Below are 82,427 nucleotides of genomic sequence, written 5' to 3' on the forward strand. Positions count from 1 at the left end.
CCGGCATGGAAGCGGCTCTTCGTGCGCTCGGCGTATTCACTCACGCGGCCGTAGAGGTGGTTCTTCACCTCCATCAGCTCGGCCAGCTTGGCCGGCGTGAAGCCGTCCTCGTCGACCACGGTGCCGCTGGAGTCCGAGACCGTCACGACCTTGGCGCCCAGGGCCATGGCTTTTTCCACCGCGTACTGCGCGACATTGCCGGAACCGGAGACGCTCACGCGCAGCCCCTCGAAGCCGCGGCCGGCGCGCTGCAGCATCTCGCGGGCGAAGTACACCGTGCCGTAGCCGGTGGCCTCGGGCCGGATCAGCGAACCGCCGAAGGACAAGCCCTTGCCGGTGAACACGCAGTCGGCCCGGTTGGTCAGCTTCTTCATCATGCCGGCCATGTAGCCGACCTCGCGGCCGCCCACGCCGATGTCACCGGCCGGCACGTCGGTGTCGGCGCCGACGTGGCGGAAAAGCTCGGTGACGAAGGCCTGGCAGAAGCGCATCACCTCGTGCGGACTGCGGCCCTTGGGATCGAAGTCGCTGCCGCCCTTGCCGCCGCCCATGGGCAGGGTGGTCAGCGCGTTCTTCAGGGTCTGCTCGAAGGCCAGGAACTTCAGGATGGACGCGTTCACCGACGGGTGGAAGCGCAGGCCGCCCTTGTACGGGCCGATCGCGGAGCTGTGCTGGATGCGAAAGCCCCGGTTCACGTGCACGTTGCACTTGTCGTCGACCCAGCTCACGCGGAACTGGATCAGGCGCTCCGGCTCCACCAGCCGGTCCAGCAGGCCGTGCTCGGCGTAGCGCGGGTGGCGGTCGATGAAGGGCCACAGGCTCTCCATCACCTCACCCACGGCTTGCAGGTACTCGGGCTGGCCGGGGTTGCGGGCGGCCACTTGGGCCAGGAAATCGTGGGCGCTCTGGTACTTCACTTGGGGACAACCGTGCTGGGGAAAAGAGGAGCCGCATTCTGCCCGCGCGCACGCGCCCGGCCCGCTACGGGATCGGCAGCCGGGTGGAGTTCTTGACCTCCTCCATCACCGCATACGTCCGCGTTTCGCGCACGCCCGGCAGCTGCCACAGCACCGTGCCGGCGAACGAGCGGTAGGCCTCCATGTCGGCCACGCGTGTCTTGATCAGGTAGTCGAAGCCGCCGGCCACCATGTGGCACTCCAGGATTTCCGGATGCACCTGCACCGCCGCCCGGAACTGGTCGAAGACGTTGGGCGTCGTGCGGTCCAGCAGGACCTCCACGAACACCAGCATGCCGGCGCCCAGCAGCTTGGGGTTGAGCCGGGCCTCGTAGCCCTGGATGTAGCCGTCCCGCGTGAGGCGCTGCACCCGGGCGAGCACCGCCGTTGGCGACAGCGACACCGCCTCCGCGAGCTTCAGGTTGGAGATGCGGCCGTCCTCCTGCAGCTGCTGCAGGATGCGCCGGTCGGTGCGATCGAGGTCTTCCAAGGTGGGCATGGCCTGCGCTAGCGATTCATTCGTGGAACATCAGCAACAACAAAACAATATCCTAGTCCATCCCGATAACACTGACGATGTCACATCAGGACAGTGCTCTTCCATGGACCCGACCTTCCCGCGCCCCCCGTCCGCCTTCCAGGCCTTCATAGCCCCCACCGCAGGCGACACCCCCGCGCTGCGCAAAGCCATCACCGCCGCCACCCGCAGGCCCGAACCGGAAGCGGTCGCCCGCGTGCTCGAAGGCGCGCGACTGCCGAGACCCATCGCCGACCGCACCCAGGCCCTGGCCCTGCGGCTGGCCCGGGGGCTGCGCGAGCGCAAGTCCGCCACCGGGCGGGCCGGCCTGGTGCAGGGCCTGCTGCAGGAGTACGCGCTCTCCTCGCAGGAGGGCATCGCGCTCATGTGCCTGGCCGAGGCGCTGCTGCGCATCCCCGACGCGCCCACGCGCGACGCGCTGATCCGCGACAAGATCGCGCAGGGCCGGTGGCACTCGCACCTGGGCAAGAGCCCGTCCCTGTTCGTCAATGCCGCCACCTGGGGGCTGCTGATCACCGGCAAGCTGGTGTCCACCCACAGCGAGTCCGGCCTGTCCGCGGCCATCGGCCGGCTGGTCAGCGTCGGCGGCGAGTCGCTGATCCGCAAGGGCGTGGACATGGCCATGCGCATGATGGGCGAGCAGTTCGTCACCGGCGAGGACATCGACGAGGCGCTGCGCAACGCCCGCGAGCGCGAGCATCAGGGCTTCCGCCATTCCTTCGACATGCTGGGCGAGGCCGCGCTCACCGCCCACGATGCGCAGCGCTACCTGCGCGACTACGAGACGGCGATCCACGCGATCGGCCGCGCCTGCGCCGGGCGCGGCATCTACGAGGGCCCGGGCATCTCCATCAAGCTGTCGGCGCTTCACCCGCGCTACAGCCGCGCGCAGCACGACCGCGTGATGGGCGAGCTCTACCCGGTGCTGGTGGGCCTGTGCGCGCTGGCCCGCGACTACGACATCGGCCTGAACATCGACGCGGAGGAATCGGACCGGCTGGAGATCTCGCTCGACCTGCTCGAGAAGCTCTGCTTCGAGCCGCAGCTTCAAGGCTGGGCGGGCCTGGGCTTCGTGATCCAGGCCTACCAGAAGCGCTGCCCCTTCGTGATCGACCACCTGGTCGACCTGGCAAGCCGCAGCCGGCGGCGGCTGATGGTGCGGCTGGTCAAGGGCGCCTACTGGGACTCGGAGATCAAGCGCGCGCAGCTCGATGGCCAGGACGGCTATCCCGTCTACACGCGCAAGCCCCACACCGATGCCGCCTACATCGCGTGCGCGCGCAAGCTCCTGGCCGCACCCGCCGAGGTCTATCCGCAGTTCGCGACGCACAACGCCCACACGCTGGCGGCCATCCACGAGCTGGCCGATCCGGCGCGCTACACGCCGCGGCAGTACGAGTTCCAGTGCCTGCACGGCATGGGCGAGCCGCTGTACGAGCAGGTCGTCGGCGATCCGGCGCAGGGCGGCCTGGGCCGGCCCTGCCGCATCTACGCGCCGGTGGGCACGCACGAGACCCTGCTGGCCTACCTGGTGCGCCGCCTGCTGGAGAACGGGGCCAACACCTCTTTCGTCAACCGCATCGCGGACCTTTCGCTGCCGCTGGAAGACCTGGTGCGCGACCCGGTGGAAGTGATCGAGGCGTCTGCGCGCGAAGAAGGCGCGATCGGCCTGCCCCACCCCGCCATCCCCCTGCCCCGCCACCTGTACGGCGAGGCCCGGTCGAACTCGCGCGGCCTGGACCTGGCCGACGAGTCGGTGCTGCGCGGCCTCGCGCAGTCGCTGCGCGACAGCGCGCAGTGGCCGTGGCAGGCCGGGCCCCTGCTCGCGCAGGATGTCCCCGCGGGCGCCACGACGCCGGTGCGCAATCCCGCGCAGCAGGACGACACCGTGGGCAGCGTCCGCGAAACGACCGCCGCCGAACTCACGCTCGCCCTGGAGAGCGCGGCCGCCGGCGCGGCGCAGTGGGCCGCCATCGCGCCCGCTTCGCGCGCCGCGATGCTCGAAGACGCGGCGCAGCGGCTGGAAGCCGACATGCCGCGCCTGATCGGCCTGCTGGTGCGCGAAGCCGGCAAGACCGCGTCCAACGCGGTGGCGGAGGTGCGCGAGGCGGTCGACTTCCTGCGCTACTACGCGCGCCAGGTCCGCGACCAGTTCGACAACGCCACGCACCGCCCGCTCGGGCCCGTGGCCTGCATCAGCCCCTGGAACTTCCCGCTGGCGATCTTCATGGGCCAGGTCTCGGCCGCGCTCGCGGCCGGCAACGTGGTGCTGGCCAAACCGGCGGAGCAGACCCCGCTGGTCGCGGCCGAAGGCGTGCGCGCCCTGTGGGCGGCGGGCGTGCCGCGCTCCGCCGTGCAGCTGCTGCCCGGCCGCGGGTCCGTGGTGGGGGCGGCCCTGGTCGCGGACCCGCGCGTGAAGGGCGTGCTGTTCACCGGCTCGACGGAGGTGGCGCGGCTGCTGCAGCGCGCCGTCGCCGGCCGGGTCGACGGCAACGGGAGGGCGATCCCTCTCGTCGCCGAGACCGGCGGGCAGAACGCGATGATCGTGGACTCCTCCGCGCTGCCGGAGCAGGTGGTGGCCGACGTGCTGGTCTCCGCCTTCGACAGTGCGGGGCAGCGCTGCTCGGCCCTGCGCGTGCTGTGCGTGCAGGAGGACGCCGCCGACCGCGTGCTGGAGATGCTGCTGGGCGCGATGGCGCAGCTGCGGGTGGGCCCGCCCGACCGGCTGGCGACCGACGTGGGCCCCGTCATCGACGAGGAGGCCCAGGCCAACGTCCAGCGCCACATCGAGGCCATGCGCGCCAAGGGCCGCCGGGTGCACCAGGCCGCCGGCCACGGCGCGGTGCCGCTGGACGCCGGCACCTTCGTGCTGCCCACGCTGATCGAGATCGACAGCGTCTGCGAGCTGCAGCGCGAGGTGTTCGGCCCCGTGCTGCACTTCGTGCGCTACCCGCGCGACGAACTCGACGGCCTGCTCGGCCAGATCAACGGCACCGGCTACGGGCTCACGATGGGCCTGCACACGCGCATCGACGAAACCATCGCGCGGGTCGTGGACAACGCGCATGCGGGCAACGTCTACGTGAACCGCAACATGGTGGGCGCCGTGGTGGGCGTGCAGCCCTTCGGCGGCGAAGGCCTGTCCGGCACGGGCCCGAAAGCAGGCGGCCCGCTCTACGTGTACCGCCTGCTGTCCAGCCGTCCGGACGACGTGCTCGGGCGCGCCGCACGCATCGGCGAGCCCACCGTGCTGCCCGGCCCCACGGGCGAGCGCAACGTCTACAGCATCGCGCCGCGCTCGGCCGTGCTGTGCCTGGCCCGCGACGACGCGGACCGGCAGGTCCAGCTGTCGGCCGTGCTGGCCGTGGGCAGCCGCGCGATCTGGCCGCTCGAGGCGCAGGGCTCGTGGGAGCGCCTGCCCGCGCAAACGAGCGCCCAGGTCGCCCTGGCCTCGGACTGGACCGCCCGGGGCGTGGCGTTCGATGCCGTGCTGCTGCATGGGTCCGTGGACGAACTGGCGAGCGTGCAGGAGACGCTGTCGCGGCGCGAGGGGCCGGTCGTCAGCGTGGAGCGGCTCGCGCCGGGTGAGACCTCGGTGCCGCTGGAGCGGCTGGTGGTCGAGCGTGCGCTCAGCATCAACACGGCGGCCGCGGGCGGGAATGCGTCGCTGATGACGATCGGGTGACCCGTCATTCCCGCAAAGGCGGGAATCCAGGGCTTCCGCCTTCACGCCCGATCACCGTCGGCGCGCTGCGCTGGATTCCCGCCTTCGCGGGAATGACGATGCACGCAGCAGTCGGCATGGCCCTCAGGCCTCCGGCTCCGCCATCGCGAGCCAGCGCTCCCCACCCAACCACTTACGCAAAGCCGTCGCCCCGCGCGGCGTCAGCGTGAGTGCCCGCGACTTCGGCTGCCGCAGCAGCCAGCCCTGCTGCAGGCAGTGCGCACACAGCATCGCGCCCAGGCGCCCCGCCAGGTGCATGCGCCGCTCGCCCCAGTCGAGGCAGGGGCGGCAGGAGGGACGCCGACCCGACTCCTCCTGGAGCGACGCGAGGTCCGCCAGGCCCAGCCCCGCCAGCACGCCGGCCGCGCGATCCGTCACGACCGCCGTCTCGCCTTCCAGCAGCACGGCGCGCTCTTCCACCAGGCGATCCGCGATGGCCACCGCGACGCGCCCGGCCAAGTGGTCGTAGCAGGTGCGCGCGAACCGCAGCGCGTCGTCGCGCGGTCCCACCACCGGCCTCGCGCCCGCCTGCTGCGCGACCGAAAGCTGCATCAGCCCTTCGAGCACCCGCGCCACCTCGGCCGAAGCCAGCTGGTGGTAGCGGTGGCGGCCCTGCCGGTTCACGCGCAGCAGGCCGCCTTCCACCATCAGCGCCAGGTGCCGGCTGGCGGTGGCGGGTGCGATGCGGGCCACGGTCGCCAGCTCATGGGCGGTGAGCGATCGGCCGTCCATCAGCGCCAGCAGCATGCCCGCGCGGGCCGGTTCGCCCACCAGGCCGGCGACGCGGGCGAACTGGTTGGTGTTCATGCGGCCAGTGTGCCGCAGGGGCCGCGCCCGACGCTTCGCTCCGCGACGAAGCATCGCGGCGCCGGCGGCCGGCACGATGGCACTCCGTCACGCCACCGGAGACCGACGTGCAGATCACCTGCTTCATCCGCTACCAGATCGATCCCTTCCAGCGCGAAGCCTTCCGCGCCTACGCGCAGGCCTGGGCCACCGTCATCCCGCGCTGCGGGGGCCACCTGCTGGGCTACTTCCTGCCGCACGAAGGCAGCAACGACATCGCGTGGGGGCTCATAGGCTTCGACAGCCTGGCCGCCTACGAGGCCTACCGCGCCCGGCTTCGCGTGGATCCCGAAGGCCGCGACAACTTCGCGCGGGCGCAGGCGCAGCGCTTCATCCTGCGCGAGGAACGCACCTTCTGCGAAGCCGTGCCGCAGACCCTGGACCGGCCGCCCGCCTGAGCCCGCGGCGACTGAGGGAAGGCCCCTGTTGGTGAACCGGCAGGCTCGTGTCAAATCCTCACCTCATCCCCTGCGGAGGTGCCGTGATGAGGATCAAGACGATCGCCCTGGGCCTGCTGGCCACCGCCGCGGTGGGCGCGGCCGCCGGTTGGTTCAGCCTCGACAAGGAGACGCGCGGCCTGCTGGCCACCGTGCCGACCAACCGCGACCTGCTGTTCTGGAGCCAGCCGCAGCGCGACGCGGCCTTCCGCGCGCTGGACCGCCTGCCCGTGCTGGCCAAGTGGCGGGTGGTGCCCGCCTCCGCCACGCCACGGCCGCTGCCACCGGGGCCGCCCCTGAAGCTGCCGATGGACGTCGACGCCTACATGGCCGGCCAGCGCAGCGCCGCGCTGCTGATCGTGCACGACGGCAAGCTGCGCCTGGAGCGCTACGGCCTGGGCTTCGACGGCGACGGTCGCTGGACCAGCTTCTCGGTGGCCAAGTCCATCACTTCCACGCTGGTGGGCGCGGCGCTGCGGGACGGCCACCTGCGCAGCATGGACGACAAGGTGAGCGACTACCTCCCGGAGATGAACGGCTCGGCGTACGACGACGTCAGCATCCGCCAGCTGCTCACGATGACCTCGGGCGTTCGCTGGAACGAGGACTACGCCGATCCGAACTCGGACGTCGCGCGCTTCAACAAGCACCAGCCCGAACCGGGCGCCGATGCGCTCGTGAGCTACCTGCGCCGCCTGCCGCGCGAGGCGCCTCCCGGCACGCGCTGGAACTACAGCACCGGCGAGACCAACCTGGTCGGCGTGCTCGTCAGCCGGGCGACCGGGCGGCCGCTGTCGGACTACCTCGCCGAAAAGATCTGGAAGCCCGCCGGCATGGAGCAGCAGGCCACCTGGATCCTCAACCGCAGCGGCCAGGAGATCAGCGGCTGCTGCCTGCAGGCCGCCGCGCGGGACTTCGCCCGCTTCGGGCTGTTCGCGCTCGACGGCGCGCGGGTCGAAGGCAAGAGCATCGTCCCCGACGGCTGGCTCGCCGAAGCCACCAGCACGCGCACCGGCATCGGCCAGGCCGGGCGCGGCTACGGCTACCAGTGGTGGACCTATGACGACGGCAGCTACGCCGCGCGCGGCATCTTCGGCCAGGGCCTCTTCCTGGACCCCAGGCGCAGGCTGCTGATCGTGTCCAACGCCAACTGGGCCGGCGGGGCGCGCGACCGCGCAGCCACCCAGGCGCGGGAGGACTTCTATCGGCAGGTGCAGAAGGCCATCGACAGCGAAGCCGCGGCCACGACCGCGAGCCGGCCGCCAGGAGGGTGATGCGTTCGGCGCCCGCCACGCAGGCGGCGCCGCCGGATCAGGTCACGTAGTCGCCGGTCGCCTCGGGCTGGAACAGCACGGCGCGGATGGTCGCGCCCTTGGTCCCGGAAGGCGTGTCCCAGCGCACCACGTCCCCGGCGCGCAGCCCGATGAGGCTGCCGCCCAGCGGGGACAGCACCGAGATGAAACCGGACGAAGGCTCCGAGTCCTCGGGGTAGCAGATGGCCAGCGTCCGGACTTCGCGCGTGTCCACGTCCTCCAGCTCGAACTGGGAGTACATGGTGACCACGTCGGGACCGATCTGCGGGCCGGGAAGGACGTCCGCGTTCGAGAGCAAGGCGGCCAGGCCGGGGTTCGGCTGGGCAGCGTTCAGCTTGCGCAGGCGGGCGAAGTCGAGTTCGGTGAGTAGCCGCTCGACGGAATCGGAAACAGGTTGCATGGATGCGCTCCTTTTCGATGCGCCGAGGCCAGGGCCCGGCGGAGAGGGTGGCGCGTCAATGAAGAGCAGGAGGCCGCCGGGCCAGTCGGAGCGGGGCAGCAAGCCACCACCCCCGCGCTTGCGGAGGGACGATGGCGGGACAGGTGCTGCGGCACGGCATGGGCATCAGTATGCCCCCGCACGCCACGCACATGCTTTCGCAATCCGGCAAGGGCAGCAGGGCCTTTGTCGTGCTGCACGGTATCCTGCGCGCGATCCACCATCCCATGAAGATCTTCGACGCCACCGCGACCGCCGCCGCCCTGCCCTTCGACCGCCTGGTGCCCGCGCTGCAGGCCCTGTTCGCGCAAGGTTGCGAGGTGCCGCCGCGGCACGTGCACGAAGTGCCGGTGCCCGGTGGCGCGGCCTTCACCTCGCTGATCATGCCGGCCTGGGTGCCGGGCCGGTACTACGGCATCAAGACCATCAACATCGCGCCCGGCAACGCCGCCCGCGGCCTGCCCGGCCTGCACGCCATCTACGTTCTGTACGACGGCAGCACCGGCGTGCCGCTGGCGCTGATGGATGGCGACGCGATCACGCACCGCCGCACGGCCGCCGCATCCGCGCTGGCGGCCCGCTGGCTCGCGAGGACGGACGCGCGCCGCCTGCTCGTGGTGGGCGCCGGCCAGGTCGCGCGATTGCTGCCGGCCGCCTACCGGGCCGTGCGCGACATCGACGACGTGGGCATCTGGGCGCGCGATGCGGCCAAGGCCCGGGCGCTGGCCACGCGGCTGCAACAGGACGGCCTGCCCGCGCGCGCCGTCACCGACCTGCCGGCGGCCTGCCGCGCGGCCGACATCGTCAGCTGCGCGACGCTGGCCACCGAGCCGGTGGTGCACGGCGAATGGCTGGCGCCCGGCTCGCACCTGGACCTGATCGGCAGCTTCACGCCCGCCATGCGCGAGGCCGACGACGCCTGCTTCGCGGACGCGGCCCTCCACGTCGACACCGAGGAGGCGCTCAAGAAGAGCGGCGAGCTGCTCGGCCCGATGTCGCGCGGCGTCTTCGGGCCGCAGGACGTGCGCGGCACGCTCGCGGCGCTCAGCCGCGGGCAGGCGAGCGGCCGCCGCGACGCCGATGAGCGCACCGTGTTCAAGTCGGTGGGCACCGCGCTGGAAGACCTGGCCGCCGCCATCCTGGTCCACGAGGGCGCGTGAGCCGCGCCCGGCCGCCCGAAGCGGCTCGCACCGCAGTGCGCAGCACGCAGGTTCCAATGAGCGTTCAGGCGGGCAGCTCGAACACGTCCGCCTTGAGGCTGCTGGCGCCGACCTGCCGCCGCGGCGCCGGGCTGTCGTAGACCACCAGCAGCGAAGGATCGCCTTCCCCATCGGGACGGAACAGCGCCAGGCCCTCGGCGTGGTCGCAGCCGCGGCCGAACGGGATGTCCAGCACGTGCTCCAGTGCCTCGGCCTCCAGCACGCAGGAGTCTTCGCAGCGGGCCGCGCCGCGCCACCGCAGGACGCGCACCGGCCCGTCCAGGCCCATGGTGGGGCCGGCCAGGAGCAGCAGGTCCTCGCCCTGCAGGCACAGGTCGCGCACGCCCAGTCCCTGCAGCTGCAGGAAGTGCTTGCGCACGCGCGGCCCCTTGCGGCCGTCGACCGGATCGAGCTTCAGCCAGCGGCCGTCGTCCACCGGCCGCAGCTCCAGCACCATCGCCCAGCCGCGCAGCACGGGCCCCCGCAGGCCGAGGAAGAGGCGTTCGCCCACCACGGCCAGGCCTTCCACGTCGAAGCCGTTCTCCTTGCCGGGCAGGCCGATGAAGGGCGCCAGGTGCTTGTCCTTGCGCAGCAGCCGGGTGAGGTCGTTGCCTTGCGCATCGCCGCGCAGCCGCTGCGCGCGCCGCGGCTTGTCCTTGCGCACCAGGACCGGCAGGCCGTCACGCTCCTGCATCGGGATGCGCGCCAGCAGGAAGCGGTTGGCCTGCGCCTCCAGCCGGCCCAGGCGCTTGACCGACCGGGCGACGGGGTCTCCAGCGTGGACCTTGCAGCGCTTGAGGCTGTGCGAGCCCACGACCCAGAGGTAGCCGTCGGCCCGGTCCATGCCTTCGATGTCGATCTCCGGCGTGTCGTCCTTGCGGCCTTCGGTGGGCAGGTCCAGCACCTCGCGCAACGGGAACTGCACGTGCTCCGCGGCGCGGCCCTCGGCCACCGTCAGTCTTTCCACGCTGGCCGATTCGTCGTTGGCCACCCAGAGCGTGCGGCCGATCTGCAGCACGGTCGACAGGCCGTCGCGCAGTTCCTTGCGGCCCTTGGCGTCGTCCAGCGCGGGCTGGAATTCCAGTTTGAAGGTGCGGGGCGCGGGCATGAGCGAGGGTAGCGTGCCCGGGCCGGTCGCGGCGCGGGCGGAGGCTCTTCCGTTCACCGCAGCCGGATGCGCTGCGGATGAGCGCCGATCGCAGCGTGATGGCCGCCGATTAGGGGAACTCCCTCGTGGCAGCGCCGAATTCGATGCTGCGTAATGCGGACTCCCATACCAACGAAGAAGGGTCACGTATGCGCAACGCTTTCACTCTGGCCACGGTCGGCAGCCTCGTGCTGCTGGCGGCCTGCTCCACTCCCTCGGCTTCGGGCCCGGCGGCCTCGGGCGGCGCCTCCACGGGTCCGATGAGTTTCTTCATCACCAGCGTCGGCAGCGGCAAGGGCGGCGACCTCGGTGGCCTCGCCGGGGCGGATGCGCATTGCCAGAAGCTGGCCGCCGCGGCGGGTGCCGGCAGCCGCGCCTGGCGCGCCTACCTGAGCACGCCGCCCACCCTGGCGGCCGGCTCGACGCCGGCCGTGGCGGCCGTGCATGCGCGCGACCGCATCGGCAAGGGCCCCTGGCACAACGCCAAGGGCGCGCTGATCGCCCGCGACGTGAACCACCTCCACAGCGGCAACACCATCACCAAGGAAACGGCGCTCGACGAGCGTGGCGGCGCCGTGCGGGCGCGAGGGGAAACGCCGAACGAGCACGACATCCTGACCGGCTCGCGCGACGACGGCACCGCCTTCGCGCCGCAGACCGACACCACCTGCAAGGCCTGGACCAGCAGCACGGAAGGGTCGGCCATCGTGGGCCACCATGACCGCGCCGGCCCGACGCAGGACGCCTGGTCGAAGTCGTGGAACTTCTCGCACCAATCGGCGGGATGCAGCCAGGAGGCGCTGGTGCGCACCGGGGGATCGGGCCGCTTCTACTGCTTCGCGGCGAACTGAAGTCGCGCGCGCCGGGCGGCCTTGCGGCCCGGCGCTTCGTTCTAGCTGGGGCGGACCGGGAGGTCCGCCTCCTCGGTCGGTCCGAAGATCGACCAGGGCTCGCAGGTTTCCGGATGGCCCGCCAGGATGCGGGACTCCTCGTCGGCCCGCATGTACGGGATGACGCTTGCCGCGCCCTGCCCGCCATGCGGCCTGGCGGGCTTGGGTTCCAGCTTGGTCTTGAATACCGCGTAGGTCCTGAAGCGGGTCAACATGGTCACCCTCCAGCACTTGGCTCGGCAGTTCAATATAAACAGCCGCGCTACAAATACAAGCAAGTTGACCTAGGCAAGTCCCTAAGTCAGGCCCGCCATCCGTGCGGGGGCGCACGGAACCTGCCGCGGCGCGGCCGAAAACGCACCAGGATTGGTCACGGTCTCGTGGGAATGCATGGCGCGCAAGCGCAACCGGAGCGTCACGCGCCCTGGCGGATGAGGAACAGCATGACGGTGGAACCGTCGGTCGCGTTCAGGTGGTTGCCGATGTGAAGGCGGCTGGCGCCGCGCGCGAACCGCAGGGTGCGCGGCTGGCCCTGGTCGTCGGGCAGGATCAGCGCCAGCCCACCGGTGGCGCTGTTCAACGTCCAGGAGGCCTCGATGGTCTCGTTCACGTCGACGAACCGGCGGCTCGCCATCTCGCCGCCCACGTGCAGTTCGTTCTTGGCCTCGCGCAGCGTGAGCGTGGCCGGACCGCCGCCGGGCGTCGCGCCGGCGTGCAGCGTGACGCTGCCGGTGTAGACGATGCCTTCGATCACCGCCTGCTGCCCCGCCGGGATCAGGCCGGTCTGGAACCCCATGAGGAAGTAGTTGCCGGGCACCGGCAGGCTGGCGCCTTCGAGCGCGCCGACGCGCGCTTCGAGCGCGGTGATCGCATCGGCCAGGGCCTTGAAGTTCTCGTTGACCTCGACCGACCGGGCGGGAAAGCCCGGCGAAAAGATGTGCGCAACTTGCATGGTGGCTCCTCAGTTCCAGGTCATGTTGTCCCAGCCGGCGCCGGCGTCCCACACCGCCGTCCCGCTGGCCTCGCCGCCCCCACCGCAGGCCGCGACGAGCGCGGACACGCAAAAGCTCAACCAGTGGCGGCGACGCCAGGCGGTTCGTTCGACGTTGTGCATGCGGGCCTCGTGCGGGTGGTGGAAACGGACCTGTTTGTCGGGCATGGGGGCGCGCGCGTCCATCGCCGGTGAGGTTGATTGACACAGTGGGAAGGGGTATGGCAGAGCTTGTGGCCGGCATCCACCCGATGCCGTCATCCACCCGATGCCGTCATCCCCGCGAAGGCGGGGATCCAGGCGCGCGCGAAGCGCGCTGATTCAAGGCGCAAGCGCTGGATTCCCGCCTTCGCGGGAATGACGGGGGAAGAAAGACCGGGGCTGCGGCCGGCGGGAGCCGCGGGTAGGCGGAGCTTGCGGTGCTCGGGTCCGCGCGCTCAGTGCGGCGAAGCGGCACGCGGCCAGTGGTGGCGCCGAAGCAGCTTCACGACCCTGGCGACGATCTCGGAGGTCGGCGCCGCCTGCCGGGCCGGACACCGGCGTCCTTGCTCGCAGTTCTGGTTGCAGGGATTGCATGCAGGCTTGGCGTTCGGCATGTCTCTCTCCGGTGGAATACAGGCCCATGCTGCGACCTGGCGCAAGGCTGAGCTGTAGGACTCTGGCTCAACCTGGAACCCGCACCTGCCGCGTCAGCGAACGTCGAGCTGGAGCAGAGGGTTTTCGCTGTAGCTCTGTCGAGCCATGGGCAATGGAAGAGCCTCCCGCGGCTTCCACAATCGATGCTCCAAGGAGGTGCGCATGAACCATGACCGTCCCCCGCTGCACGTCGTCGCCTTCTACTGCTGCGTGCTGCTGGTGGAGGTCACGTCGATGCGCACGGGCCGACTGCTGGAGAGGATCTGCGTGCGGTACGACGCAACCATCGCTTCACTGAGGCGGCGCACGTTCTCGCGACGGGCAACGCGTTCCCGCCCGACGGCACCCGGTGCAAGCACATCGCTGTCGGCTTTCAGGCGGCCTTGAGGGCCGCCCTTCTAGGAGAAACGAAATGGAAGCAGGTCTGATGTTGCGCACCGCGGTGATCGTGCTGGCGCTGACGGGCGCCGGCGGCGTCCTCATGGCCATCATGAGGTTCTCGGGACGGCCGCAACCGCCGGCCTGGCTGGCGATGCTGCACGGCCTGCTGGCCGGCGCCGGCCTGACGCTGGTGCTGTACGCCGCATTCACCGCTGGCCTGCCGGGCAGCGCCTGGCTCGGCCTCCTGCTGATGGCCGGCGCGGCGCTCGGCGGCATCGTGCTGAACCTGGGCTACCACGTGAAGGGCATCGAACTGCCGGCCTGGCTGGTGCTGACCCACGGCGCCATCGCCGCGGCCGGCCTGGTCATCTTCGCGATCGCGGCCTGGCGCTGAGCCGGCGCCGGAGTGGACCTACGCGAGCGACTCGCGCAGGTCCTCGTCGCGGGCGATGCCCTCGCCGATGACGTCCGCGACCGCCTTGAGCACGTCCACGTGGCGGGCGCCCAGCCCCTGCCGCGTCTGGTGGCTGAAGCAGCACAGCGTGCCGAACACGCCGCCGCCTTTCATGATGATGGGCACGCTCAGGTAGGACTTGATGTCCAGCCGCGACGTCACCGGAAGATCGGCGGCCAGCGGGATCGCCGACACGTCCGGGATGGCCGCGGGCAGGTCGCCGTCCACCACCAGCTTGCAGTAGGTGTCCACCAGCGGGTCGGAGCCATTGACGACCAGGCCCTCGGGATGCTCGGCGTCTGCGCTGATCGCCTTGAAGACGCGGCGCCCTTCGGTGAAGCGGGCGACGAAGGCGACGTCCATGTCGAACGCCTGGCGCACCTCGGCCAGCAGCCCGACCAGCTCGCGGAAGCTCCTGCCCTGCATCGCCACCAGCGTGGCGGCCTCGAACCGGTGGATGGCGGACGCCAGGCGCTCCACCAGGGTTTCGGCATGGTCAGGAGAAGGCATGGGATCCTTCCGCGCGCGGTTCGCGCAGGCGGCGCCGGGGCGCCCGGATTCGCCTGCGATAGCCCCCATTCTGGGCCGTCGGCGCGCGCTGGGGACACTAAATTCTCGGCGCCACCGCCGCGCAGCGGGCACCGTCGCTCAGGACTTGCCGGCCTCCCAGAGCACCTGCCACTCCGATGCCTCGATCAGCTCGCGCTCGGCCTTCTCCAGCACCATCTGCAGCGCCGACTCCTGCGTCGGGCAGGGACCCGCCGCGACCTTCCAGACGACGGGCGTGCCGTCCCACGGCGACTCGGGCTTGCCCGCGCAGACCTTGGCGTAGGCGTAGTGCCCGTCGTGGCTCTCGACCGTGTACACGGCAAGGTAGTGGCCCCGTAGAGGGCCGGCGATGCGCTCCATGCAAGGAGGCTAGGCCCATGACCTGTCTGGAGTCATCCCCCATTCGGGTGAAAGGCCGCCTCCTGGCTGTAGTGCGCCAGCTCAGCCGGCGACGTAGGGCGTCTCGGGCACCGGCATGTGGAAGCTGGCGTTGAGCATGTTCCACGAACGGATGGCGCCGACCGCGAAAGTCAGCTCGGCGATCTGGGCGTCGGTGAAGTGGCTGCGGATGGCTTCGAAGTCCGCTTCGCTGGGCACGCGGTGCGGGACGGCGTTGACCGCTTCCGCCCAGTTCAGGGCCGCGCGCTCGGCTTCGCCGAAGAAGCGCTGCGCCTCGCGCCAGCCGGCCACGGCGTTGATGTGGCGCGCCTCCATGCCCTGCTGGAGCAGGTCGGCCCAGTGCATGTCGATGCAGAACGCGCAGCCGTTGATCTGGCTGATGCGCAGGTTCACCAGTTCCCTCAGGCGCTTGTCCAGGGTGCCGCCGGCGGCGAACGAGAGCTGGGCCAGCGCCTTGGCGGCCTTGGGCGCGAGCGCGTGGTAATTCAGGCGGGGGGCGGACATCGAAGGCTCCTTGTCGTGGGTGGGTTGAAGGGGGATCACCCTTCCAAGACGCGGCGCCGCGGCCGCCTGTGACAGCCCGCCGCCTATCGGCCGATGTTCACCAGCTTGTCCGGGTTGCGCACCACGAAGATGGACATGATGCGGGCGCCGTCCGTCACCACGGCCTGGGCCGATTCGAGCTGGCCGTCCACGTAGCGAAGCAGGCCCGGCTCGCCATTGATGGTGGCGATGCGGTAGTCCATGCGCGGCCCGTACTTGATCGAATGGGCCCAGTACAGGTTGGTGACGCGATCGGCGCCCTGCAGGCCGCGCGGCACCGAGGGCACCTTGCCCCCGCCGTCGCCGATGGCCTGGGCGTTCTCGTCCAGCAGCGCCCGGATCGCGGAGCGCTCCCCGGTGCGCGCGGCGAGCACGAACTTCTCCAGCAGGCGCAGGTGGGTCCCGGCGGGCACCTGGAACCGCGGCCGCCCGGCCTTCACGCGCTCGGCCGCGCGGTGCACCGACTGCCGCACCGCGGCCTCGCTCTTGTCGAGGATGCCGGCGATCTCGGGGTAGTCGTAGTCGAACACCTGCCGCAGCAGGAACGCGGCGCGCTCCTCCGGCGCCAGGCGCTCCAGCAGGTGCAGGAACGCCACCGACAGGTCGCCGGCCAGTTCGGCCGCGGCCTCGGGCGTGCGCTCGTCCACCTCCACCAGCGGCTCGGGCAGCCACCAGCCCACGTAGGCTTCGCGCTCGACCTTGGCGGCGCGCAGCCGGTCGATGGCCAGGCGCGTGGTGACGGTCACCAGCCACGCCTGCGCCGACTGCAGGCTGGCCGTGTCGGCGGCCTGCCAGCGCAGCCAGGCCTCCTGCACCACGTCCTCGGCGTCCGCGCGCACGCCGAGCATCCGGTAGGCGATCCCGAACAGCCGGGGACGCAGGGGCTCGAAGGTCGTGTCGGTGGCGGTGGCGGACATGCGGGACTCCTGGTCGTTCCCCTTCCAGACGGCCGGAGGCGGCGGTCTGTGACAGGCCAGGGAAATATTCTGCGCGTCCCGCGCGGACGCGTTCGGCCGGACTAGGCGGCAGGCGCGACCGTCGCGCCGCTGATGCCGTGACGCGCCAGCGCGTCGGCGACGAAACCGCTGCGCTTCATGTCCTCGACATACGCACGCAGTTCGGTGGCCGCCGCCTCGCCACGGCTGCGCGGGCAGCCCATCGCCTGCTGGATCACCATGAAGCGGCCGGGCAGAAGCCGCAGGCCGCCCCGCCGGGCCGCGTCGGCCTCCAGCTGCTGCTTGACCCCGGCGGCGACGTCGGCTTTCTCCTGCAGGAAGTGCTCGACCACCGCCGGCGAGCTGGGCGCGCGCACGATCCCGGCGGCCTTCAGCTCGCGCGTGAGGAAGAGGTCGTAGGCGCTGCCCTGGCCGACGACCACGCGCAGGCCGGCGCGGTCCACTTCCTCGTTCGACCGCAGGGGCGAGTCGTCGCGGACCGCGTAGCAGCCTTCGATGAGGACGTAGGGCGCCGTGAAGTGGATGCCCTCGCCGCGCTTGGGATCGATCGCGAAGAAGCCGATGTCGGCCGCCTCGCTGGTGACCGCGTCGACCGACTTGCCCGCCGTGTCGAAGACCACGAGTTCGAGATCCACGCCCAGTCGCTGCGCGAAGCCTCGCGCCAGGTCCACCGAGACGCCGCGCGCGCCGTGGTCCGGGTCGGCCGCCGCGAGGATCGGGTTGCCGGTGTTGATCGATGCGCGAAGGCGCCCGGTGGGCGTGAACGCCCGGACGGTGTCGGCTGCGGGGGTCAAGCGGGGACTCCTTTTTCTTGCTTCAGGATCTCGGAGATGCGCGCGAGGTTGCGCAGGGTGCTGCCCAGGTGCTCTCGCATGGCCTGCGCCGCATCCTCGTTGCGTTCGCGCTCCAGCAGGTCCAGCAGCTGCAGGTGCTGGCGGCAGTGCTCCTGGTAGCGCGAGCGGTCCTGCATGGACCGGTACGACAGCAGCCGCCGCACGCCGTTGACGCGCCGCATGGTGTCGATGAAGAAGGGGTTGCCCGAGCCTTCCACCAGCGATTCGTGGAAGCGCACGCCGCGCTCGTGCAGCTGGTCGGCGGAGTCGGTCTCGATGCCGCCGGCCAGGAGGTGCAGCTCGGCCGCGCGGCAGCGCTCGAGCACCGCGCGCTCCAGCCGGTAGCCGGGTTCCAGCAGCGCCGCCGGCTCGATGGCCAGCCGCAGGCGGTAGGACTGCAGCAGGCTCTCGGGCGTGGTGAGCATGGGCGAGAACTCCCAGCCGTAGCCCGGTTTCTTGCGCCCCCAGCCCTCGTGCGCGATGCGCGTGAGCACGGCCTGCAGCTGGGCGGGCGCGAGGCCGTAGCGGCGCCGCAGCATCGCCTCGGTGAAGGTGTCGGGCAGCTCGCCGCGCAGGCGGTCGTCGGCCAGGCGGAAGTAGGTGCGCGTCACCAGGTTGTCCTGCGAACCGTCGGTTGCCGCGCCGGGCGCGACGTCGGCCTGCGCCGGGTCGGTGGCCAGGAAGTAGCCGCGGTTCGGCTCGCGCCGCACCATGCCGCGCCCGTGCAGTTGCTCCAGCGCCTGGTTGACCGGCGAGCGCGAGACGCGCAGCCGGTCGGCCAGCCATTGCGCGGGCAGGTGCGCGCCGACCTCCAGGCCCTCCGTGCGAAGCAGCTGGAGGATCTGCGAAGGCAGGGCGGGCGCCAGGCTCATGCGGGCTGGGCCTCCAGGGTCCGGTGCAGGATGGCGGGCAGCACGCCGCCCTCGCGCAGCAGCGAAGCCTCCAGCTGCGTCTCGACGGCCGCGCGCGCCAGCAGCTCCAGCTTCTGCCCGGAGGAACGCACGACCGTCACCTTCACCGGCGCGCGCGGCGCGATGTCCTGCGGCAGCGCCTGCACCTCGATGCGGTCGCCCGGCTGCACGTCCAGCGATTGCGGCGTCACGCCGGCCGGCAGCAGCAGCGGCAGGATGCCCATGCCGATCAGGTTGGAGCGGTGGATGCGCTCGAAGCTCACCGCCACCACGGCCCGGATGCCCAGCAGCCGCTGGCCCTTGGCCGCCCAGTCGCGCGAGGAGCCCATGCCGTAGCGCTCGCCCGCGAGCACGACCACGGCGTCGCCCGCATCCTGGTAGCGCTGCGCCGCCTGCCACACGGGCAGGACCTCGCCCGAGGGCACGTGCAGCGTGTGCCCCACCGGCGCTTGCGGCGCGAGCAGGTTGCGCATCGACTTGTTGAAGAAGGCGGCGCGCACCATCACCTCCCAGTTGCCGCGCCGGGACGCGAACACGTTCAGGTCCTCGCGCCGCTCGCCGCGCTCGACCAGGAAGTCGGCGACGAAGCTGTCGGGCGGGATGGCGCTGGCCGGCGAGATGTGGTCGGTGGTGATGTCGTCGCCCAGCACCAGCAGCGGATGCGCCGTGTAGCGGCCCAGCAGGCTGCCGGCCTTGCGCGAGGCGAAGGGCGGCCGGCGCAGCGCGGTCGATTTCGGGTCCCAGGGGAAGCGCGGGCCTTCGGGCGCCTTCAGGCCCAGCCACAGGGGGTTGCCGGCGGCGCGCGCGAACTCGCGCTGGTAGTCCGCGGGGTCCTGCGAGCGCTCCAGGTGCCCGCGCACTTCCTCGCGCGTGGGCCAGAGCTCGCGCAGGAACACCGGCGTGCCGTCGGCCGCGTGCTGGACCGGCTCGGTCTCCAGGTTGCGCCTGGCGTCGCCCGCCAGGCCCAGGGCCACCGCCAGCGGCGGCGACATGATGAAGCTCAGGTCGATGTCCGGGTGAACGCGCCCGGGGAAGTTGCGGTTGCCCGAGAGGATGGCGACCGCGCGGCTCGAGCCGCCGTCCTGGGCCTGTCGCACCGGCCCGGTCAGCGGCCCCGGATTGCCGATGCAGGTCGTGCAGCCGTAGCCGACGATGCCGAAGCCCATCGCCTCCAGGTCCGGGAGCAGGCCCGAGCGCTCCAGGTAGGCCAGTGCCGCCGGCGATCCCGGGGCCAGCGAGGTCTTGACCCAGTGCGGCGGCGTCAGCCCGCGCGCCCGCGCCTTGCGGGCCACCAGGCCGGCCGCGATGAGCAGCCCTGGATCGGACGTGTTGGTGCAGCTCGTGATGGCCGCGATCGCCACCGGGAAATCGGGCAACCCGCCCGTGCCCGGCTGCGGCGGGAGCGCCTCGCGCCCGAGCAACTCGCGCAGCTCGCTGTAGCGCTGCAGGTCCTGCGGCCGGCGCGGGCCGGCCACGTGCATGTCCACGGTGGCCAGGTCGATCTCGATCGAACGCGTGTAGCGCGGATCCGCGTCGGGATCGAACCAGATGCCCACGCGCCGCGCGTAGGCCTCGACGCGCTCGACCGCTTCTTCCTTCCGACCGGTCTCGCGCAGGTAGCGCAGCGTCTGTCCGTCGACCGGGAAGTAGCCGGTCGTCGCACCGTACTCGGGCGCCATGTTGGCGATCACGGACCGCTCCCCCGCCGCCAGCGTGCCCACGCCGGGGCCGAAGAACTCGACGAAGTCGCCCGTCACGTCCAGCTGGCGCAGGCGCTGCGTGACCACCAGGGCCAGGTCGGTCGCGAGCACGCCGGGGCGCAGCGCGCCGACCAGCCGCACGCCCACCACGTCGGGGATCTTGAGCATGGTCGGCAGCCCGAACATCACGGTCTGCGCTTCGAGACCGCCGACGCCCCAGCCCAGCACGCCGATGCCGTTGACCATGGGCGTGTGGCTGTCGGTGCCGATCATGGTGTCGGGCACCAGCCAGGCCCGGCCTTCGCGCTCCTCGGTCGTGACCACGGTGGCCAGCTGCTCCAGGTTCATGGTGTGCATGATCCCGGTGCCCGGCGCGTGGACGTGCACGCCCGGCAGCGCGCGCGAGGCCCAGCGCAGGAAGCGGTAGCGCTCGGCATTGCGGCGGATCTCGTGCTGCATGTTCGCGGCGATGGCGCCCGGCTGCCCGAACACCTCGACGGCCAGCGAGTGGTCCACCGAGACGTCCACCGGCAGCTGCGGCCGAAGCACGGTGGGATCGACCCCCGCCTCGGCGAGCTCGTCGCGCATGGCGGCGATGTCCACCAGCGCCGGGGTGCTGGTGGTGTCGTGCATCAGCACGCGCGAGGGCTGGAACGGGATCTCCACCTCGCTGCTGCCGGTCTCCAGCCATTCCAGCAGCGCGGCGGCCCCGGCCTGCCCCTCCGGACCGGGCGCGCAGCGCAGCACGTTCTCCAGCAGCAGGCGCATCACCCAGGGCAGCCGAGCCAGCTTTTCCCCGCAGTGCGCGGGCAGGTCGATTACCGTAAAGTTCTCGGCTCCGACGGGCAACGTGCCCAAGGAAGGGGCGTTGGTGTTAACCATGATCGGATTTTGCACATTGTTCGTGCAAAATGCAATTTGCGTTGACCAAGCCCCGGTCAGCGGTGCGCTTATTCCTGAAAGGACCCGAACATGCACACGAACCTTCTCACCCGCCGCGGCGCCGTTGCCGCTGCAGCCCTTCTTGCCGCGGCCTTCGCGCTGCCCGTGTCGGCCCAGGCGCCGATGGAGCTGAAGGTGATCGCACCGGCGGGCCCGGGCGGCGGCTGGGATGGCGCGGCGCGTTCGCTGCAGCAGGTGATGACGGCCACGGGCTCGGCCAAGAGCGTGCAGGTGGTCAACGTGCCCGGCGCCGGCGGCACCGTGGGCCTGGCGCAGTTCGTCAACCAGGCCAAGGGCGACGGCAACCAGATGATGGTGATGGGCATCACCATGGTGGGCGCGGTGCTCACCAACAAGTCGCCCGTCACGCTCGAGCAGGTCACGCCGATCGCACGCCTGACGGCCGACCAGCTGGTGGTGGTGGTGCCGGCGAACTCGCCGCACAAGACCATGAAGGACCTGGCCGCCGCCGTGAAGGCCGACACCTCCAAGGTGGTCTGGGCGGGCGGCTCGGCCGGCGGCGCCGACCACATCCTCGCGGGCCTGGTCTCCAAGGCCGCGGGCGGCGACGCCACCAAGCTGAACTACGTGCCCTTCTCCGGCGGCGGCGAAGCGCTGGCCGAGATGCTGGGCGGCCGCGTGACGGCGGGCATCTCCGGCTACAACGAGTTCGAAAGCCAGATCAAGGCCGGCAAGCTGCGCGCCCTGGGCATGTCGGGCGGCAAGCGCATGCAGGGCGTCGACGTGCCCACCATCAAGGAGCAGGGCCTGGACGTCGAGCTGCTCAACTGGCGCGGCATCGTGGCCGGCCCCGGCATCTCGGCCGCGCAGAAGACCGCGCTGTCGGGCGCGGTGACCAAGGCGCTCAAGTCGGACGAGTGGAACAAGGTGCTCAAGGCCCGCGGCTGGGATGACGCCTACCTGGACGCCGACGCCTTCGCCGCCTTCCTCAAGCAGGACCAGGCGCGCGTCAAGGAAGTGCTGACCTCCGTCGGCCTGGTCAAGTGAGCGAAGCCGGCACCACGGCCGGCCCGCGCTGGCAGACGCAGTGCGGCATCGGCGTCGCGCTGCTGCTGGTGGCCGTGGCCCTGTGGTTCGACGCGGGGCGGCTGCCGCCCCCGCCGGCCACGGGCGTGGGGCCGTCCGCCGCCCTGCGCCTGGTGGGCGTGATCATCGGCGTCCTGGGCCTGGCGCACCTGGTCTCGGCCTGGCGTGCCCGCGCGGCCGGGCTGGTGAGCGCCACCGACGTCGGCAACCACCGCTCGCTGGGCATCGTGATGGCAGCGCTGGTCGGCCAGATCGTGCTGCTGGAGCTGGGCGCCGGGTTCGTCCTGAGCTCGCTCTGGCTGTTCGTGCTGACGGCGCGCGGCTTCGGCGAGCGCATCGGGGTCAAGCCCGTGGCCATCGGCCTGGTGCTCTCGCTGGCCGTCTACTTCTTCTTCACCAAGGCCTTGTCGCTGGCGCTGCCCATGGGGCCGTTCGAGCGCCTGCTGGGATGAGTCGCTGACAACAAGAACAAGAAGGCCGCTCCATGGAAACCCTCCAATCCCTGCTGCACGGCATCGGCGTCGCCCTCCAGCCGGGCAACCTGCTCTTCGCCGGCATCGGCGTGCTGCTCGGCACGCTGGTCGGCATCCTGCCGGGCATCAGCCCGTCGCTGACGGTGGCGCTGCTGCTGCCGGTCACGTTCAAGCTGGACCCGACCGGCTCCATCATCATGTTCGCCGGCATCTACTTCGGCGGCATGTACGGCAGTTCCACCACCGCCATCCTGCTGAACACGCCGGGTGAAGCCGCCTCCATCGCCACCGCGATCGAGGGCCACAAGATGGCCCGCGCCGGCCGCGGCGGCCCGGCGCTGGCCACCGCCGCCATCGGCTCCTTCGTGGCCGGCACGCTGGCCACCATCGGCCTGGCGCTGCTCGCGCCGTGGATCGTCGAACTCGCCGTCGGCTTCGGCCCCTGGGACTACTTCGGCCTGATGGTGCTGGCCTTCGTCACGGTGTCGGCCACCTTCGGCACCTCGGTGCTGCGCGGCGTCACCAGCCTGGCGCTCGGCCTGGTGCTCGGCCTGGTGGGCATCGACAAGCTCACCGGCCAGGCGCGGCTGGCGTACGGCAACCCGGCGCTGCTGGACGGCATCTCGGTCACCACGCTGGCGGTCGGCCTGTTCGCGATGGGCGAGGCGCTGTACGTCGCCTCGCGCTTCCACGGCACGTCCGAGACGGTCGAGGCCGTGCGCGGATCGCTCTGGATGACGATGGACGACTGGCGCCGCAGCTGGAAGCCGTGGCTGCGCGGCGTCGGGCTGGGCTTCCCGATCGGCGCCCTGCCGGCCGGCGGCGCGGAAGTGCCGACGCTGCTGTCCTACACCATCGAGCGCAAGCTGGCGCGCGAGCCCAACCAGTTCGGCCAGGGCGCGATCGAAGGCGTCGCGGGCCCCGAGGCGGCCAACAACGCGGCCGCCACCGGCACGCTGGTGCCGCTGCTCGCGCTGGGCCTGCCCACGTCCGCCACCGCGGCCATGCTGCTGGCCGGCTTCCAGCAGTACGGGCTGGTGCCCGGACCGCTGCTGTTCGTCACCAACACCGACCTGGTGTGGGGCCTGATCGCCAGCTTCTTCATCGGCAACCTGATGCTGCTGGTGCTCAACCTCCCGCTGGTGGGCCTGTGGGTCAAGCTGCTGGCCGTGCCGCAGCCCTACCTGTACGGCGGCATCCTGGTGTTCGCCGCCATGGGCACGCTGGCCGCCAACCCGTCGACCTTCGAGCTGGGCCTCTTGGTCGCCTTCGGCATCACCGGCTACCTGATGCGCTGCTGGGACTACCCGCTGGCGCCCATGATCGTGGGCCTGATCCTGGGGCCGATGGCGGAGAACCAGTTCCGCCGCGCGCTGCAGATCAGCCTGGGCGACCCCTGGGTGTTCTTCAAGCACGGCGGCTCCGCCACCCTGCTGGCGCTGGCCGTCGTGGCGCTGGTCGCGCCCATCGTCTTCAAGGGCCTGCGCAAGTTCAAGGGCGAAGACGCGTAAGGCCAGCAACGCAGCAGCGGCGGGAGCAGCCTCTCGCCGCTGCCACTGCGCCCTCAGGAGCGCAGGTGGTCCACGGTCAGTGGATCCGGTTGTCCCTCGAAGTACTTGCGCAGGCAGTCCCCGAACAGCGCCTCGCCCGGCGCGGCCGAGGCGAACAGCGTGAGGCACGAGCGCAGCTTCATCGCGTCGATGCCGCCGAAGATCTCCAGCGCGGTGCGGCCATTCAGCCGCAGCAGCGTCTCGCAGCAGCCGCGCAGGCGCGGGCCCAGCACCGGATGCTCGAGGTACGCCATCGCTTCGCCCCGTCCCGAGAGCCCGTAGCGCCTGGCCATGGCGCTGCGCCCCAGCTCGCGCAGCTGCGGGAACACGTACCACATCCAGTGGCTCTGCTTGTCGCCGGCCTGCAGTTCGGCCATCACGGCGGGCCAGACCGGATCCTGCGCGGCGACGAAGCGCTCGAGGTCGAAGGGATCGGCGTCCATCGCCACACTTTAGGCCCGAGCGCGGCGGATGGCACGCGCGGCGAAAGAGGGCCCGAGCTCAACGGCCTGGAACCCGCCGCCGCGCCGGCGGCACGTCAGTCGGCCGAGATGCCCATCTCGCGGGTGACCCGGCGGTAGGTGGGCCAGGAGCGGCCGATGAAGGTGCGCAGCTCGGCGCCGACCAGCGGCGTGTCCTCGGCCGAGAGCGTCTCGCGCACCGACTTCACGCGGGGCGAGTCCGTGATGGAGGACTGCACCAGGCGCGCGAGCGTGTCGATCACGACCTGCGGCGTGCCCGCGGGCGCCATCAGCAGGTTCATCTCGGCCAGGTCCTCGAAGATCGGGCCCTTGAAGCCCGCATCGGTCCAGGTGGGCACGCCGGGCAGCCGGCTCGAGCGCTGCCCGACCGCGATGGCGATCGGCTTGACCAGTCCCTTCTGCAGCCCGCCGCCCAGGCCGGCCAGCGAACCCGCGCCCATGTCGATGTGGCCCGCATACAGGTCGTTGAGCATCGCGCCCGTGCCCTTGTAGTTGGCCAGGTTGAACTGGGCGCCGGTTTCCTTGGCCAGCTGGCTGAGCATCATCTGCCAGCCCGAGCCGAGGGCGTAGTTGCCCACGTTCACCGGCTTCTTCTTCGCGTAGGCGATGAGGTCAGCCAGCGTGTTGACCGGGAAGTCCTTGTGCAGCACCGCCACCACCGGGCCAACGCCGATGGCCGCGATCGGCACCAGGTCCTTGTCGGGATCGATGGCCGGCCTCTTCAGCAAGGCGGGCGCCTGGGCCATGCTGCTCTGCAGGGTGACGATGAGCGTGTGCCCGTCCGGCGCCGAGCGCGCCACCGCTTCGCCCGCGACCATGCCGACGCCGCCGGGCTTGTTCTCCACCACCACCGGCACGCCCAGTTTCTGCGAGAAGTAGTCCGAGTAGGCGCGCGCCGTGGCATCGGTGGACGCGCCCGGGGCCTGGGCGCAGACGATGCGGATCGGCTTGGTGGGCTGCCACGCGGTCTGGGCGCGGCCCAGCGCGGGCAGCAGCAGGCCGGCGGCGACGAGTTGCCGGCGGCTCAGCATCGCGGCGGCTGGGGTGGTGGGGCGGTTCGACGGCATGGCGGTTCCTGTGACGGTGGTCGGAAGTTCGATGTGCACTGTGGGGGACTCACCCATGAGGATGAACAGGGTTTTCCCCATAGCGAATGGTATTCCTGAAAATGAGGCAGCAGCGCCGTCGAGCCGCGCGGCCCCGGCTCAGGCCAGCACGTACCAGCCCACGCCGTCGGCGCCGATCTCCCGGCGGACCTCGCCGCGCGCGATCAGGTGGTTCATGCAGGCCACCGACTCGCCGGTGGCCAGGCTCAGCAGGGCCGCGTCGCCCTCGTCGATGGGCCGCGCGAACAGCGCGCCGAACGCGTCGACGATGCGCCGGGGCTCCTTGAGCGAACGCCGCAGGCGCTCCAGCGCCTTGTCCTGCCCGCGGGCCAGTGCGTCCAGCCGCGCATGCAGGCCCCGGAAGCAGTCGTTGTGGGCCGGCAGCACCAGCACGTCGTCGGGCACCTGGGCCTTGAGCTTGGCCAGCGACGCGTACCAGTCCGCCATCGGGTCCGCCTCGGGCTCCATGGGATGGACCGACACGTTGGACGAGATGCGCGGCAGCACCTGGTCGCCGGAGATCAGCAGCTTCAATTCGGGGCAATGCAGGCACGCATGCTCGGGCGAGTGGCCGGTGCCCACCAGCACGCGCCAGGTGTGCGCGCCGATGCGCACCTCGTCGCCGTCCTGCAACCGCCGGAAGCTGTCCGGCAGCGCGTGGATCTGCTTGCCGAAGCCGCCGAAGCGGCTGCGGTAGCCGTCGATCGCGGCCGGGCTCCAACCCGCCCGGCGATAGAACTTCACGCCGTCGGCCGGCGCCTCCCGGCCCATGTCGGCGACGGCCGAGCGGCAGGACAGGTACTCCAGCCGCGTGATCCACAGCGGCACGCCGGCCCGGCGCGTGAACCAGCCGGCCAGCCCCACGTGGTCGGGGTGCATGTGCGTCACGTAGACGTTGGTCAGCGGCCGCGCCATCGGGCCCTCGGCCAGCAGGGCCTGCCAGGCCTTGACGGTGGCTTCGGTGTTCAGGCCGGTGTCGACCAGGGCCCAGCCCTCGCCGTCGTCCAGGGCCCACACGTTGATGTGGTCCAGCCGGAAAGGCATCGGCAGGCGGATCCAGCGCACCCCGGGGGCGACCTCGGTCCAGTGGCCGGGGTCCGGCGCGGCGAAGGGATAGCTCAGGCCGCGGGCATCGGGTTCGGGGGTCTGGGTCATTCGGGCGCGGCGCGGGCGGAACCCGGCCGTCTCGTGGATGTTGTCCGAACGGGAATTTTATTCTCCACACGCAGGTTCGCGCCGGGCCGCCGCGGGGGGCCGGCCCTAGAATGAAACCGTCCGTTTGCAGGGAACCCCGACCCCATGGAGAAGAAAGCCAGCACCCCGTCCGGCGGCGCCGCCGACAAGCCCAAGGGCAAGGTCGTCGGGGCCGTGGCGAATGCCGCGACGATCCTGCGCTTCCTGCGCGCCACGCAGGGCCCGGCCACCGTCACGCAGATCACGCGGGCGGTGAAGATCAACCCGAGCACCTGCTTCAACATCCTGCGCACGCTGATCCAGGAGGACTTCGTGCAGTTCGACGCGACGGCCAAGACCTACCAGCTCAGCCTGGGCCTGGTGGCGCTGGCGCGCGGCGCGCTGGAGCACAGCCCCGAGCTGCACCTGCTCAAGCCGCGCATCGAGGCGCTGGCCCGCAAGTACCGGATCATGGTGACGGTGTGGCGCAAGATCTCCGACGACAGGATCATGCTGGTGTCGGTGGCCGAGAGCGACGCACCGGTGCGCATCCACGCTCGCGCGGGCTCGCGCTCCCCCCTGCTGCTGGGCGCGTCGGGGCGCGTGTTCGGCGCTTTCTCGGGCCTGGGCAAGGCGGCGCTGAAGGAGCGTTTCCAGGAACTGCGCCTGGCCCGGCCGCTCGACTTCGAGACCTTCCTGCAGCAGCTGGAGGAAGCGCGGCGCATCGGCTGGGCGCTGGACGACGGCTACGCGTACGCCGGCACCGTGACCATCGCGGTGCCGGTGCAGGAACCCGGCGGCGCCCTCAACTTCACCTGCGCCGCCATCCTGTTCAACGGCCAGTACGACCTGCAGCGCGTGGCCGGCATCGCCGAGGACCTCAAGCGCATCGGCCACAGCCTGCTGGAGGCAGCGCCCCCGGCGGCCGCCGCGCCGGTAGTGGTCAGCGCCGTGAAGCCGAAGAAGGCACCGGCCGCCAAGGCCTCGCGCAAGACTGCCGCCCCCGCGGGCAAGCGCCGCGCCGTCGCCTGAGGGCCGACGCGCTGCGAACGGGCCGCGCGGCCCGTCCCTTCCACTTCAGTACGAGCGCGGCATCTCCAGCACGTGCTGCGCCACGTAGGCCAGCACCAGGTTGTTGGAGATCGGCGCGGTGCGGAACAGGCGGGTCTCCTTCCACTTGCGCTCGATGTCGTACTCGGTGGCCACGCCGAAGCCGCCGAAGGTCGTCATCGCGGCCTCGGCAGCCTCCCACGACGCTTCGCTGCACAGGTACTTGGCCATGTTCGCCTCGGCGCCGCAGGGCTTGCCGGCGTCGAACAGCGTGGCGGCCTTGTTGCGCATCAGCTCCGCTGCGCTGACCGCCATGTGGGCCTTGGCGATCGGGAAGGCCACGCCCTGGTTGGCGCCGATCGGCCGGTCGAAGACGACGCGCTCCGACGCATAGGTGCGCGCCTTGTCCACGAACCACTTGCCGTCGCCCACGCTCTCGCTGCTCACCAGCAGGCGTTCGGCGTTGAGCGAGTCCAGGAGGTAGCGAAAGCCCCTGCCCTCCTCGCCCACGCGCCACTCGTCCGCTACTTCGAGGTTCTCGATGAACACCTCGTTGGTGTGGTGGTTGAGCATGGTGTCGATCGGCCGCGAGTGCAGCGACTTGCCGGCCTTGCGGATGTCGACCAGGAACAGGCTCAGGCCCTCGGTCTTGTTCTTCACGTCCTCGTACGGCGTCGTGCGCGCCAGCAGCAGGTACATGTCCGACTGCAGGTAGCGCGAGGTCCAGATCTTCTGGCCGTTGATGACGTAGCCGCCCGGCACCTTCTTCGCGAAGGTCTTGATGCGCAGGGTGTTGGAGCCGGCGTCCGGCTCGGTGACGCCGAAGGCCTGCAGCCGCAACTCGCCCCTGGCGATCTTCGGCAGGATGGCCTGCTTCTGCGCCTCGCTGCCGTGCTGCAGCACGCTGGCCATGGTGTACATCTGCGCGTGGCAGACGGCGGAGTTGCCGCCCTGCCGGTTGATCTCCTCCAGGATGACGCAGGCGTCCAGCAGGCCCAGGCCGGAGCCGCCGTAGTCGTCGGGGATCAGCGCCGCCAGCCAGCCGGCCTCGTTCATCGCGTCGACGAAGGCCTGGGGGTAGGACTTGTCGTGCTCGCAGGCCCGCCAGTAGCTGTCGGGGAAGCGCCGGGCCAGCTGGGCCACCGCCTCGCGGATCTCCTGCTGCGTCGGGGAGTAGTCGAAATCCATGGGGTTCCTCAAGGGGGCCGCCATGGTGCCACAACCCCAAAATCCGGAAAACTTATTTTTCATGGAGAATGCCTGTGCCGGCGCCACGGACGCGGCACGACGATTCATCCCCCGCTGCAGAGCACGGTTTGCGGCACCATCGGGTGGGTCGAAGCGCGCGCGTCCTGCCGGGCTGATGCCATGAACCTTCCCTCCTACTCCACCCTCGAGCTGCAGCGGCACGGCGAGCACGTCCTGCTCGTCACCCTGGACCGCCCCGAGGCGCTGAATGCGCTGAACACGCAGATGGGCGCCGACCTGCACGACCTGTTCCTGCGCATCACGGCCGAACCCGGCCCGCTGCGCTGCCTGGTGCTCACCGGCGCCGGCATCAAAGCCTTCTGCTCGGGCGGCGACCTGAAGGAGCGCGACGGCATGACGCAGGCGCAGTGGCAGGCGCAGCACGAGCTTTTCGAGCGCGCCTTCGTCGCCATGCTCGAATGCCCGGTGCCGGTGATCGCCGCGGTGAGCGGCCATGCCTACGGCGGCGGCCTGGAGATGGCCCTGTGCTGCGACTTCATCTATGCCGCGCGCACCGCCCGCTTCGCGCTGCCGGAGGCGAAGCTGGGCATCATGCCGGGCGGCTGTGGCACCCAGAACCTGGCGCGCGCCGTGGGCGAGCGGCGCGCCAAGGAGCTGGTGCTGACCGGCCGACCCTTCACCGCCGACGAGGGCGTGGCCTGGGGCGCCTTCAACCTGGCCTGCGACGATGCCGCGAGCGTGCGCGACCACGCGCTGGCCACCGCCCAGGCCATCGCCGGGAACGCGCCGCTGTCGGTGCGGCAAGCGAAGAAGTCCATCCACTACGGGCTGCAGATGGACCTGCTCACCGGCTACCGCTTCGAGATCGAGGCCTACAACCGCCTGGTCGACACCGAGGACCGGCGCGAGGGCGTGCGCGCGTTCAACGAGAAGCGCAAACCCCAGTTCCAGGGCCGCTGAGCCCGCGAGGAGACCCCCACCCCATGAAACCCCTGTCCGGCCAACGCGTCATCGACCTGACCCAGAACGTCGCGGGCCCCTACTGCACGCAGATCCTCGCCGACCTGGGCGCCGACGTGATCAAGATCGAGCGCCCCGGCGCGGGCGACGACACGCGCTGCTGGACGCCGCAGGTCGGCGAAGGCATCTCCGCCACCTACGCCACGCTCAACCGCGGCAAGCGCAGCCTGGCGCTGGACCTGGACCACGCCGACGGGCAGGCGCTGGTGCGTCGCCTGCTGCGGCCCGGCGACATCGTCATCCACTCGCTCAAGCCGGGCAGCGCCGAGCAGCGCGGCCTGGGCTACGACGACCTGAGGGCCGTCTGCCCCGGCCTCATCTACTGCGCCCTCAGCGCCTTCGGCAACATCGGGCCGCTGTCGGGCCTGCCGGGCTACGACCCGCTGATCCAGGCCTTCGCCGGGATCATGTCGGTCAACGGCCATGACGGCCAGCCGCCCGCGCGGGTCGGCGTCTCCATGGTCGACATGGGCGCGGGCCTGTGGTCCGTGATCGGCATCCTGGCCGCGGTGGCGCGCCGCAAGGACGACGGCCAGGGCGCGCGCATCGACACCTCGCTGCTGGAGACCGGCGTGGCCTGGATGACCAACCCCATCGCCAACTACAGCGCCAGCGGCAAGCTGCCGCGCCGCATGGGCTCGGCCACGGCCATGCTGGCGCCCTACGAGGTCTTCGAGACTTCGGACGCCCACGTCTTCATCGGCTGCGGCGCCGACCGCATGTTCCAGAAGCTCGCGGCCGCGCTGGAGAACAAGGCGCTCGCCGAAGACCCGCGCTTCGCCCGCAACGCGGACCGGGTCGCGAACCGCGAGGCCCTGCACGAAGCCATCGCGACCCTCACGCGCGCGCAGACCACGCAGCAGGTGGTCGACCGCCTGCGTGCGGCGGGCGTGCCGGTGAGCGCGGTGAACGACCTGTCCAGGCTGCTGCAGGACCCGCAGGTGCAGGCCCTGGCGCTGCACGCGCCGCTGCCCCTGGACGCGGCCCGCGGGCTGGTCGCCGTGGGCACGCCGATCCGCTTCGACGGCGAGCGCAGCCATCAACCCCATCTCAGCCCCCGCGTGGGGCAGGACACACGCGACGTGCTCGAGTCGGCCGGGCTGCGGCCCGACGAGATCGACACGCTCGCACAGAAAGGCGCGGTGCAACTGTGAACAACCCCTCCAATGATTTCATGGCGGCCTGGGATGCGTGCGCGGAGCGCTGCGCGAAACCGCTGCCGCCCGAGGTGCTGCAGGCGGCCCGCCAGGTCTGGTTCGACACCTGCGCGGTCACGGCCGCCGGGGCCGGCGAGAACACCACGCGCGCGGCGGTCGCGGTCGCCGAGGGGCGCGGGCTGATGTCCGCCGATGCGGGCCTGGTGCTGGGCACCGCCTCGCACGCGCTGGACTACGACGATGTCTGCATGCTGGCCACCTGCCACCCCAGCGCGCCGGTGGTGTCCGCGCTGATGGCGCTGCTGCCCCGGGCCCGCCCCGGGCTGGCGCTGTCCGACCTGCTGGCGGCCCACGTGCTCGGCACCGAGACCCTGCTGCGCCTGGGCGCCTGGCTGGGCTTTCGCCACTACGGGCTCGGTTTCCATGCGACCGGCACGCTCGGCAGCGTGGGCGCCGCTGCCGCCGCGGCGCACGTGCTGGGCCTGACGCGTGCGCAGGCACATGCGGCACTGTCCATCGCGGCCAGCAGCGCCAGCGGCCTGCGCGCCAACTTCGGCACCGACACCAAGCCGCTGCACGTCGGCTTCGCGGCCGTCGCCGGCATCCGCGCCGCGCTGCTGGCGCAGGCGGGCGCGCAGGCCAGCGACGACGTGTGGGGCGCCAACGGTTTCTTCCACGCGTTCAACGGCGGCGTGCCGGTGACTCGCCTCGACTGGGAGCCCGGCATGCCCTTCGCGCTGCAGCAGCCCGGCTTCGAACTCAAGCGCTTCCCCAGCTGCTACCTCACGCACCGGCTGATCGCGGGCGTGCTGGCGCTGCGGGCGCGGCGCCCGGGCGCGGCCGGCGAGGAGGTGCGCATCGCGATCGAGATGCCCCGCAACGGCACCGCCCCGCTCAAGCACCCCCGCGCCACCACCGGGCTGGAGGCCAAGTTCAGCGGCCCCTACTGCGGTGCGGCCGCCTGGATCGACGGCCAGGTCGGCCTGGCGTCCTTCACCGATGCCGCGGTGCGCCGCCCCGCGCTGCAGGCGCTGATGCCCAAGGTGACGCTGGTGGAACGCACCCTCGACGGCGAGACGCTGGACAGCGCGCCCGTCGTGGTCGAGGTGAGCGGTTCCGGCTGGACCGAGATGATCGTCGTCGACTGGGCGCCGGGCTCGCTGGCCGACCCCTTCACGCGCGACGAGCTGCTGGCCAAGTGGCGCGACTGCGCCTCGCATGCCGGCCTGCCCGCCGACGCCCGCGCCATGCTCGACCTGCTCGATGCGCCGCTGGACACGCCGGCCGCCAGCGTGCTCACGCCGCTGCGCCAGCTGCTGGTCGACGCTTGCACCGCCTCGCCGGCTGCGCGCTGAAAAGCCGCCTTCAGACCGCCGGCACGTTCACATCCTTCAGCACGCGCAGCACGAAGCTGGACTTGCTGTGCCGGATGCCGGGGATCTTGTAGAGCTTCTCGCGCAGCAGGCGCTCGTAGTCGCGCGTGTCCTTCACGGCGATGCGGATGTAGTAGTCGTAGTCGCCGGAGACCAGGTAGGCGTCCATGACCTCGGGGATCTCCGCGAGGATGCGGCCGAACCGGTACAGCGTCTCGTCGGTGTGGCTCTCCAGCGTGAGCTGCACGATCACCGTGTCCTGGTAGCCCAGGCGCGCGCGGTCCAGCTCGATGCTGTACTTGCGGATCACGCCCTCCGCCTCCAGCCGCTTGATGCGGCTCCAGCAGGTGGTGGGCGACAGCTTCACGGCCTGGCCGATCTCCTGCAGGGTGCGGCGAGAGTCGGTGAGCAGCTCCCGCAGGATGGCCAGGTCGAACTTGTCGAACCGGGCCGGGGTTTCATCGGCAGGTTTTGCTTTTTTCCGAACGTCCTTCGAAGCGGCCATGAGAACCCCACGAAATTTCGAAGCACATTCTGCCTGAACGACGGAAAAATCTGCACATGGACGCCTCCACCGTCGAATCCCTTTCGCCCACGGCCCCGGCCCTGCGGACCCGCAATGGCGCCGAGATCCTGCTGGACACGCTGGTCGCATGCGGCATCGACACCGTCTTCGGCTACCCGGGCGGCGCCGCCCTGCCGCTGTACGACGCGCTCTACGGCCAGCCGGCGCTGCGCCACGTGCTGGTGCGCCACGAGCAGGCGGCCGTGCATGCGGCCGAGGGCTACGCACGCAGCACCGGGCGGCTGGGCGTGGTGCTGGTGACGTCGGGGCCGGGCGTCAGCAACACCATCACCGGGCTGCTGGACGCCATCAGCGATTCCGTTCCCATCCTGTGCATCAGCGGCCAGGTCGCCACCGGCGTGATCGGCACCCAGGCCTTCCAGGAGAGCGACGCGCTGGGCATGTCGCGGCCGGTGACCAAGTGGAACCACCAGCCGCGCGACGCGGCGCAGGTGGCCGAGGCGGTGCAGGAGGCCGTGCGCATCGCGCTGTCGGGCCGGCCGGGGCCGGTGCTGATCGACATGCCCAAGGACGTGCAGCTGCAGGCCGTGCAAGCCCCCGCGCCAACGGCGGCCGCGCTGAACCCGGAGCCGCAAGGCCCTGCCCTGCCCGCGCAAGCCGACCTGCAGCGCGCGGCCGGGCTGCTGGCCGGCGCGCGCCGGCCGGTGCTGTACGGCGGCGGTGGCCTGGTCAACTCCGGCCCCGCGGCCTGCGAGGCGTTCACCGCCCTGGCCCGCGCATGGAACCTGCCGACCACGCTCACGCTGATGGGCCTGGGCGCCTTCCCCGCCTCGGACCAGCGCTTCCTCGGCATGCTGGGCATGCACGGGACGCTGGAGGCCAACCTGGCCATGCACCACGCGGACCTGGTGGTCTGCATCGGCGCCCGCTTCGACGACCGCATCACCGGCCGGCTGGCGGACTTCTGCCCGGGCGCCCGCAAGATCCACGTGGACATCCATCCGGGCAACATCAACAAGGTGGTGCCGGTCGACGTGGCCCTGGCCGGCGACTGCGCCGAGGTGCTGGCGGCCTGGCAGCGCGTGCTGCCGTCGCCCGAAACGTCGCGGCTCGATCCCTGGTGGTCGCGCATCTCGCGCTGGCGCGAAGCCGACTGCCTGGCCTTCCGGTGCGATGACCAGGTCATCCTGCCGCAGCAGCTGCTCTCCACGCTGCAGCGGCAGCTGGCGGGCCGCGACGCCATCGTCTCCACCGACGTGGGCCAGCACCAGATGTGGGCCGCGCAGTACCTGCGCTTCGACCAGCCCCGGCGCTGGCTCACCTCGGGCGGCGCCGGCACCATGGGCTACGGCCTGCCGGCCGCGATCGGCGCGCAGGTCGCGCATCCGGAGCGGACGGTGGTGTGCGTGAGCGGCGACGCCTCCATCCTGATGAACATCCAGGAGCTGTCGACGGCCGTGCAGCACCAGGCGCCGGTCAAGGTGGTCCTGTCGAACAACGGCTACATGGGCATGGTGCGCCAGTGGCAGCAGCTGATCCACGGCAACCGCCTCAGCCACAGCTGGACCGCCGCGCTGCCGGACTTCGTCGCGCTGGCCAAGGCCTTCGGCTGGGGCGCGCGCCGCGTGGAGCGGCCGCAGGAGCTGGAGGACGCGCTGGCCGAGTGCCTGGCGCACGACGGGCCGTTCTTCCTCGACGTGCGTGTGGCCGCCCAGGAGAACTGCTATCCGATGATGCCCGCCGGGCGCGGGCACCACGAGATCATGCTGGCCGACGGCGTCTGGTATCGGGAGCCGTGAAAGCGGCACCACGGGCCGGGCCGGCTCGCGGTCGAGCATCTTCGTCTCGCGCCCGCGACGCCGCGGCATAGTCCTAACGGGCCAGTGGGCGACCGCCGGCGGGACGCCGGGGCTATCCTCGTTTCCCGCCCTGCCGAGGTTTGGAGCTTGCATCGAGCCGGGCGCTCCGCACGCAAGCTCGGGGAGGCACCGGTGAAGCTGAGTGTGATCCTGCCTTGTTACAACGGCTCCGCCACGCTGGACGTCCAGCTGGAGGCGCTCACCCGCCAGCACTGGCCCGGCGGGTGGGAGGTCATCGCGGTCGACAACGGCTCCGCCGACGGCTCGCCGGAGATCGTGAGGCGCTACCAGGACCGGCTCCCCGACCTGCAGGTCGTGCAGGCCTACACGCCCGGCACGAAGCGCCTGGGCGTGCCCCACTCCTACAACACCGGCATCAAGGCCGCCACCGGCGACGCCTTCGTCTTCTGCGAGGCGGACGACGAGGTGGCGCCCGGCTGGCTCGAGGCCATGGGCCAGGCGCTGGCCGACCACCCCTTCGTCGTCGGCCGGCTGGAGCACCGCAAGCTCAATCCGGCATGGGTGCATCCGCCCTACGGCGACGGCTACCAGTACGCGGGCCTGGCCCGCTACCGCACGCCGCCCCACCTGGAAGGGGCCAGCGCCGCTGCGTTCGGGCTGCAGCGCGCGTTCTACGAACGGCTCGGGCCGCTCAGCCTGGAGTTCCCGATGGGGCACGACATGGAGTACAGCTGGCGGGCGCAGGTCGCCGGCTACGCGCTGCATTTCGAGCCCCGCGCGGTAGTGCACTACCGCGAGAAGACGCGCCTGAAGGACCGCTTCCGCCAGGGCCGCAACTGGGGCTGGGACTCGCATCGCATCGAGCGGCACTACGGCGTGCCACCGCGCAGGCTGGCCCTGGCAGGGCAGGCCGTGCACATGCTGCGGCTGCTCCCGGCCGGGATCGGCGCGGCGCTCTGGGCGGCCACCGGGCGCACCGGCGGCCGGCGGCAGCTGGCCGAGTGGGTGTTCAACTTCGGCTGGGCGGTCGGCAAGGGCCGCGCGCTGCTCACCCGGTCCACCCCCGCCGCCCCGCCCGCCGCCGATCGCCCCGCGGCCGAACCGGTCCCGCCCCTGACACCCCAACCTTGAAGGAATCCCCCATGAACCTGGCGCCGGTCCGGCCCGCCTGCCGCCTCTGCGGAGCGGCACTGAAACACACCTTCACCGACCTGGGCATGTCGCCGCCGTGCGAGGCGTTCGTGCCCCCGGACCGGCTGGCCAGCGTCGAGGCGTTCTACCCGCTGCACGTCTTCGTGTGCGACGAGTGCCTGCTGGTGCAGCTGCCCGAGCACGTCAGCCCGCAGGAGATCTTCACCGAGTACGCCTACTTCTCCTCGTACTCGGACAGCTGGCTCGCGCATGCCAAGGCCTATGCGGGCCGCATGGTCGACCGCTTCGAGCTGGGCCCCGGCAAGCTGGTGGTCGAGCTGGCCAGCAACGACGGCTACCTGCTGCAGTACTTCCAGGCGCTGGGCGTGCCGGTGCTGGGGGTGGAGCCGGCGGCCAACGTCGCGCGCGAGGCGGTGCGCAAGGGCATCCCGACGCGGGTGGAGTTCTTCGGCCGCGAGACCGCCGCCGCCATGGTGCGCGAGGGCATCCAGGCCGACCTCATCGCCGCCAACAACGTCTTTGCCCACGTGCCGGACATGCGCAGCTTCACCGCCGGCATGAAGACGCTGCTCAAGCCCGGCGGCGTCATCACCATCGAGATCCCGCACCTGATGCGGCTGATGGAGCAGAACCAGTTCGACACCATCTACCACGAGCACTTCTCGTACTGGTCGTTCATCACCGCCACGCGGATGCTGGCCGACTTCGGCCTGGCCGTGTTCGACGTCGAGGAGATCCCCACGCACGGCGGCTCGATGCGCATCTATGCCCGGCATGCCGACGACCCGTCGCCCGTGCACGAGCGCGTGCGCGAACTCACCCGGCGCGAAGAGGAAGCCGGCTTCACCCGGCTGGAGACCTATTTCTCCTTCGACGAGAAGGTCAAGCGGACCAAGCGCAACATCCTGTCCTTCCTGATCGAGGCCAAGCGGGCCGGCAAGTCCATCGCCGGCTACGGGGCCCCGGGCAAGGGCAACACGCTGCTCAACTACTGCGGCATCCGCACCGACTTCCTGGACTACACCGTGGACCGCAATCCGTACAAGCACGGCCGCGTCCTGCCGGGCACGCGCATCCCGATCTTCCCGCCGGAGAAGCTGCGCGAGACGCGGCCGGACTACGTCTTCATCCTGCCCTGGAACCTGAAGGACGAGATCCGCCAGCAGCTGGCCTACGTGCGCGAGTGGGGCGGGCAGCTGGTGGTGCCCATCCCCGACATCGAGGTGCTGGAGTGACCGATGCGCCGGCGCCCGGCGCCGCGATGCATGCGCTGGTGAGGGAGCTCTACCCGATCTGCCGCAGCATCACGGGCGACGGGCTCCGGCAGACGCTGGCGCGGCTGGGCCGCGAGATCCCGCTGGCCGTGCACGAGGTGCCCACCGGCAGCCGGGTGTTCGACTGGACCGTGCCGCGCGAGTGGAACATCCGCGATGCCTACGTGAAGAACGCGGCCGGCGAGCGGGTGATCGACTTCCAGCGGCACAACCTGCACGTGGTGAACTACAGCGTGCCCGTGCAGCGCCGCATGACGCTGGCCGAGCTGCGGCCGCACCTGCACTCGCTGCCCGACCGGCCCGAGCTGATCCCTTATCGCACCTCGTACTACAAGGACAGCTGGGGCTTCTGCCTGCCGCACCGGCAGCTGGAGCACATGCCCGAGGGCGAGTACGAGGTTTGCATCGACTCCACGCTGGAAGACGGCCACCTCAGCTACGGCGAATGCCTGCTGCCGGGCAGCACGCCCGAGGAGGTGCTGGTCTCCTGCCACGCCTGCCATCCCTCGCTGGCCGACGACAACCTGTCCGGCCTGGCGGTCGCGACCTTCCTGGCGCGGCACCTGGCGCGGCAGCCGCGGCGCTACTCCTACCGCTTCGTCTTCGTGCCGGGGACCATCGGCTCGATCACCTGGCTGAGCCGCAACGAGGAGGCCGCGCGCAACATCCGCCACGGACTGGTGCTCACCTGCATCGGCGACCGCGCCAGCTTCACCTACAAGCGCAGCCGACGCGGCAACGCCGCCATCGACCGGGCGGTGGAACACGTGCTGGCGCATGCGGACCCGGAGCACGCGGTCCTGCCCTTCTCGCCCTACGGCTACGACGAGCGGCAGTACTGCTCGCCCGGCTTCAACCTGCCGGTGGGCTGCCTGATGCGCAGCCACCATGGGCAGTTCCCGCAGTACCACACCTCGGCCGACAACCCGGACTTCGTGACGCCCGAGGCGCTGGCCGGCGCGTTCGACGCCCTGCTGTCCGTGCTCGACGTGCTGGAGAACGACGGCCGCTACCTCAACCTGAAGCCGTACTGCGAGCCCCAGCTCGGGCAGCGCGGCCTCTACGGCACCACCGGCGGCACCGGGCCGCGCCAGGTCGAGATGGCGATGCTGTGGGTCCTCAACTTCTCCGACGGCGAGTCCAGCCTGCTGGACATCGCGCAGCGCGCCAACCTGCCCTTCGCGACGGTGCGCGAGGCCGCCGCGCTGCTGGAGCGCGCCGACCTGCTGGCGCCGGCGCCATGAACCGGCTGGACGGCCAGGTCGCCGTGGTCACGGGCGCGAGCCGGGGCATCGGCCAGGCGATCGCGCTGGCACTGGCCGGACGCGGCGCCCGCCTGTGCCTGGTGGGGCGCGACCGCGCCAGCCTGCAGGCCGTCGTGCAGGAAGCGCGAGGCGCCACCGGCGCGCACCGCTGCTACGAAGCCGACCTGGGCGTGGACGCCGACGTGGACCGGCTGGCCGACACGCTGGGGCAGGACCTTTCCGCCGTCGACATCGTGGTCCATGCGGCCGGCGTGCTCGGCTGGGGTCCTTTCGAGAGTTCGCCGGCGCAGGAATTCGACAGCCAGTACCGCACCAACGTGCGCGCGCCCTACGTGCTCACGCAGCGCCTGCTGCCGGGGCTCAGGGCCGCGCAGGGCCAGGTGGTGTTCGTGAACTCCAGCGCCGGCCTGTCGGCGCGGGCGAACGTCGCGCAGTACGCCGCGACCAAGCATGCGCTCAAGGCCGTGGCCGACAGCCTGCGCGAGGAGGTCAACGCCGCCGGCGTGCGGGTGCTCAGCCTCTACGTGGGCCGCACGGCCACCCGCATGCAGGCCGAGCTGCATGCGGTGGAAGGCAAGGCCTACGACCCGCTTTCCCTGATCCAGCCCGAAGACGTGGCGGGCCTGGCGCTCCACGCGTTGTCGCTGCCGCGCACGGTGGAGGTCACCGAGATCACCTTGCGGCCGCTGCGCAAGCCCGCCTCGGCGTGATCCTGCGCGATCTGCGCCGACACCGGCCAGGGCTCCACGCACACCAGGTCGCGCAGCACCTCCAGGCGCACCTGCGCGGCGGGATCGTCCGGGAACTTGCGCGCGAAGAAGGCCGGCACGCTGCGCAACCGTTCGAGGTCGTCCGGGGTGAAGTCCTTCACGTGGGCCTCGTCGTAGCGCTGGATGAGGTGGTTCATCGGCCCCCTGCGCTCGACCAGCTGCATCAGCAGCGTGCCCACCAGGAACTCGTCGGCGATGCGCAGCCGGCTGAAGTAGTCGCGCAGCTCGGGCCGCGCGAACTGGTCCACCATGGCCCACACGATGTCGCGGCGCGCGCCGAACCAGGGCGAGCCGTAGTAGGGGCGGAAGTCCGGACCGAAGGGATGCCGCCCGAACCAGCCGCGCGCGAAGGCCCCGACCGTCGCCTTGGCGATCCAGGGCACGGGGCCGCCCGCGGTGCCGCTGCGCAGCCAGATGCCCGCCTCGTCGCGCCGTCCCGGCGTCGCGCTGAAGTAGTGGCGCGACAGGCGCCGCAGCAGGCGGTGGCGCAGCGACCCCTCGGGCGTGAACGCGCGGTAGCCCACCGACATCAGCGCGTCGCGGTCGGCCATCAGGTCGATGCAGTCGAAGTGCGCCTGGGCGTCGCCGGCCACGTGCTCCTCGAACTGCGCCATCGACTTGATCGGCAGGCAGGTCGGGCTGAGCAGCTGCAGGTAGTCGAACTCGAAGTGCTCCAGCGCATGGCGCAGCGAATGGAACACGCCTTCGGTGAAGCCGAACACGGCCCAGCCGGTGCGCCGCGGCTCCGGGACGAACCGCGCGTTGGGCGCCGTCAGCGGGAAGTGCGGGGTCTGCGCGAAGTCGTGGTGGACCAGCACCTGGTGCGGCGCCAGCGACCGCGCCAGCTGGTCGACGGTCTCCGGCCGGCTCACCGCCGACATCACGACGAAGACGATCTTCGGTGTTCCGCTTCCCATGGCTCAGGCCGCCGTGCCCAGCACGAGCTTGCGGCAGTGGAAGGCTTCCGCCCGTTTTTCGACCGCGGCGCATTCCACGCCGCGCAGGCGCATCAGCGCCTCGAACGTGTCTTCCGTCAGCCAGGCCTTGTGCGCCTCGCTGCGAAACACCTCGCAGATCAGGCCGACCTTGCGCGAGCTCACCGCCCGCGGCAGCGGCACGAAGCAGTTGGGCGTGCCCAGGTCGCCGTCGTACTTGGGGATCTCGTATTCCAGGATCATGTGCCGCCGCCAGGTGTTCCAGGTCAGGTCGCTGACGGTGCGGTGGTCCTGGTGCCGGTCCTCGCGGTAGTGCGTGAAGATGAGGTCGGGCTCCACCTCGGCCTTGAGCGCCTCGACGAAGTCCTTGATCTCGGCGCCCTGCCACGGGAAGTAGCCGTCGCGAAAGGGGCCGATCACGACGCGGCGCGACGCGGCCTTCTCCAGGAAATGCGCCGCCCCGGCCTGGGCCTCCTGCTCGCGCGGACCGGCCGCGCTGAACACCACCCAGGTGACGCGCACGTTGGTGCGGGTGGACAGCAGGTGAAGGAGCGTGCCGCCGCAGCCGATCTCGATGTCGTCGGCGTGTGCGCCCAGGCACAGCACGTGGAGCGGAGCGTCGCGGTCGGGCGGCAGGATCAACGGGAGCATGTCACCTCGCCGGCTTCTTCCAGACTTCCCAGGGAGCGGCGCCGCCACCCTGCAGGCCTTCGAGCTGCTGCTTGTCCTTGAAGGTGTCCATGCTGGCCCAGAAGCCGTCGTAGCTGTAGCCGATCAGCTGCTGGTCGCGCAGCAGGCGGTGGAACGGCTCCTCGACCAGTTCCTCGCCGTCGCCGATGTACTCGAAGATCTCCTTGCGGAAGGCGAAGAAGCCGCCATTGACGCGGATGTCGCCGTTGCTGATCGGATGGATGTCCGACACCAGGCTGCTGCCGGGGGCCGTCGCCACCACGTGGTAGCTGAGGTTGGGGCGCACGCACAGGAAGCTGGCGACCTTGCCCTGCCGGTGGAAGTCGTCGAGCTGCTGCGGCAGCGGCAGGTCCGACAGGCCGTCGCTGTAGTTGGCCAGGAATTCCTCCTCGCCTTCCACGTACTTGCGCACCGCGCGCAGCCGCTGGCCGATGTTGGAGGAGATGCCGGTGTCGGCGAAGGTGATGCGCCAGTCGTGGATGTCGCTGCTGACCAGTTCCACGTTCTTGCCACCGCCCGACAGGACGAAGTCGTTCGACAGGCATTCCTGGTATTGCAGGAAGTAGTTCTTGACCACGTCGGCACGGTGACCGAGGCACAGGACGAAGTCCTTGTGCCCGTAGTGCGCGTAGTACTTCATCACGTGCCACAACAAGGGGCGCGACCCGATGTGCACCATCGGCTTGGGCAGGTTCTCCGCGTCCCGCATCCGCAGGCCCTGGCCACCGCAAAACAATACGACCTTCATTGAAGCCATACCTCCCGGGTTGTGTGAACCGCTCCCACCTGGCTCGTGGAAGCGAATTCATTGTGCGTCGGAAGCGCGGCCCTTTGGGGCCTCGGCACCCTGCCGGTCAGCGGTCGCGCAGGGCGCGCAATCACGCTCCGGCAAGGCCCAGCAAGGAAAGGGGCGCATCCGGCGGCGCTTTCCAGCGGCCGAGTTGCGCGGGCACCGCGAACTACGCTTGAGGATGAGTAGCCCGAAAGAGCCGGTCGGCAAGCTCAGGCATTCACTCTTCCCTCGGCCGGTACTGCGCGGCCAGCTGGGCCTGCAGGTTCGGCGGCACCGGCTCGTAGTGGCTGAAGGCGAGCGTGAAGCTGCCCTGCCCGCCGGTGAGCGCGTTCAGCCGCGACTGGTAGGTCGAGAGCTCGGCCAGCGGGGCCTGGGCGAGAACGGTCAGCACGCCGTCGACGCCCGACTGCGTGCCGCTCACCTGCGCGCGGCGCGAGGCCAGGTCGCCGGTGATGTCGCCCAGATCCTCCGCGGGCGCGCTGATCTCCATGTCGACGATGGGCTCCAGCACGCAGGGCTGCGCGGCCTGCACGGCGGCGACCAGGGCCTTGCGGCCCGCGGTGACGAAGGCGATCTCCTTGCTGTCCACCGTGTGGTGCTTGCCGTCGTACACGATCACCTTCAGGTCCACCACCGGGTAACCCGTCAGCACGCCCTGCTCCATGGCCTGGCGCACGCCCTTCTCGACCGCGGGCATGAAGTTGTTGGGGATGGCCCCGCCACGCACCTCGTCGACGAACTCGAAGCCCGCGCCGCGCGGCAGCGGCTCGATGCGCAGGAAGACCTCGCCGAACTGGCCGGCGCCGCCGGTCTGCTTCTTGTGGCGGTGGTGCCCTTCGGCGGGCGCGCGCACCGTCTCGCGGTAGGCCACGCGCGGCGGCCGCGTCTCGACCTGGCAGCCGTGCACGTCGGTCAGCCGGGCCAGCAGCGCGCGCAGGTGCAGCTCGCCCAGGCCGTAGACGATGGTTTCGTTGGAGCCTTCCGCATGCTCGATGCGCAAGCAGGGGTCCTCGCTCACCAGCTTCTGCAGGATGTCGTGCAGGCGCTGCTCGTCGCCGCGCCGCTTGGGCTCGATCGCCAGGCCGTGCACCGGCACCGGGAACGGCAGCGGCTTGAGGTGCATGTGCGCGTCCTCGGCCGCGTCATGCAGCACGGCGTCGAAGTGCAGTTCCTCCACCTTGGCGATGGCGCAGATGTCGCCCGGCACCGCCTTCGGCACCCCCACCAGCTTGCCGCCCTGCAGCCGGAAGAGGTGCCCCACCTTGAAAGGGCGTCGGCCGTCTCCCACGTAAAGCTGGCTGTCGCGCAGGATGGTGCCCTGGTGCACGCGCAGCACGCCCAGCTTGCCCGCGTAGGGGTCCTGAGTGATCTTGAAGACGTGCGCGAGCACGTGCCGGTCGGGATCCACCACCACCTGCACCGGCCGCGCGCCTTCGCCCTCGCCTTCCAGGAAGGCGGGCGGATTGCTCTCGGTCGGGTCGGGCAGCAGCCGCTCGATGGCGTCCAGCAGCTCGGCGACGCCGGCGCCGGTGCGCGCCGAGACGAAGAAGATCGGCACCAGGTGGCCTTCGCGCAGGGCCTGCTCCAGCGTCGGGTGCAGCTCGGCCGGGTCGACGTCGCCGTCGTTCAGGTAGCGCTCCACCGCTTCGGCGTCCACCTCCACCACCTGCTCCATCAGGGCCCGGTGCGCGTCCTCCACCGACGAGAAATCGGGCGAGGGGCCGCCCTCCTGCTTGCGGGTCCAGAAGCAGTCGAGCACGCTTTCGCCGCCCTGCGCCGGCAGGTTGACCGGCAAGCATTCCTTGCCGAAGGCGGCCTGGATCTGCGCCACCAGCTGCTGCAGGTGCACGCCCTGCGCGTCGATGCGGTTGACGATGACGATGCGGTCGCGCTCGCGCTGGCGGGCCCACTCCATCATGCGCACCGCCCCGGGCTCGATGCCGGTCGCGGCGTTCAGGACGATGGCCGCGGTCTCCACCGCCTCCAGCGCCGGCAGCGACTGGCCCAGGAAGTCGGGCGCGCCGGGCGCGTCGATGAGGTGGGTGGTGATGCCGTTGTGCTCGAAGTGCAGCACGCTGCTGTTGAGCGAGCGCAGCCACTTCTTCTCCAGCACGTCGCCGTCGGAGACGGTGCTGCCTTTCTCCACCGAGCCGGGGGCGCCGATGGCGCCGGCCTTCCACAGCAAGGCCTCGGCCAGGCTGGTCTTGCCCGAGCCGCCCGGCCCCACGAGGGCCACGGTTCGCCTGGAGGCGATGTCACGATGAGCGGCCACGAGACACTCCTTTCGCAACGAAGGACGGCCATCGTAAGGCAGGTTCGCCACGGCCGTGCAGCGGGCGCGGCCGTGCTTGCATCGGTTTGCTTCGGTGGAAACTCGACGGCAGTGCATTGCATAACCTCCGTGCCGCGCACTGCGGTGCGAGCCGCTTCGGGCGGCCGGGCGCGGCTCAGGCGGCCGTGAGCATCCCCGCCGCGCCCGCCACCACCAGGCTGCCCGCCCACACCAGGTCGAGGTTGATCCACGCGCGCCGCAGGAACGCCAGGCCCAGGTAGCGGTACACCGCCCACGCGATCGCCAGGCCCGACAGCATCATCGCCAGCGTGTGCACGGCCGCGACCGACAACGCGGTGAACATGTTGGCCTGCACCAGCGCGCCCTGCACGTCCGCCCGCGCGGCCGCCGCGCCGCCTTCGCCGGAAGACTGCAGGCACAGGCCCAGCGTGAACGGCAGCAGCATCAGCCCGGCCCCGTGCGCCGTCGCCATCAGGAACGACCACCAGGCCAGCTGCGTGGGCGGGATGCGCGCCAGCGCCCGCGGCGGGCGCCGCTGCACCAGCCGCCAGAGGCCGAACAGCAGGACGAGGCCGGCCGCGCCGACCTGGATCGGGCGGCTCCACGACACGTAGCCCGCCAGCCAGGCGAATGGCACCAGCGCGATCGACATCGCGGCCAGGTGGCCGCCGCCCAGCGGCAGCAGCGTCGCGAACACGGCGCGCGAGGCCCGCTCGGTCAGGCCGTTGGCCACGGCCAGCGGCCAGCCCATCGCCGGGTTCAGGCCGTGGTAGACGCCGAGCGCGACGACGGTGAGCCAGAGCGCCGCGGTGCTGCTCAAGCCGAGGGGTAGCAGAAGGAATCGGTGGAGCAGTCGCCGCCCTGCAGGCGGACCTGGTGCGCGCCGTAGTCCTTGCCGAACTCGACGCAGAACTTCGAGTCGAGCTCCATCCCGCCCTTCGGATCGATCCGGCACATCGCCTGCACGCCGGGGATGCCGTCGGGGTAGAACTGGCTGTCCCAGCTGCTGTACAGCGAGTTGGTGAAGAAGACGCGGCGGCCGTCGCGGCTGATCTCGGTCATCTGCGGTCCGCCGCCGAAGGGACGTCCGCCCGGGTGCGGTGCATGCGCGGCGATGCCGCCGACGCGCACGCTGCCGGACAGCGTGGGCTTGAAGGGATCGCTCACGTCGTACTGGCGCAGCTCGCCCGTGCCCCAGCAGGCCACGTAGAGGAAGCGGTCGTCCATCGACAGGTCGATGTCGCTGATCAGCGGCGGCACCGCGCCGAAGCCCTTGAGCAGGCCCGGCAGGCGCGCGGCGTCGGCCGGCTCGGGCGGCACGGTGGCCGTCTTGCGCGCGTGGAAGGTGCCGTTCTCGCGCCACCAGGTCCAGATCGACGCCTCCAGGTTGGTCGTGTCCACCACCACGCCGACGAAGCCGTAGTCGCGGCTCGGGTCGTGCGCGGGCCGGATCTCCAGCGCCATCTGGTGGTTGGCGCCCAGGTCGATGGTCTGCACGTGGCGGCGATCGCGCAGCGCCCAGAAGTGCAGTCGGTGGCCGTACTTGTTGGCCAGCAGGTCCTCGGCGACCAGGCCGTTCTCGAACTGCGGCGGCAGCGCCCATTCGCTGGACACCATGTAGTCGCGCGGCAGGTTCCACCAGAAGTCGTAGTGCAGCTCCTGCGGGCCGCGGTCGATCTCCCAACGGCCCAGCACCTCGAACGACTGGCAGTCCATCAGGAAGATGCCGGGCGGCCCCTCGGTGCCGTCGGTCCCGCCGCCGCCGAGCGTGCTGACGTAGATGCCTTCGGGCCCGCAGTGCACCGTGTGCGGACGCGAGTAGCCGGTCTTGCGCCGGATCTCGTCCGGCTCGACCGTCTTGACCAGCCGCGGCGCCTTCGGGTCCGGCTGGGTGTCGAACACGTACATGCGCGAAGTCCTCATGCCGGGCACGAGAAGGTAGCGCCGCTGCAGGAAGGCGTTGCACGAGAGCGGCGACAGCGCCGAACTGCAGGCGTTCCAGCCGAAGTGGTGCAGCTCGTCGCCGCGGTTGGGCAGGTCGACGCGGTTCAGCACCGTCCCGTAGGTCGGCGAAGCCTCGTCCACGTCGACCACCGCCAGCGCGTCGGGCCGCGAGCGGTCGGGCGACAGCAGGGCCGTGTAGGTGATGCGCTCCGGCTCGGCCTGCATGGCCAGGGCGGGCGAAGGATGGAAGGTCGGGTCCGGTCGCACGCTTTCCATGGCGCAGCTCCTGGTTGGGCGTCGGGACGCCAACCGTAGTCCGCGAACCCAGGAAGTCAAGGGCTGCCTCGTGCGGCGGCCACCGCGCGGTGTGCGCATTCCGCACGAACGCGCCACCGGGTTGCGCCGGGGATGAGGCACGGGTTCGAATCGTTCACATGGCTGCAGGCTTGTGCGCAATGCGCACACGGAACCGGCAGGCGGCCGCCGACGAACACGCACCCAAGGAGACGACGCATGACCCGCCCCAGTGAGATCAAGCCGCGCGAAGGCAGCGTGCCCGGCACGCTCTACGACACCTACGAGGAAGGCAAGGCGCTGGGGCCGGTGCGCTTCGAGATCACCCCCGAGATCTGCGAGGAGTACTTCGAGGCCGTCCAGTCCGACCGTTCGCTGTACCGCCTCGATGGCCGCCAGGCGGCGCCGCCCAACGTGCTGCTGCCCTACATGACGGTGCCGATCTACCAGACCTACCCGCCCAACCAGGGCATCGTGATGGCCGAGCTGGACCTGCGCTGCCAGTCGCCGATCTGGGCCGACGAGACCACCCCGGTGGTGGCCACCGGCAGGGTGCTGCGCAAGTTCGAGCGGCGCGGCCGCCGCTTCGTGCAGTGGGAGGCGCAGTTCGCCCGCGAGGGCGGCCCCGTGCTGGCCCGCCTGACCAACACCTTCCACATTCCGGAGTGACGCCATGCTCAAGCGCGAGATCCCCATCACCCAGGCCATGATCGACGGCTACGGCCGCATCAACGGCGACAACGACATCATCCATTACGACCACGCGTACGCGCTGGCGCGGGGCTTCCGCGGCACGCTGCTGCACGGCCCGCACATGACGGCCTTCGGCGCCGACCTGGGCGCGCGCCGCCACGGCGCCGCCGACTGGCTCACGCGCGGCCGCCTGCACACCAAGTGGGTGGGCCCGTCCTGCCCGGGCGACACCTTCGTGGTCGAGATGGACGAGACCGGCCGGCTCGAAGCCACGTCGGGCGACGCCGTCGCCATGGTCGGCGAAGCCACGCTGGTGGACGACGGGCGCGCCGGATGACCCAGCCCCTGCACGCCGCGGCCGCCGCGCCGGCGCAGCTGGCCGGCGCCGACCTGGTGCCCGGCCAGGTGGTCGCCGAACGCGAGGTGCTGTTCGACGAACAGGCCTTCCGCCGCTTCGCCGAGCTGACCGGCGACGCCCACCCGGTGCACTACGACGAGGCCTACGTGCGGGCGCAGGGCCTGCGGGCGCCGCTGGTGCACGGGCTGCTGCTGGTGGCGATGACCGCGCTGGGCGCCACCGAGCTGTCGCCCCGGCTGCACGCCAGCATGGTGGCCATGCTGGGCACCGACGCGCGCTTCCTCGCGCCGGCCTACCGCGGCGACCGCCTCACCTTGCGCATGCGGGTGGCCAGCGTGGAGCCCAAGAGCCGCAACCGCTGCGTCGCCCGCTTCGACGTCGAGCTGCTGGCCGCCGACGGCAGCACCGTGGCCACCGTGCAGCACCAGTTCCTGCTGCGCCAGCCGCTGGAAGGAGTTTCCGCATGAATCCCGAACTGCGCGCCTGGCCTCTCCCCGGCAAGGCGACGTTCTCCGGCGCCGTGCGCGCCGGCCCCCTGCTGTTCGTCTCGGGGCTCACCGCCACCGACGAGCAGCGCCGCATCGTCGGCGGCACGCTCGCCGAGCAGGCGCGCCACATCTACGCCAAGCTCGGTCGCATCCTGGCGCAAGCCGGCGCCGGCTTCGCCGACGTGGTGGAGACCGTCGACTACGTGACCACGTTCGAGGGCTACGACGCCACAGCCGACGTGCGCCGCGAGGTGTTCGGCGATGGCCCCTTCCCCGCCGCCACGGGCGTGCGGGTGGTCGAACTGGTGCGCCCCGGCGCGCTGATCGAGATCCGCGCCATCGCCTGGCTGGGGGACCGCCCATGACGGCCCCCGCCACCAGCGTCGCGCGCCGCTACCTCGCGCGCCTGCGCGAGCACGGGATCCGCCACCTGTTCGGCAACGCCGGCACCGACTTCCCGCCGCTGATCGAGGCGCTCGCCGGCGGCGACTGCGGCATCGAGCCCATCCTGGTGCCGCACGAGAACGTGGCCGTGGGCATGGCCTACGGCGCGGCGCTGGCCACCGGCAAGCCGCAGCTGCTGATGGTGCACGTGGGCCTGGGCACGGCCAACGCGCTGTGCGGCCTGTTCAACGCCGCGCGCCAGCACGTGCCGCTGGTGCTCACCGCCGGCCGCACACCGGTGCTGGAGCACGGCCGGCTGGGCGCGCGCAACAACTACATCAACTGGGCCCAGGAGCTGTTCGACCAGGCCGGCATGGTGCGCGAGCTGGTCAAGTGGGAGTACGAGCTGCGCGATCCGGCCCAGGTGGACGCCGTGGTGGACCGCGCGCTGGCCATGGCCGGCTCGGCCCCCGAAGGCCCGGTGTACCTGGTGCTGCCGCGCGAGGTGCTGGCCGCGCCCGCCGTGGACACGCCCAACGGCGGCACCGGCCGGCAGGCGCCCGCGCGGGCGGGCCTGCCGCCGGCCGAAGACCTGGCCACCGCCGCGCAGTGGCTGGCGCAGGCGCAGCGCCCGCTGCTGATCACGGCCGACGCCGGCCGCACCGCCGCGGGGTTCGCCGCCCTCACCGCGCTGGCCGAGGAAGCCGGCGTGCCGGTGGTGCAGTACCGGCCGCGCTACCTCAACCTGCCCTCGTCGTCGCCGGCCAACGCGGGCTACGACCCGTCGCCGCTGCTGGCCTCGGCCGACCTGGTGCTGGTGGTGGACGCCGACGTGCCCTGGCTGCCCGGCCAGGGCGAGCCCGCACCCGGCGCGCGCGTGGTCCACGCCGGCATCGACCCCCTGTGCGCGGGCTACCCGATGCGGGGCTTCCGCAGCGATCTCACGCTGCAGGGCGACACCGCCGCCATCCTGCGCGAGCTGCACGCGCGTCACGGCCCGCTCACGCCGGCGCGCGGCGGCTGGCTGGCCGATGCCACCAGCCACCGCCGCCGCGCCGCGACCACGCCGGTGGCGCCCTCGCTGAGCAACCGCTACGTGTCGCGCTGCATCGCGCAGGCGCTGGGCGAGGACGGCGTGCTCGTCAACGAATACACCTTCGCGCTCGAGGAACTGGACCACGACACGCCGGGCCGCTACTTCGCGCACAGCCCCGCGGGCGGGCTGGGCTGGGCGATGGGCGCCTCGATGGGCATCCGCCTGGAGCGCCCCGAAGCGCTGGTGGTGGCGGCGGTGGGCGACGGCACCTACATGTTCGGCAACCCCACGCCCACGCACTTCACCAGCGCCGCGCGAGGGCTGCCGTTCGTGACGGTGATCTTCAACAACCGGCGCTGGGCCGCGGTGCACCGGGCCACGCTGTCGATGTACCGCGACGGCGCCGCCGCCAACGCGCCCACCCCGGTGTTCGCCACGCTGGAGCCGTCGCCGGACTACGAGCGCATCGTCGAGGCCAGCGGCGGCCTGGGCCTGCGCGTGGAGACCGCCGAGGAACTGCCCGCCGCGCTCGCCCGCGCCGTGCACGCCGTTCGCCACGAACGCCGCCAGGCGGTGGTGAACGTGCTCACCGACATCGGCTACGACCGCACCAGCTGAAGCCCCGCCCCCCCCTTTTCCCTTCCCGACAACGTCACCAGGAGATCGCCATGCCTCTCGCACGCTTCCTGACCTGCCTCGTCCTCGGCCTGGCCGCCTCCGCGGCCAGCGCACAGGCCCCGTGGCCGGCCGCAAAGCCGATCACCCTCGTCGTGCCCTACGGGGCGGGCGGCACCAACGACATCATCGCCCGCGCGGTGGCGGCAAGGCTCACCCCCGCGCTCGGCCAGAGCGTGGTGGTGGAGAACCGGCCCGGCGCCGGCGGCAACGTCGGCGCGCAATCGGTGGCCCGCGCGCCGGCCGACGGTTACACCCTGCTCACCGCGCCGGTCAGCCTGCTGTCGATCAACAAGTGGGTCTACCGCAACATGGGCTTCGACCCCGAGAAGGACCTGGCCCCGATCACCATGGTCGGCCGGGTGCCCAACGTGCTGCTGGTCCATCCGACGGTGCCGGCCGGCAGCATGGAGGACCTGGTCAAGTACATCCACGCCAACCCGCAGAAGCTCTCGTTCGCCTCCATGGGGTCCGGCACCAGCGGCCACCTGAGCGGCGAGATGTTCAAGATCCTGGCGCACGTGGACGTGCAGCACGTGCCCTACAAGGGCAGCGCGCCCGCGCTCAACGACCTGCTGGGCGGCCACGTGCAGATGATGTTCGACAACCTGCCCACGGCGCTGCCGCTGGCCAAGAGCGGCAAGCTCAAGGCCTTCGCCGTCACCAGCGCGGCCCGCTCGCCGCTGCTGCCGGAAGTGCCCACGCTGGCCGAGGCGGGCGTCAAGGGCTTCGAGGCCACGGCCTGGTTCGGCTTCGTCGCCCCGGCCGGCACGCCCGCGCCCATCCTCGACCGCCTGAACGCCGAGGTGGTCAAGGCGCTGAACGACCGGACCTTCCGCGCCGAACTCACCGCGCTGGGGGTGGAGGTGGTGGGCAACAGCCGGGCCGAGTTCGCGCAGCTGATCGCCGACGAGTCGCGCAAGTGGAAGCAGGTCGTCGACAAGTCGGGCGCCAAGGCGGACTGAAGCCCATGCGCATCGACTACCCCAACCTGGTCTACGAGCGCGAGGGCCGCGTCGCGTTCATCACCCTCAACCGGCCGCAGCGGCTGAACGCGCAGGACTACCCCAGCAAGTGGGACCTGAAATCCGCGCTGACGCACGCCGCCTGCGACGACGGCGTGCGCGTGGTCGCCTTGCGCGGCAACGGGCGCGCCTTCTGCGCGGGCATCGACCTGAAGGAGCTGTCGCAGGGCCACCTGGACGAACGCAACTTCGCGCTGTGGGAAGAGTGCATCCGGATGCTGGAGACCATGGACAGGGTGACGGTGGCGCTCCTGCACGGCCACGTGCTGGGCTCCGGCGTGCAACTGGCGCTGGGCTGCGACCTGCGCATCGCCACGCCGCAGACCAGGCTGGGCCTGCCGGCCGGCCGCGAAGGCCTGCTGCCCGGCTTGGCGGTGTGGCGGCTGGCTCGCTTCATCGGCCTGGGCCGCGCGCTCGACCTGGCGCTGGTGGGCGACCCGGTCGACGGCGAGGAGGCGCGGCGCATCGGCCTGGTCACCGCGCTGGTGGACGACGAGGACCGCGAGGCCGGGTTCGGCCACTGGATGGACCGGGCGGTGGCGCTGGCCTCGCAGGGCACGCGCGCCACCCGCCGCGCGATGCGCGCCATGGCCACCATGGACTACGACACCGCGCTGCAGGCCTACCTGGACGAGCAGCGGCGCGGGCTGGCCTCGACCGACTTCGCCGAGGCCATGAGGGCCTACCGCGAAGGCCGCCTGCCGAACTGGAGCTGAGATGACGACTTCCTCCCTTGCGACGCTGGTGCCGGACACGGTGGCCGTGCCGCGCGGCCACTGGATCGGCGGGCGTTCCGTCGCCGAAGGCGGCCCGCCCCTGGCCGTGCTGCGGCCCTCCGACGGCCGCCCGCACGGCGAGGTGGGCGAGGCCGGCGACGCGGTCGTGGGCGCCGCCGTCGCCGCGGCGCAGCGCGGGCAGGCCGCCTGGGCCGCGCTGCGGCCGCGCCAGCGCGGTGACCTGATGCGCCGCTGGGCCGACCTGGTGGACCGCGACCGCGAGCGGCTGGCCCGGCTGGAGGCGGTGGTGTCCTCGCGCGCCGTGCATGAGGCCCTGGCGACCGACGTGCCGGCGGTGGCCGAGTGGCTGCGCTTCTATGGCGAGTACGCCGACAAGCTGGAAGGCACGGTCACGGCCAGCGGCGACGACCGCCTGTCGCTGGTGCTGCGCGAGCCCTACGGCGTGGTCGGCGTGATCACGCCCTGGAACTTCCCGCTGTTCCTGGCCACCTGGAAGCTGGCGCCGGCCATCGCCGCCGGCAATGCGGTGGTGGTCAAGGCGTCCGAACTCACGCCCTGGTCGGTGCACGCGCTGGCCGAACTGGCGGCCGAGGCCGGGCTGCCGGAGGGCGTGATCAACGTGGTGCACGGCACCGGCCCGGTGACCGGCCGCGCGCTGGTGCGGCACCCCGGCGTGGGCTACGTCACCTTCACCGGATCGACGGCGACGAGCGCGCGAATCATGGCCGACGCCGCCGCCGCGGGCATCAAGCCGGTGGCGCTGGAACTGGGCGGCAAGAGTGCGACGCTGGTCCATGCCGACTGCGGCGACCTCGACGCCGTGGCCGACCACGTCACCTGGGGCATCACCCGCAACGCCGGCCAGCTCTGCTATGCCGGCTCGCGCCTGGTGGTGGACGAGCGCATCGCCGACGAACTGGTGGACAAGGTCGCCACGCGCATGCGCGCGCTCGTCCCCGGCCCGACCTGGTCGGCGGCGACCACGCTGCCGCCCATCATCAGCGAGCGCCAGTGGCAGCGCATCGACACGCTGGTGCGACGCACCGTCGAGGAAGGCGCCCGGCTGCAATGCGGCGGCACGCCGCAGCGGCTGGACGGCGGCTGCTTCTACCCCGGCACCATCCTCGACCACGTGGACACCGGCATGACGGGCTTTCGCGAGGAGATCTTCGGGCCGGTGCTGTGCGTGCAGCGCTTCACCGATCCGGCGCAGGCGCTCTCGCTGGCCAACCACCCGGTCTACGGGCTGTCGGCCGCGGTGTTCACGCGCGACGTGTCGCGGGCGCTGGAGGCGGCGCGCGGCCTGAAGGCCGGCACCGTGTGGGTCAACCGCTGGGGCCGCACGCCCGAGATGATGACCAGCCCGTTCGGCGGCTACGGCCAGTCGGGCTTCGGCAAGGAGTCCGGCCGCGCGGGCATCGACAACTTCCTGCGCAGCAAGTCGGTGTGGATCGACTTCGCGGCGGCCGCCGAGCTGTCGCAGGGAGGCCGGCGATGAGCGCTGCACGCGACTGGGTGCACGCGGCCTTCGAGCCCGCGTCGGTGGCCGTGATCGGCGCCTCGGACAACCCCGAGAAGATCGGCGGCCGGCCGATCAAGTACATGCTGCGCCACGGCTTCCGGGGCCGCATCCTGCCGGTCAACCCGCAGCGCAGCGAGGTGCAGGGCCTGCCCTGCTGGCCCGACGTGGATGCGCTGCCCGAGGTGCCCGAGCTGGTGGTGATCGCCGTGCCCGGCGAGGGCGCGGTCGAGGCGGTCGCCGCCTGCGCGCGGCGCGGGGTGAAGCTGGGCGTGGTGATCTCCTCGGGCTTCGCCGAGACCGGCGAGGCCGGCCGCGACGCCCAGCAGCGCCTGCTGGCCGCGGCGCGCGCCGGCGGCATGCGGCTGGTGGGCCCCAACACGCAGGGCACGGTGAACTTCGCCACCGGCGCCATCGCCAGCTTCGCCACCCTGATCGGCGAAGTGCCGCCCGCGCCCGGCGCGGTGGCGATCGTCAGCCAGAGCGGCGCGATGAGCGTCGTGCCCTACGCCTTCCTGCGCGCCGAAGGCCTGGGGGTGCGCCATGCGCACGCCACCGGCAACGAATGCGACCTGACCGTGGCCGATTTCGCCGAGGCCGTGGCCGGCGACCCCGAGGTGCGGCTGGTGCTGCTCTACCTCGAGTCGGTCCCCGATCCGGCCGCGCTGGCGAGGGCCGCGCGCCGGGCCGCCGAACGCGGCGTGCCGGTGCTGGCGCTCAAGGCCGGCGTGTCCACGCGCGGGCAGGCCGCGGCCAGCTCGCACACCGGCGCCATCGCCACCGAGGACAAGGTGCTGGACGCGTTCCTGCGCCAGAACGGCATCCTGCGGGTGCCGGACATGCGCTCGCTGGTGCGCAGTGCCCGCATGTGGATCGACGGCGTGCGCCCGACCGGTCGCCGCGTCGCCGCCATCAGCAACTCGGGCGCGTGCTGCGTGATGGCGGCCGACGCCGCCGAGCGCCACGGCCTGGACATGCAGCCCTTCCCGCCCGGGGTGCAGCAGGCGCTGGCCGCCGTGCTGCCCGCCTTCGCGAGCGGCGCCAACCCGGTCGACCTGACGGCGGCGCTGCTGGGCAACAGCGGCCTCTTCGGCCAGGTGCTGCCGCTGCTGGCGCAGGCCGACGTGGCCGACAGCTACTTCATCAGCCTGCCGATGTCCGGCAAGGGCTACGACGTGCCGCGCTTCGCGCAGGATGCGCGCGCCTTCGCCCGCGCCACCGGGCGGCCGGTGGCCGTCGCCAGCCCGCTGGCCTCCACGCGGCAGGCTTTCGAGGACGCGGGCGTGCCCTGCTTCGCCCACGACGAGGATGCGATGGCCGCGCTGGGCGAACTGGCGCGCGGCGAGGCGATCCGGGCCGAGGCCCGGCGCCTGGCTGCGCTGGACGCCGGACCCGCGGCCACGCCGCCGCTGCCTTCGGGTTCGGGCTTCCTGTCCGAGGCCGACAGCCTGGCGCAGGTCCGCGGATTGGGCATCGCCGTCGTGCCGCACCGCCTGTGCGCCACCCGTGACGCGCTGCGGGATGCGCTGCGCGAAATCCCCGGCCCCTGGGCGCTGAAGATCTGCTCGGCCGCCATCCCCCACAAGACCGAGTTCGGCCTGGTGCGCCTGGGCGTGGCGAGCGAGGCGGCGGCGCTGGATGCCTTCGACACGCTGGTGGACCGCTGCGCCGCGCTCGGCAAGCCCTGCGACGGCGTGCTCGTTGCCAGCATGCTGCGCGGCCGCCGCGAGCTGGTGCTGGGTGCGCGCTGGGACGATCGCTTCGGCGCCGTCGTCATGGCGGGCGACGGCGGCACCTACGTGGAGGCCATGCCGGACGTGGCCACCGTGGTCTGGCCATTCGACGCCGCCCACCTGCGCGAGCGGCTGGACACGCTGCGCATCGCGCCGCTGTGGCGCGGCGTGCGCGGCGAGCCCGGCCTGCCCGCCAACGCGCTGGCACGGGCCGGCGAGGCGCTGGGCCGCTGGGTGCACGCGCAGCGCGGCCGGGTCTCCTCGGTCGACCTCAATCCGCTGGTGGCCGCGCCGGACGGTACATTGGTGGCGCTGGATGCGCTGGTGGAACTGGCGCCCCGCTGACGAGGACCTGCATGGCCAAGGCACGAGCAGCGCTGCACGCGCAAGACGAGGGATCGCACGACGAGGACGCGGACGGCGCGGCGCATGGGCCCGCCGGCGAGGCGTCCGGCCGCGAGCGCCATTTCATCAACGGCCTGGCCAAGGGGCTGGCCGTGATCCAGGCCTTCAACGACGAGGCGCGGGCGCTGACCCTGGCCGAGGCCGCGGCGCGCACCGGCCTCACGCGCGCCGCCGCCCGCCGCATCCTCATGACCCTGGAAGACCTGGGCTTCGCGGCGCGCCACGGCGAGCGCCACTTCGTGCTGACGCCCAAGGTGCTCTCGCTGGGCTACGCCTACCTCACCTCGATGCCGCTGTGGACCTTCGCCGAGCCGGTGCTGGAAAGCCTCGTGGAGGAGCTGGGCGAGACCTGCAGCATCGCCGTGCTGGACGGCACCGAGCTGGTGTACGTGCTGCGCATCCCCGTGCACCGCATCCTCACGCAGGGCGTCACGATCGGCTCGCGCCTGCCGCTGCACTGCCACTCGGCCGGGCGCATCCTGCTGTCGGGCCTGACGACGGTGCAGCTGGAGGCCTACTTCCAGCGCGCCACCCTGCGCAGCTACACGCCCCGCACGCTGACCGATCCCGCGCGCCTGCGCCGCGCCGTCACCGAAGCGGGTCGCAAGGGCTACGCCTGGGTGCAGGGCGAGATGGAGGAGTCGATCAGCGGCCTGTCTGTGCCCATCTTCCAGCCGGACGGCCATGTGCTGGCGGCCCTCAACGTCAGCCTGAACCGCAAGAACGCGAGCGAGGCGGCGGCCGTGCGCAACCTGCTGCCCAAGCTGCGCCGCGCGGCCGAGCGGCTGCACGCCTCGCTGGCGGTGCGCGGGTCGCCCCGGCGGGTGGTGCGTATGGGCCAGGTGCAGCGGCCGGCGGGACGCGGCGCATGAGCGCACTCCAGCCTTTGCGGCACGGCCGCATCGCCCTTCGCAACCGCATCGCGGTGGCGGCCATGTCCCGCATGCAGGGCGGCGAGGACGGCGCCCCCTCGCCCGATGCCGCGGCCTACTACGCGCGCTACGCGCAGGGTGGCGCCGGGCTGGTGCTGACCGAAGCGCTGTTCACCGACGAGGCCGGCGCGCGGGCCTACCACCGCCAGCCGGGGCTGTCGCGCGACGAGCACGTGGCGCCCTGGCGCGCCGTCACGCAGGCGGTGCACGGGCACGGCGCCCTGGTGTTCGCGCAGCTGCAGCACGGCGGCCGCCTGGCCGAGCCCGGCCTCAACCGGCTTCACCTGGCGGCCAGCGACGGGGCGGCCGCCGGAACCACCTGGCAGACCGGCCGGCCGAACGCGCCGGCCCGCGCCGCCACGACCGCCGAGCTCGACGAAATCGCCGAAGGCTTCGCGCAGGCCGCGCGGCGCGCCTGCGAGGCCGGCTTCGATGGGGTGGAGCTGCACGGCGCGCGCGGCTACCTGCTGGACGACTTCCTCAGCGCCTCGACCAACCGCCGGCAGGACGACTGGGGCGGCGACCTCGCGCGCCGCCTCGCGTTCCCGCTGCGCGTGCTGCGCGCCGTTCGCGCGGCAGTCGGCTCGCTGCCGGTGGGCTACAACCTGTCGCTCTACAAGATGGACGACGCGGCCTACCAGCCGCCCGGCGGCGCCGACGAGGTGGCGGCCATCGCGCGCGCCCTGGCCGGGGCCGGCGCCGACGTGCTGCACGTGACCACGCGCCGCCTGCTGCGCGACGAGCCCTGGGGCGAACCGCTGGCCGCCACCGTTCGGCGCGCGGCGCCGGGCGTGCTGCTGCTGGGCAACGGCGGCCTGAAGTCGCTGGCCGATTGCGACGAGGCCCTGGCGCGCACCGGCTGCGACGCGGTGTCACTGGCTCGGCCCTTCCTGGCCAACCCCGACTGGCTGGCGCGCTGCCGGCAAGGCGAGCCGTTGCGCGCGTACGCGCCGGGGATGGAGCGCGAGCCGCTGCTGGCGCCGCCGGCGTAGCCGCCCCGGCTCAGTCCACCTGCGCCCCCGCCCGCTTCACCAGCTCGCCCCACTTGTCCAGCTCGGCCTTGTTGAAGGCCACGAGTTCGTCCGGGCGCAGCGGCCGCTGCTCCACGCCCTGCTCCTGCAGCTTGGCCGAGGCATCCGAGAGCGCGGACGCCGAAGCGCGGCGCAGCCGCTCGAGCAGGGCCGGCGGCGTGGCGGCCGGCGCGTAGAGCATGAACCAGGCGACCAGGTCGAAGTCGGCCAGGCCCTGCTCCATCAGCGTGGGCACGTCGGCCGCGGCCGCGCTCCGCCTGGCGCCGCTGGCCCCGAGCGCGCGCAGCTTGCCCGCGCGGATCTGCGGGTTGACGGCGGCGGGGTGGTAGAACATGAAGTCGACCTGCCGCCCCATCACGGACGTCAGCGCCATGCCGCCTTCCTTGTAGGGCACGTGGACCATCCGGCCGCCCAGCCGCTGTGCGAGCATCTCGCCGGCAAGGTGCCCCGAGGTGCCGTTGCCGGCGGAAGCGAAGGTGAGGCCCTCCGGGCGCGCCGCCAGCGCCGCCAGGTCGCGCAGCGACTTCGCGGGCGAGTCGGCGGCCACCACCAGCAGCGTGGGCGTGAAGCCCACCAGCGCCAGCGGCGCGAAATCCTTCAGCGGGTCGTACGGCAGCTTGCGGAACAGCGAGGCGTTGATCGCATGCGTGCCCACCGTGCCCATCACGAGCGTGCGGCCGTCCGGCGCCGCCTTGGCCACCAGGTCGCTGCCGGTGGAGCCGCCGGCGCCGGCCCGGTTCTCGACCATGATGGCCTGCTGCAGCGCGCGCCCCAGGCCTTCGGCCACCACGCGGCTGACGATGTCGGTCGTGGTGCCCGCGCCGAACGGCACGATGAGGCGGACGGTGCCCTCCTGCGCCCGCGCCGGCAGCGCCAGGCCCGCGGGCAGCGCCGCCGCGGCGGCCAGCAGCGCACGGCGGGAGATCGCAGGCGCGTTCATTGGGCGACCCCGTGCTCGCGCCGCAAGATGCGCGCGGCCTCCACCATGGACCGCAGCTTGCCCTGCGCCACCTCGCGCGGCAGGTACTTCATGCCGCAGTCGGGCGCCAGGATCACCTGCTCGGGCGCGATGTGCTTCAACGCCTTGCGGATGCGATCGGCCACCACTTCCGGCGTCTCGACGTTCATGTCCGACAGGTCGATGCAGCCCACCAGCACCTGCTTGCCGCCCAGCTGCTCCAGCACGGTGGTGTCCAGGTGGCTCTGCGCCGTCTCGATCGACACCTGCTTGCAGCGGCAGCCGGCCAGCTCGGGCAGGAAGGAGTAGCCGCTCGGCCGCTCGTGGATGATGGCCGCGTAGCCGAAGCAGATGTGCACGCAGGTCGTGCCCTGCACGCCTTCGAGCGCGCGGTTGAGCGCGTCCAGCCCGTACTGGCGCGCCTTCTCCGGCCGCGCCTGCATGTAGGGCTCGTCGATCTGCACGATGTCGGCGCCGGCCGCGAACAGGTCCTTGATCTCGGCGTTGACGGCCGCCGCGTAATCGGCGGCGGCCTCTTCCTCGGAGGTGTAGAAGTCGTTTTGCGCCTGCTGCAGCATGGTGAACGGACCGGGCACGGTGATCTTGGTCTTGCGGGTGGTGTGGCGCTTGAGGAACTTCAGGTCCTCCACCTCCACCGCGTGCTTGCGGCGGATCCTGCCGACGATGCGCGGCACCGGGTTCGGGTGGCCCGAGCGGTCCAGCGCCGAGCCGGGGTTGTCCAGGTCCACGCCTTCGAGCGCGGTGGCGAAGCGGTTGGAGTAGCTCTCGCGGCGGATCTCGCCGTCCGACACGATGTCCAGGCCGGCCTCTTCCTGGAAGCGGATGGCCAGCAGCGTCGCGTCGTCCTGCGCCTGCGCGAGGTAGGGCTCGGGAAGCCGCCACAATTCGCGCGCCCGCACGCGCGGCGGGAAGCGCCCGGCCAGCCTGGCGCGGTCGATCAGCCACTCCGGTTGCGGGTAGCTGCCGACGATGGTGGTGGGGAACAGCATGCTCGGTTTCTCCTTTGCTCAGACACCCAGGTACGCCTGCCGGATCTCCGGCCGCTTCATCAGTTCGTCGGGCTCGCCCTCGGCCACGATGCGGCCCAGCTCCAGCACGCAGGCGCGGTGCGAGACCTTCATCGCCATCGAGACGTTCTGCTCGACCAGCACGATGGTGATGCCGCCGGCGCTCACCTTGCGGATGGCGTCGAACATGTCGCCCACGACCAGCGGCGACAGGCCCAGCGAGGGCTCGTCCAGCAGCAGCAGGCGCGGCCGCGCCATCAGCGCCCGGCCGATCGCCACCATCTGCTGCTGGCCGCCGGACAGCTCGCCGGCCGCGCTGGACAGCTTGGCCTTGAGCGCCGGGAAGAGCTGCAGCACCTCGTCCAGCGTCTGGCGCCGCCGTGCCTTGGCGGCCGGCAGGAAGCTGCCCACGTCGAGGTTCTCCGCCACCGTCATGCCGGAGAAGAGCCGCCGCCCCTCGGGCACGAGCGCGATGCCGGCCTCGCAGAAGCGGTGCGGCGCCAGCCGCGTGATGTCGCGCCCCTCGATGGCGATGCGGCCCGACACCGGGCGCAGGATGCCGGCCAGCGTGTTGACCAGCGTGGTCTTGCCGGCGCCGTTGGGTCCCACCACGCAGAGCAGCTCGCCCTGCGCCACCTTCATCGAGACGTCCCACAACGCGTGCGCCTGGCCGTAGGCCACCGTGAGCTGCTCCAGTTCAAGCATGCGACACCCCCAGGTAGGCGCTCATCACGGCCGGGCTGCGCATCACCTCGCGCGGCGCCCCCTCGGCCAGCATGGCGCCCTGGTCGAACACCACGATTCGGTCGGTCAGCGCCATCACGGCGTCCATGACGTGCTCGACGAACACGATGGTCGTGCCATGGTCGCGGATGCGGCGGATCAGGGCCACGGCCGACTGGATCTCGGTGGGCGTGAGGCCGCACAGCACCTCGTCCAGCAGCACCAGCCGGGGCCGCGAGGCGAGCGCGCGCGCCAGCTCGAGGAACTTGCGCTGGTGCAGGTTCAGCTCGCCGGGCAGCACCTGGGCCTTGCCCGCCAGGTGCGCGAACTCCAGCCACTGCACCGCCTCGCGCCGGCCCTCGTCCATGCTGCCCAGGCCCTGGCCCGCGTACATGGCGGCGATGGCCACGTTGTCCAGCACGCTCATCTGCGAGAACGGCCGCGGGATCTGGTAGGTGCGCGCGATGCCGGCGCGGGCGATCCGGTGCGCGGGCAGGCCGGCGATGTCGCGCCCGTCGAGCAGCACCTGCCCGCCGTCGGGCAGGAAGTGGCCGCTGACCACGTTGATGAAGGTCGACTTGCCCGAGCCGTTGGGCCCGAGCAGGCCGAGGATCTCGCCCTGGCGCACTTCGAGGTTGACGCTGGAGAGGGCCTTGAGGCCGCGGAAGGATTTGGAGAGGTTGCGCACGACCAGCAGCGGTGGGGCCGGGGGTGCGCCACGCCCGCGACCGCCATCGACGCTACAGCTACCGTCATCCCCGCGGAGGCGGGGATCCAGTGCTTCCACGGGGGCCGGTGCAGCCACGATGGCGGGAGCCGGTGAAGGCGGAAGCCCTGGATTCCCGCCTTCGCGGGAATGACGGGGTTGTCGCCGCAGCTTCCCCATCACCCCTTCCGGCATGAACAGGATCCCCACCACCAGGATCAGCCCGATCGCCCCCTTCCCCAGCACCGCGAACTCACCGCCGGTGAAGGCGAACAGCAGGCAGGTGATGGCCACCGCCCCGATCGCCGGCCCCGCCCAGTGGCGGGTGCCGCCCAGGATGCTCATGAGCACCACGGTCAGGGGCACGGTGAGGTTGAAGGTCTCGGCCGTGGTGACGTACGAGATGAACAGCGCATGGATGCCGCCGACCCAGCCCGCCAGCGCGCACGACACGGCCAGCGCCGCCAGCTTCCAGCGGTAGGTGGGCACGCCCATCACCTCGGCCGCCTCCTCGTCGTCGTGGATGGCGAACAGGCCCGCGCCGAAGCGCGAATGGCGGATCGCCCAGGAGACCAGCAGCGTGGCCACCGCCGCGGCCAGCATCATCAGGAACAGGCTGGACGTGGGCGTCGGCCCGATCTTCGGGACCGGCACCGCGTTGAGGTACACGCCCGGGCCGCCGTCGATCGGCGTGTTGCCAACGATGGTGGCCACCACGAACGTCACGGCCAGCGTGAGCAGCGCGAACAGCTCGCCGCGCACCCCCCGCACGCGGAACGCCACCGCGCCCACGCCGACGCCGATGGCGGCCGCCACCAGCGCGGCCACCGGCAGCGTCCAGAGGAACGGCCAGTCGAACTTGGCCGCCAGCGTGGCGCTGGTGTAGACGCCGGCACCGAAGAAGGCGCCGTGCCCGAACGAGAAGTAGCCCGCGTAGCCCGACAGGATGTTCCAGGACGTGGCCAGCACCACCCAGAACAGCGCCAGGTACAGGAAAGATTCGTAGAAGGCCGGCAGCCGCAGGAACGGCAGCGCGGCCAGCAGCAGGCCAGCGCCGAGCACGGCGGCGGGGGCGGCACGCGGCTTCATCGCACCCGTCCCGGCCGCAGCAGCAGGATCACGATCAGCAGCGTGAACGACACCAGCGGCGCCCACGACGGCGAGGTCACGGCCATGGTCACCGCCTCGCTCACGCCGATGACGATGCCGGCCACCAGCGGCCCGAGCGCCGTGCCCAGGCCGCCCAGCATCACGGCGGCGAACACCACGCCGACCCACGCGTACATCTGCGACGGGCTGATGCTGCTGGACAGCGCGATGCACACGCCGGCGATGCCCGCCAGCGCTGCGCAGGTGCCCGCCAGCAGGAAGCCGTTGCGGCGCTGGTTGATGCCGAAGGCCGCCGCGACCGGCGCGTCCTCCGCCGAGGCGCGCAGGGCCTTGCCCAGGTCGGTGTAGCGCAGCAGCGCCCACACGCCCACGGAGATCGCCACGGCCAGCGCCAGCGTCAGCAGTTCGGGGATGGGCAGGAACAGCGGGCCGACGCGCAGCTTCATCTCGGCGTAGTGCGACTCCAGCTTGCGCGGGTCGGCGGTCCACACCGTCTGCATCAGCGATTCGAGGATGCCCATGCAGCCGAAGGTGAGCAGCAGCGAGCTGAAGGGTGTCAGCCGGAAGCGGTCGGTGAGCCAGTGCAGGCCCGCGCCCAGCCCGAACATCAGCGGCACGATGCCGGCCAGCGTCAGCAGCGGGTCGATCTTCGAGACCACCGCCAGCTGCCAGCAGATGTAGGCGGACAGGAACGCGAAGGCGAAGTGCGCCAGGTTGATGGTCCGCAGCAGCCCCCACGACAGGCCGAGGCCGAGGCCCAGCAGGCCGTACAGGGCACCCGCGAACACCCCGGATAGCACGGACTGGGCGAGCAGGGTCCAGCTTGGAAAGGTCATGGCGTTTTCCCGTCATTCCCGCGGAGGCGGGAATCCAGGGCTCCCGCCTTCGGCGGTGGACAAAGGCGGAAGCACTGGATCCCCGCCTTCGCGGGGATGACGGTGTGGTGAAGGCCGCGCACGCTCAGCGCGCCAGCATCTTCGCGCCCGGCGCGGAGAACTCCGGCGGGTACACCACCTGCCACTTGCCGTTCTGCACCTGCTTGATGCGCATCAGGTCGTCGCCGTAGTTGGACGGCCCGTCAAAGCGCAGGCTGCCCTGGATGGTCTCGACGCGGTTCTTCTTCAGCCAGTCGGCGATCTGCTTGTCGTCCAGGCCCTTGGTCGCATTGACCGCGGCCTCCAGGATCTGCCACGCCGTGAACGAGGCCGCGGCCTGCACCTCCACCGAGGTGTCGGGGAAGTTGGCCTTGGCCGCGCGCTCGCGGTAGGCCTTGATGAACTCCGCGGCCTTCGGGCGGTCGCTGAAGGGCGGGTGCTCCTCGAAGATGGTGACCGACAGCGCGCCCTGCGCCTCGGGCAGGGTGACCAGCGGGCCCGGCGCCGGGTACAGGTAGAAGTGCTGCGGCGGCGCGTAGTCGATCTTCTTCATCGCGTCCAGCAGCAGGTTGCCGTCCAGGCCGATCGCGCCCACCCAGACGAAGTCGGGCCTGGCGTCCTTGATGCGGCTGGCGATCGGGCCGAAGTCGCGGTTGCCGAACTCCCACTCCAGGAACAGCACCTCCTGCAGCCCGCGCTTCTTGACCGTCTCGCGCGCACCCATGGACATGAAGTGGATGGACGGGAACTTGCTGGTGACCACGGCGACGGTCTTGGGCGGCTTGGGCCCCTTGGCCAGCGCCTCGAACACCGTGTTGGTGGTGGTGGTGCCCGGGTCCGAGCCGAGCGACCAGGCCGGGAACTGCATGTCGTACTTGGCCAGCGACGGCACGCCCAGCGTGTGGTGGACCAGCACCTTGTTGTAGCGCTGGGCCACGCCCATGGCCGAGAGGATGGCGCCGGTCGCGTACGGCCCCATCAGCAGGTCCACCTTGTCCGAGGTGATCAGCTGCTCGTACAGCGTGCGGGCCAGGTCGGGCTTGGACTGGTCGTCCTTGAGCACCCACTCCACCCGGCGCCCGAGCAGGCCGCCGCGGCGGTTGAGCTCCTCGACGTAGATGTCGCCCACCAGCTTGTGCACCTGCGCCGTCGCGGAGAGCGGTCCGGTCAGGGCCAGGGTGCTGCCGATGCGGATCGGCGGCTGCTGCTGCGCGAAAGCCAGCGGCGCGGCGGCGGTGATCGCGGCCGCCGCCAGGACGGTGCGGCGATGCACGGAACGCGGGTGGGTCATGGCTGTCTCCTTCGTCGGTCGTTATGAAGCGCTCGCGCGCGGTGGGAAGCGTTGGATCCAGGCCTGGAATCCGACCTTCAGGCTCATGCGGCGCTCCTGTCGCGCAGCATGGCGTCGATCTGCCCGTTGTGCTCGCCCAGCGTGGGCGGCGGCAGCACGGAGAGCGAGCGTTGGCCGTCGAAGCTCACGGGCGGGCGCACGGTGCGGAACTCGCCCATCGTCGGATGCGTGGCCTGCACCAGCAGCTGCAGGTGGCGGGCCTGCGGGTCCTCCAGCGCCTCGTCGGTGTCGTACATGGGCGCGTGCGGCACGTCCTGCGCCAGCAGGCGGTTGCACCACTCGGTGCGGGTGCGCGTGGCGAAGATGCCGGAGAGCAGTTCGATGATGGCTTCCTGGTGCTCGATGCGCGCCTCGCGCGTGGCGAAGCGCGGGTCCTGGAACATGCCGGGCCGGTCGATCGCCTGGGCCAGCCCCTGCCAGAACTTCTCGGGCGAGGACATGTGCAGCGCCACCCACTTGCCGTCCTTGCACTCCATCACGTACGACTGCGACACGCGCGGCCGGCTGAACGGCCCCATCACCTCGCCCGCCGAGTAGTAGTGCGTGAAGGCGTCCAGGTTCCAGTGCGACATCGCCTCCAGCATCGAGACCTCGACCATGCGGCCGCGGCCGGTGCGCGCGCGCTCGTGCAGCGCGCCCAGCACACCGTAGGCGGCATAGAAGCCGGTCACGGCGTCGGCGATGGCGGGGCCGACCACGCGCGGGTTGGCGGGATTCACCAGCAGCTTCAGGTAGCCGCTGGCGGCCTGCGCCACGGTGTCGTAGCTGGGACGCGAAGCCGAGGGGCCGTCGGGGCCGAAGCCGCTGATCGAGCAGTAGATCAGGCGCGGGTTGAGCGCGCGCAGCTGCTGCTCGCCCACGCCCAGCGCCTGCGCCACGCCCGGGCGGAAGTTCTGGATGTAGACGTCGGCGGTCTTCACCAGCTCGTGCAGGCGCTCGCGGTCGGCCGGCTGCTTGGTGTCCAGCGTGATGCTGCGCTTGTTGCGGTTGTAGGTCTGGAAGTGCGGGCTGTACAGCCCGCCCTTGAAGGCGCGGAAGGGGTCGCCCGTGCCCGGCTGCTCGACCTTGATGACGTCGGCGCCCAGGTCGCCCAGCAGCATGCCGCAGGCCGGGCCGGTGATGAAGGTGCCCTGCTCGAGCACGCGCACGTCCTGGAGCACGCCGGTCACTTCGCTTCCTCCCCGGCGCCCGGGCCTTCGTAGACCAGCTCGCGCGTGGCCTGGTACGACAGCGCGAAGCCGCTCGGATTGACCGCCTCCTCGCCCAGGTGGGCGATCAGGCTGGCGGTGCGCGCCAGGATGGGCACGCCGCGCAGCGCGCGCAGGGGGAAGTTCGTGCCCAGCAGCACGGCGGGGATGGCGGCCGAGACGTTCAGGCGCAGGTCCTTGCCCACGATCCCGGGGATCACCTGCTCGATGGCCTCGGCGATCTCCACGAAGCGCAGCCGGGTGCCTGCTTCCTTGGCCACCTCGAACAGGCGCGCCACGCGAGGGTCGCGCTCCTTGTGCAGCGGGTGGCCGTAGCCCGGCACCGGACGGCCGGCTTCGCGCCAGCGGCGCACGACGGTCGTGGCGGCCCCGGCCAGGTCCCCGCCCTGCTTCGCGGTCTCGTCGACTTCGGCGAACAGCCGCCCCGCCGTTTCCGACGCGCCCAGGATCACGCTGCCGCAGCCCAGGATGCCGGCCGCCACCGCGCCCTGCAGCGCATCCGGCGCCGCCGCGTACGTCATGCGGCCGGCCTGCACGCTCGGCACCATGCCGTGCTCGGCGATCGCCACCAGCGTGGCGTCGAGCACCATGGCATCGCCTTTCGACGGACGCTGGCCCGTGACCAGCAGGCTGAAGTAGTCGGTGAACGAGATGCGCCCGATCAGGTCGCGGCACAGGTCCTCGCCGCGCACGGTGATGCTGTGCTCGTCCGAGGTGCTGATGGCCGTGCGCGGCACGGTGGACTTGCCGATCTTGTTGATGGAGCTGCTCATTGGGCGACCTCCCGCTCCTCGTCGTCCCCGCGGAGGCGGGGACCCAGTGCTTCCATCGCAGTCCGCTCAAGGCGGACGCTCTGGATTCCCGCCTTCGCGGGAATGACGGCAATGAAGGGATTGCTCATGCGGCGCCTTGGGGGATGAGACGGAAGTCGTAGTGGGCGACGTGGTACGGCCGGGTCATCCTGCGGCCGTCGATGGCCGTGCCCGGCTCCTTCTTCTCGAAGTCGACGACCAGGCTCTCTCGCACGCCGAACACCGCGTCGGAGTCGAGGTAGGGGCTGTCCTTGACGAACAGGTGCGTGACCACCTTCTTGTGTCCCGGCGCCGAGACCATCATGTGGATGTGGCCCGGGCGGTTGGGGTGGCGGCCCATCTTGCGCAGCATGTCGCCCACCGGGCCGTCGTCGGGCACCGGGTAGTAGGTCGGGCGGATCGACCAGAACCAGTAGCGGCCCTGGTCGTCGGTGCGGATGCGCGCGCGGGCCCGCATGGGCGAGTCGTCGCGCTGCATGTCGTAGACGCCTTCGCCGTCGCCCGACCACACGTCCAGCAGCGCGCCCTTGAGCGGCTTGCCTTCCAGGTCGGTCACTCGGCCGGTGTAGAGGGCGGGCTCGCCGGCCACGCCTTCGGCGATGTCGGCGCCCAGTGGCAGCTCGGGCGCGCCTTCCCAGTAGAACGGGCCCTGCACGGTGGCGTCGGTCGGCGGGGTCGCGCCGCTGCGGCCCTTGAGCGCGCGGGCATGCTCCAGCGCCACCACCAGCATCGACAGGCCCAGCGTGTCCGACAGCAGGATGAACTCCTGGCGCTTGTCGTCGCAGGTCTTGCCGCAGGCGGTGAGGAATTCGATGGCCTTGAACCACTCGTCGCCCTCGAGGTCGACCTCGCGGGCGAAGGCATGCAGGTGGCGGATGAGGGAGGTGGCCACCTCCTTGAAGCGCGGGTCCTGGCATTCGGCGAGCCGTGCGATCACCGCGTCCGTGATGCTGAGGGTGTCGTATTCCACTTGGGCCATGCGTGTCTCCGTTGGGCTTGCCGGGGGACTCTATCGATTGACATCACCTTGATGTAGTGAAGAATTTCGATGGTCTGGATCGATGCCATCGATCATTCACCCTGGAAAACCCTATGGAGCTGAGGCACCTGCGCTACTTCGTCACCCTGGCGGAGTGCCTGTCGTTCACGCGCGCGGCCGAGCGGGTGCATGTGACGCAGTCGACCTTGTCGCACCAGATCCGGCAGCTCGAGGAAGAGGTGGGGCAGCCCCTGTTCGACCGCATCGGCAAGCGCGTGGTGCTCACCGAGGCGGGCGAGACTTTCCTGGGCTATGCGTCCAAGGCGCTGCGCGAGGTGGACGACGGCCTCTCGCACCTGATGCGGGCGGGCGACGAGCTTTCGGGCGAGGTGCGCATCGGCGCCACCGGCACCTTCAACATCAGCTTCGTGCCCGAGTGCCTGGCCATGTTCCTGCAGCGCAATCCCACGGTGAAGGTGACGGTGGAGGAACTGGCGGCCGACGCCATCGGCCAGCGGCTGATCGACGCGACGCTGGATGTCGGCATCGCCTACCAGCCGGCCGACCCCACGCACCTGTGGTTCGAGCCGCTGTACACCGAGGAGATGGTGCTGGTGGTGGCGCCCACCCACCCCCTGGCCCAGCGGCGGCGCGTGCGCATGGTCGAGCTGCACCGGCAGCACCTGGTGCTGCTGCCCAAGGCCTTCGCCACCCGCACCATGCTGGACGAGTGCTTCCGCGCCAGCGGCGCCGAGCCGGTCGTGGCCGCGGAGATGAACACCATCGCGCCCATGATCGGCATCGTGGCGCGCACGCAGCTGGCCACCATCGTCTCGACGCACGCGGTCACGCCGCGCGAGGACGTGCGCATCCTGCCGCTGGAGAGCCCGACGCCGGTGCGCACGCCCGGCATGCTGTGGAAGCGCGACGTCAAGCAGCCGCCCGCGGTGCGCTCCTTCGCCGCCTGCATCCGCAAGCTGGCGCTGGGCCGCAGCCTGGCGGGGCGGCGCAGCCCGGAGACGGGCGCGGCCGCTCAGGAGCCGCGCGGCCGGCGGCCCTCGTAGGCGTTCCGCAGCAGCTCGCGCAGGCCCTCGGCTTCGAGCGGCCGGGGATTGGGGTACTGGTTGCGCAGCGCCAGCTCGCAGGCCCCGTCCAGGTCTTCTTCCCGCAGGCCGATGTCGCGCAGTGCGACCGGTGCGCCGTTGGCAGCGGCGAGGTCGTAGGCGCCCTGCGCGGCGTCGGCCGTGCCGAGCGCGCGTGCGATGCGCGCCATCGCCTCGGGCGCGGCCGGCGCGTTGTAGGCCAGCGCGTGCGGCAGCACGATGGTGTGGGTCTCCGCGTGAGGGAGGTTGAAGCTGCCGCCCAGCGTGTGGCACAGCTTGTGGTGCAGCGCCATGCCGACATTGCCCAGCACCGTCCCGCACAGCCAGGCCCCGTACAGCGCCTGCGAGCGCGCCTCGATGTCGCGGGGGTCGGCCATGATCGCCGGCAGGCTGCGCGCCAGCGCGGCGATGCCCTCCTGCGCCACCAGGTCCATCACCGGATTGCCGTCCGCCGAGTACAGGCCTTCGGCCGCGTGCGCGATGGCGTTGATGCCGCTGGTGAGGCTGAGGTTAGGAGGAACGCCCAGCGTCAGCTCGGGGTCGTAGAGCACCGTGCGCGGCAACACCTTGGCGTCGCGGCCGGTCTTCTTCACGCCGCCTTCCGTGATGCCGTGGATGGGCGTCATCTCGCTGCCCGCGTAGGTGGTCGGGATGGCGACGATGGGCAGGCCCGATTCGAGGGCGATCGCCTTGCCCAGGCCGGTGGTGGAGCCGCCGCCCACGGCCACCGCGCCATCGGCACCCAGCGACCGCGCGGCCGCGCGCGCTTCATGCACCACCTCCTGCGGCACGTGCATCACCGCGCCCGCGAAAACGCCGGCCGCGCGCGCCCCGAGCAGCGCCGCCACCCGCTCGCCCAGCGCACGCTGCCCCGGCGTGCACAGCACGATCGCGCGCCGGATCTCCAGCCGATCGATCTCCTCGCCCAGCCGCGCCAGCGAGCCCGCGCCGAAGACGACGCGCGGCGACTGGGCGGTGCAGGTGAAGGGCTTCATGCGCGCAATGTAGCCCCGCGCCGCGGGCTGCGCGCGCCGGTCAGTGCGACCCGCTGGCCGCCACGTCCTGCAGCCGGTGCGGGCTGCGCACCACCAGCAGGCCCTTCTCGCGGCGGATCACCTGGTCCGCGGCCAGCGCACGCAGCTGCTCGTTGACGCGCTGGCGCGAACAGCCGATCAGCTCGGCCAGCCGGTGCTGCTGCAGCCGCAGGGCGATGCGGACCTCGCCGCCGCGGCAGGCCTCGCCATGGCCGCGCATGAGGTGCAGCAGCTGGCGGGCGAGCCGCGCGCGCAGCGTGAGGCTCGCGACGTCCTCCAGGAGGCCGAAGGCCTGCTGCAGCCGCAAGCCTTGCAACTGCACCAGGGCGACGGCGAAGTCGGGGTGCGCCCGCAGCACGTCGAGCAGGTGGGCGCGCGACACCGCCACCGTGGTGGCGGGCCCCTGCGCGAAGGCATCGTGGCTGCGCACGGTTTCGGCGGCCAGCGGCGGGTCGCCGAACCAGCGGCCCGGCCGCACGTAGGTCAGCGTGAGCTCCTTGCCGGCGGGCGTGGTGGAGGCGATGCGCACCGCGCCCGCCGCGCAGCCCAACCACTCCAGTGCGGGCGCGCCACGCTCGAAGATGCACTCGCCGTCGGCATGGCGCCGCACCCGCAGCACGCGCAGCAGGTCGTGCCGCAGCGTCGGCGCCAGGCCGGCGAACCAGCGGCCGCCGCAGATCGCGGCGCGCTCCTGCGCGGAAAGAAGCGGCTCCTCGCGCATGGCCCTTTACTGCGCCTCGATCTTCGCGGCCTTCATCATCGCCTCGGTGTTGGCGATCTCGGCCTGCAGGTTGTCCATGTACTCCTGCGCGGTGCTGGGCGCGACGATGGAGCCGTTGGCTTCCAGCCTGGCGCGCACCTGGGGGTCGGCCAGGGCCTTGTTCAGCGCGTCGGAGATGCGCTTGACGATGGGCGCGGGCGTGCCGGCCGGCACCGACAGGCCACCGAAGGAGACCAGGTTGATCCCGGGCAGCCCGGCTTCGGCCGCCGTCGGCACGTTGGGCAGGCGCGGGTTGCGCTTGGGGCCCATCACCGCCAGCGCGTTCATCTTGCCGGCCTGGATGTGGGGCAGCGAGACCGAGAAGATGGTGAGCGCGAAGTCGACCTGCTTGCCCATCACCGCGTTGGCCGATTCCGAAGCGCCCTTGTAGGGCACGTGCAGCGCCTCCATGCCGCTGGCATTGAGCATCAGCTCGGCCCCCATGTGGGCCGGAGAGCCGACGCCGCCGGAGGCGAAGGCCAGCTTGCCCGGGTTCTTGCGGCCGCGCTCCACCAGCTCCCTGACCGACGTGACGCCTGACTCGGCATTCACCACCAGCAGCACGTCGGACTGGGCGATCCGCCCGACGTGGACGAAGTCCTTCATCACGTCGAAACCCGGCTTGCGGTACATGCGCATGCTGGTCGACATCGGGGCGGCGGAATACACCCAGGTGTAGCCGTCCGGCTGGGCCTTGGCGGCGACCTGCGCGCCCAGGTTGCCGGCCGCCCCGCCCTTGTTCTCGATCACCACGGGTTGCTTGAGGATGTCGTCCATGGCGTCGGCGACGATGCGCACCGTGGTGTCGGGTGCGGTGCCGGCCAGGTAGGGCACGATCCACTTGATGGGGCGATTCGGGTAGTCCTGCGCCTGGGCGCCGGCGGAAAGGCCCAGGGCGGCGCCGGCCAGCAGGGCGGCGAAAGAACGTCTTTGCATGCTTGTCTCTCTTTCTTGGTGGGGTCAGCGCACCGCGGCGCCCAGCAGCTCGCGGGCGATGGTGTTGCGCTGGATCTCGCTGGTGCCGGTGAGCACCCGGTACATGCGCAGCAGGCGGAACAGGAACTCCACCCGGCTGCCCTGCACGATGCCCTCGCCGCCGTGGACCTGGACGGCGCGGTCGGCGATGCGGAAGGCGGTCTCGGAACAGAACAGCTTGGCCATCGAGGCCTCGGCGCGCGCCTCGCCGCCGCCGTCCAGCGTGCGCGCCACGCTCAGCATGAGGGCGCGCGCCGCGGCGAGTTCGGTGGCCATGTCGGCCAGCATGTGCTGCACCGCCTGGAAAGCGCCGATCGGCTGGCCGAACTGGCGGCGGCCCACCGCGTGGGCCAGGGAATCCTCCAGCGCCAGCCGCGCCAGCCCCAGCATCGCCGGGCAGTGCAGCAGGCGGTTGACCGTGATGCGGCCCAGCGCCAGGGCCAGCCCGCGGCCGCGCTCGCCGATCTGGTTGGCCGCGGGGATGCGGCAGCCCTCCAGCACGATGTTGCCGGTGTGCGACTGGCCGGCCATGGTCTTGTAGCCCGCCTCCACGCGGAAGCCCGCCCGCTCGCGCTCGACGAAGAACGCGGTGGTCTCGCGCACCGCCGGGTCGTCGCTGGTCGAGGCGATCACGACGGCGAAGTCGCAGAAGGGCGAGCCGGAGATGAAGCGCTTGGTGCCGTCCAGCACCCATTCGTCGCCGTCGCGGCGGGCGCGGGTCTGCAGCGCGCCCGCGTCGGAGCCGGCTTCGGGTTCGGTGATCGCGAAGCAGACCGCCTTCTCGGCCCGCGCCACCGGCAGGATGAAGCGCTCCATCTGGTCGGGCGTCGCCTGCTTGGCGAGCGCGCCGACGCGCGGAGGTCCGGTGAGCTCGCCCAGCACGTGGGCGGCGAAGGGCGAACCGCTGGCGTAGATCGCTTCCTTGATCTGCACGTGGTCGACCAGGCTGAAGCCGGCGCCGCCCAGCGCCTGGGGCAGGGTCACGCCGTAGAAGCCCAGCTCGCGCGAGCGCATCCACACCTGCTGCAGCAGCGCCTTGGGGGCGCCGCTCTCGTGCGTGATGCCGTGCTCCCGGGCCAGCGGCTGAAGTTCGGTGCGGATGAAGTCCTGCACCTTCGCGATGAACGCGGCGGCGGCGTCGGAGCCTTCGAAGCGGGCCGCGGGCGCGGCCGGGGTGATGGTGGCATCCATGGCGCGCTCCTCAGTTGACACGGCGCTCGCGCCCGCGCCAGTAGTGTTCGCGCACGTCCTTGCGCGACAGCTTGCCGTTGCCGTTCTTGGGAAGCTGCGGCACGAAGTCCACCGAGCGCGGCCGCTTGAAGTCGGCCAGGCGGCCGCGGCAGAAGTCCATGATCTCGCCGTCGTCGGCACGGGCGCCGTCGCGCAGCACCACGACCGCCTTCACGATCTCGCCCCAGCGGTCGTCGGGCACGCCGACCACGCAGACCTCGTACACCGCCGGGTGCTGCGCCAGCACCGACTCCACCTCGCTCGGGTACACGTTGAAGCCGCCGGAGACCAGCATCTCCTTCTTGCGGTCGACGATGAAGATGTAGCCCTCGTCGTCCACGCGGGCCAGGTCGCCGGTGCGCAGCCAGCCGTCGTCGCCCAGCACCTCGCGCGTCTGCGGCTCGGCGCGCCAGTAGCCCGCGAAGACGTCGGGGCCGCGCACGCAGATCTCGCCGATGGCATCGCCCGCCACGGGGCGGCCCTGCTCGTCGAGCACCTGCACGTCGGATTCGCTCACCGGCCGGCCGCAGGCCGCCAGCAGCTCGGGGCGGCCGCCCTCGATGGCGCGGGCATGGTCGTCGATGGTCAGCGCGATCACGCCGCCGGTGGTTTCGCCCGCGCCGTAGCCCTGCGACAGCACGGGGCCGAAGGCGTTCCAGGCCTCGCGGATGCGCGAGGGCGACATCGGCGCCGCGCCGTAGCTCACCAGGCGCAGGCTGCTCAGGTCGCGGGTGCGGATGCTGGGCTCGGCCAGCAGCGCGTAGATCATGGCCGGCACGAAGAAGGCCATGGTGACGCGGTGCCGCTCGATCGCCTCCAGCACCTCGGCCGGCTTGAAACCGTCGAGCAGCAGCAGGGTCGCGCCCTGGTACAGCATGGGCTGCATGAACATGCCGCTGGCGTGCGTGATGGGACCGCACAGCATCAGCACGTCGCCGGGGGCCGCGTGCATGCGCCCCATGGTCACCTTGCGCAGCGATGCCATCCGGTTGCCCACGGTCTGCATGGCCGCCTTGAGCTTGCCGGTGGAGCCCGAGGTGTAGTGCAGCACCGCGAGCTCCTCGGGGCGCATGTCGGCGTGGAAATGCTCGCCGCTGGCCTGCGCGAGCAGCGCTTCGTAGTCCAGCCAGCCGGGCGCCGGCGAGAAAGCGATGCGGTGGCGCAGCGCGGGCACCGGGTCGGCGGCCTCCTGCGCCATGGCGAGGTGCTCCGGGCCCGCCAGGATCGCGACAGGCTCGGCATTGGCCAGCGCATCGGCCAGCTCGCCCGGCGCCAGGCGCGAATTGAGCGCCACCTTCACCAGGCCCGCCTTGTAGAGCGCGCACTCCAGCTCGATGATCTCGGGCCGGTTGGGCGACACCACGGCGACGCGGTCGCCGCGGGTCAGCCCCAGCGCGATCAGCGCGCGGGCCAGCTGGTTGGAACGCTGCTCGAGTTCGCGGTAGGTGACCGCGCGATCGCGAAAGAGGATGGCCGGGCGCTGCGGCCAGAAACGTGCGCTGCGGGCGATGTACATCCCGATGTTCATGGGGCTTGTCTCCTGGGGTCTGGCGGCAAGTCTAGGAAAACATCCCCCTCGAACCGATAATCCGGCCGCCGCGGCCGATAACTGCCGGTTATCGGAGCTGGCTCAACAAGGCGGCGCAGGAATCCGGGAAGGGACAGGCATGGCCTTGCGGCTGGACGACATCGACTACTTCCTGGCGGTGGCGCAGCACGGGCAGCTGCGCCGGGCCGCCGACGCCCTGGGCCTGTCGCAGCCGGCGCTGACCAAGGCGCTGCAGCGGCTGGAAAAGGAGCTGGGGTTCCCCCTGTTCGAGCGCAGCGCGCGCGGCATGGCCCTGACGCCGGTCGCGCACCAGTTCCGCGAGCGCACGCAGGCGCTTCGCAACAGCCTGGGCGAGGCGATCAAGGAAGCCGCCGACCTGCACCTGGGCGCCATGGGCATCCTGCGGGTGGGCGTGTCGCCGCTCTACGCGGAGCGGTTGTTCGTGCCCGCCGCGCTGCAGCTGCACCAGCAGCGGCCGGCCGCGCGCATGCGCGTGATGGTCAACCTCAACGACGCGCTGATGGCCGCCCTGCGCCTGGGCGACCTGGACCTCACGCTCAGCGCGCTGCCGCGCGTGCCGCCCGACGACCTGGAGGCCACGCCGCTGATGCGCGACGACCTGTGCATGGTGGTGCGAGAACACCACCCGCTGCTGGCGCGCCGGCGGCTGCGGCTGCAGGACCTGGCGGAGGCCGAGTGGATGCTGCCCGGCCCCAGCGTGGCGGGCCGCCGAAGCGTCGAGGGACGATTGGCGGAAGCCGGCCTGCCACCCCCGCGCGTGGCCGTCGAGGTCAACAACACGGCGGGATCGCTGGCGCGCCTGCTGGTGCGCAGCGACCTGGTCTCCATCATGAGCGAGACCACGCTGGCCAGCCCCATGGGCGCCGGCCTGGTGGTCCTGCCGATCGCCGACGCGCGCTTCACCCGCGCGATCGGCGCGCTCACCCGGCGCAGCGCGGCCCTGCCGCCGCTGGCGCAGCGCTTCCTTCAGCTGCTGCGCGACAACGCCGCCGCCGGCGTTTAAGCCCTTTACGGCTGGGGCCGTTATTGAGCTTGCGCGCGAATGCGCGCAGCATGGCGGCATGACCGATGAACGACAGGAACCCACCTTCGCGCGATCCCGCCGGGTCCAGGCGCCGCCGCCGCGCCGCCGGCCGAGGTCGGTCGCGCCGATCGCCGTGTCCCTGCTCGCCGTCGCCGTGGCCGGCGCGGCCGGATGGTTCTGGCTGACACAGCGCAACGCGCCGGCCGTGGTTGCGGCCCCACCCCCTGCAGCAGCGAGCCCGGAGCAGGCCGCAGCGCCCGCGGAGAAGCGGCCCGAGCTGCCACCGCTTGCTGCCGAGGAGGCGGTGAAGCCCGACGACATCACCGCCGCGCTCACGCGGCTGCTGGGCCGCGATGCGGTGCTGAAGTTCCTGGAGACCACGGACTTTCCGCGCCGCGCCGTCGCCACCCTGGACAACCTGGGGCGCGAGCATGCGCCGGTCACCGCGTGGCCCGTGCAGCCCGCGCCCGCGCGCTTCCTCACCGAGGGAGAGGGCGAGGCGCAGGTGATCGCCGCACGGAACGCGGCGCGCTACGCGCCTTTCGTGGCCTTCGTGGATTCGATCGACGCCGCGCAGGCGGTGGACCTGTACCGCCGCATGTACCCGGTGCTGCAGCAGGCGTACCGCGACCAGGGGTTCGCGAACCGCACCCTGCACGAGCGGATGTTCGAGGTGATCGACCTGCTCCTGGCCACGCCCGAGCCCGCGCAGCCGCCCCGGATCACCCTGACCGAGGTGAAGGGGCCCATCCCCTCGGCGCGGCCCTGGGTGCGCTTCGAGTACGTGGACCCCAACCTGCAGCGCCTGGCGGCGGGCCAGAAGATCCTGCTGCGAATGGGCCCGGAGCACCGCAAGGTGCTCAAGGCCAAGCTGAGGGCCTTCCGCCAGCAACTTCTGCAGGCGTCGACCGAGACTTCGCGGCCCTGAGCCGTCCTCGATCTCCGCGCCCGCTCAGCGCGCCGGCTCGCGCGTCACCAGCACCGGCACGGGTGCGACCCGGATGACGTGCTCGGCCCCGCTGCCCAGCAGCAGCCGGCTGGGGCCACGGCGCCCGTGGGTGCCCACCACGATCAGGTCGGCGCCGAACTGCGTGGCGGCCTGCGCCACCGCCTCGCCCAGGCGCACGCCCACCTGGTCGACCAGCACGTGGTCAGCCTGCACGCCCTCCGCCTGCGCCCGGGCCGTGCCCTGCTGGAGGATCTGCAGCGCACTGTCGCGCAGGGCGCTGTAGAGCTGACTACCGGCGCCTCCGGAAGGGTCGTAGCCGGTGACGAAGGCGGAGTTGTCCACCACGTGCACCAGGCGCAGCCGCGCGCCGACCTCCTTGGCCAGCGAGATCGCGGTGCGCAGGGCGTGGTCGGACGGCTCGCTGCCGTCGACGGGGATCAGGATGTTCTTGAACATGGCGGGCTCCGGGGCTTGTCCCGGGTTGGGTTGCGCGGGCCGGTTCCAGTTCCCGGGCTGCGCGCGCACCCGAGTGGACGGAACGCCACTCAGCCGTGATCGCGGAGGCTGGAACCCATCGAGAGCCAATGCATTCGTGGCAACATGTCTTCAGCATGAGCCAGACCAGCCGATCCCCCAGCCGCATGCCGCACGTCCTCGAGCGGCCGGGCGAGGCCGCGCTGGCCGCCGTGATGCGTCGCAACCCCCTGCTCGGGTTCGACTTCGACGGCACCCTCGCGCCCATCGTGGCCACGCCCGACCAGGCGCGGATCTCGCAATGCGTGCTGAGCAAGCTGCGCCGCCTGGCGGACCGGCTGCCGCTGGCGATCGTGACGGGCCGCAGCGCCGCCGACGTGGCGCGGCGCCTGGATTTCGAACCCTACTGCGTGGTGGGCAACCACGGGGCCGACCTCGGCGACCGGCCCGCCGCCGAATCGGCGCGGGCCCTGGACGGCGTGCGCCGCCGGCTGGCCGGGCGTGCGGGCGAGCTGCTGCACGCGGGCGTCACGGTCGAGGACAAGGAGCTGTCCATCGCCCTGCACTACCGCCTTTCGCGCCAGCCGCTGCAGGCCCTGGCCCTGATCCGCGACATCCTGCGCGGGACCGCGGACGAGTGCCGCATCTTCGCCGGCAAGATGGTCGAGAACGTCGTGCCCGCGGGGCTGCCGGACAAGGGCACGGCCATGCACCATCTCGTTCGGCAAAGCGGCGCCTCGTGCGCCTTCTTCGTGGGCGACGACGTCAACGACGAACCGGTCTTCGCTTCCGCGCCGGACGACTGGCTGACCGTGCGCATCGGCCGGCAGGATCCGGAATCGCAGGCCGACTACTTCCTGGACAGCACGGCGGAGGTGGGGATGCTGCTGGACCGCTTGATCGCGCATTCGGGGGCGTGAGCCCCGTGCCGCGCCCGGTTCTCACCTGCCGGCGGGAGCCGATTCCACCCCGGGTTCCGCCGCCGACCTGATCGTCTCCAGCAGCGCCTGCAGCCCCGCGTTGTCGTCGGCCGCACGCCAGACGCAGAAGGCCTGCGATCGCACGTCGGAAGCTTCGATGGGCACGAAGGTCGCGCCCGGCATCCCGGAGCGCCGCAGCGCCGCCGGCACCAGCGCCACCCCCATGCCCTGCGCCACCAGGGACACCACGCTCAACCAGTGCCGGGCCTCGTGGCGGACATCCGGATGGAAGCCCGCGCCGGTGCAGATGGACAGGACGCGCTCGTAGTAGTCCGGCGAGGCCGTGCGCGAGAACATCACGAAGGGCTCGCCTTCGAGCCGCCGCACGGCGAGCTTGCGCACCCGCGCCAGCGCATGTCCCTGCGGCAGGCAGCAGACGAAAGGCTCGGACGAAAACAGCAGGCGCGACATCTCCCGGGTGACACGCGTCGTGTGCACGAAGGCGACATCCAGCTGCCCATGGACCAGCTCCACCACCTGGTTCTCCGAATTCATCTCGCGCACCAGCACCCGCAGCTGCGGGTGCTGCGACTGGAAGCCCTGCAGCAGCTCGGGCAGGCCGCGGAACAGCATCGAACTCACGAAGCCGACCCGCAGCACGCCGACGAAGCCCTGCTCGACCTCGCGGGCATGGCGCCCCGCCTCGGCCGCCTGCTCCAGCAGCGCCCGCGCGGCCGGCACGAAAGCGCGGCCGGCCGCCGTGAGCCGCACTTCCTTGCTGTTGCGAAGGAAGAGCTTCGCGCCGATGGACTCCTCGAGCTGGCGGATGTTGAGCGACAGCGGCGGCTGCGAAATCGACAGCCGCCTGGCCGCGCGACCGAAGTGCAGCTCTTCGGACAGGGCCAGGAAGTAGCGCAGGTGGCGGAACTCCATGATCCACGAATCGTATCGTTGGAGACAGATCAAGTATTGGACGGCTATCGACGGCGGGCGAACAATCTCGCCAGACCCAGGAGACGACGATGGCAGCCAGCCCCCCGCGCGACGCGCGCCAGCACCCCGTGCCCGACCAGCGCGGGGCCAACCTCTACGAGACGGACACCGGCCTGCAGGACCTGCTGAAGGTCTATCTGCCGGCCGACCTGGTGCAGCACCTGCAGCCGCACCTGCGCCGCCTGGGCGCGCTGGCGGGCGGGGAGCTCGACGAGCTCGCAGGCACTTCCGACAGAAACCCGCCGCAGCTGCAGGTGCGTTCCCGCACGGGCATCGACGAGCAGAAGGTCCTCAAGCACCCCGCGTACGTGGAGATGGAGCGGCTGGCCTTCGGCGAGTTCGCGCTCGCCGCCATCTCGCACCGCACCGACGTGCTCGGCTGGGACGGGCAGCTGCCGGCCATCGTCAAGTACGCGCTGACCTACCTGTTCGTGCAGGCGGAGTTCGGGCTCTGCTGCCCGGTGTCGATGACCGACTCGCTGGCGCGCACGCTCAAGAAGTTCGGCTCGCCCGAGCTGGTGCAGCGCTACCTGCCCGCGCTCACCAGCCTGGACCTGGACACGCTGGCGCAGGGCGCCATGTTCATGACGGAACAGGGCGCCGGCTCGGACATCGCGGCCACCGAAACCCTGGCGCGGCCCGACCCGCAGCAGCCCGGCGCCTGGCGGCTGACCGGCGACAAGTGGTTCTGCTCCAACCCCGATGCCGCATTGGCGATGGTGCTCGCGCGCGTGGAAGGCGGCGCGCCGGGACTCAAGGGCGTCTCGCTGTTCCTGCTGCCGCGCGACCTGGACGACGGCACGCACAACCACTACCGGATCATCCGGCTGAAGGACAAGCTGGGAACCCGCTCCATGGCCAGCGGCGAGATCCGCCTGGAGGACGCGCGCGCCTGGCTGGTCGGCGAGCCCGGCCGCGGCTTCGTGCAGATGGCGGACATGGTCAACAACTCGCGGCTTTCGAACGGCGTGCGGGCGGCCGGGCTGATGCGCCGTGCCGTGAGCGAGGCCCTGTACATCGCGCGCAACCGCGAGGCCTTCGGCCGCAAGCTGGTCGACCTGCCGCTCATGCGGCGCCAGCTGCTCAAGCTGATGGTGCCCGCGGAGCAGGCCAGGACCATGATGTTCCAGACGGCGCAGGCCCTGCGCGCGGCCGACGGCGGCGATGCGCAGGCGCTTCGCCTGGCGCGCATCCTCACCCCGCTCATCAAGTTCCGGGCCTGCCGCGATGCCCGCAAGGTGACCGGCGACGCGATGGAAGTGCGGGGCGGCTGTGGCTACATCGAGGAGTGGAGCGACCCGCGCCTGGTGCGCGACGCCCACCTCGGATCCATCTGGGAAGGCACGAGCAACATCGTGGCGCTGGACGTGGTCCGCGCGATTCGGCGCGAGGACTCGCTGAAGGCCCTGATGGCGCACCTGCAGCAACTGCAGGACGACACCCCGATGGAGGCGCAGTTGCGCGCCACCCTGCAGGAGGCCGGCAGGCGCGCGGTGCGGCTGGCGGAAGCCGCCGCGGCCGACGGCGGCGACGCGCTGGCGCGCCGTGCCGCCTCGGCGCTGTACCACCTGACCACCGCCGTTTCGATGGCGTGGGAGGCCCACCGCATCGGCAAGCCCGAGCGGCTGCTGCTGTGCCGCCTGGTGCTGCAGCACCGGCTGCTGCCCGCGGACCCGCTGGCGACCGAGGCCGAGCCCGTCCCCGGGGCCGAGCGCCTGCTCGACGCCTGAATCCTTTCCCACCAACACCAAGGAGACAACCCATGATCCGACGCTCGATCCTGCTGGCCCTCGCGGCCTCGGCCCTTCCCGCCCCCGCCGCCTGGGCGCAGGCGTCCTACCCGAGCAAGACCGTCTCGTTCGTGGTGCCGTACGCGCCCGGCGGACCGACGGACGCCATGGCCCGCACGCTCGCCACGGCGCTCAAGCCGGTGCTGGGGCAGACCGTGATCGTGGAGAACAAGGCGGGCGCCGGCTCCAACATCGGCGCCGAGTTCGTCGCGCGCGCGGACGCGGACGGCCACACCATGATGTTCGGCACCTCCGCGCCGCTGGCGATCAACCAGTACCTCTATCCCAAGATCAACTACGACCCGGCCAAGAGCTTCGCGCCGGTCATCCAGGTCGGCCTGCTGCCCAACGTGCTGGTGGTGCACCCCGGCGTGCCGGCCCAGAACGTCAAGGAGCTGGTCGCCTACGCCAAGGCCAACCCGGGCAAGCTGGCCTTCGCGTCCTCGGGCAGCGGCGCCTCGTCGCACCTCACCGGCGTGTTGTTCAACATGCGCGCCGGCACCGACCTGCAGCACGTGCCGTACAAGGGAACGGGGCCGGCGCTCAACGACCTCCTGGGCGGGCAGGTCGCCATGTCGTTCACCGACGTGCTCACTGCGCTGCCTCACATCCAGGCCGGGAAGCTGCGCGTGCTGGGCGTGACCTCAACGGAGCGCTCGCGCGCGCTGCCCAACGTGCCCACGCTCGCCGAGCAGGGCCTGAAGGACTTCGACAGCAGCGTCTTCTTCGGCGTCGTGGTCCCGGCCGGAACGCCGCCGGACGTGGTGGCCAAGCTCAACAGCGCCTTCACGCAGGTGCTGCAGCAGCCGGACATCCGCCAGAAGCTCGCGTCCCAGGGCCTGGAGCCGCCGCCGCAGTACACGCCCGCGCAGCTGGCCGGCTACATGCGCAACGAGGCGGCCAAGTGGCGCGAGGTGATCAAGCTCTCCGGCGCGAAGGCGGACTGACGTGGCCGGCCTGAACCCCAACCCCGCCGCCGGTAACGGTGCGCTGACCGGCATCCGCGTGATCGACCTCTCGCGCATCCTGGGCGGGCCGTACTGCGGCCAGATCCTCGGCGACCACGGGGCCGACGTCCTCAAGATCGAGCCGCCGCAGGGCGACGACACGCGCACCTGGGGCCCGCCCTTCCGCGACGGCGTGGCCTCCTACTACATGGGCCTGAACCGCAACAAGCTCGGCATGCGGCTGGACCTGGCGAGCGACGAGGGCCGGGAGGTCCTGCTCGCCCTGCTGGAAGGCGCCGACGTGCTGGTGGAGAACTTCAAGACCGGCACCATGGAGAAGTGGGGCCTCGGCTACGAACAGCTGTCGGCGCGCTTCCCGCGCCTGGTCCACTGCCGGGTCAGCGGCTTCGGCGCCGACGGCCCCCTCGGCGGCCTGGCCGGCTACGACGCGGCCGTGCAGGCGATGGCCGGCATCATGAGCGTCAACGGCGAAGCCGATGGCGAACCGCTGCGCGTGGGACTGCCGGTGGTGGACCTCGTGACGGGCCTCAACGCCGCGCTGGGCGTGCTGCTCGCGCTCCAGGACCGCGCCCGCACCGGCAAGGGCCAGTTCGTGGAAGCCAGCCTCTACGACTGCGGCCTCTCGCTCCTGCACCCCCATGCGGCCAACTGGTTCATGGACGGCCGCGAGCCCAGGCTGACGGGCAACGCGCATCCCAACATCTACCCCTACGACGCATTTCCCACGCGCACGGCGCCCGTCTTCCTGGCGGTCGGCAACGATCGCCAGTTCGGCCTGCTGTGCCGGCACCTGGGCGATGCCGCCCTGGCGCAGGACGAGTCCTATGCCCGCGCCGGCGATCGCTCCAGGAACCGCGCCGCGTTGCGCGAGCGGCTGATCGCCCTGCTGGCGGACCAGGACGGCCCCGCGTTGGCGCAGGCCCTCATGGACATCGGCGTCCCCGCCGCGCCCGTGCAGTCCGTCAGCGCCGCACTGAAGCACCCGCATACCGACCACCGCGACATGGTGGTCTCCATCGGCGACGGGTACACCGGCGTCGCTTCACCGATCAAGCTGAGCCGCACACCCGCGACGTACCGGCTCCCCCCGCCCCTTTGACAGCTTCCCCACAGGACCTTCCGATGAAAGCCAGTTTCCACTGGGCCGATCCCCTTCTGCTCGACCAGCAACTCACCGACGACGAGCGCGCCGTGCGCGACGCCGCCCAGGCCTACTGCCAGGAAAAGCTGGCGCCGCGCGTGCTCGAAGCCTTCCGCACCGAGACCACCGACCCGGCCATCTTCCGCGAGATGGGCGAGCTGGGCCTGCTGGGCCCCACCATCCCCGAGCAGTACGGCGGCGCGGGCCTCAACTACGTCAGCTACGGCCTGATCGCGCGCGAGGTCGAGCGCGTGGACTCGGGCTACCGCTCGATGATGAGCGTGCAGTCCTCTCTCGTCATGGTGCCGATCTTCGAGTTCGGCAATGAACCCACAAAGCGCAAGTACCTGCCCAAGCTGGCCACCGGTGAGTGGATCGGCTGCTTCGGCCTGACCGAACCCAACCACGGCTCGGACCCCGGCAGCATGGTCACGCGCGCCCGCAAGGTCGACGGCGGCTACAAGCTCACCGGCAGCAAGATGTGGATCTCCAACTCGCCGTTCGCCGACGTGTTCGTGGTCTGGGCCAAGGACGACGAGGGCGCCATCCG

Annotated in this window: 79 protein-coding genes (1 of these 79 running past the window's edge); 38 read left to right on the plus strand and 41 right to left on the minus strand. The window is 71.6% G+C overall.

Features of this window, described 5'->3' with window-relative positions; all coding sequences use genetic code 11:
• On the minus strand, positions 1–917 hold the 5' portion of the coding sequence (gene gdhA / locus ASG30_RS02445) for an NADP-specific glutamate dehydrogenase (RefSeq protein ID WP_055892111.1). 427 nt of this gene lie to the left of the window's left edge; only the first 917 of its 1,344 coding nucleotides appear in the window; the start codon lies at positions 915–917; its stop codon lies off the left edge, out of view.
• Positions 918–981: 64 nt separating this feature from the next.
• Positions 982–1,455: an Lrp/AsnC ligand binding domain-containing protein gene (locus tag ASG30_RS02450; RefSeq protein WP_055892114.1), complete on the minus strand. Its 474-nt coding sequence runs from the start codon at positions 1,453–1,455 to the stop codon at positions 982–984.
• On the opposite strand from ASG30_RS02450, the gene putA reads away from it, so the two are divergent.
• Entirely contained in the window at positions 1,454–5,179 is a 3,726-nt protein-coding gene (gene putA, locus ASG30_RS02455) for a trifunctional transcriptional regulator/proline dehydrogenase/L-glutamate gamma-semialdehyde dehydrogenase (RefSeq protein WP_442965648.1), read from the plus strand. The two genes, ASG30_RS02450 and putA, sit on opposite strands and share 2 nt — an antisense overlap.
• A gap of 123 nt (positions 5,180–5,302) precedes the next feature.
• On the opposite strand, the gene ASG30_RS02460 is transcribed toward putA, so the two are convergent.
• The gene (locus ASG30_RS02460; RefSeq protein ID WP_055892119.1) at positions 5,303–6,025 is read right to left on the minus strand and encodes an ArsR/SmtB family transcription factor; all 723 of its coding nucleotides are present in this window, start codon (positions 6,023–6,025) and stop codon (positions 5,303–5,305) included.
• A 107-nt stretch (positions 6,026–6,132) separates the two neighbouring features.
• Here ASG30_RS02460 and ASG30_RS02465 point away from each other — a divergent pair, with 107 nt between their 5' ends.
• Both ASG30_RS02465 and ASG30_RS02470 read left to right on the plus strand, forming a co-directional pair.
• On the plus strand, positions 6,133–6,462 hold the full coding sequence (locus ASG30_RS02465) for an NIPSNAP family protein (RefSeq protein ID WP_055892122.1): 330 nt from the start codon (positions 6,133–6,135) through the stop codon (positions 6,460–6,462).
• Between the two features lie 86 nt (positions 6,463–6,548).
• The gene (locus ASG30_RS02470; RefSeq protein ID WP_055892125.1) at positions 6,549–7,775 is read left to right on the plus strand and encodes a serine hydrolase domain-containing protein; all 1,227 of its coding nucleotides are present in this window, start codon (positions 6,549–6,551) and stop codon (positions 7,773–7,775) included.
• Positions 7,776–7,812: 37 nt separating this feature from the next.
• Here ASG30_RS02470 and ASG30_RS02475 read toward each other — a convergent pair whose 3' ends face one another.
• Positions 7,813–8,214 carry a GreA/GreB family elongation factor gene (locus ASG30_RS02475; RefSeq protein WP_055892128.1) on the minus strand — a complete coding sequence of 134 codons (402 nt, stop codon included), beginning with the start codon at positions 8,212–8,214 and terminating at the stop codon, positions 7,813–7,815.
• 266 nt (positions 8,215–8,480) lie between these two features.
• On the opposite strand from ASG30_RS02475, the gene ASG30_RS02480 reads away from it, so the two are divergent.
• A complete protein-coding gene (locus ASG30_RS02480) occupies positions 8,481–9,413 on the plus strand; it encodes an ornithine cyclodeaminase family protein (protein WP_055892328.1) in 933 nt (310 codons plus the stop codon).
• 64 nt (positions 9,414–9,477) lie between these two features.
• Here the strand turns inward: ASG30_RS02480 and ASG30_RS02485 are convergent, their stop codons facing one another.
• Positions 9,478–10,560 (minus strand): DUF3616 domain-containing protein, encoded by a 1,083-nt coding sequence (locus ASG30_RS02485; RefSeq protein WP_082521841.1) that lies wholly within the window; start codon positions 10,558–10,560, stop codon positions 9,478–9,480.
• Between the two features lie 188 nt (positions 10,561–10,748).
• On the opposite strand from ASG30_RS02485, the gene ASG30_RS02490 reads away from it, so the two are divergent.
• Entirely contained in the window at positions 10,749–11,450 is a 702-nt protein-coding gene (locus ASG30_RS02490) for a hypothetical protein (RefSeq protein ID WP_055892131.1), read from the plus strand.
• A 41-nt stretch (positions 11,451–11,491) separates the two neighbouring features.
• Here ASG30_RS02490 and ASG30_RS02495 read toward each other — a convergent pair whose 3' ends face one another.
• The 3 genes from ASG30_RS02495 to ASG30_RS02505 all read right to left on the minus strand — a co-directional run bounded on the left by ASG30_RS02495 (position 11,492) and on the right by ASG30_RS02505 (position 12,648).
• Positions 11,492–11,704 (minus strand): hypothetical protein, encoded by a 213-nt coding sequence (locus tag ASG30_RS02495; RefSeq protein WP_055892139.1) that lies wholly within the window; start codon positions 11,702–11,704, stop codon positions 11,492–11,494.
• A gap of 200 nt (positions 11,705–11,904) precedes the next feature.
• Positions 11,905–12,441 (minus strand): hypothetical protein, encoded by a 537-nt coding sequence (locus ASG30_RS02500; protein ID WP_055892143.1) that lies wholly within the window; start codon positions 12,439–12,441, stop codon positions 11,905–11,907.
• 9 nt (positions 12,442–12,450) lie between these two features.
• Positions 12,451–12,648, minus strand: coding sequence for a hypothetical protein (locus ASG30_RS02505; RefSeq protein ID WP_156385391.1), 198 nt, complete (start codon positions 12,646–12,648; stop codon positions 12,451–12,453).
• A 630-nt stretch (positions 12,649–13,278) separates the two neighbouring features.
• Here ASG30_RS02505 and ASG30_RS22355 point away from each other — a divergent pair.
• Both ASG30_RS22355 and ASG30_RS02510 read left to right on the plus strand, forming a co-directional pair.
• Positions 13,279–13,503: a hypothetical protein gene (locus ASG30_RS22355; RefSeq protein ID WP_156385393.1), complete on the plus strand. Its 225-nt coding sequence runs from the start codon at positions 13,279–13,281 to the stop codon at positions 13,501–13,503.
• Between the two features lie 25 nt (positions 13,504–13,528).
• On the plus strand, positions 13,529–13,891 hold the full coding sequence (locus ASG30_RS02510; protein ID WP_156385394.1) for a hypothetical protein: 363 nt from the start codon (positions 13,529–13,531) through the stop codon (positions 13,889–13,891).
• A gap of 18 nt (positions 13,892–13,909) precedes the next feature.
• On the opposite strand, the gene ASG30_RS02515 is transcribed toward ASG30_RS02510, so the two are convergent.
• From ASG30_RS02515 to ASG30_RS02545, 7 genes are all read right to left on the minus strand, one after another.
• Positions 13,910–14,461 (minus strand): GAF domain-containing protein, encoded by a 552-nt coding sequence (locus ASG30_RS02515; protein ID WP_055892152.1) that lies wholly within the window; start codon positions 14,459–14,461, stop codon positions 13,910–13,912.
• A 138-nt stretch (positions 14,462–14,599) separates the two neighbouring features.
• Positions 14,600–14,860 carry a hypothetical protein gene (locus ASG30_RS02520; RefSeq protein ID WP_055892155.1) on the minus strand — a complete coding sequence of 87 codons (261 nt, stop codon included), beginning with the start codon at positions 14,858–14,860 and terminating at the stop codon, positions 14,600–14,602.
• An 81-nt stretch (positions 14,861–14,941) separates the two neighbouring features.
• A complete protein-coding gene (locus tag ASG30_RS02525; protein ID WP_055892157.1) occupies positions 14,942–15,403 on the minus strand; it encodes a carboxymuconolactone decarboxylase family protein in 462 nt (153 codons plus the stop codon).
• Between the two features lie 83 nt (positions 15,404–15,486).
• Positions 15,487–16,359: an RNA polymerase sigma-70 factor gene (locus tag ASG30_RS02530; RefSeq protein WP_055892161.1), complete on the minus strand. Its 873-nt coding sequence runs from the start codon at positions 16,357–16,359 to the stop codon at positions 15,487–15,489.
• Between the two features lie 101 nt (positions 16,360–16,460).
• Positions 16,461–17,192, minus strand: coding sequence for an ABC transporter substrate-binding protein (locus tag ASG30_RS02535; RefSeq protein ID WP_055892164.1), 732 nt, complete (start codon positions 17,190–17,192; stop codon positions 16,461–16,463).
• The gene (locus ASG30_RS02540) at positions 17,189–18,103 is read right to left on the minus strand and encodes a GntR family transcriptional regulator (RefSeq protein ID WP_055892167.1); all 915 of its coding nucleotides are present in this window, start codon (positions 18,101–18,103) and stop codon (positions 17,189–17,191) included. Before ASG30_RS02540 ends, ASG30_RS02535 begins: the two co-directional genes overlap by 4 nt.
• The gene (locus ASG30_RS02545) at positions 18,100–20,724 is read right to left on the minus strand and encodes an aconitate hydratase AcnA (RefSeq protein WP_082521843.1); all 2,625 of its coding nucleotides are present in this window, start codon (positions 20,722–20,724) and stop codon (positions 18,100–18,102) included. The genes ASG30_RS02540 and ASG30_RS02545 overlap by 4 nt, the downstream gene beginning before the upstream one ends.
• A gap of 90 nt (positions 20,725–20,814) precedes the next feature.
• On the opposite strand from ASG30_RS02545, the gene ASG30_RS02550 reads away from it, so the two are divergent.
• The 3 genes from ASG30_RS02550 to ASG30_RS02560 are packed head-to-tail and all read left to right on the plus strand — an operon-like array spanning position 20,815 to position 23,815.
• Complete coding sequence (locus ASG30_RS02550; protein ID WP_055892174.1) at positions 20,815–21,792, plus strand: Bug family tripartite tricarboxylate transporter substrate binding protein; 978 nt, start codon at positions 20,815–20,817, stop codon at positions 21,790–21,792.
• Complete coding sequence (locus ASG30_RS02555) at positions 21,789–22,283, plus strand: tripartite tricarboxylate transporter TctB family protein (protein WP_055892176.1); 495 nt, start codon at positions 21,789–21,791, stop codon at positions 22,281–22,283. The genes ASG30_RS02550 and ASG30_RS02555 overlap by 4 nt, the downstream gene beginning before the upstream one ends.
• 32 nt (positions 22,284–22,315) lie before the next feature.
• Positions 22,316–23,815, plus strand: a complete 1,500-nt coding sequence (locus tag ASG30_RS02560) for a tripartite tricarboxylate transporter permease (protein ID WP_055892180.1) — start codon at positions 22,316–22,318, stop codon at positions 23,813–23,815.
• Positions 23,816–23,868: 53 nt separating this feature from the next.
• Here the strand turns inward: ASG30_RS02560 and ASG30_RS02565 are convergent, their stop codons facing one another.
• From ASG30_RS02565 to ASG30_RS02575, 3 genes are all read right to left on the minus strand, one after another.
• The gene (locus ASG30_RS02565) at positions 23,869–24,297 is read right to left on the minus strand and encodes a DUF1810 domain-containing protein (RefSeq protein WP_055892184.1); all 429 of its coding nucleotides are present in this window, start codon (positions 24,295–24,297) and stop codon (positions 23,869–23,871) included.
• 95 nt (positions 24,298–24,392) lie between these two features.
• Positions 24,393–25,403: a Bug family tripartite tricarboxylate transporter substrate binding protein gene (locus tag ASG30_RS02570; protein WP_055892186.1), complete on the minus strand. Its 1,011-nt coding sequence runs from the start codon at positions 25,401–25,403 to the stop codon at positions 24,393–24,395.
• A gap of 138 nt (positions 25,404–25,541) precedes the next feature.
• Positions 25,542–26,597, minus strand: coding sequence for an MBL fold metallo-hydrolase (locus ASG30_RS02575; RefSeq protein ID WP_055892188.1), 1,056 nt, complete (start codon positions 26,595–26,597; stop codon positions 25,542–25,544).
• A 144-nt stretch (positions 26,598–26,741) separates the two neighbouring features.
• On the opposite strand from ASG30_RS02575, the gene ASG30_RS02580 reads away from it, so the two are divergent.
• Positions 26,742–27,647 (plus strand): IclR family transcriptional regulator, encoded by a 906-nt coding sequence (locus tag ASG30_RS02580; protein WP_055892190.1) that lies wholly within the window; start codon positions 26,742–26,744, stop codon positions 27,645–27,647.
• 45 nt (positions 27,648–27,692) lie between these two features.
• Here the strand turns inward: ASG30_RS02580 and ASG30_RS02585 are convergent, their stop codons facing one another.
• On the minus strand, positions 27,693–28,853 hold the full coding sequence (locus tag ASG30_RS02585; RefSeq protein WP_055892194.1) for an acyl-CoA dehydrogenase family protein: 1,161 nt from the start codon (positions 28,851–28,853) through the stop codon (positions 27,693–27,695).
• Between the two features lie 180 nt (positions 28,854–29,033).
• Between ASG30_RS02585 and ASG30_RS02590 the strand changes: the two genes are divergently transcribed.
• The 3 genes from ASG30_RS02590 to ASG30_RS02600 are packed head-to-tail and all read left to right on the plus strand — an operon-like array spanning position 29,034 to position 32,406.
• Positions 29,034–29,834, plus strand: coding sequence for an enoyl-CoA hydratase/isomerase family protein (locus tag ASG30_RS02590; protein ID WP_055892196.1), 801 nt, complete (start codon positions 29,034–29,036; stop codon positions 29,832–29,834).
• A gap of 23 nt (positions 29,835–29,857) precedes the next feature.
• Positions 29,858–31,048 carry a CaiB/BaiF CoA transferase family protein gene (locus ASG30_RS02595; RefSeq protein WP_055892199.1) on the plus strand — a complete coding sequence of 397 codons (1,191 nt, stop codon included), beginning with the start codon at positions 29,858–29,860 and terminating at the stop codon, positions 31,046–31,048.
• Between the two features lie 20 nt (positions 31,049–31,068).
• Positions 31,069–32,406 (plus strand): MmgE/PrpD family protein, encoded by a 1,338-nt coding sequence (locus tag ASG30_RS02600; RefSeq protein ID WP_082521851.1) that lies wholly within the window; start codon positions 31,069–31,071, stop codon positions 32,404–32,406.
• A 10-nt stretch (positions 32,407–32,416) separates the two neighbouring features.
• Here the strand turns inward: ASG30_RS02600 and ASG30_RS02605 are convergent, their stop codons facing one another.
• Positions 32,417–32,929, minus strand: coding sequence for an Lrp/AsnC family transcriptional regulator (locus tag ASG30_RS02605; protein ID WP_200947226.1), 513 nt, complete (start codon positions 32,927–32,929; stop codon positions 32,417–32,419).
• A gap of 56 nt (positions 32,930–32,985) precedes the next feature.
• On the opposite strand from ASG30_RS02605, the gene ilvB reads away from it, so the two are divergent.
• The 5 genes from ilvB (at position 32,986) to ASG30_RS22000 (ending at position 39,171) form a co-directional block, all read left to right on the plus strand.
• Entirely contained in the window at positions 32,986–34,749 is a 1,764-nt protein-coding gene (ilvB, locus tag ASG30_RS02610; RefSeq protein WP_055892206.1) for a biosynthetic-type acetolactate synthase large subunit, read from the plus strand.
• 192 nt (positions 34,750–34,941) lie between these two features.
• The gene (locus ASG30_RS02615) at positions 34,942–35,901 is read left to right on the plus strand and encodes a glycosyltransferase family 2 protein (protein WP_055892207.1); all 960 of its coding nucleotides are present in this window, start codon (positions 34,942–34,944) and stop codon (positions 35,899–35,901) included.
• Positions 35,902–35,912: 11 nt separating this feature from the next.
• Positions 35,913–37,157, plus strand: a complete 1,245-nt coding sequence (locus ASG30_RS02620; RefSeq protein ID WP_055892211.1) for a class I SAM-dependent methyltransferase — start codon at positions 35,913–35,915, stop codon at positions 37,155–37,157.
• On the plus strand, positions 37,154–38,440 hold the full coding sequence (locus tag ASG30_RS02625) for a DUF4910 domain-containing protein (RefSeq protein ID WP_235579726.1): 1,287 nt from the start codon (positions 37,154–37,156) through the stop codon (positions 38,438–38,440). The genes ASG30_RS02620 and ASG30_RS02625 overlap by 4 nt, the downstream gene beginning before the upstream one ends.
• Positions 38,437–39,171 carry an SDR family NAD(P)-dependent oxidoreductase gene (locus ASG30_RS22000; protein ID WP_082521845.1) on the plus strand — a complete coding sequence of 245 codons (735 nt, stop codon included), beginning with the start codon at positions 38,437–38,439 and terminating at the stop codon, positions 39,169–39,171. The genes ASG30_RS02625 and ASG30_RS22000 overlap by 4 nt, the downstream gene beginning before the upstream one ends.
• Positions 39,172–40,151: 980 nt before the next feature.
• Here the strand turns inward: ASG30_RS22000 and ASG30_RS02635 are convergent.
• The 5 genes from ASG30_RS02635 to ASG30_RS02655 all read right to left on the minus strand — a co-directional run bounded on the left by ASG30_RS02635 (position 40,152) and on the right by ASG30_RS02655 (position 46,162).
• Positions 40,152–40,817, minus strand: coding sequence for a PIG-L deacetylase family protein (locus ASG30_RS02635; RefSeq protein ID WP_055892216.1), 666 nt, complete (start codon positions 40,815–40,817; stop codon positions 40,152–40,154).
• A gap of 1 nt (position 40,818) precedes the next feature.
• Entirely contained in the window at positions 40,819–41,604 is a 786-nt protein-coding gene (locus ASG30_RS02640; protein ID WP_055892219.1) for a hypothetical protein, read from the minus strand.
• A gap of 262 nt (positions 41,605–41,866) precedes the next feature.
• The gene (fusA, locus tag ASG30_RS02645) at positions 41,867–44,038 is read right to left on the minus strand and encodes an elongation factor G (RefSeq protein WP_082521846.1); all 2,172 of its coding nucleotides are present in this window, start codon (positions 44,036–44,038) and stop codon (positions 41,867–41,869) included.
• 58 nt (positions 44,039–44,096) lie between these two features.
• Complete coding sequence (locus ASG30_RS02650; protein ID WP_082521847.1) at positions 44,097–44,762, minus strand: hypothetical protein; 666 nt, start codon at positions 44,760–44,762, stop codon at positions 44,097–44,099.
• On the minus strand, positions 44,759–46,162 hold the full coding sequence (locus ASG30_RS02655; RefSeq protein ID WP_055892225.1) for a selenium-binding protein SBP56-related protein: 1,404 nt from the start codon (positions 46,160–46,162) through the stop codon (positions 44,759–44,761). The genes ASG30_RS02650 and ASG30_RS02655 overlap by 4 nt, the downstream gene beginning before the upstream one ends.
• Before the next feature lie 237 nt (positions 46,163–46,399).
• On the opposite strand from ASG30_RS02655, the gene ASG30_RS02660 reads away from it, so the two are divergent.
• The 11 genes from ASG30_RS02660 to ASG30_RS02710 are packed head-to-tail and all read left to right on the plus strand — an operon-like array spanning position 46,400 to position 57,157.
• The gene (locus ASG30_RS02660; RefSeq protein WP_055892227.1) at positions 46,400–46,849 is read left to right on the plus strand and encodes a hypothetical protein; all 450 of its coding nucleotides are present in this window, start codon (positions 46,400–46,402) and stop codon (positions 46,847–46,849) included.
• Positions 46,850–46,853: 4 nt separating this feature from the next.
• On the plus strand, positions 46,854–47,210 hold the full coding sequence (locus ASG30_RS02665) for a MaoC family dehydratase (protein ID WP_055892230.1): 357 nt from the start codon (positions 46,854–46,856) through the stop codon (positions 47,208–47,210).
• Complete coding sequence (locus ASG30_RS02670; protein ID WP_055892233.1) at positions 47,207–47,698, plus strand: MaoC family dehydratase; 492 nt, start codon at positions 47,207–47,209, stop codon at positions 47,696–47,698. Before ASG30_RS02665 ends, ASG30_RS02670 begins: the two co-directional genes overlap by 4 nt.
• Positions 47,695–48,084 (plus strand): RidA family protein, encoded by a 390-nt coding sequence (locus tag ASG30_RS02675; RefSeq protein ID WP_055892236.1) that lies wholly within the window; start codon positions 47,695–47,697, stop codon positions 48,082–48,084. The genes ASG30_RS02670 and ASG30_RS02675 overlap by 4 nt, the downstream gene beginning before the upstream one ends.
• Complete coding sequence (locus ASG30_RS02680) at positions 48,081–49,757, plus strand: thiamine pyrophosphate-requiring protein (RefSeq protein WP_055892239.1); 1,677 nt, start codon at positions 48,081–48,083, stop codon at positions 49,755–49,757. Before ASG30_RS02675 ends, ASG30_RS02680 begins: the two co-directional genes overlap by 4 nt.
• 50 nt (positions 49,758–49,807) lie before the next feature.
• Positions 49,808–50,779: a Bug family tripartite tricarboxylate transporter substrate binding protein gene (locus ASG30_RS02685; protein ID WP_055892242.1), complete on the plus strand. Its 972-nt coding sequence runs from the start codon at positions 49,808–49,810 to the stop codon at positions 50,777–50,779.
• 5 nt (positions 50,780–50,784) lie between these two features.
• Entirely contained in the window at positions 50,785–51,555 is a 771-nt protein-coding gene (locus ASG30_RS02690) for an enoyl-CoA hydratase/isomerase family protein (RefSeq protein WP_055892245.1), read from the plus strand.
• Position 51,556: 1 nt separating this feature from the next.
• Positions 51,557–53,074, plus strand: coding sequence for an aldehyde dehydrogenase family protein (locus ASG30_RS02695; RefSeq protein ID WP_055892248.1), 1,518 nt, complete (start codon positions 51,557–51,559; stop codon positions 53,072–53,074).
• On the plus strand, positions 53,071–55,173 hold the full coding sequence (locus ASG30_RS02700; RefSeq protein WP_055892251.1) for an acetate--CoA ligase family protein: 2,103 nt from the start codon (positions 53,071–53,073) through the stop codon (positions 55,171–55,173). Before ASG30_RS02695 ends, ASG30_RS02700 begins: the two co-directional genes overlap by 4 nt.
• Positions 55,174–55,184: 11 nt before the next feature.
• Entirely contained in the window at positions 55,185–56,105 is a 921-nt protein-coding gene (locus tag ASG30_RS02705) for an IclR family transcriptional regulator domain-containing protein (protein ID WP_082521848.1), read from the plus strand.
• Positions 56,102–57,157, plus strand: a complete 1,056-nt coding sequence (locus ASG30_RS02710; RefSeq protein ID WP_055892254.1) for an NADH:flavin oxidoreductase — start codon at positions 56,102–56,104, stop codon at positions 57,155–57,157. The genes ASG30_RS02705 and ASG30_RS02710 overlap by 4 nt, the downstream gene beginning before the upstream one ends.
• Positions 57,158–57,167: 10 nt before the next feature.
• Here ASG30_RS02710 and ASG30_RS02715 read toward each other — a convergent pair whose 3' ends face one another.
• From ASG30_RS02715 to ASG30_RS02755, 9 genes are all read right to left on the minus strand, one after another.
• The gene (locus ASG30_RS02715; RefSeq protein WP_055892257.1) at positions 57,168–58,136 is read right to left on the minus strand and encodes a Bug family tripartite tricarboxylate transporter substrate binding protein; all 969 of its coding nucleotides are present in this window, start codon (positions 58,134–58,136) and stop codon (positions 57,168–57,170) included.
• On the minus strand, positions 58,133–59,164 hold the full coding sequence (locus tag ASG30_RS02720; protein WP_055892259.1) for a uroporphyrinogen decarboxylase family protein: 1,032 nt from the start codon (positions 59,162–59,164) through the stop codon (positions 58,133–58,135). The genes ASG30_RS02715 and ASG30_RS02720 overlap by 4 nt, the downstream gene beginning before the upstream one ends.
• A gap of 18 nt (positions 59,165–59,182) precedes the next feature.
• Positions 59,183–59,887 carry an ABC transporter ATP-binding protein gene (locus ASG30_RS02725; protein ID WP_055892262.1) on the minus strand — a complete coding sequence of 235 codons (705 nt, stop codon included), beginning with the start codon at positions 59,885–59,887 and terminating at the stop codon, positions 59,183–59,185.
• Positions 59,880–61,700 (minus strand): branched-chain amino acid ABC transporter ATP-binding protein/permease, encoded by a 1,821-nt coding sequence (locus ASG30_RS02730; RefSeq protein ID WP_055892265.1) that lies wholly within the window; start codon positions 61,698–61,700, stop codon positions 59,880–59,882. Before ASG30_RS02730 ends, ASG30_RS02725 begins: the two co-directional genes overlap by 8 nt.
• Positions 61,697–62,557, minus strand: coding sequence for a branched-chain amino acid ABC transporter permease (locus tag ASG30_RS02735; RefSeq protein WP_055892268.1), 861 nt, complete (start codon positions 62,555–62,557; stop codon positions 61,697–61,699). Before ASG30_RS02735 ends, ASG30_RS02730 begins: the two co-directional genes overlap by 4 nt.
• Positions 62,558–62,681: 124 nt before the next feature.
• Positions 62,682–63,887 carry an amino acid ABC transporter substrate-binding protein gene (locus ASG30_RS02740; RefSeq protein WP_082521849.1) on the minus strand — a complete coding sequence of 402 codons (1,206 nt, stop codon included), beginning with the start codon at positions 63,885–63,887 and terminating at the stop codon, positions 62,682–62,684.
• Between the two features lie 83 nt (positions 63,888–63,970).
• A complete protein-coding gene (locus ASG30_RS02745; protein WP_055892273.1) occupies positions 63,971–65,116 on the minus strand; it encodes a CaiB/BaiF CoA transferase family protein in 1,146 nt (381 codons plus the stop codon).
• Positions 65,113–65,928 (minus strand): citryl-CoA lyase, encoded by an 816-nt coding sequence (locus tag ASG30_RS02750; RefSeq protein ID WP_055892276.1) that lies wholly within the window; start codon positions 65,926–65,928, stop codon positions 65,113–65,115. The genes ASG30_RS02745 and ASG30_RS02750 overlap by 4 nt, the downstream gene beginning before the upstream one ends.
• A gap of 124 nt (positions 65,929–66,052) precedes the next feature.
• Entirely contained in the window at positions 66,053–66,946 is an 894-nt protein-coding gene (locus tag ASG30_RS02755) for a dioxygenase family protein (protein ID WP_055892279.1), read from the minus strand.
• Positions 66,947–67,059: 113 nt separating this feature from the next.
• On the opposite strand from ASG30_RS02755, the gene ASG30_RS02760 reads away from it, so the two are divergent.
• A complete protein-coding gene (locus ASG30_RS02760) occupies positions 67,060–68,010 on the plus strand; it encodes a LysR substrate-binding domain-containing protein (RefSeq protein ID WP_055892281.1) in 951 nt (316 codons plus the stop codon).
• Here ASG30_RS02760 and ASG30_RS02765 read toward each other — a convergent pair.
• The 5 genes from ASG30_RS02765 to ASG30_RS02785 are packed head-to-tail and all read right to left on the minus strand — an operon-like array spanning position 67,980 to position 73,576.
• Positions 67,980–69,044, minus strand: a complete 1,065-nt coding sequence (locus tag ASG30_RS02765) for a maleylacetate reductase (protein ID WP_055892285.1) — start codon at positions 69,042–69,044, stop codon at positions 67,980–67,982. The two genes, ASG30_RS02760 and ASG30_RS02765, sit on opposite strands and share 31 nt — an antisense overlap.
• A 40-nt stretch (positions 69,045–69,084) precedes the next feature.
• Complete coding sequence (locus ASG30_RS02770; protein WP_055892287.1) at positions 69,085–69,804, minus strand: Crp/Fnr family transcriptional regulator; 720 nt, start codon at positions 69,802–69,804, stop codon at positions 69,085–69,087.
• 6 nt (positions 69,805–69,810) lie between these two features.
• Positions 69,811–70,779, minus strand: coding sequence for a Bug family tripartite tricarboxylate transporter substrate binding protein (locus tag ASG30_RS02775; RefSeq protein WP_055892295.1), 969 nt, complete (start codon positions 70,777–70,779; stop codon positions 69,811–69,813).
• 24 nt (positions 70,780–70,803) lie between these two features.
• Positions 70,804–72,009 (minus strand): acyl-CoA dehydrogenase family protein, encoded by a 1,206-nt coding sequence (locus tag ASG30_RS02780; protein WP_055892297.1) that lies wholly within the window; start codon positions 72,007–72,009, stop codon positions 70,804–70,806.
• Between the two features lie 10 nt (positions 72,010–72,019).
• Positions 72,020–73,576: an acyl-CoA synthetase gene (locus tag ASG30_RS02785; RefSeq protein WP_055892300.1), complete on the minus strand. Its 1,557-nt coding sequence runs from the start codon at positions 73,574–73,576 to the stop codon at positions 72,020–72,022.
• Positions 73,577–73,715: 139 nt separating this feature from the next.
• Here ASG30_RS02785 and ASG30_RS02790 point away from each other — a divergent pair, with 139 nt between their 5' ends.
• Positions 73,716–74,621: a LysR family transcriptional regulator gene (locus ASG30_RS02790; RefSeq protein ID WP_055892303.1), complete on the plus strand. Its 906-nt coding sequence runs from the start codon at positions 73,716–73,718 to the stop codon at positions 74,619–74,621.
• Between the two features lie 58 nt (positions 74,622–74,679).
• On the plus strand, positions 74,680–75,570 hold the full coding sequence (locus ASG30_RS02795) for a DUF3014 domain-containing protein (RefSeq protein WP_055892305.1): 891 nt from the start codon (positions 74,680–74,682) through the stop codon (positions 75,568–75,570).
• Between the two features lie 24 nt (positions 75,571–75,594).
• Here the strand turns inward: ASG30_RS02795 and ASG30_RS02800 are convergent, their stop codons facing one another.
• Complete coding sequence (locus ASG30_RS02800) at positions 75,595–76,047, minus strand: universal stress protein (protein WP_055892310.1); 453 nt, start codon at positions 76,045–76,047, stop codon at positions 75,595–75,597.
• A gap of 155 nt (positions 76,048–76,202) precedes the next feature.
• On the opposite strand from ASG30_RS02800, the gene otsB reads away from it, so the two are divergent.
• Positions 76,203–76,985, plus strand: a complete 783-nt coding sequence (gene otsB / locus ASG30_RS02805) for a trehalose-phosphatase (protein WP_055892347.1) — start codon at positions 76,203–76,205, stop codon at positions 76,983–76,985.
• Between the two features lie 21 nt (positions 76,986–77,006).
• Here otsB and ASG30_RS02810 read toward each other — a convergent pair whose 3' ends face one another.
• A complete protein-coding gene (locus tag ASG30_RS02810) occupies positions 77,007–77,918 on the minus strand; it encodes a LysR family transcriptional regulator (protein ID WP_055892312.1) in 912 nt (303 codons plus the stop codon).
• Between the two features lie 89 nt (positions 77,919–78,007).
• On the opposite strand from ASG30_RS02810, the gene ASG30_RS02815 reads away from it, so the two are divergent.
• The 4 genes from ASG30_RS02815 to ASG30_RS02830 all read left to right on the plus strand — a co-directional run.
• Positions 78,008–79,708, plus strand: a complete 1,701-nt coding sequence (locus ASG30_RS02815; protein WP_055892314.1) for an acyl-CoA dehydrogenase family protein — start codon at positions 78,008–78,010, stop codon at positions 79,706–79,708.
• A 32-nt stretch (positions 79,709–79,740) separates the two neighbouring features.
• Positions 79,741–80,715: a Bug family tripartite tricarboxylate transporter substrate binding protein gene (locus tag ASG30_RS02820; protein ID WP_055892316.1), complete on the plus strand. Its 975-nt coding sequence runs from the start codon at positions 79,741–79,743 to the stop codon at positions 80,713–80,715.
• A gap of 1 nt (position 80,716) precedes the next feature.
• On the plus strand, positions 80,717–81,835 hold the full coding sequence (locus ASG30_RS02825; RefSeq protein WP_442965656.1) for a CaiB/BaiF CoA transferase family protein: 1,119 nt from the start codon (positions 80,717–80,719) through the stop codon (positions 81,833–81,835).
• A 23-nt stretch (positions 81,836–81,858) separates the two neighbouring features.
• The coding region (locus tag ASG30_RS02830; protein ID WP_200947227.1) for an acyl-CoA dehydrogenase family protein at positions 81,859–82,427 on the plus strand (569 nt) is incomplete at its 3' end.

It is taken from the genome of Ramlibacter sp. Leaf400, from assembly GCF_001424545.1.
Taxonomy (GTDB): Bacteria; Pseudomonadota; Gammaproteobacteria; order Burkholderiales; family Burkholderiaceae_C; genus Ramlibacter.

What these genes read in the sequence shown, in the direction of transcription:
- putA (WP_442965648.1), top strand. Translation starts at nt 1,454, where the DNA reads ATGGCCTGCGCTAGCGATTCATTCGTGGAACATCAGCAACAACAAAAC.
- ASG30_RS02450 (WP_055892114.1), bottom strand. Translation starts at nt 1,455, where the DNA reads ATGCCCACCTTGGAAGACCTCGATCGCACCGACCGGCGCATCCTGCAG.
- ASG30_RS02460 (WP_055892119.1), bottom strand. Translation starts at nt 6,025, where the DNA reads ATGAACACCAACCAGTTCGCCCGCGTCGCCGGCCTGGTGGGCGAACCG.
- ASG30_RS02470 (WP_055892125.1), top strand. Translation starts at nt 6,549, where the DNA reads ATGAGGATCAAGACGATCGCCCTGGGCCTGCTGGCCACCGCCGCGGTG.
- ASG30_RS02475 (WP_055892128.1), bottom strand. Translation starts at nt 8,214, where the DNA reads ATGCAACCTGTTTCCGATTCCGTCGAGCGGCTACTCACCGAACTCGAC.
- ASG30_RS02480 (WP_055892328.1), top strand. Translation starts at nt 8,481, where the DNA reads ATGAAGATCTTCGACGCCACCGCGACCGCCGCCGCCCTGCCCTTCGAC.
- ASG30_RS02485 (WP_082521841.1), bottom strand. Translation starts at nt 10,560, where the DNA reads ATGCCCGCGCCCCGCACCTTCAAACTGGAATTCCAGCCCGCGCTGGAC.
- ASG30_RS02490 (WP_055892131.1), top strand. Translation starts at nt 10,749, where the DNA reads ATGCGCAACGCTTTCACTCTGGCCACGGTCGGCAGCCTCGTGCTGCTG.
- ASG30_RS02495 (WP_055892139.1), bottom strand. Translation starts at nt 11,704, where the DNA reads ATGTTGACCCGCTTCAGGACCTACGCGGTATTCAAGACCAAGCTGGAA.
- ASG30_RS02500 (WP_055892143.1), bottom strand. Translation starts at nt 12,441, where the DNA reads ATGCAAGTTGCGCACATCTTTTCGCCGGGCTTTCCCGCCCGGTCGGTC.
- ASG30_RS02505 (WP_156385391.1), bottom strand. Translation starts at nt 12,648, where the DNA reads ATGCCCGACAAACAGGTCCGTTTCCACCACCCGCACGAGGCCCGCATG.
- ASG30_RS22355 (WP_156385393.1), top strand. Translation starts at nt 13,279, where the DNA reads ATGAACCATGACCGTCCCCCGCTGCACGTCGTCGCCTTCTACTGCTGC.
- ASG30_RS02510 (WP_156385394.1), top strand. Translation starts at nt 13,529, where the DNA reads ATGGAAGCAGGTCTGATGTTGCGCACCGCGGTGATCGTGCTGGCGCTG.
- ASG30_RS02515 (WP_055892152.1), bottom strand. Translation starts at nt 14,461, where the DNA reads ATGCCTTCTCCTGACCATGCCGAAACCCTGGTGGAGCGCCTGGCGTCC.
- ASG30_RS02520 (WP_055892155.1), bottom strand. Translation starts at nt 14,860, where the DNA reads ATGGAGCGCATCGCCGGCCCTCTACGGGGCCACTACCTTGCCGTGTAC.
- ASG30_RS02525 (WP_055892157.1), bottom strand. Translation starts at nt 15,403, where the DNA reads ATGTCCGCCCCCCGCCTGAATTACCACGCGCTCGCGCCCAAGGCCGCC.
- ASG30_RS02530 (WP_055892161.1), bottom strand. Translation starts at nt 16,359, where the DNA reads ATGTCCGCCACCGCCACCGACACGACCTTCGAGCCCCTGCGTCCCCGG.
- ASG30_RS02540 (WP_055892167.1), bottom strand. Translation starts at nt 18,103, where the DNA reads ATGAGCCTGGCGCCCGCCCTGCCTTCGCAGATCCTCCAGCTGCTTCGC.
- ASG30_RS02545 (WP_082521843.1), bottom strand. Translation starts at nt 20,724, where the DNA reads ATGGTTAACACCAACGCCCCTTCCTTGGGCACGTTGCCCGTCGGAGCC.
- ASG30_RS02550 (WP_055892174.1), top strand. Translation starts at nt 20,815, where the DNA reads ATGCACACGAACCTTCTCACCCGCCGCGGCGCCGTTGCCGCTGCAGCC.
- ASG30_RS02560 (WP_055892180.1), top strand. Translation starts at nt 22,316, where the DNA reads ATGGAAACCCTCCAATCCCTGCTGCACGGCATCGGCGTCGCCCTCCAG.
- ASG30_RS02565 (WP_055892184.1), bottom strand. Translation starts at nt 24,297, where the DNA reads ATGGACGCCGATCCCTTCGACCTCGAGCGCTTCGTCGCCGCGCAGGAT.
- ASG30_RS02570 (WP_055892186.1), bottom strand. Translation starts at nt 25,403, where the DNA reads ATGCCGTCGAACCGCCCCACCACCCCAGCCGCCGCGATGCTGAGCCGC.
- ASG30_RS02575 (WP_055892188.1), bottom strand. Translation starts at nt 26,597, where the DNA reads ATGACCCAGACCCCCGAACCCGATGCCCGCGGCCTGAGCTATCCCTTC.
- ASG30_RS02580 (WP_055892190.1), top strand. Translation starts at nt 26,742, where the DNA reads ATGGAGAAGAAAGCCAGCACCCCGTCCGGCGGCGCCGCCGACAAGCCC.
- ASG30_RS02585 (WP_055892194.1), bottom strand. Translation starts at nt 28,853, where the DNA reads ATGGATTTCGACTACTCCCCGACGCAGCAGGAGATCCGCGAGGCGGTG.
- ASG30_RS02590 (WP_055892196.1), top strand. Translation starts at nt 29,034, where the DNA reads ATGAACCTTCCCTCCTACTCCACCCTCGAGCTGCAGCGGCACGGCGAG.
- ASG30_RS02595 (WP_055892199.1), top strand. Translation starts at nt 29,858, where the DNA reads ATGAAACCCCTGTCCGGCCAACGCGTCATCGACCTGACCCAGAACGTC.
- ASG30_RS02600 (WP_082521851.1), top strand. Translation starts at nt 31,069, where the DNA reads ATGGCGGCCTGGGATGCGTGCGCGGAGCGCTGCGCGAAACCGCTGCCG.
- ASG30_RS02605 (WP_200947226.1), bottom strand. Translation starts at nt 32,929, where the DNA reads ATGGCCGCTTCGAAGGACGTTCGGAAAAAAGCAAAACCTGCCGATGAA.
- ilvB (WP_055892206.1), top strand. Translation starts at nt 32,986, where the DNA reads ATGGACGCCTCCACCGTCGAATCCCTTTCGCCCACGGCCCCGGCCCTG.
- ASG30_RS02620 (WP_055892211.1), top strand. Translation starts at nt 35,913, where the DNA reads ATGAACCTGGCGCCGGTCCGGCCCGCCTGCCGCCTCTGCGGAGCGGCA.
- ASG30_RS22000 (WP_082521845.1), top strand. Translation starts at nt 38,437, where the DNA reads ATGAACCGGCTGGACGGCCAGGTCGCCGTGGTCACGGGCGCGAGCCGG.
- ASG30_RS02635 (WP_055892216.1), bottom strand. Translation starts at nt 40,817, where the DNA reads ATGCTCCCGTTGATCCTGCCGCCCGACCGCGACGCTCCGCTCCACGTG.
- ASG30_RS02640 (WP_055892219.1), bottom strand. Translation starts at nt 41,604, where the DNA reads ATGAAGGTCGTATTGTTTTGCGGTGGCCAGGGCCTGCGGATGCGGGAC.
- fusA (WP_082521846.1), bottom strand. Translation starts at nt 44,038, where the DNA reads ATGCACTGCCGTCGAGTTTCCACCGAAGCAAACCGATGCAAGCACGGC.
- ASG30_RS02655 (WP_055892225.1), bottom strand. Translation starts at nt 46,162, where the DNA reads ATGGAAAGCGTGCGACCGGACCCGACCTTCCATCCTTCGCCCGCCCTG.
- ASG30_RS02660 (WP_055892227.1), top strand. Translation starts at nt 46,400, where the DNA reads ATGACCCGCCCCAGTGAGATCAAGCCGCGCGAAGGCAGCGTGCCCGGC.
- ASG30_RS02665 (WP_055892230.1), top strand. Translation starts at nt 46,854, where the DNA reads ATGCTCAAGCGCGAGATCCCCATCACCCAGGCCATGATCGACGGCTAC.
- ASG30_RS02670 (WP_055892233.1), top strand. Translation starts at nt 47,207, where the DNA reads ATGACCCAGCCCCTGCACGCCGCGGCCGCCGCGCCGGCGCAGCTGGCC.
- ASG30_RS02675 (WP_055892236.1), top strand. Translation starts at nt 47,695, where the DNA reads ATGAATCCCGAACTGCGCGCCTGGCCTCTCCCCGGCAAGGCGACGTTC.
- ASG30_RS02680 (WP_055892239.1), top strand. Translation starts at nt 48,081, where the DNA reads ATGACGGCCCCCGCCACCAGCGTCGCGCGCCGCTACCTCGCGCGCCTG.
- ASG30_RS02685 (WP_055892242.1), top strand. Translation starts at nt 49,808, where the DNA reads ATGCCTCTCGCACGCTTCCTGACCTGCCTCGTCCTCGGCCTGGCCGCC.
- ASG30_RS02690 (WP_055892245.1), top strand. Translation starts at nt 50,785, where the DNA reads ATGCGCATCGACTACCCCAACCTGGTCTACGAGCGCGAGGGCCGCGTC.
- ASG30_RS02695 (WP_055892248.1), top strand. Translation starts at nt 51,557, where the DNA reads ATGACGACTTCCTCCCTTGCGACGCTGGTGCCGGACACGGTGGCCGTG.
- ASG30_RS02700 (WP_055892251.1), top strand. Translation starts at nt 53,071, where the DNA reads ATGAGCGCTGCACGCGACTGGGTGCACGCGGCCTTCGAGCCCGCGTCG.
- ASG30_RS02705 (WP_082521848.1), top strand. Translation starts at nt 55,185, where the DNA reads ATGGCCAAGGCACGAGCAGCGCTGCACGCGCAAGACGAGGGATCGCAC.
- ASG30_RS02710 (WP_055892254.1), top strand. Translation starts at nt 56,102, where the DNA reads ATGAGCGCACTCCAGCCTTTGCGGCACGGCCGCATCGCCCTTCGCAAC.
- ASG30_RS02715 (WP_055892257.1), bottom strand. Translation starts at nt 58,136, where the DNA reads ATGAACGCGCCTGCGATCTCCCGCCGTGCGCTGCTGGCCGCCGCGGCG.
- ASG30_RS02720 (WP_055892259.1), bottom strand. Translation starts at nt 59,164, where the DNA reads ATGCTGTTCCCCACCACCATCGTCGGCAGCTACCCGCAACCGGAGTGG.
- ASG30_RS02725 (WP_055892262.1), bottom strand. Translation starts at nt 59,887, where the DNA reads ATGCTTGAACTGGAGCAGCTCACGGTGGCCTACGGCCAGGCGCACGCG.
- ASG30_RS02730 (WP_055892265.1), bottom strand. Translation starts at nt 61,700, where the DNA reads ATGAAGCCGCGTGCCGCCCCCGCCGCCGTGCTCGGCGCTGGCCTGCTG.
- ASG30_RS02735 (WP_055892268.1), bottom strand. Translation starts at nt 62,557, where the DNA reads ATGACCTTTCCAAGCTGGACCCTGCTCGCCCAGTCCGTGCTATCCGGG.
- ASG30_RS02740 (WP_082521849.1), bottom strand. Translation starts at nt 63,887, where the DNA reads ATGACCCACCCGCGTTCCGTGCATCGCCGCACCGTCCTGGCGGCGGCC.
- ASG30_RS02750 (WP_055892276.1), bottom strand. Translation starts at nt 65,928, where the DNA reads ATGAGCAGCTCCATCAACAAGATCGGCAAGTCCACCGTGCCGCGCACG.
- ASG30_RS02755 (WP_055892279.1), bottom strand. Translation starts at nt 66,946, where the DNA reads ATGGCCCAAGTGGAATACGACACCCTCAGCATCACGGACGCGGTGATC.
- ASG30_RS02760 (WP_055892281.1), top strand. Translation starts at nt 67,060, where the DNA reads ATGGAGCTGAGGCACCTGCGCTACTTCGTCACCCTGGCGGAGTGCCTG.
- ASG30_RS02765 (WP_055892285.1), bottom strand. Translation starts at nt 69,044, where the DNA reads ATGAAGCCCTTCACCTGCACCGCCCAGTCGCCGCGCGTCGTCTTCGGC.
- ASG30_RS02770 (WP_055892287.1), bottom strand. Translation starts at nt 69,804, where the DNA reads ATGCGCGAGGAGCCGCTTCTTTCCGCGCAGGAGCGCGCCGCGATCTGC.
- ASG30_RS02775 (WP_055892295.1), bottom strand. Translation starts at nt 70,779, where the DNA reads ATGCAAAGACGTTCTTTCGCCGCCCTGCTGGCCGGCGCCGCCCTGGGC.
- ASG30_RS02780 (WP_055892297.1), bottom strand. Translation starts at nt 72,009, where the DNA reads ATGGATGCCACCATCACCCCGGCCGCGCCCGCGGCCCGCTTCGAAGGC.
- ASG30_RS02785 (WP_055892300.1), bottom strand. Translation starts at nt 73,576, where the DNA reads ATGAACATCGGGATGTACATCGCCCGCAGCGCACGTTTCTGGCCGCAG.
- ASG30_RS02790 (WP_055892303.1), top strand. Translation starts at nt 73,716, where the DNA reads ATGGCCTTGCGGCTGGACGACATCGACTACTTCCTGGCGGTGGCGCAG.
- ASG30_RS02795 (WP_055892305.1), top strand. Translation starts at nt 74,680, where the DNA reads ATGACCGATGAACGACAGGAACCCACCTTCGCGCGATCCCGCCGGGTC.
- ASG30_RS02800 (WP_055892310.1), bottom strand. Translation starts at nt 76,047, where the DNA reads ATGTTCAAGAACATCCTGATCCCCGTCGACGGCAGCGAGCCGTCCGAC.
- otsB (WP_055892347.1), top strand. Translation starts at nt 76,203, where the DNA reads ATGAGCCAGACCAGCCGATCCCCCAGCCGCATGCCGCACGTCCTCGAG.
- ASG30_RS02810 (WP_055892312.1), bottom strand. Translation starts at nt 77,918, where the DNA reads ATGGAGTTCCGCCACCTGCGCTACTTCCTGGCCCTGTCCGAAGAGCTG.
- ASG30_RS02815 (WP_055892314.1), top strand. Translation starts at nt 78,008, where the DNA reads ATGGCAGCCAGCCCCCCGCGCGACGCGCGCCAGCACCCCGTGCCCGAC.
- ASG30_RS02820 (WP_055892316.1), top strand. Translation starts at nt 79,741, where the DNA reads ATGATCCGACGCTCGATCCTGCTGGCCCTCGCGGCCTCGGCCCTTCCC.